Source organism: Oxalobacteraceae bacterium OTU3CINTB1, assembly GCA_024123955.1.
Lineage (GTDB): Bacteria > Pseudomonadota > Gammaproteobacteria > Burkholderiales > Burkholderiaceae_D > Rugamonas.
On sequence record CP099652.1, the window covers coordinates 865073 to 980415 of the forward strand.

Consider the following 115343-nt stretch of genomic DNA (forward strand, 5'->3'; position numbering starts at 1 on the left):
GAATGTCAATTTCTTGGTATATTCAGGATTCACACTATTGCCAATAGGCAATGGTAATTCGTTGAATGCGGGGAAATGATGAACAATGTGACTGTGCGGGCGAGTTTGATGGGTGTGCTGCTGCTGTTTGCGGGCATGCTGGTGGTCGGGGCGGGGCTGGGGATCTATGCGTTGAAGCAGTCCAACGCGGCGATCGCGACGGTCCACCAGATCGGCTCGCAAGTCATCGTCATCAACGACGCCTACAAGGATACGACGCGCACCCGCTCGGCCCTGACGCGCGGCTACACCACCGTCAAGCAGGGCGGCAGCAAGGAAGACCGCGACTCCGCGCTGGCCAGCGCTCAAAAGTCCTACCAGCGCACCTTGGACTTCATCGACAAATATGAAAAAGCGCCCGCCTACCCTGGCCAGGACGCGCAGTTGAAAGCCGGCCTGATCGAGGCAGGCCGCGCCCAGTCCCGCGTGCTCGAGCGCGCCGCCGCCGCGCTGGCCAAGGACGACACCGACGCTTATACCACCATCAACACCAAGGAGCTGACGCCGACCGGCGCTGCCTTCTCGGCCCAGCTGGAGAAGTACCAAAAGCTCAGCGACGAGCAAATCAACGAGCTGATGGACGCCGGCGCGCACGAATACAAATTGGTCATGTGGCTGGTCGCGCTCGGCCTGGCTGCCGCGCTGGCGCTGGTGGTCGGCGTGCACCTGCTGCTCAAATCCATCGTGCTGCGGCCGCTCGAGCGCGCCGTGGCGCTGCTCGACCAGGTCGCGCACGGCGATCTGACCGCCCACATCAACGAATCCGGCGACAACGAGATCCAGCGCCTGCTGGCGGCGATCCGCCGCATGCAGCAGGATCTGCTGTCGACCGTGTCGCGGGTGCGGCGCGGCGCCGAGCTGATCGACACCGGCTCGCAGGAGCTGGCCGCCGGCAATATGGAATTGTCGTCGCGCACCGAGACCCAGGCCAGCTCGCTGGAGGAGACCGCCGCGTCGATCGAGGAACTGACCAGCACCGTCAAGCAGAACTCGGAAAACGCCCAGCACGCGCGCGCCCTGGTGGAGGACGCCTCCAGCACGGCCGCGCAGGGCGGCGAGGTGATGCACCAGGTGGTGACGACCATGAACGACATCAACGAATCGTCGCGCAAGATCGTCGATATCACCGGCGTGATCGACGGCATCGCCTTCCAGACCAACATCCTGGCGCTTAACGCGGCCGTCGAGGCGGCCCGCGCGGGCGAACAGGGACGCGGCTTCGCCGTGGTGGCCAGTGAGGTGCGCAACCTGGCGCAGCGTTCGGCCGCCGCCGCCAAGGAAATCAAGCTGCTGATCGACAAGTCGGTGTCGAACATCGAGCTGGGCACCGAGCTGGTCGAGCGCGCCGGCACGACGATGAACACCTTGGTCGGCAACGTCCACCAGGTGACGCAGATCGTCGGCGAGATCGCCATCGCCAGCCGCGAGCAGAGCGAAGGCATCGACCAGGTCAACCAGGCGATCGCGCAGATGGACCAGGTCACGCAGCAAAACGCCGCGCTGGTGGAGGAGGCGGCGGCGGCCACGCAGTCGCTGCAGGACCAGGCCGGCGAGCTGGCGCGGACGGTCAGCATCTTCAAGATCGACGCCGGTGGCGCATCGCATGGCGCCGTGGGCGCGGCCGGGCGGCGGCTGGCGCTGGCCTGACCCGGGTTTGTCGCGGCATCTGCCGATATCACCTTGACATCGGGCGCGGGGAATTCTATTATTTCTGTAACGACAGAAATGAAGGAATTTCCATGATCCTCGCGCCGACCATCCAGAAATACGTCCTGCACTGGGGCGAGATGGGCACGCGCTGGGGCGTCAACCGCACGGTGGCGCAAATCCACGCGCTGCTGTTCCTGTCCAACCAGCCGCTGCCGGCCGAGGAGATCGCCGAGACGCTGACCGTGGCGCGCTCGAACGTCAGCAACAGCCTTAAAGAGCTGCAAAGCTGGGGGCTGGTGCGCATCACCCACATCGCCGGCGACCGGCGCGACCACTTCGTCGCGCTGCAAGACGTGTGGGAAATTTTCCGCGTCATCGTCGAAGAGCGTAAAAAGCGCGAGATCGATCCGACCCTGACGGTGCTGCGCGAATGCGCGCTCGAGGCCGAGCACGACCCGGCGCTGGAACCGGCCACCAAGGTCAAGATGGATCAGGTGCTGGAGTTCCTCGAAATGCTCACCGCCAGCTACGGCGACTACAAACACCTGCCACCGGCCACCATGCAGCGCTTCCTGAAGATGGGCGGCAAGGTCGCGCGCCTGTTGGGCGGCGACGAGCGCTGACACTCCCACCACCAGCCACAAGGCCATCCCATGACCACCCGCTCCACAGAAGACAGCGTCGACCGGGCCGCGCGCTTCGGCGACGTTCCGCGCAATTTCCTGGTGACCGGCGCGACCGGCTTCATCGGGCAACGGCTGGTGAAGGCATTGCTGGCCGACGGCCACCGCGTCACCGTCCTCAGCCGCGACCCCCGGCGCGCCGCCGCGCTGTTCGACGGACGCGTGGACAGCGTCGCAGCCATGGACGAGCTGCCGCCGTCGCGCGTGGTTGACGTGGTCATCAACCTGGCCGGGGCGCGCATCCTCGGCTGGCGCTGGACGGCGGCGCGGCGGGCGGCCTTGCGCGCCAGCCGCGTCGGCCTCACGCGCAAACTGGTCGACTGGATCGCCGCCGCCGGGCACAAGCCGGCCATGTTGTTGTCGGCGTCGGCGATCGGTTACTACGGCATCCAGAAGCGCGGCGACGACACGGTGCTGACCGAAAAGGATGGTCCGCAGCCGATGTTCATGTCCGATCTGTGCCGCGAGTGGGAGCAGGCCGCGCAGGGAGCGGAGGCGCACGGCGTGCGCGTGGCCCGCATGCGTTTCGGGCTGGTGCTGGGGACGCAGGGCGCGCTGCCGATGATGCTGCTGCCGATCAAGCTGGGGCTGGGTGGTCCGCTGGGCGGCGGCACGCAGTGGCTATCCTGGATCCACGTCGACGACCTGATCGGCGGCATCGCCCACCTGTGCCGTCGCGGCGAAGGCGGCGCCTACAACTTCACCGCGCCGGAAGTGGTGAGCCAGGCGCAATTCAGCCGCACGGCGGCGTCCGTGCTGAAGCGTCCGTACGGAGTGCCGACGCCGGGCTGGCCGATGCGGCTGGCGCTGGGCGAGCAGGCCGACCTGCTGCTCGAAGGCCAGCGCGTCTTCCCCGAGCGGCTGACGGAAGAGGGCTTCGTGTTCCGCCACCCAAGCCTGGACGGCGCGCTGCGTAGCCTCAACTAACGTCGGGGTCAAGTCTGTCATTCAGACACGGGCTTGACCGTATCGACGATAAAGGCTGACCTCGTGTCCGAATGTCAGACTTGACCCCGATCGACTTTCTCATTTTTCCTGCTTGAGCGGCTTGCCCTTGTCCATCACTTCGCGGCAGTCGCCTTTGAAGGTGGCGTGGTCGTAGTCGCTCCAGCCATAGCTGTCGACGTAGCGTTTGTGTGGCTTGAAGCGCTTGTTGATGAAGCTCCATTCCAGCCGCTCGTCGTCGTATTGAATGTCGCCCAGGTCGAGCAGTGTGTGGAAGATGTTTTCCGTCGCCAGCCTGGCCTTGCGGTGGCGTAGCAGTTGCCTGACCTTGTCGGGATAGCGTTCCCTGTATTCATCCGAATACCATATCAGCGCCGGGACGTGGAATTCGTGCTGCGTGTTGTGGCCGTGGAAGGCGAGGTTGCAGCTGCCGTCATATAAAGTCTGGCCGTGGTCGGCGACGTACATCATCGACGTCAGCTGCGCCGTGTCCTTGAGCTGGCCGATCACTTGCGCCAGGAACCAGTCCGTGTACAGGATCGAGTTGTCGTAGCTGTTGTTCATCTCCGGCTTGATCTTGATGTCGGTGTGCACCGGCTTGTCGACGCCGTACAGCGACGGCTGCCATTTGTCGAAATCCTTGGGGTAGCGCTGGCTGTAGTTCCAGTGGCTGCCCAGGGTGTGCAGCACGATCAGCTTTTTCGGCGCCGGGTCGGCGATCGCGTGCCGCAGCGGTTCGAGCAGGATCTGGTCGAGGTTGGACCGGCTTTTGTAGCCGCCCAGGTTCATGAACTGGATCACGTCCGCTTCCTTGGCGAACACCGATACCGGCGTGTCGAACTCGCCGAACGAGATCTGGTTCGACAGCCACCAGGTCTTGAAGCCGGCTTCCTTGTAGGCGGTCAGGAAGGATTTCTCCGAGAAGCCTTCCTTGAGGCTTTGCATGGCGGGCTTGCGCGAGATGATGACCGGGATCGATAGCCGCGTCGCCGACACCGCCGTGATGACGTCGCTCAGCGCCACCAAATTCGGTTCCTGGCGCAGCAGCGGCGTGGTGTCGCGCGCGTAGCCGTTGACGCCCCAGCGGTCGTAGCGCGACGATTCGCCCAGCACCATGATGACGATTTCCGGCCGCTCGTTGGCCTGCGGCTGGTGCGCCTGGAAGCGGAAGGCGCTGCTGCGCTCGCCAAGACGCGCCAGGTAGAGTCGCTCCTTATAAAAGTCCAGCCCGCGCGCCGGCAGCCCCAGCGGCCACGACGAGGCGAAGTCGTTCAAGCTCAGCGGCGAGCGTCCGTTGGCCGCCAGCCCGCCCAGCACCACTAATATAAAGAGCGCGATCCAGCGGCTGCGGCCGCGCCAGGCCAGCGCCGGACTGCGGCCGGCGGCCAGCAGGATCGCCAGCCACCAGCCCAGCACGCCGAGCAGGACCAGCCCCATCAGCCAGATCTTGTTGCCGAGGAATTCCATCGCTTCCTTGGGACTGCTCTCGGCGATGATGCCCAGGTGATGGGTGGAGATGCCCTGGCCGTAGTACATGAACAGATACATTTCCGTCGGCAGCGCCAGCAGCGCCGGCAGCAGCAGCCAGTGGAACCAGGCGGGACGCTGGAACACGGCCCACACCGCCACCCAGGCCAGCAGTTCGGCGGCAAGGATGCAGCCGAGGTCCGGCACTTGTCGGCCCAGCAACAGCGGTACGCACGGCACCAGCGACAACAACAGGTAGCTGGCGAGCACGAACAGCGGAGCGGGGCGAAGCAGCTGGGTCGGGGACGGTACGGTGAAGAGGCGGCGCATTCCAGGGGCAAGATGTGTTAATGTTTGCCATTATCAGCCGTTTTCTTGCTTCCAGGCCAGTTTTTAGGGGCCTGTCATGTCGCATGTTGCCGCGAAAAAGTTTGACTGGTCATCCGATCACGTCTATACTCGCGAGTTCTCTATTTAGTCTGCGCATCGTATACGCTGTTTCAGGCCGCTCCCCGCGAGTGGCTATTCGCGCCTCCGCTGCACATTAGATCGGGACTAGGTTTTAGTCCCCGGACATGTTGTCCGGGTGTTCAACGTTGTTATTTAGTTGGGTTTAGAACGATGCCAACCATCAATCAACTGATTCGCAATCCACGTGTCGCTCTGACCGTGAAAAGCAAATCGCCGGCGCTGGAAAACAGCCCGCAAAAGCGTGGTGTTTGCACCCGTGTGTACACCACCACTCCTAAGAAGCCTAACTCGGCTTTGCGTAAAGTCGCCAAAGTGCGTCTGACCAACGGTTTCGAAGTCATTTCGTACATCGGCGGTGAAGGCCACAACTTGCAAGAGCACAGCGTTGTCCTGCTGCGCGGCGGCCGCGTAAAAGATTTGCCGGGTGTGCGTTACCACATGGTTCGCGGTGCACTGGATACCCAGGGCGTCAAAGACCGTAAGCAAGCCCGCTCGAAATACGGTACCAAGCGCGCTAAGGCTGGTAAGAAGTAATCTGCATTAAAAATACAAAAGTTTTCGCTCGGTGGCAGCTAGCTTAGTGAATGTAATCGACCGCAACTGGTCGAGTAAGTGGATGGCTATGATGGCCCTCCGCGAGAGTGCGAATCCCATATCTGCGCACCTCAACTGAAGATTGAAAGGAATTGATATGCCACGTCGTCGTGAAGTACCCAAGCGCGAAATTCTGCCGGATCCAAAATTCGGCAACACGGATGTCGCCAAATTCGTGAACGTTCTGATGCTGTCCGGTAAAAAATCGGTCGCAGAAAACATCATCTACGGTGCCTTCGAGCACATCGCTTCGAAATCCGGCAAAGATCCGCTGGAAGTGTTCGCTACCGCGATCAACAACGCCAAGCCACTGGTTGAAGTCAAATCCCGTCGCGTCGGTGGTGCAAACTACCAGGTGCCGGTCGAAGTACGCCCAGTGCGCCGTATGGCCCTGTCGATGCGTTGGTTGCGCGAAGCCGCGAACAAGCGCAGCGAAAAATCCATGCCACAACGCCTCGGCGGTGAGCTGATGGAAGCGGCCGAAGGCCGTGGCGGTGCGATGAAGCGTCGCGATGAAGTGCACCGCATGGCTGAAGCGAACAAGGCGTTCTCGCACTTCCGCTTCTAATAAAATCGGCCAGATTTTTCTGGCTGTTATCTGTTGTTCGAGGCCGGGCTCATTTTTTATCCAAAAAATGGTGCTCGGTTTTGTCCATTCAAAGATTTAGGAATAACTATGGCCCGCAAGACCCCCATCGAGCGCTACCGCAATATCGGTATCTCCGCTCACATCGATGCAGGTAAGACCACCACCACCGAACGCGTCCTGTTCTACACGGGCGTGAACCACAAGATCGGTGAAGTTCACGATGGCGCCGCCACCATGGACTGGATGGAGCAGGAACAAGAGCGCGGCATCACCATTACGTCCGCTGCGACCACCTGCTTCTGGAAAGGGATGGCTAACAACTTCCCTGAGCACCACATCAACATCATCGACACGCCGGGCCACGTCGACTTCACCATTGAAGTCGAACGCTCGATGCGCGTGCTCGACGGCGCTTGCATGGTTTACTGCGCAGTGGGCGGTGTTCAGCCACAGTCGGAAACCGTATGGCGTCAGGCTAACAAGTACAAAGTGCCACGTCTGGCCTTCGTCAACAAGATGGACCGTACCGGCGCCAACTTCTTCAAGGTCTACGAGCAGATGCGCGCTCGCCTGAAGGCGAACCCGGTCCTGATCCAGATCCCGATCGGCGCCGAAGAAAACTTCAAAGGCGTTATCGATCTGGTCAAGATGAAAGCCATCCTGTGGGACGAAGCGTCCCAGGGCATGAAGTTCGACTACGTCGAGATCCCGGAAGAGCTGGCAGCATCGGCCGCCGAGTGGCGCGAGAAGATGGTTGAAGTCGCCGCCGAAGCGACCGAAGAACTGATGAACAAGTACCTGGAAGAGGGCGACCTGTCCGAAGCCGAGATCAAGAAAGCGCTGCGCGATCGCACCATCGCTTCGGAAATCGTGCCGATGATGTGCGGTACCGCTTTCAAGAACAAGGGCGTGCAAGCCATGCTGGACGCGGTCATCGAGTACCTGCCGTCGCCACTGGACATCGAAGACGTCGGCGGTACCGACGAGGACGAACAGCCGACCACCCGCAAGCCGTCCGACGAAGAGAAGTTCTCGGCGCTGGCGTTCAAGATCATGACCGACCCGTTCGTCGGCCAGCTGGCCTTCTTCCGCGTGTACTCGGGCGCCGTCAATTCGGGCGACACCGTTTACAACTCGGTCAAGGGTCGTAAAGAGCGTCTGGGTCGTATTCTGCAGATGCACGCGAACCAGCGCGAAGAGATCAAAGAAGTGCGCGCCGGCGACATCGCCGCCGCCGTTGGCCTGAAAGACGTGACCACGGGCGAAACCCTGTGCGATCCGACCTCGATCATCGTGCTGGAGCGCATGGTCTTCCCTGAGCCGGTGATTCAGCAGGCCGTGGAACCAAAGACCAAGGCCGACCAGGAAAAAATGGGTCTGGCACTGAACCGCCTGGCACAGGAAGATCCGTCGTTCCGCGTCAAGACCGACGAAGAGTCGGGCCAGACCATCATCGGTGGTATGGGCGAGCTGCACCTGGAAATTATCGTCGACCGCATGAAGCGCGAATTCGGCGTGGAAGCGACCGTCGGCAAGCCACAGGTTGCGTACCGCGAAACGATCCGCAAGACCTGCGAAGAATCCGAAGGCAAGTTCGTCAAGCAGTCGGGTGGTCGTGGTCAATACGGTCACGTGGTTCTGAAGATCGAACCGCAAGAACCAGGTAAGGGTTTCGAATTCGTTGACGCCATCAAAGGCGGCACGGTTCCACGCGAATACATCCCAGCAGTTGAAAAGGGTGTGCGCGGTACCCTGAACACCGGTGTTCTGGCCGGCTACCCAGTGGTCGACGTCAAGGTCACGCTGTTCTTCGGTTCGTACCACGATGTGGACTCGAACGAAAACGCGTTCCAGATGGCCGCTTCGATGGCGTTCAAGGAAGGCTGCCGCAAGGCGTCGCCGGTTATTCTGGAGCCGATGATGGCTGTGGAAGTGGAAACGCCGGAAGACTACGCCGGTACCGTGATGGGCGACCTGTCGTCCCGCCGCGGTATGGTGCAGGGCATGGACGAGATCCCAGGCGGCGGTGGCAAGATCATCAAAGCTGAAGTGCCGCTGTCCGAAATGTTCGGTTACTCGACCACGCTGCGTTCCGCAACGCAAGGTCGTGCTACCTACACGATGGAATTCAAGCACTACTCGGAAGCGCCTAAGCACGTTATCGACGCGATCGTCACTGCTAAAGCTAAGTAATTTTCGTATTTTTGCGCCTCGGGGAGATCCTCCGGGGCGCATATTTAAAACATTGTTCTAAGGAAGAATAAAATGGCAAAAGGTAAATTCGAACGGACCAAGCCGCACGTCAACGTCGGCACCATCGGCCACGTCGACCACGGCAAGACCACCCTGACCGCTGCGATCGCAACCGTTCTGTCGAAGAAATTCGGCGGCGAAGCTAAAGCATACGACCAGATCGATGCGGCTCCGGAAGAAAAAGCACGCGGCATCACCATCAACACCGCGCACGTCGAGTACGAAACCGCTGCCCGTCACTACGCGCACGTTGACTGCCCAGGCCACGCCGACTACATCAAAAACATGATCACCGGCGCGGCACAGATGGACGGCGCGATCCTGGTGTGCTCCGCAGCTGACGGCCCAATGCCACAGACCCGCGAGCACATCCTGCTGGCCCGCCAGGTTGGCGTTCCATACATCATCGTGTTCCTGAACAAGTGCGACCTGGTCGACGACGCGGAACTGCTGGAACTGGTCGAAATGGAAGTTCGCGAGTTGTTGTCGAAGTACGAATTCCCAGGCGACGACGTACCGATCATCAAAGGTTCGGCCCGTATGGCGCTGGAAGGCAAAGAAGGCGAAATGGGCGTTGACGCGATCATGCGTCTGGCCGACGCACTGGACAGCTACATCCCTACGCCAGAGCGCGCAGTCGATGGCGCCTTCCTGATGCCAGTGGAAGACGTGTTCTCGATCTCGGGTCGCGGTACCGTTGTGACCGGTCGTATCGAGCGCGGCATCATCAAAGTCGGCGAAGAGATCGAAATCGTTGGTATCACCGACACCGTCAAGACCACTTGCACCGGCGTGGAAATGTTCCGCAAGCTGCTGGACCAGGGTCAAGCCGGCGACAACGTCGGTCTGCTGCTGCGCGGCACCAAGCGTGAAGACGTACAGCGTGGTCAGGTTCTGGCCAAGCCGGGTTCGATCAAGCCGCACAACCACTTCACCGGCGAGATCTATGTCCTGTCGAAAGATGAAGGCGGCCGTCACACCCCGTTCTTCAACAACTATCGTCCACAGTTCTACTTCCGTACGACTGACGTGACCGGTTCGATCGAACTGCCAGCGGACAAAGAAATGGTTATGCCAGGCGACAACGTGTCGATCACCGTCAAGCTGATCAACCCGATCGCGATGGAAGAAGGCCTGCGTTTCGCAATCCGTGAAGGCGGTCGTACCGTCGGCGCCGGTGTTGTTGCTAAAATCATCGCCTAATTAATTTTGCGTGATTGAAACAGGGTCGGCATGGTGTGATACCATGTCGACCCTTACGCGTTACAACTCGTTCTTTTAAATATTGCTGGCGCTACATAGTTGCCAGTTCGCTCTTTTCAAGGAAAAATCATGTCCGCACCAAACCAGAAAATCCGTATCCGCCTGAAGGCTTTCGACTACAAGCTGATCGACCAGTCCGCACTGGAAATCGTTGACACCGCCAAGCGCACCGGCGCCGTGGTCAAGGGCCCAGTCCCACTGCCAACCCGCATCCAGCGTTTCGACGTTCTGCGTTCGCCACACGTCAACAAGACCTCGCGCGACCAGTTCGAAATCCGCACCCACCAGCGCCTGATGGACATCGTCGACCCAACCGACAAGACCGTGGACGCGCTGATGAAGCTGGACCTGCCAGCTGGCGTCGATGTCGAAATCAAACTGCAATAATCATTGCTGAGCCGGTGGGCGGGGTCGTTCCCGTCCACGGTTTTTAAGAGCCGGGCCTGTTCGCCAACGCGAGCACGCCCGGTTTTTTCGTTGGCGCACGGCTTGTCAACCCGCACGGCCGACCGGGGTCGTACCCCGTACGGGGTACGACCCCAAGTGGTGCGGCACGCGTATCGCTAAAGTCTGGCGGGGTTGGCGTGCATGACGCCGGCGCCCTGGCCGCCGAACGGGCGCATCAAGTGGTGCCGCGCCATGGCCGCGCCGCCGATGGCGATGGCGTTGGCGCCGAAGTGGGGCGTGCGGATGGTCGGCGCCGGCAGCTGGGTGGCCTCGGCGTAGTCGCGCAGCACGTCGCGCCCCGGCGCCAGGAAGCGCTCGCCCAGGCGCAGCGCGGCGCCGCCGACGACGATGCACATCGGGTCGAACGCCACCCACAGGTTGTTGAGCAGTACGCCCAGGTGGCGCCCGGCCGCCTCGACCGCCTGGCACGCGGCCGGCTCGCCGGCGCCGGCCTGCGCGAACAGGCGCTCGAGCCGCTCTGGCCCGGACGCCCCGCCCGTGCCGGCCTCGCCGGCGTTGCCGGTTTCTCCGGCCGCGCCGGGCGCGCCGTCGACCTGGTCCATCAGCGCGCGCATGCCGATCAGGGCGTCGGCGCAGCCGCGCCGCCCGCACGAGCAGCGCGGGCCGCCCTGCTGCAGGATGGTGTGGCCGACCTCGCCCGCGAAACCGTACAGGCCCGTCAGCAGGCGGCCGTTGACGACGATGCCGGCGCCGACGCCGTAGCCTATGCTCAGGTAGATCAGCGGATCGGCGCCGACCTGGCCGGCAAATTCGAGCTCGGCCAGCGCGGCAACGTTGGCCTCGTTCTGGATGAACAGCGGCAGCCCGGCCAGCGCGCCGGCGGCCACGCGTGCGCGCAGTCCCCCGAGCACGTCGACGTCGCGCCAGCCCAGGTGGGGCGCGTAGCGCAAGACCCCGGTGGCGTCGTCGACCACGCCGGGCACGCCGATGCCCAGGCCGAGCGGGGCCCGTCCGCCGAGGGCGCCGCCGGGCGCCGTCATCGCCACCAGCGCGTCGGCGATCAGGCCGACGCAGGCGGAAGGGTCGGCGGGGTCGGGGTAGGGCAGGGCGCGCTCGGCCAGCACCGTGCCGAGCAGGTCGGTGGCGACCACGCGGGCGCCGCCGATGCCCAGGTCCACGCCCAGCAGCGCCAGGCGGCCGGTGTCGAGCCGCAGCGGCGTGGCGCGCCGGCCCAGCGCGCCGGTGGCGACCAGCGCGCTTTCGCTGAGCCAGCCCTCGTCAAGCAACTCGCGCACCAGCAGGCTGACGGTGGACTTGGTCAGGCCGACCGCCTCGGCCAGCGCGGCGCGCGACAGGCCGGGCGCGCCGCACAGGCGGCGCACCAGGGCCATGCGGTTGATTTGTTTGAGCAACTGCTGGTCGCCGGCGACGATCATGGGCACGTTTCAAAGTGGGGGCTGCGGGGGATCATACGCCGGCCGGCGGGGGCGTGCGCGGCTTTCGCCCCGTTTTGGGGAGGAAACAAGCGCCGGGTTGGGGCTTCTTTACAACACTGCACGAATTTGGCGCGGTAATTCGTTCGATCAATTGACTAATGGTTTTTTTGCACTTATTCTGGCAAGGCCTTATTGATTTGTTATTCGACTGAAAGCAGATCGACAGTAATTGCGGTTGTTTGTAGTGTTGCCACTTCCGACGTTGCCTCGACCCTGCTCGATACGTCGGAGCGATAAATATAATTAAGGAGATGTAAGTGCATAAAAATTTGAAAACGTTTTCAGAGTCGCCGCTGAGCCAGCGCCGGTTGATCTGCCTGGCAGTGGCCGGCGCGTGCGCCACGTTCGTGCCCGCGTTCGCCCAGACCGCCGGCGTGCCGGGCGACGGCGCCGACGGCCCGAAAGTGGTCGTCACCGGCATTCGCGCCAGCATGCAGTCGACCATGAACATGAAGCGCAACGCCGACGGCATCGTCGACGGCATCGTCGCCGACGACATCGGTAAATTCCCCGACACCAACCTGGCCGAATCGCTGCAGCGCATCTCCGGCGTGTCGATCGACCGCAGCAACGGCGAGGGCCAGAAGGTCACCGTGCGCGGCCTCGGTCCCGACTTCAACCTGGTGCTGCTCAACGGCCGCCAGATGCCGACCACCGACCTGAGCGACCTGTCGGGCCGTTCGTTCGACTTCTCCAACCTGGCCTCGGAAGCGATCTCGCAGCTGCAGGTGTATAAAACCGGCCGCGCCGACAGCCCGTCCGGCGGCATCGGCGCCACCATCAACGTGATGACCGCGCGTCCGCTGGACAATCCCGGCATGCGTGCCAGCATCGGCGCCAAGGCCGTCAAGGACGACTCCAATAAAGAACTGCCCGGCATGCTCAAGGGCGACAGCGTCACGCCCGAAGTGTCTGGCATCTACAGCAACACCAGCGAAGACGGCCGTTTCGGCATCGCCGTGAGCGCCAGCCACCAGCGCCGCGACTCCGGCTACAACCGCGCGGGCCTGGCCAATGGCTACCAAGGTCCGTACCTCGGTTCGGCCACCCTGCCGGAAGGCGCAACCCTGCCGCAGCCGGGCCAGCCCGGCTCGGAAAAGATCACCAACCGTCCCGGCCAGAACGATTTGTATCTGATCCCGCAGAACTTCGGCTACGGCGTCAACGCCATCTCGCGTCAGCGCACCAACGGCCAGCTGGTGCTGCAATTCCGTCCGGTCAAGGAATTGACCACGACCCTGGACCTGACGTATTCGGAACAGAAGATCCAGACCAAGCGCAACGAGCTGAGCGTGTGGTTCGGCCAGACGCCGACCTCGACCAGCACCTGGCCGGGCGGCAAGGTGCAGACCCCGCTGACCTATATGGAAACGTATAAGACGCCGCAGGACATCTCGGTGGTGGGCGGCGACTACGCGACCAAGACCAAGAACAAGTCGATCGGCTTCAACACCGTATGGAAGGCCACCAACGACCTGCGCCTGGAGTTCGACGTCCACCATTCGAACGCCGAATCCGGCGCCGACAGCCCATGGGGCAGCGAGAACAACCTGTCGAACGCCAGCTACAGCCGCGGCAATACGATGGTCGACTTCACCAAGGAGTTGCCGGTGGTGAGCATGCCGGCGGCCAACCTGGCCGCCGCGCCGATCCAGGCCACCGGTTCGTGGTTCCACAACAGCTGGCAGAAGGCCACCATCAACCAGGCCCAGACCAAGGGTAACCTGAAGCTGTTCGAAGCGTCCGAGCTGAACTTCGGCGTCGGCTACACCGACTCGACCAACCGGTCGACCTATTCGAACGTGCAGAACAACAGCTGGGGCGGCGCCTCCAAGGCGTCCGATTATCCGGGCAGCCTGTTCCAGGCCAATTCGCTCGGCTCGTTCTTCAAGGAATTCGGCGGCCACAACGCGCCAGAGCTGTTCGGTTCGCTCTACACCTTCGACTTCGGCAAGGTGCGCGCCGCCACGGCCGCGGCCACGGGCCTGTCGACCTACCTGCCGAATTTCGACAGCGCCGACACCGACCGCAAGCTGACGGAAAAAACCACCTCCGGTTATGTATCGTTCGGCACGGACTGGGAGGCCGCCATCCCGTTCCATACGTCGGTCGGCGTACGCATGGAGCGCACCAAGGTCACCTCCGTGGCGCAAGTACTGGTGGGCACCGGCGTGGTGTGGGAATCGCAGAATGAATTGCCGCTCAAGTTCGCCGGCGCGTCGTACAGCACCCAGGACGCCAGCTACAACAACGTGTTGCCGGCCCTGAACTTCGACGCCGATCTGCGTCCCGACATGAAACTGCGCGCCAGCGTCGGCACCACCATCGGCCGGCCGCGCTACGACCAGATGCAGGGCGGCTTGACGCTCGGCACCATCGGCAACGTGTTTACCGGCGGCACCGCCTCGGTCGGCAACCCGGCCCTCAAACCGGTCAAGTCGAAGAACCTGGACTTGTCGTGGGAATGGTATTACGACCAGCAGAGCGTGCTGTCGGTCGCCGGCTTCCACAAGAAGATGGACAACTACGCCGGCCAGACGGCAACCTCGACGCCGCTCTACAACCTGCACACGCCGGTCGGCGGCGCGTATTACACCGCGGCGCGCAACTCCGGTTGCTCGGCGGCCGACACCAACTGCCTGCGCAACTACATCCTGACCAACTTCCGCGGCCAACCTGGCGTGGAATACCTCGGCGTCAAGTCGGACGGCAACCTCGACGGCAAGATCACCGGCCAGCCGGGCGATCCGCTGATGCCTTTCCTGCTGACTTCGTATGCGAACCAGAAGTCGGCCACCGTCAAGGGCGCCGAGATCAACGTGCAGCACATGTTCGGCCGCACCGGCTTCGGCGTCCAGGCCAACTACACGTACGTGACGTCGCCGACCAAGTACGACGACGCCAATGTCCAGGATCAGTTCGCGATCCTGGGGCTGAGCAACTCGGCCAATCTGGTGGGTATCTATGAAGACCAGAAATGGTCGGTGCGCGTGGCCTACAACTGGCGCGACAGCTTCCTGGCCGCGACCGTCGATGCGGGCGGCGGCCGCCCGGCGCCGGTCTATACCGACAAGTACGGTCAGACCGACATCAGTGTTGGGTACAATGTCACCGACAAGCTGAGCCTGCAGGCCGAGGTCATCAACCTGACCAACGCCACCCAGCGCCAGTACGGCCGCACCGAGCGTTCGACCCTGAACGTGACGCAAGCCGGTCCGCGTTACATGCTGGGCGCGCGCTACAAGTTCTGATCTTGAACGGTAGCGTGTAGCCGGGCCACGGGCCGTCGCGATGCGACGGCCTTTTTCATTGGGGAAGTCGATGCAACAGATAGTGGAAGTGGAGGGCGGCGCGCCGCTGTCCGACGAAGTATTGACCTCGCCGGTGCCGTTGGTGCTGCGCGGGCTGGTCGCCGACTGGCCGCTGGTGCGCGCCGCGCGCGCCGGGGCGGGGCAGGCCGACGCCTACCTGCGCCGCTTTTACCGCGACGCCACCGTGCTGGCCAGCCACAGCCCGCCGGGCACGGGTGGCCGCATCTTCTATAACGACGACCTGAGCGGCTTTAATTTCACGTCGCAGATGGTGCGCTTCGACCAGGTGCTCGACGCGCTCATCGCGCACCTGGACGCGGCCGATCCGCCGACCTTGTACGTCGGCTCGACCACGGTCGACACCTGCCTGCCGGGCCTGCGTGCCGAAAACGATGTCGACCTGGGCGCGCGCGATCCGCTGGCCAGCCTCTGGATCGGCAACCGCACGCGCATTCCGGCGCATTACGACGTGCCGGACAACCTGGCCTGCGTGGCCGCCGGACGCCGCCGCTTCACCTTGTTCCCGCCCGAGCAGCTGAAGAACCTGTACGTCGGGCCGCTCGACTTCACGCCGGCCGGGCAATCGGTCAGCCTGGTTGATTTCGCGCGGCCGGACTTCGACCGCTTTCCGCTGTTCGCCGAGGCGCTGCGGCACGCGCAATCGGCCGAACTGGAGGCGGGCGACGCGCTGTTCATCCCCAGCATGTGGTGGCACCACGTCGAGGGGCTCGAATCGTTCAACATCCTGATCAACTACTGGTGGCGCCAGTCGCCGGACTGGATGGACACGCCGGCCAGCACCTTGTCGCTGGCCTTGATGACCTTGCGCGACCTGCCGCCGGCCCAGCGCGCGGCGTGGAAGGAGATCTTCCGCCATTACGTGTTCGACAGCGACGGCGGCGAGGCGGCGCACATCCCGCCGGCCGCGCGCCACTCGCTGGCGCCGCTCGACGACGCCGCCGCGCGCATGCTGCGGGCGCAGATCCTCAGGCGCTTGAACCGCTAGCCGCTGCGCCATCGCCGCCGCGCCGGCATCGCGGCTCTTCTTTTAGATAAAGGGAGTCGCCGTCGGCGCAAGCCCCATGAATACGACTGGAATAGTGGGCCCAGCCACGGGTCCGTCCATCCACGTATCGATCTCAGTGCCGTTATTGGTGCCGACCTCGTGGAACCGGCCGCCAACCGAGCCGGTAAATACGACGTCGTATCCGGAATTGCCCGAACCTGTGTGGTGGGACGTGATGTGGACGTACATGTCCCCGTTTTCGGAGGTGGTGCAGTCGAAAGTATCTTGTCCCCTTTCGTCGTACCAAATTTGATGGGCGTTGTAAATTCCGCCGATATAAGAATTGATTGCAATGTTGCCGTTAGGGGCGTAATAGTCGTTTATGGTGAAATCCCCCTTTGCCGGATCGGCCCACTCATGACTATAGCTGCCGTCGCCTCGTAATACGTCTGTCTTGACGGTGCCATCAGTGCGTTGAATGTTTGTGCTTTGATAACCGGTGAGGTCCGATTCGATGTCGATCAAAGTACCGTCCAAATCGACCTCGTGACTTGTGTATTTGCCGTCGACCGTGGTGGAAAAGTTGATCACGGAGCCATCGTTGTCATCGACGACCGTGCCGCTGTCGCTGCCGTCCAAAGCCGTCCAAATGGTTGTCGTCACCTTATTGGCGACGTCAAAATGATACCTTCCTGTTTTCGGATCAAAATTGTCGACCAGCGTGCTATCTCCCGCAGGATCGATGTGAGCTGCGTGGGTCGTGCCGTCCGCAAAAGTCTCTTCCTTATCTTGAGAGCCATCTTCGTAGACAAGGTCGCTTTTAAAATGGCCCGCTCCGTCGTCGACGTTCTTCGTCACGGTGCCACTCGAGTCTTTAGAGAGTAAATAACTGGAACCGTCCGCCCGATGATCATACTGATCAAAAGTTCCATCGGCCAAGGTATCGGCGTACCCATAACTGCCGTCCGCGTTTTCATAAGAACGATGATTGGCGCCATCACTATCGTTCTCTACAATCGATTTGTCACCCGCGGACGAGATGGACTTGTAATAATTACTTCCATCCGCATGATTTACGCTGTTGACATAGTAACCATCGGGACGTGAATTGGTGTAGGCAGTGGAGCCATCGGCATAGCGATGGGATTCGTTGCGCGACCCATCAGAAGTTTCCGAGATGAATGATTCTGACCCATCGGCGTAGACGTATGATTCTGTATATGAACCGTCGGATCGATGTGAATAGTCATGTGAGGAACCATTCGCGTAGTATTGATTGTCCCCATAAGATCCATCGGCATATTTGTAACTGGAATCCCGTTCGCCAGTGACGAGGTTATTACTGTTGACGGTAAAAGTTCCGTCGGGATTATGCGACTCGCTGTGATCGCCATTCGCTCCCCTGTAACCACTGCCGTAGGCACCGTCCGCACGTTTGAAGCTCCAGGAGGATGTGCCAGCGGCATCGGCAGAAAACTCGCTGTAATTTCCCTCCGCATCCGTGACATCGCCTCCGTGCGAGCCGTCGGCTTTCTGCCAACTGTGGCTAACGCTGTCGAGTGAGTCGGCTTCGTCATATTCGCGGGTTTCCGTTGCCTCGCCCTCGGCGAACACGATAGGATGGCTTTCGGTCAGGGTGGTCCCGCTTTCAGTCCCCGACAACACATATTCATAATGGGCGACAGGATCGTAGAATTTGTAACTTTGATCTGCTGTGAGCTGAAGCAGGTTGGCGGCTTTGATCTTCAACCCATCTACCCGCAGGGCTTGCATATCTATCTGGACCGTGTCGGTCGGGGCTACCTGTAGGATGTACTTCAGATTGTTTAGGATATACCAGGTGGGATAGGATATTTTCTGTGGGCCGAGCTGGGTTTTGCTGTTGTAGAAATATTCGTTTGCTTCGGCTGTGATGCTCGCCTCGGTCGAGGAAATGGAATAATCAGCGTTGAAGGCGAGTTCACTATTAACCGAAGCGCCACCCGCGGTAACAAAGTAATCGGCGTATCCTCCAGCCGCAGCTCGATAGTCGACGGTCGAAGGCTGGGATACGTTGCTGTTGACTTGGCTCACAATGGAATTCCATCCGGCGATGTTGGCCATCGCTTCATCCTGGGCGTAGCGTGTCTGCAAAGTCAGCAGAATCGCGGTGTAGTCATGCGTGCCAGCGACTGCCGCCAGATTGGTCGCCGCACGTACGAAGTTATCCAACGCGTCCTGCGACGTCTTGGCGGCCAAAGCGTGCCGGTCCTCGTGTCCCAGCACGAAGACCAGATTGTCCGCATGGCGCAACGCGCCCGTCGCGGCATCAATAGGCATCTCTATATAACCACTTCTGTATTGGCCACCGACGCCCGCGTCGGAAATCGGTTTGAATCCTCTTAAAACGCCCAACTGTAGATCTTGTTCGATGTTGAATGCCAGCTCAGGGGAGCTCGCGATGGCGTTGTACATGGACTGGTATGCCGCGCTACCCGTTCCGCTCGATAAATAATTCGAAAAATCCGACAGGGCCGCCTGAGTGTTCGAACCGATGACATTTGGCATGTTTAACCTTTATTATGGATAGTTATTTACTTCCGAACGCCGTCATCGATATCAAACACTGATCGATGTCGCCGTAGACGATTTGTATTTTTTGATTTTTCTTCTCGTAGAGAAGCGTATGCGAGCCCGGGCCGTGCGCATCTTGGGATATAAGCCATCCCATCTTGACTAGTGCCGGAGAGATTTTGAGGTGGGATAAACAAAATCCGTAGGAAGATGCGACCAGTGATTTTGGTGAAGTATCTGGCGGAGCCCCCCATCCCATGGTGATTCCATATCTTTCCGTGCTGATGTCCCAGTAATACACATCAAAATACCAGTCGACATGTGCACGAACGCCATATACCGCGCCGGGTTCCTTCTTGTTGATTAATGTGCGTTTGTCCACTTCTTTAAGCGTGAGCTGAAAGGCTGACTCCACATCGCTTTTGTGGATATACCCTGCATTTTTGGAGAAGAGACGCAAAAACCTGGACGTTAATTCCTCATTATCGAATGGCGCGGGGCCATCGGGTGTGGAGGGCGAAGCTTTTTGCTCGGCGGCCGAGGGTTGGCGATTACTTTGATTCGGCGTGGAGTCGGTAATTGTTGGTGTGGCCGATGCATTGGCGACCGTATAGAAGGTCAACAGAGGGAACACGAGGCAACGCAGTAAGCTGCGCGGATGCTCGGCAGGTTTGAGTATAAACTGGTGTCGCATAGAAATATTTCCTTTTGAAAACATTTGAGTCGAGTCTATCGCAAGTGTGCTTCGATGAACCGTCATTACTAAAATTATTTGGAAAAAGCACATCGGGTCAACGCACGATGGATACGAAAAAGACGAGATGCGTGAATGAACCCAGGCGTATTGGGCGCTATAAGCTTTCCTAACGTATAGGAAAGGTTAGTACCCGCTAACTGTTGTAAAAAGTGCGATCTGGCGCGAGTCAATCATGCCGTTGCCGCTCCGCCAACTCTGGACAGAATCTTCCGACGCCGGTAGGCTGTTGTCATTTGCCCAACCGGATATATCATGCTCGCCGCGCTTGACCTGCACTTGCTCGATAATTCGACCCGCCAAGGACTGCGCGGCGCTCAGCGCTTGGCGGTCGAGTTCTTGTATTTTGGCGTCAAAGAGGCGAGGGCGTGCCTGTTTGTCGCGTTGTTCTTCGCGGCCGTGTTCCTGGTACCGCGTGCGGGCGTCCTCGGACTGCCGCGCTACGACGTGCTGCTGGTTGCCGCACTGGCGATCCAGGTGTGGATGGTGTGGGCCGGGCTCGAAACCTGGGATGAGCTCAAGGCGGTCTGCCTGTTCCATTTGGTCGGCTTCGCGCTGGAGGTGTTCAAGGTGTCTGGCGGCATCCAGTCGTGGAGCTATCCGGACTTCGCCTACACCAAGGTGTTCGGCGTTCCGCTGTTCTCCGGTTTCATGTACGCCGCCGTCGGCAGCTACATCATCCAGGCGTGGCGCTTGTTCGACTTGCGGATTCGTCATCACCCGCCGTACTGGATGGCGGTGTTTGTCGCGCTACTTATATATGTCAACTTCTTCACCCACCACTACATCGGCGACTACCGCTGGTATTTGGCCGCGTGCGCGCTGGGTCTGTATGCGCGCACCACGGTGGTGTTCCGCCCGCTCGACCGCGATCGCCAGATGCCTTTGTTGCTGAGTTTTGTGCTGATCGGCTTTTTCATCTGGCTGGCCGAGAACATCAGCACCTTCTGGGGCGTGTGGCGCTATCCCAACCAGTTGGGCGCGTGGTCGGCGGTCCATGTCAGCAAGTGGAGCTCGTGGTCGCTGTTGGTGGTGATGACCTTCACCATCGTCGCCCACCTAAAACATATCAAGGCCCGCATCCATGTCGCCCGGGCCTAGAATCCAGGGTTAGGATGTGCGGCCCGCACGCCGGGCGGCTCTTCCCGTCAGCAGCAAGCCGGCCAGCAGCATGGCGTAGGTGGTCGGCTCCGGCACCACGGCAGCCGTCACCGTGATGTCCGTGTAGGCGAGGAAGTTGACGCTCACTGCCATGGCGGTGGCGCCCGGGTTGGCGAAGGCCAGGGTGAAGAATTCGCTGCTGCTGGCGGCGCCGGTGTCCTCGCCCCGGATCAGCGCGCTCTCGCGCGACAGATAGCTGAAGGTGTGCATCTCGCTGTCGGTGATGTCGATCGATGCCCAACTGAAGACGCCATACCCCTCGCCGGCGTCCAGCGAGCGGGTGGCATCGGTGAGCACGTTGCCCGACACGGTCAGCAATGTATGCGGGGCCAGGGTCAGCCATATCCACTGCTGGCTGTCGGCGCTGACCATGTTGTCCAGCCCGAGGGCGGGGCCGGTGGTGACTTGCGCGGCGACATCGCCCACGATGCCGGTGGTGGTGGCGCCTGCCGTGGCCGAGCTGTGCGCCATCTGCGCGTTGCCGGCGGTGTAAGGCGGCGGAGTCACGGTGGTTGGATAGAAGCCGCCGCCGGTATTGCTGGTGTCGGTGTAGACCATGAGCCGGGTGTCGAAGGAATCGATGATATAGCCGGCGTTGGCGGCGTCCTGCGGCGTGAGGTCGATGACGCCGAGCGTGACGTTGCCGATGCTGGTGGTACCGCTCGCGCTGGCCAGCGCGGGGCCGGCGGCCAGGCTGGCACAGGCGGCCAGCACGGGCAATATCGTGCGCAACAGTTTGTTCATGACGTCTCCTTGGTGCCGTCGGGCGCTTTTTTATCGATTGGAAAGAGTGGGGCGGGAGCCAGCGATGGCTGGTGGGAGTTCATGCTACCGACGCCTGAAGCGAGTCGATTGATCCCGCTCAGCATTCGGTCGGACTCCAATGGCGGCAGCGTCTCCGTACCGCCTTTGCCGGGTTGCTTGTCACATGGAGAGACCGAGGCAGAAGCGATCGCAAACATTAAGACTGCGATCGGAGAATACTCATCCGTTTGGGAAGAGCAGTTCGATGACGCCGATGTGCAAGAAGTCATAGTCACGGCGTAAACGCCAGATATAACATCCTTTATGGTGACCCGGTGACCCATATATTTAGCCGCCGTCTGGCGCTGATCTTCGGCATTCTTCTGCCGCTGGCGGAAACGGTGCGCCGCTGGCACCAGATCAGCGCCGGCACCCACTTCATTTTCTGGCTTGACGATGTGCTGCTTGGCGCCATGCTGTTATATGCGGTCTGGCGTACCCGCGTCGACTTCAACGATGGCCAGCGGTTTCTGGCCGCCGCTTGGGGATGCTCGCTGGGCATGGGGTACTTCAGCTTCTTCGGCATGCTGGCCGACCCTTCCAGGGTTGAATCCGGGCCCTTGCCTGCAGAATGGGTGCAAGTCATCGTGGGCGCGGGCCTGTTGTTGTCGGTGCTTGCGCTGATCGGCAGCCTGCGGCCTGCGGTTGCGCGATAGCGTGGAGGGCGTTAGGGTCCCGGACGGAGCGTGGCGGATTACGCTTCGCTAATCCGCCCTACGAAATGCGGCAGACGAGAGCGCTGCCGGCCGGAATACGCGAGGCCTGTTAGAAGAGGCTGCACATAAACCGCATATCGCCAAGCGCAAATGACCCAGCCCACACAGCGATTCCAAGCAAAAAATAGAAAACGCTCATTACGAATTGCGTGATTGGTCCACGTTTCTTGGATACAAAGAAGGGACATACGAGCAGGACCAGTAGACCCGCCACCCCTAGCAACGCGTAAAATCCGAGACCGCCGCTGCACGAGTGGTTGTTGCCAATGGCCAGGGCGGCGACCAAAAATGCCAGATAGACAAAAAACGGCGGGGCGAATTCCGGGATGGACTCTTTCACGTGCGGGACGGGTTCGTTCATTCTCAGCTCCTGTGATGTGGGTTCGTGGAAACTGGAAGCGTGACGCCGCGCCGCCATCGGCGCCTTGAGTTTTGGCAATCAGGAATGTTTTTCGCCGCTACCGTATCCCGGCCGCAACCCGCATCCCGCCTCGCTTTCCCCCGTCCCGCCACACCGGCCCGATAATTCCGCGTAAACCCGACATACCCTGTACTTAGTTGTTGCGTCAAGCCCCTTTTCACGCTACACTAGCCGGCTTCGGTATGGATTCGACCTTTTATTGGTCCGTACTAATTTTGTAGTTCAACATATCCCCGCCCAATCGTAGGTGGGAATTGGAGAAAAAATGAGCCTTGGCCTCCTCGGTCGCAAGGTTGGTATGATGCGCATCTTCACGGATGAAGGGGATTCGATCCCTGTCACCGTGCTGGACGTATCGAACAACCGTGTTGCGCAAATCAAAACTCCTGAAACTGATGGTTACTCCGCAGTTCAGGTCGCATTCGGTCAACGTCGCGCTTCCCGCGTAACGAAGGCTGTTGCTGGTCACCACGCTAAAGCTGGTGTTGAAGCCGGTACTCTGTTGAAAGAGTTCCGCGTCGACGCCACCAAGGCAGCAGAATTGAAAGCCGGCGATGTCGTTGCCGCTTCGCTGTTCGAAGTCGGTCAAAAGATCGACGTTCAAGGTGTCACGATCGGTAAAGGCTATGCCGGTACCATCAAGCGTCACCACTTTGCTTCGGGCCGTGCTACCCACGGTAACTCGCGTTCGCACAACGTTCCAGGCTCCATCGGTATGGCGCAGGATCCAGGCCGCGTGTTCCCAGGTAAGCGCATGACCGGTCACCTCGGTGACGTCACCCGCACCGTGCAGAACCTCGAAATCGCCCGTATCGACGCCGACCGTCAGCTGCTGCTGGTCAAAGGCGCGATTCCTGGCGCGAAAAATGGCCAGGTCGTCGTATCGCCTGCTGTCAAAGTTAAAGCAAAGAAGGGAGCTTAAACGATGGAACTCAAGCTCTTGAACGCTCAAGGTCAAGCCGCCTCTAACGTAGCTGCCGCCGACACCATTTTCGGCCGCGACTACAACGAAGCCCTGATCCACCAGATCGTCGTTGCTTACCAAGCCAATGCGCGCAGCGGCAACCGTAAACAAAAAGACCGTGAAGAAGTCCACCACACGACCAAGAAGCCATGGCGCCAAAAAGGCACCGGCCGCGCTCGTGCTGGTATGTCGTCGTCGCCACTGTGGCGCGGCGGTGGTCGCATCTTCCCGAACTCGCCCGACGAGAACTTCACCCACAAAGTGAACAAGAAGATGTACCGCGCAGGTATCTGCTCGATTCTGTCCCAGCTGGCCCGCGAAGAGCGCCTGGTTGTGGTCGAAGATTTCGCGATCGAAGCGCCAAAAACCAAGCTGCTGTCGCAAAAGCTGACCGGCATGGGCTTTGACTCGGTACTGATCATCACCGACGTCGCCAACGAAAACCTGGAACTGGCTTCGCGCAATCTGCCGAACGTTCTGGTTGTCGAGCCACGTCACGCAGATCCAATGTCGCTGGTGTTCTACAAGAAGATTGTAGTGACCAAGGCCGCATTGGCCAAGATTGAGGAGATGCTGGCATGAGCGCATTGAAATTTAGCGAAGAGCGCCTGATGAAGGTGCTGGTAGCTCCGGTCATTTCCGAGAAGGCCACCATGGTCGCGGAAAAGAACGAGCAGATCGTTTTCCGTGTTACCACCGACGCGACCAAGCCAGAAATCAAGGCCGCCGTTGAACTGCTGTTCAAAGTCGAAGTGGAATCGGTGCAGACCGTCAACCGCGAAGGTAAGCAGAAGCGTTCCGGCGCCCACACCGGCCGCCGCAACCATACCAAGCGTGCTTTCGTGTGCCTGAAGCCTGGCCAGGAAATCAATTTCTCCGAGGAGGCTAAATAATGGCACTCGTTAAGATGAAGCCAACCTCGCCAGGCCGTCGCGGCATGGTGAAGGTTGTGAACCCGGACCTGTACAAAGGTCGTCCGTTCGCAGCCCTGGTTGAGAAAAAATCGAAGACCGCCGGCCGTAACAACAACGGCCACATCACCACCCGTCACATCGGTGGTGGTCACAAGCAACACTATCGCCTGATCGACTTCAAGCGTCAGAAGGATGGCATTCCTGCGAAAGTGGAACGTATCGAATACGATCCAAACCGCACCGCGAATATCGCCCTGCTGTGCTACGCCGACGGCGAGCGTCACTACATCATCGCCACCAAGGGCATGAGCGTGGGCGACACCGTCATGAACGGCTCGGAAGCGCCGATCAAGTCGGGCAACTGCCTGCCGATCCGCAACATCCCGGTCGGTACCGTCATGCACTGCGTCGAAATGCTGCCAGGTAAGGGTGCCCAGATGGCCCGTACCGCCGGCGCCGGCGTCGTTCTGATGGCCCGCGAAGGCACCTACGCCCAGGTCCGCCTGCGCTCGGGTGAAGTTCGTCGCGTGCACATCGAGTGCCGTGCCACCGTGGGTGAAGTCGGCAACGCCGAACACAGCCTGCGTAAAATCGGTAAAGCCGGTGCGATGCGCTGGCGCGGTGTTCGTCCTACCGTTCGCGGTGTGGTCATGAACCCGGTCGATCACCCGCACGGTGGTGGTGAAGGTAAAACCGCAGCTGGTCGTCATCCAGTGTCGCCTTGGGGCCAACAGACGAAGGGTAAGAAGACCCGCAGCAACAAGCGCACTTCTTCCATGATCGTCTCGCGCCGCGGCAAGAAATAAGGGGTAGCACATGACTCGTTCATTGAAAAAAGGGCCGTTCTGTGACGCCCACCTGGTGAAAAAAGTCGAAGCGGCGCAAGCGGCCAAAGACAAAAAGCCAATCAAAACCTGGTCCCGTCGTTCGACCATCATGCCTGACTTCATCGGCCTGACGATCGCCGTCCACAATGGCAAGCTGCACGTGCCGGTGTACGTCTCCGAGAACATGGTTGGTCACAAGCTCGGTGAATTCGCGCTGACCCGCACGTTCAAGGGCCATGCCGCTGACAAGAAGGCGAAGAAATAATGGAAACCAAAGCAATCCTCAAGGGTGTGCGCTTGTCGGATCAGAAAGGTCGCCTCGTGGCCGACCAGATCCGCGGCAAGAAAGTTGACGCAGCACTCAACATTCTGCAATTCAGCCCGAAAAAGGGCGCGACCATCATCAAGAAAGTGCTCGAGTCGGCCATCGCCAACGCCGAGCACAACGATGGCGCCGACATCGACGAGCTGTTCGTCAAAGTCATCTACGTTGAAAAGGGTCCGATCCTCAAGCGCTTCACCGCACGCGCTAAGGGCCGGGGTGATCGCATCTCGAAGCAATCGTGTCACATTTACGTGACCGTCGGCAACTAAGGAGCTATAGCATGGGTCAAAAAATCCACCCAACCGGCTTCCGCCTGTCGGTTACCCGTAACTGGGCCTCGCGTTGGTATGCTGGCAACAGCAACTTCGCTTCGATGCTGAACGAAGACTTGAAGGCGCGCGCCTACCTGAAGACCAAGCTGAAGAACGCTTCGGTCGGCCGCATCGTCATCGAGCGTCCAGCCAAGAACGCGCGCTTCACGATCTACAGCTCGCGTCCGGGCGTGGTCATTGGTAAAAAAGGCGAAGACATCGAAGTACTGAAGTCGGCGCTGACCAAGATCATGGGCGTACCTGTCCACGTGAACATCGAAGAAATCCGCAAGCCGGAAATCGACTCGCAGCTGATCGCCGATTCGATCGCCCAGCAGCTGGAAAAGCGCATCATGTTCCGCCGCGCGATGAAGCGCGCCATGCAAAACGCCATGCGTCTGGGTGCCCTGGGCATCAAGATCATGTCGTCGGGTCGTCTGAACGGTATCGAAATCGCTCGTAAAGAGTGGTACCGCGAAGGTCGTGTGCCACTGCACACCCTGCGCGCCGACATCGACTACGGCACCAGCGAAGCTTCGACCACCTACGGCATCATCGGTGTCAAGGTCTGGGTATACAAGGGTGACCGCGCGCCGAACGGCGACGCACCAGTCATCGATACCCCGCCGGACGAGAAGAAGCCACGTGGCCCACGTCGTGACGACGGCAAACCAGCTGGCCGTCCGCGCCCAGCCGGCGCCGGCGCCGGTGCTAAACCAGCCGCTCCAGGCGCAGCACGCGTTCGTAGCGCCGCTGCCGCCAAGCCGGCCGAGAAAGCAGGAGAATAATCATGCTGCAACCAGCACGCAGGAAGTATCGTAAAGAGCAGAAAGGCCGTAACACCGGCATTTCGCATGGCACCGGCACTTCGGTGTCGTTCGGTGAATTCGGTCTGAAAGCCGTTGCCCGTGGTCGTATCACGGCACGCCAGATCGAAGCCGCTCGTCGCGCCATGACCCGTCACATCAAACGTGGCGGCCGTATCTGGATCCGCATCTTCCCGGACAAACCGATCTCGAACAAGCCAGCCGAAGTTCGTATGGGTAACGGTAAGGGTAATCCAGAGTACTACGTCGCTGAAATCCGTCCGGGCAAAGTCCTGTACGAAATGGACGGCGTCGACGAAACCTTGGCGCGCGAAGCATTCCGCCTGGCCGCTGCCAAACTGCCACTGGCGACGACCTTCGTGGTCCGCCAAGTCGGCCAATAACAGGAGTGAAATATGAAAGCATCTGAACTCCGCGGCAAAGACCAGGTAGCTCTGCAAAAAGAGCTGACTGACCTGTTGAAGGCCCAGTTCGGCCTGCGCATGCAAATCGCGACGCAGCAGCTGAGCAATACTTCGCAGCTCAAGAAGGTACGTCGCGACATCGCACGTGTAAAAACGGTAATGAACACCAAGGAAGCCAAATGACCGAAACAGTGAACAAGCCGCTCAAGCGCACGCTGGTCGGTAAAGTGGTGTCCGACAAAATGGACAAAACCGTTACCGTTCTGATCGAACGTCACGTCAAGCATCCTTTGTACGGCAAGATCATCATGCGCTCGAACAAGTATCACGCGCATGACGAGACCAACCAGGTGAAAACCGGTGACACGGTGGAAATCGTGGAAGGTCGTCCGATCTCCAAAACGAAGGCATGGACCGTGACGCGCGTGGTGCAAGCCGCGCAAATCGTTTAATTAAGTGCGCCCCGCTTTGCCGGCAACGGCGGTCGGGGTGTTTTTAATTAGTTCTTGCAAGCCCGCGAGTTGTGTTATATACTTGCGGGCTTCGTTCATGTAACGCCGCAAAGTGTCTGGCCACAGACGCAGAACCGTGCGGTCGGTCGCAGTACGAAGGTCAAGCACCCAAACATCACGCCCTGCATGGGCGCGCTGGCGGGACCAAGACTGACCGCAGGTCCGCATTGTGTGGATTCTTCGGCTTAAGTTGGGAAAGAGAATACTATGATTCAAACTGAAAGCCGGCTCGAAGTGGCCGACAATACCGGTGCAAAAGAAGTTATGTGCATCAAGGTATTGGGCGGTTCCAAGCGCCGTTATGCTGGCATTGGCGATGTGATCAAAGTGACTGTCAAAGTCGCCGCGCCACGTGGCCGTGTCAAAAAAGGTGAAATTTATAACGCCGTGGTTGTGCGCACCGCTAAAGGTGTTCGCCGCCAAGACGGTTCCCTGGTGAAGTTCGACGGCAATGCCGCCGTTCTGTTGAACGCCAAGCTGGAACCGATCGGTACCCGTATTTTTGGACCAGTGACGCGCGAGCTGCGCACTGAAAAGTTCATGAAGATCGTGTCCCTGGCACCGGAAGTCCTGTAAGGAGTCGTAATGGATAAGATTCGTAAAAACGACGAAGTCATCGTTCTGACCGGGAAAGACAAGGGCAAACGTGGCGTCGTTTCGCGTCGTGTAGATGCGGAGCATGTCGTGGTTGAAGGCGTCAACGTCGCTAAAAAAGCGACCAAGCCTAACCCAATGACTGGCGTACAAGGTGGTATCGTCGACAAGACTATGCCGATTCACGTGTCCAATGTCGCGTTGTTCAACGCGGCTAGTGGCAAGGCAGACCGTGTCGGTTTCAAAGAAGTGGATGGCAAAAAAGTCCGCATCTTCAAATCGTCCGGCGAAGTAGTGAAGGCTTAAGAAATCATGGCACGTCTCCAAGAATTCTACAAAGATAAAGTCGTCGCCGACCTGACCGCGAAATTCGGTTACAAGTCGGTGATGGAAGTTCCACGCCTGACCAAGATCACCCTGAACATGGGTGTTGGTGAGGCAATCGCGGACAAGAAAGTCCTCGAACACGCCGTCGGCGACCTGACCAAGATCGCTGGCCAAAAGCCAGTGACGACCAAGTCGCGCAAGGCTATCGCGGGTTTCAAAATCCGTGAAGGCTACCCGATCGGTACCATGGTCACCCTGCGTGGCGCTCGCATGTACGAGTTCCTCGATCGCTTCATTACCGTGGCCCTGCCGCGCGTGCGCGATTTCCGTGGTGTCAATGGTCGTTCGTTCGATGGCCGCGGCAACTATAACATCGGTGTCAAAGAGCAGATCATCTTCCCTGAGATCGAGTACGACAAGATCGATGCGCTGCGTGGTATGAACATTTCGATTACCACCACCGCCAAGACCGACGACGAAGCCAAAGCTTTGCTCGCCGCCTTTAAATTCCCGTTCAGGAACTAAGAAGATCATGGCAAAACTCGCACTGATTAACCGTGAGCAAAAGCGTGTGGACCTGGCGAACAAATTCGCCGCCAAGCGCGCTTCGCTGAAGGCCATCATTGATGACCAGTCGAAGTCGGAAGAAGAACGTTACGAAGCGCGCCTGAAACTGCAAGCGCTGCCACGTAACTCGGCTCCGACCCGCCAGCGTAACCGCTGCGCCGTCACCGGTCGTCCTCGCGGCACTTTCCGTAAATTCGGTCTGGGCCGTATCAAGCTCCGTGAATTCGCCATGCGTGGTGAGATTCCGGGTATGACTAAAGCAAGCTGGTAATAGGAGAATATGCAATGAGTATGAGCGATCCTATCGCCGATATGCTGACCCGCATTCGTAACGCCCAGGGCGTGCAAAAAACGACCGTGGCCATGCCATCGTCGAAAGTCAAAATTGCGATTGCCAACGTCCTCAAGGACGAGGGTTACATTGAAGATTTCGCCGTAGCCGAAGCTGGTGGCAAAGCGGAACTGAAAATCGGTTTGAAGTATTATGTTGGCCGTCCCGTCATCGAGCGCCTTGAGCGCGTGTCCCGTCCGGGCCTGCGCGTCTACAAGGGCAAGGACGAGATCCCTACTGTGATGAATGGCTTGGGTGTGGCGATCGTGTCGACTCCGCAAGGCGTCATGACGGACCGCAAAGCACGCGCTACCGGTGTCGGCGGCGAAGTTATTTGCTACGTCGCATAAGGAGTTAGACATGTCTCGTGTAGCTAAAATGCCAATCGCTGTGCCAGCTGGCGCTGATGTCGCCATCTCCGCACAGGCGATCACTGTCAAGGGCCCGCTGGGCGTCTTGACCCAGGTCCTCAACGGCCAGGTCAAAGTGGAAAACAAAGAAGGAACCCTCAATTTCGTCCCGGCCGATGACAGCCGCGAAGCCAATGCCATGTCCGGCACGCTGCGCGCACTGGTCAACAACATGGTCACCGGCGTCACCAAGGGTTTCGAGAAAAAGCTGAACCTGGTCGGTGTGGGTTACAAGGCGCAAGCGCAGGGCGACAAGCTGAATCTGTCGCTGGGCTTCTCGCACCCTGTCGTGCACTCGATGCCAGCCGGCGTCACCTGCGCTACCGCAACGCCAACGGAGATCGTCATCAAAGGCATCGACCGTCAGCAAGTGGGCCAAGTGGCTGCTGAAGTTCGCGCTTACCGCTCCCCAGAGCCTTATAAAGGCAAGGGTGTTCGCTATGCGGACGAAGTGGTTAAGATCAAAGAAACCAAGAAGAAGTAACTAGGGGCTGACGATGGACAAGAAAGAATCACGTCTGCGCCGCGGACGCCAAACCCGGATCAAGATCGCGCAACAGAAAGTGAACCGCCTGTCGGTACACCGCACTAACCTGCATATCTACGCGAACCTGATCTCGCCGGATGCCAAAGTACTGGTATCGGCCTCCACGGCAGAAGTCGAAGTGCGCAACGAACTGGCTGGCAAATCGGGCAAGGGCGGCAACGCTGCCGCTGCCGCGATCGTCGGCAAGCGCGTCGCAGAAAAAGCACTGAAAGCAGGGATTACCGAAGTCGCGTTCGACCGCTCCGGTTTCCGTTACCACGGCCGTGTGAAGGCGCTGGCAGAAGCCGCGCGCGAAGCCGGTCTGAAGTTCTAAGGAACGATCATGGCAAAAATGCAAGCAAAAATGGCAAGCGACAAGCCGGATGACGGCATGCGCGAAAAAATGATCGCGATCAACCGCGTGACCAAAGTGGTCAAGGGTGGTCGTATCATGGGTTTCGCCGCGCTGACCGTGGTTGGTGACGGCGATGGCCGCATCGGCATGGGCAAGGGCAAGTCGAAAGAGGTACCGGTCGGTGTGCAGAAGGCAATGGAAGAAGCCCGTCGCAACCTGATCAAGGTCAACCTGAAAAACGGCACCCTGCAGCACACCGTTACCGGCCGTCACGGCGCATCGAAAGTGATGATGTCGCCTGCGAAACCAGGTACCGGCGTCATCGCTGGCGGCGCAATGCGCGCGATCTTCGAAGTAATGGGCGTGACCGACGTCGTGGCGAAATCCACCGGCTCGAGCAACCCTTACAACCTGGTCCGTGCAACGCTGGATGGTCTGGCAAAAATGAGTACTCCTGCTGAAATTGCTGCGAAACGCGGCAAGTCGGTAGAAGAAATCCTGGGCTAAGGTGAACGTTATGACAACCAAAACCGTCAAAGTACAATTGGTCAAGGGCTTGATCGGCACGCGTGAAGACCACCGTGCCACCGTCCGCGGTCTGGGCCTGCGTCGTGTCAACTCGGTCTCCGAGCTGCAAGACACCCCATCCGTGCGCGGCATGATCAACAAAGTATCGTACCTCGTTAAAGTAGTTGCGTAAGCCCCCGGGCTTACACACGGAGAAATCATGGAACTGAATACCATTCAACCAGCCGATGGCGCCAAGCACTACAAGCGTCGCGTCGGCCGCGGTATCGGCTCCGGTCTGGGTAAAACCTCGGGCCGTGGTCACAAGGGTCAAAAATCGCGTTCGGGCGGCTTCCACAAAGTCGGTTTCGAAGGCGGTCAGATGCCTCTGCAACGCCGTCTGCCTAAGCGCGGTTTCAAGTCGCTCAACGCCACCTTCAAAGCTGAAGTGCGCCTGTCCGACCTGAACAACCTGCCGGTCGGCGACGTCGACATCCTGGTGCTCAAGCAAGCCGGCGTGCTGGCTGTGCTGGCCCGCGACGTGCGCGTCATTCTGTCCGGCGAGATCACCAAAGCGGTGAACCTCAAAGGCCTGAAAGTGACCGCTGGCGCGAAAGCGGCCATCGAAGCAGCCGGCGGCTCGGTAGCCTGAGTTGACCGCTAACAGCTTGATCGGAGCGAAAATTGGCGACTAATCCACAATTGGCTAAAAGTGCTGCTGCCGGGTTCCCTTGGAACCGGCTCTGGTTCTTGCTTGGTGCATTGGTGGTTTATCGTATCGGCGCTCACATCCCGGTTCCCGGGATCGATCCGGTACAATTGGCCGCGCTGTTCAAGTCGCAAGAGGGCGGCATCCTGGGCATGTTGAACATGTTCAGCGGTGGCGCTCTGGCGCGCTTCACAGTCTTTGCGCTGGGTATCACGCCTTACATTTCGGCCTCGATCATCATGCAACTGGTGTCGATCGTGTCGCCGCAGATGGAAGCGCTGAAGAAGGAAGGCGAATCGGGCCGTCGCAAGATCACCCAGTACACCCGGTATTTCACGGTCGTGCTGGCGCTGTTCCAGGCGTTGTCGATCGCCGTGGCGCTGGAGTCGCAGCCAGGTCTGGTGCTCGATCCCGGCTACGCGTTCCGCTTCGTGACCGTGGTCACCCTGCTGACCGGCACCATGTTCGTCATGTGGCTCGGCGAGCAGATCACCGAACGCGGTCTGGGCAACGGCATCTCGATCATCATCTTCGCGGGTATCGCGGCAGGTCTGCCGAGCGCGCTGGGCGGTTTGGGTGCCTCGGTGAGCAACGGTTCGATCGGCGCGTTCTCGGCGATCATCATCATGATCCTGGTGGTGGCGGTGACGTTCTTCGTGGTGTTTGTCGAACGTGGCCAGCGCAAGATTCTGGTGAACTACGCCAAACGCCAGGTGGGTAACAAGATTTACGGTGGACAAACGTCGCACCTGCCATTGAAGTTGAACATGGCCGGCGTGATCCCACCGATTTTCGCTTCGTCGATTATCTTGTTCCCGGCAACGATCGTGGGCTGGTTCACGCAGGGCGCCGATACGGCCAACCCTGTCGTCCGGTTCCTGAAAGATTTGGCAGCATCGATGGGGCCAGGCGAGCCCATCCACGCACTGTTGTATGCCATTGCGATCGTGTTTTTCTGTTTCTTCTATACGGCGCTGGTCTTCAACAGCAAGGAAACAGCGGATAACTTGAAGAAGAGCGGGGCCTTTGTGCCAGGGATTCGTCCCGGTGAGCAGACTGCCCGTTACATCGACAAGATCCTGACACGTTTGACACTGGCTGGCGCCATCTACATCACTCTGGTGTGTTTGTTGCCGGAATTCATGCAAGCCGAGTGGAAGGTACCGTTCTATTTTGGTGGTACTTCTCTGTTGATTATTGTGGTTGTGACCATGGATTTCATGGCCCAGGTACAAAACTACGTGATGTCGCAGCAATATGAATCGCTGCTGCGCAAAGCAAATTTCAAAGGCGGAATTCCGACGCGATAAGCGCGGTAAACATACCGAATGGCAAAAGACGACGTCATACAGATGCAGGGCGAGATTCTTGAGAATCTCCCCAATGCAACATTTCGAGTAAAGCTGGAAAACGGACACGTGGTGCTCGGGCATATTTCGGGTAAAATGCGGATGAACTATATCCGCATTCTTCCTGGCGACAAGGTGACGGTCGAACTGACACCTTACGATCTGAGCCGAGCACGCATTGTGTTCCGGACCAAGTAACTAACCAAAGAGAGAGCAAAATGAAAGTTAACGCCTCAGTCAAGCGGATCTGCCGCAACTGCAAGATCATCAAGCGCAAGGGCGTCGTTCGCGTAATCTGCGTCGAACCGCGTCACAAGCAGCGTCAAGGTTAATAACCGTTATTTATCGAGGAATAACGAATGGCACGTATTGCAGGGGTTAATATCCCAAATCATCAGCACACCGTTATCGGCCTGACGGCCATCTATGGTGTAGGCCGCCCACGCGCAAAGTTCATCTGCGCCGCGACGGGTATTGCGACCGATAAAAAGGTCAAGGATCTGGACGACAGCGAGCTGGAAAAGCTGCGCGATGAAGTAGCTAAATTCATCGTCGAAGGCGACCTGCGCCGCGAACTGTCCATGAACATCAAGCGTTTGATGGATCTGGGTTGCTACCGCGGCATGCGTCACCGTAAGGGCCTGCCGGTCCGCGGTCAGCGCACCCGCACCAATGCACGTACCCGCAAGGGCCCGCGCAAAGCCGCTCAATCGCTCAAGAAATAATCTAGGGAAATCACATGGCTAAGCAACAAAGCAGCGCAGCAGCAGCGCGCGTACGCAAGAAGGTCAAGAAGAACGTCGCCGAAGGTATCGCGCACGTTCACGCTTCCTTCAACAACACCATCATCACCATCACCGACCGTCAGGGCAATGCTCTGTCGTGGGCGACCTCCGGTGGTGCTGGCTTCAAGGGTTCGCGTAAATCGACCCCGTTCGCAGCGCAGGTTGCGGCTGAAGCGGCTGGTAAAGTCGCTGTTGAATGCGGCGTGAAGAACCTGGAAGTGCGTATCAAGGGCCCAGGTCCTGGTCGCGAATCCGCAGTGCGCGCACTGAACAACCTGGGCATCAAGATCACCGAGATCCAGGACGTTACCCCAGTGCCACACAACGGCTGCCGTCCTCCAAAACGTCGTCGTATCTAATCGCGCGGTCGGCGGCGAAGTTCGCTTCGCCTCCTTCCGGCTATTAGAAATCGCTGGAGCAGAAAGCCGGAAACGGTTATACTGCCCGGCTGTTGTCGCCTGTCGAACGCATTCGGCGGGTTATTCGTATTTAAGCCACCGTCTGGCCCACCCTGAGGATCAGACTAGCGCCTAACCGCAATCCGGGAATTCCCGTCTGTGGCTGGGGCGTTATTATTTATAAAAAGGAAGCATCGTGGCACGTTATATCGGACCTAAAGCAAAACTCTCCCGCCGTGAAGGTACTGACCTGTTCCTGAAGAGCGCACGTCGCTCGCTCGACAGCAAGTGCAAACTGGACGTCAAACCAGGCCAGCACGGCGTCAAGTCGGGTGCCCGCACCTCGGACTACGGCAACCAACTGCGCGAAAAGCAAAAAGTCAAGCGTATGTACGGCGTTCTGGAACGTCAGTTCCGTCGCTACTTCGCCGAAGCGGACCGTCGCAAGGGTAACACCGGCGAAACCCTGCTGAAGCTGCTGGAAACCCGCCTGGACAACGTTGCATACCGCATGGGCTTCGGCTCGACCCGCGCTGAAGCGCGTCAGCTGGTATCGCACAAAGCGTTCACCGTGAACGGCCAAGTGGTCAACATCGCTTCGTACTCGGTCAAGATCGGCGACGTCGTTGCCGTGCGCGAAAAGTCGAAGAAGCAAGTGCGTATCGTTGAAGCGCTGTCGCTGGCTGAACAAGTCGGCATGCCAAGCTGGGTGTCGGTCGATGCCAAGAAAATGGAAGGCACCTTCAAGTCCCTGCCAGAGCGTAACGAGATCGCCAACGACGTCAACGAATCGCTGATCGTCGAACTGTACTCGCGTTAATCTGTAGTCTAGCTGTAAAAAACCCGCCCGCTGTGATCAGCGGGCGTTTTCACTAATGCCATCAGCCTTATCGGCCTAACGCGCCGAGGGTATTGAAAAGGACATTTCATGCAAAACAGTTTGTTGAAGCCACGTATTATCGATGTAGAGGCGCTGGGCGCCGGCCACGCTAAAGTAGTGATGGAGCCGTTCGAACGCGGCTATGGCCATACATTGGGTAATGCGCTGCGTCGCGTACTGCTGTCGTCGATGGTCGGCTACGCGCCAACCGAAGTGACGATCGCCGGCGTCGTGCACGAATACTCGTCGCTCGACGGCGTGCAGGAAGACGTCGTCGACCTGCTGCTGAACCTCAAGGGCGTGGTCTTCAAAGTCCACAACCGTGACTCCGTCACCCTGACCCTGAAAAAGGAAGGCGAAGGCGCCATCCTGGCCTCGGACATCGATCTGCCACACGACGTGGAACTGATCAATCCGGACCACGTGATCGCCCACCTGACCGCCGGCGGCAAACTGGACATGCAGATCAAAGTCGAAAAAGGCCGTGGCTATGTGCCGGGCAACGTTCGCCGCCTGTCCGAAGACACCAACAAAACCATCGGCCGCATCATTCTGGATGCGTCGTTCTCGCCAGTGCGCCGCGTTTCCTACTTCGTCGAGTCCGCTCGCGTGGAACAGCGTACCGACCTGGACAAGCTGATCATCAACATCGAAACCAACGGCGTCATCTCGCCGGAAGAAGCGATCCGTCAGTCGGCGCGCGTCCTGGTTGACCAGTTGAACGTGTTCGCCGCCCTGGAAGGCACCGAAGCCGCCGCCGAAGCGCCATCGCGCGCGCCGCTGGTCGATCCGATCCTGCTGCGTCCAGTGGACGACCTGGAACTGACCGTGCGTTCGGCCAACTGCCTGAAAGCGGAAAACATCTACTACATCGGCGACCTGATCCAGCGTTCGGAAAACGAACTGCTCAAGACGCCAAACCTGGGCCGCAAGTCCCTGAACGAAATCAAGGAAGTTCTGGCTTCCCGTGGCCTGACCCTGGGCATGAAGCTGGAAAACTGGCCGCCTGCCGGGCTGGAAAAATAACAAGGTAACAAATTGGTGACAGTGCTGGACATCGCTCAGCGATGTTCTGCCCTGTCACCAACTGATTAGCAGTTGTAGCACCCGCCCGGCACATGTTGTGCCGGGCGTTATCCCTAGAACCGGTCCGCGCCCACCGTCACACGTGAGCGATCGAAGAACTCGGATTTAAACACCTGAAAGGAAGTACCATGCGTCACCGTCACGGCCTCCGTAAACTGAATCGTACCTCGTCCCACCGTCTGGCAATGCTGCGCAACATGACCGTTTCCCTGCTGCGTCATGAAGCCATCAAAACCACGCTGCCAAAAGCGAAAGAACTGCGTCGCGTGATCGAGCCGATCCTGACCCTGGGCAAGACCGACACCCTGGCAAACAAGCGTCTGGCATTCTCCCGTCTGCGCGATCGTGAAATGGTTCTGAAGCTGTTCGCAGAACTGGGCCCACGCTACGCAAACCGCAACGGCGGCTACCTGCGCATCCTGAAAATGGGTTTCCGTGTTGGCGACAACGCTCCAATGGCTTACGTTGAGCTGATGGACCGTCCAGAAGTCACCGACATCGACGCCGCTCCAACCGCTGAAGAGTAATCTTCGCTGTTGTGGTAGTTGTCTAGAAAAAGCCAGGCTCAGCCTGGCTTTTTTGTTGGCCGCTGCGTCACGCGCTTACTTCAACCGCTTGTCGCCCGCCGACTTGAACTCCGACCCCGCGTTCCACGTCGGCGTCATGCCCTGTGCGATATCCAGGCCCACCTGGAACAGCAGCTGGATGTCCTGCACGCCGCCGCTGAAATCCCAATCGCCGCGCACATCGTCGGTCACCTGGTGGTAATCCTTGGTGAAGTAGTAATCGACCTTCTCGCGCGCATAGTTCTCCGGCTTGTCCAGATAGCGGCTGCGAGCCTTGGTGTACAGCACCGGCACGCCGGCGCGGGCGAACTCCAGCTGGTCGGCCCGGTAGAAACTGCCCAGCTCCGGACGCGAATCGCCGTCCATCACCCGGCCCTGCGTCATGGCGTATCTGGCCAGCAAGCCGTCGATGCTCGAATGCCCGGACGTCACGTTCTCGATCTGTGCCGTCTTGCCCCAGGCGTTGATGCCGTCAATGTTGATGTTGGCGACCGTTTTTTTCAGCGGATACAGCGGATGGGCCGCGTAGTATTTCGCGCCCAGCAGGCCGCGCTCCTCGGCGGTGGTCGCCAGGAACAGGATCGAGCGCTTCGGCGCCTGCGCCGGTGGCAGCGCCTTATAGGCCTTGGCGATCTCCATCAGCGCGGCCACGCCGGAGGCGTTGTCGAGCGCGCCGTGGTAGATCTGTTTGGTGCGCTCGCCCGGCAGGCGCTCGTCGATGCCCAGATGGTCCCAGTGGGCGCTGTAGATGACGAATTCATCCTTCAGCTTGGGGTCGCTGCCCGGGATCATCGCCACCACGTTGTTCGAGTTGACGGTGCGCGCCGTGTTGTCGATCTTGAAGCTGGCCGTTCCTTTCAGGCTGACGGGACGGAAGTCCTTGGTCAGCGCCTGCTGTTTCAGCTTGTCGAAATCGTAGCCGGCGGCCGCCATCATCGCCTTGGCCTTGTCCAGCTGGATCCAGCCCGGCACCGCCGGCGCGTCCGGATCGGGGCCGTCGCGCAGCAGGCTGAAGTTCTCGCTGTTGCCGCCGCTGCGCACCACGTCCCACGGGTACGCCGCCGGCTTGGTCTCGTGGATGATGATCGCCGCCGCCGCGCCCAGTTTGGCGGCGATCTCGTACTTGTAGGTCCAGCGGCCGTAATAGGTCATCGCCTTGCCCTTGAACATGGCCGGGTCGAGCTCGGCCGGATTCTTCGGATCGGGCACGGCCGGATCGTTGATCAGCATCAGGATGGTCTTGCCGCGCACGTCGACACCCTTGTAATCATCCCAGCCGTACTCGGGCGCCTGCACACCGTAGCCGACGAACACGATCTCGGACTTGTCGACGGCCACCTTGGCCGGCTGGCTGGTCGAGTGCGCGACATAGTCTTCCGGGAAATTGAGCGCCACGGTCTTGCCGCCGATCGTGTAGGTGAACGACGGCGCCGGCGTCATGCCGCGCATCGGCACCGGCTGCACCCAGCTGCCGTTCGGATTGCCCGGTTTCAGGCCCAGCTTTTTGAATTCCTGCTCCAGATACGCCACCGTCTTCGCTTCGCCGGCCGAGCCCGGGGCGCGGCCCTCGAATTCGTCGGAAGCCAAAGTCTTGATATGGGTCAGCAAATCGTCGGCGGACACGGCGGCCAGCGCCTCGGCCGGCGCTTGCGCCAGGGTCGGGACGGCGGCCAGCGCCAAAGCGGAAAACAGCAACGGGCGTAACGTAGACATCGGAGTCGGCTCCAGGTGGGCAAAAATTAAGTTTCGCACAAAACGGCGACGCCGGTAAATTCGCCGCGATAACCGCTGGTCACCGTGCCCGGGCGCGGGCGGGAAACCACGGCTCGGTGTACTATCGCACTTGCTCCAACGACCATCCCCGCTGATAGAAGGTTTTCATGTCCCGTTTCGCCCGTCTTTTTGCCACGCTGTTGTCCCTGATCGCCGTGCTGTTGACCGGTCCCGCCCGCGCCCAGGACTTCCTCGATCCCGCGCTGGCGTTCAAGTTCTCCGCGCGCATGGTCGACGGCCACACGATCGCGGTCAACTTCCAGATCGCCGACGGCTACTACATGTACCGCGAACCGTTCAAGTTCAGCGCCGTCGGCGCCAAGCTCGGCACGCCTTTGATCCCGGCCGGCAAAGTCCACTACGACGCCACGTTTGAAAAGGACGTCGAAACCTACCGCCAGAACGTCACCATCACGATACCGGTCGACGTCGACGGCCCGTTCACCTTGCTGGTCAGCGGGCAGGGTTGCTCGGAAAAAGGCCTGTGCTACTCGCCGCAAGACTACAAGGCGCAGCTGACCGGCAGCGGCTCGGTGCCGCTGCCGGCCGCGCCCGGCGCGAAGGGCGCGGCCACGGCCGCCGCCGCGAAGCCGGTCGCCGCAGCGGCAGCAACGACAACGGCCGCCACTTCGGCCCCGGCCATCGGCGAAGGCAAACCGGCCGCCGTCAGCCCCGGCGTCAATATCTACACCATCCCCAAGCCGACCGCCGAGGACATCGTGCCACCTGCGCCGCCACCTGCCGCCGTGGCGGCTGCACCGGTCGGTGAATCGGGCCGGCTGGAAGCCGCGCTCAAGACCGGCAGCCTGCTGGTGATCCTGCCGCTGTTCGCCTTGCTCGGCCTGGGCCTGTCGTTCACGCCGTGCGTGCTGCCGATGGTGCCCATTTTGTCGTCGATCATCGTCGGCGAGGGCGACCGCAGTAACCGCAGCCGCGGTCTGCTGCTGTCGGTCACCTACGCGCTGGGCATGGCCATTGTCTACACCGCGCTTGGCGTGGCAGCCGGCCTGGCGGGCGAGGGCTTGTCCGCCGCGCTGCAAAATCCGTGGGTGCTGGGCACCTTCGCCGTGCTGATGGCGATCCTGTCGCTGTCGATGTTCGGCTACTACGACCTGCAAGTGCCTGCCGCGCTGCAGTCCAAATTGAGCGGCGTCTCCAACCGCCAATCCTCCGGCAAGCTGGCCGGCGTGTTCGTCATGGGCGCGATCTCGGCGCTTATCGTTGGCCCGTGCGTGGCCGCTCCGCTGGCCGCCGCGCTGGTCTACATCAGCCAGACGCGCGACATCGTCATCGGCGGCAGCGCGCTGTTCGCGATGGCGGTCGGCATGAGCGTGCCGCTGATCCTGGTCGGCGTCTCCGCCGGCGCCTTGCTGCCCAAGGCCGGCAAGTGGATGGATTCGGTCAAGCGCTTCTTTGGCGTGCTGATGCTGGCGATGGCATGGTGGCTGGTGTCGCCGGTGCTGCCGGCGGCCGTGCAGATGATGGGCTGGGCCGCGCTGCTGGTCGGCTACGGCATGTACTTGCTGCTCAATTCCGGCGCCTGGGTCGGCAAGACGGTGGGCGTGGCGGTCGCCGTGCTGGGGCTGACGCAACTGGTTGGCGTGGTCAGCGGCGGACGCGATCCGCTGGCGCCGCTGGCGCACTTGACCGGCAACCAGCACACGCCGCTGGTGTTCCAGCGCATCAAGACCGTGGCGCAGCTCGATGCGGTGCTGGCGCAGACTGGCGGCAAGACCGCCATGCTCGATTTCTATGCGGATTGGTGCGTGTCGTGCAAGGAGATGGAGAAGCTGACCTTCGTCGACGCCAAGGTGCGCGACAAGCTGGCCAACACGGTGCTGCTGCAGGTGGACGTAACGGCCAACGACGCCGACGACAAGGCCATGCTGAAGCGGTTCGGCTTATTCGGACCGCCGGGGATCATCTTATTTGACGGCAAAGGGCAGGAGATACCTGGCGCGCGCGTGATCGGCTATCAGAACGCCGGTCAGTTCCACAATTCCTTGTCGCGCGCGTTCCCCTAAACCCGGGGTCAAGTCTGTCATTCGGACACGGCCTGAACACTACACGGCCTTTACGGCTGAGATTGTGTCCGAATGTCAGACTTGACCCCCGCAGGTTTTTACATCAGCCGTGATGACGCCAGCCGCCGCGCTGGCCGTGGCCGCCGTACTTGCCGCCCATGGCGCGCTCGTCGAACATCTTCTTCTGCTCCGGCGTCAGCTGGCCGTAGAACGAAGTCAGCGCCGTCAGGTGCGTTTCCATCTTTGCCTCGCGCTGCTTGGTCATCTCGATCATCTTGCTCAAACGTTCAGGCGCCGTCAGCTTGGCGAACTCGCCTCGCTGCGGACGCGCGCCGTCCGGCATCGATGGCTTGATCGCCGCCTGGTAGCTGGTCCAGGCCGATTCCTGCTGCGCCGTCAGCTTCAGCTGGTCATGCAGCCTGGCCTGGCGCTTGGCGTACATCTCCGACATCTTGGCGCGGCGCTGCTCCATGTTGGCGGTCTGGTCCCGGCCGGCGGCCGGCGCTGCGTCCTGCGCGTGCGCGGCGGCCATGCCCAGCACCGTAAAACCGATCAGTATGCTTTTGCGAAGTACGTTCATGGTCATTTCCTTTATCGATGAGTAGTTCAGTGATTCACGGTATCGCGGTAGTTTGTTGCCGCGCTTGAACCCATCTTCGCAGCCGAAGATTGCCATGACGTTTCCCGTGTCATAGTGTTTGTATCCAGATGTTTCGCGTTGTCACCGCGTTGTCACAACCTTGCGGTCATATACAAGACGATACAATTGGTGATTGGTCAGGCGCGTCCGAACTAAGGATAATTAAGGCATGGAACCCACATCTACTATTCTGATCGTCGACGACGACCGCGACATCCGTACCCTGCTGGCCGACTACCTGGAATCGAACAGCTACCGGGCGCTGTGCGCCGCCGACGGCGTGGCCATGTGGAAGATGCTCGACGAAGCCAAACCCGACCTGGTCGTGCTCGACCTCAACCTGCCCGGCGATGATGGCCTGACCCTGTGCCGCAAGCTGCGCGCGCAGTCGACCCTGCCGGTGATCATGCTGACCGCGCGCGGCGAGCCGCTCGACCGCATCCTCGGCCTCGAAATGGGCGCCGACGACTACCTGCCCAAACCGTTCGAGCCGCGCGAGCTGCTGGCCCGCATCCGCAGCGTCCTGCGCCGCAGTAACGCCATGCCCAGCGGCAGCGGCACCGACAAGGCGCAGCAGATGCGCTTTTCCAACTGGACCCTCGACCTGACGGCGCGCCACCTGCTCAACCCGGACGGCATCGTCATCATGCTGTCGGGCGCCGAGTTCCGCCTGCTCAAAGTATTCCTCGAACATCCAAACCGCGTGCTCAACCGCGACCAGCTGTTGAACCTGACGCAAGGCCGCGACGCCGATCCGTTCGACCGCTCGATCGACATCCAGATCAGCCGCCTGCGGCAAAAGCTGGGCGAGGACGCGCGCGTGCCGCAGATTATCAAGACCGTGCGCAACGGCGGCTACGTGCTGGCCGGCCAGGTCACCGTGGAGCCGCACCCTTGAAAGCGTTCTTCGGCTCGATGACCGGCCGGGTCTTTACCGTCCTGCTGCTCGGCATCATCGCCTCGGCGGCGCTGACCCAGTGGCTGGCCGTCGGCGAGCGCACCCGCGCGTTCGAACGCTACCGCGACTTCCATGCGATGGAGCGCGCCGAACAGCTGATCTCGACCGCCGAGGCGCTCACCGAACCGTCGCGCGCGACCTATCTGCGCATGGCCACGCGCGGCACCATCCTGCTGCAGCGCCCCGACCAACCGCTGGCCGACACCACCGGCCCGACCGAATTTTCCACCCGCTTGCAGCAGCGCCTCGGCCAGGGCATCCAGCTGATGCCGCTGCGCGAGCGCCCGGCCGCCTGCTACCAGCCGCGCCAGAGCTACATCTTCGCGCCGTCGCAATGGGGCGGTGCTTGCGAGGCCATGCGCGTGCGCCTGCGCGACGGCGAACTGCTCAAGCTGTCGATCCTGCCGCCGCCCGAGAAGCCGGCCACCGAGTACAGCGAGATGCTGGCGCTGCTGCCGTTCCTGTTCAGCGTCGCGGTGCTGGCCTACCTGGTCACGCGCATGACGATGCGTCCGCTCAAGCTGCTGGCGCAGGCGGCCAAGGACCTGGGCAACGACATCAACCATCCGCCCGTCGTGCTCAGCGGCGCGGCCGAGATCCGCCAGGCCAGCGCCGCCTTCAACGCCATGCAGGCGCGCATCCGCCAGCACATCATGCAGCGCACGCAGATGCTGGCGGCCATCACACACGACCTGCAAACCCCGCTCACGCGCCTGCGCCTGCGGCTGGAAAAGGTCGACAACGCCGACCTGCAGCAGCGCCTGATCGACGACCTGTCGGCGATGCAGCAGATGGTCAAGGAAGGCCTGGACCTGGCGCGCAGCATGGACACCACGGAAACCATGCAGGCGCTCGACCTCGACTCGCTGCTCGACAGCGTCTGCAGCGACGCCACCGACAGCGGCCAGCCGGTCGAGCTGAACGGCAAGGCCGGCATGGCGCTGATGGGCCGGCCGCTGGCGATCCGCCGCTGCCTGGTCAATTTGATCGACAACGCCGTCAAGTACGGCCACCACGCCAACGTCACCGTCGAGCGCCTGGCGGGCGCGGCGCGCATCCGCATCCGCGACGGCGGCCCCGGCATTCCGGACGACCAGATGGCGCGCGTGTTCGAGCCGTTCTACCGCATCGAGACGTCGCGCTCGCGCGAGTCCGGCGGCACCGGCCTGGGCCTGACGATCGCCCGCAACATCGCCGAGCAGCACGGCGCCAACGTGGTGCTGGCCAACCATGCGGACGGCGGGCTCGAGGTCACCCTGGTCGTGCCCGAGTTCTACGCCGTGCGCTGATCGGCGCGGCGCGCTCACCCGGCTTCGTGCGTTGCGCAAAACCGTCACGCAAAAACGCCACAGCGCGCCACAAAGTAGCGACGAAGCGCGAGTTTTGGTCAAAAATCATGCGACAATGCCTCCCCCTGATGCACGGCGGCAATAATCCTGGCACTACATTCATCGGTAAAACCCTGGCTTAAAAAATGAAAAAATCTTCGTTAGCATATGTGGTGGGCGCCATCGCGATCCTTGGCGGCGGCGTCTGGTACGCGACGCACGGCGGCGCCGGCCCGGCCCAGGCCGGTGCCCAGTCGAAGAACGGCAACGCCCCGCAGGGGCCGACCACGGTCAGCGTCGTCGCGCCGGCGCGCCAGGACGTCGCCGTCGTGCTGCAAGCGAACGGCACGGTGACGCCGGTCAGCACCGTCGACCTGCATCCGCAAACGACCAGCACCATCTCCAAGGTGCATATCAAGGAAGGGCAGTTCGTCACCTCCGGCGAGCTGATGTTCTCGCTCGACGACCGCAGCCAGCGCGCCAATGTGCAAAAGGCGCAAGCCCAGGTCGCGCGCGACCGCGCCACCCTGGCCGACGCCGAGCGCCAGTACCAGCGCGCGATGGATCTGCTGGAGCAGAAATTCGTCGCCCAAGGCGCCGTCGACACGCTCAAGAGCCAGGTCGAATCGGCCCGCGCGCTGCTCGAGGCCGACATCGCCGCCGCCCGCGCGGTCGGCGTCGACGCCAGCTACACCTCGATCCGCGCGCCGATGACGGGCCGGGTCGGCGCCATCAACGTCTATCCGGGCAGCCTGGTGCAGCTTGAGACGTCGCTCACCACCGTCACCCAGCTCGATCCGATCAACGTCGCCTTCACCCTGCCGGAGTCGGCGCTCGGTGCGCTGCTGGAGGCCAAGCAGCGCGGCACGGTGCCGGTCAAGGTTACCCTGGGCGGCTCGGACAAGGCAATCAACGGCGCCCTGAGCTTCATCGACAACACCGTCGATCCGGTCGCCGGCGTCATTCGCGTCAAGGCGCAGTTCGACAACAAGGGCAGCAGCCTGTGGCCGGGCCAGTACGTCAACGCCCAGCTGGTCTCCCATGTGATAAAAGACGCGACGGTGATCCCGCAAAACGCTATCATCAGCAATACCCGCGGCACTTTCGTCTACGCGGTCGATAGCGACCAATCGGCCAAGGTGGTCAACATCAAGCGGCTGCACTCCTTTGGCGACCAGGCCGCCGTGTCCGGATTGAGCGGCACCGAGAAAATCATCGTCGACGGCAAGCAAAACCTGCGGCCGGGCGGCAAGGTGCGGATCGCCGGCGCCGACAAGCCGGCCGAGCCGGGGACCGACAACGCGAAACAGAAGGGCTAGGCGATGAACCTTTCCGAGTTATGCATCCGGCGCCCCGTGATGGTGGTGCTACTGTCGCTGACCTTGGTGCTGGCGGGCGTGCTGTCGTACTTCTACATTCCGGTCGCCGCGCTGCCCAGCTATAACACGCCGGTCATCAACGTCTCGGCCGACCTGCCGGGCGCCTCGCCCGACACCATGGCCTCGTCGGTCGCGCTGCCGCTGGAAAAGCAGTTCTCGACCATCGCCGGCCTGTCGCTGATCACCTCCACCAACATCCTGGGCAATTCCTCGCTGACCCTGGAGTTCGATCCGAGCGTCAACGTCAACGAGGCGGCGGTCGATGTCCAGGCCGCGCTGTTGCGCGCCCAGCGCCAGTTGCCGGTCGAGATGACCGACCTGCCGTCCTACCGCAAGGTCAACCCGGCCGACGCGCCGGTGCTGTTCATGACGATGACGTCGCCGTCGATGACCCTGGCCGAGCTGAACGACTACGCCGAGAACCTGATCGCGCCGAGCCTGTCGACCCTGCCGGGCGTGGCGCAAGTCACCGTCAACGGCCAGAAGCGCTTCGCGGTGCGGGTGCGCGCCAAGTCGGACCTGATGAACGCGCGCGACCTCACCCTGGATGAGTTGCAGCAGGCGATCCGCTCGGCCAACGCCAACACGCCGCTGGGCATCCTGGACGGCCCCAGCCAGACGCTGACCATCCAGGGGAACGCCCAGCTGATGAAGGCGGCCGAATTCGCCGAGCTGATCGTCGCCACCCGCAACGGCGAGCCGGTGCGCCTGAAGGACGTCGCCACCGTCGAGGACAGCTTCCAGTCGGTCAAGACCGCCGGCAGCTACAACGGCGAGCGCTCGATCGTGCTGCTGGTGCAGCGCCAGCCCGACGCCAACACCGTGCAGGTGGTCGACGGCGTGCGCGCGCTGCTGCCGCGCTTCAAGAACCAGGTGCCGGAGTCGATCAGCATCAACCTCGTCAACGATCGTTCGGTGTCGATCCGCGAGGCCATCCACGACGTCAACCTGACCCTGCTGCTGACCATCTTCCTGGTGGTGATGGTGATCTTCCTGTTCCTGCGCCGCGCCGCCGCGACGTTTATTCCAGCGATCACGATGCCGATTTCGCTGCTGGGCGCGCTGGCCTTGTTGTACGCCTTCGGTTATAGCCTCGACAACGTTTCACTATTGGGCATCACCCTGGCCGTCGGCCTGGTGGTCGACGACGCCATCGTGGTGCTGGAAAACATCGTGCGCCACATCGAGATGGGCAAGAAACCGTTGCAGGCGTCGCTGATCGGCGCCAAGGAGATGGGCTTCACCATCATCTCGATCTCGGTCTCGCTGGTGGCCGTGTTCATCCCGATCTTCTTCATGCCGGGTGTGATCGGCTTGATGTTCCACGAATTCGCCGTCGTCGTCGCGCTGTCGGTGCTGGTGTCGGCGGCGGTGTCGCTGATGCTGGTGCCGATGCTGGCCAGCCGCCTGCTGCCGGCCGACACCATCGATCCGGAGCACGACAAGGGCAACTTCCTGGGCCGCTGGTTCGAGGCCGGTTTCACCAAACTGCGCAACGGCTACGCCAGCACCCTGGACGTGGCGCTGCGCCACCGGCCGGTCGTGCTGCTGGCCGCGCTGGGCACCTTCGTGCTGACGGCGGTGCTGTACATGACGATACCCAAGGGCTTCTTCCCCGAGGAGGACCTGGGCCAGATCCGCGTCAACACCGAGGCTTCCGAGGACATCTCGTCGGCCGCGCTGATGGCCTTGCAGGACCGCGTGGTGGCGGTGATCCGCGCCGACCCCAACGTGCAGGACGTGGTCTCGTTTGTCAGCGGCGGCAACAGCGGGCGCATGTTCCTGGTGCTCAAGCCGCGCGGCGAACGGCAGAAGATGCCGCAGGTGCTGGACAGCCTGCGCAAGGCCACCAAGGCCGTGCCCGGCATCGCCGTGTATCTGAGCCCGGTGCAGAACCTGCAGCTGGGCGGACGCCCGTCCAAGAGCCGCTACCAGTACACCCTGCAATCGGTCAGCCCCGGCGCGCTCAACGACTGGGCGCAGAAATACCTGGACCAGATGCGCAACGATCCCGACTTCCGCGACGTCACCAGCGATTCGCAGAACAAGGGCTTGCAGGCCTCGCTCAAGATCGACCGCGACAAGGCCAACAACCTCGGCGTGGCCATCGGCGACATCCGCACCGCGCTGTATCTGGCCTTCGGCGAGCGGCAGGTGTCGACCATCTATTCGCCGGCCGCCAGCTACTACGTGATCCTGGAGGCGGCCGACGCCGACCGCCAGTTCGACAGCGCGCTGACCCGGATCTCGGTGCGCAACAAGACCGGCCAGCTGGTCAAGCTGTCGAGCATCGCCAGCGTCGAGCGCACCATCGGCCCGACCGCCGTCAACCACCAGGGCCAGCTGCAGGCGATCACGATTTCGTTCAACCTGGCGCCGGATGTGCCGCTGGGCACGGCCACCGCCAAGATCGACCGCATGGGCGTGGACATGAACCTGCCGCCGTCGATCATCACCAACTATGGCGGCGACGCGGCGGTGTTCCAGAGCTCGCAGGGCAGCCAGCTGATCCTGATCCTGGCTGCCGTGGGCGTGATTTACGTGCTGCTGGGCGTGCTGTATGAAAGTTATATCCACCCGCTGACCATCCTGGCCGGCCTGCCGTCGGCGGCCGTGGGCGCCTTGCTGACTTTGCGCCTGTTCAACCTCGATCTGACGATGATTGCCATCATCGGTATTCTGATGCTGATCGGTATCGTCAAGAAGAACGCCATCATGATGATCGACTTCGCGCTGCACGTGCAGCGCAACGAGGGCCGCACGCCGGCCGAGGCGATCCGCGAGGCCTGCATCCTGCGCTTCCGGCCGATCATGATGACCACCCTGGCGGCGCTGATGGGCGCGCTGCCGATCGCGCTGGGCCTTGGCGCCGGCGCCGAACTGCGCCAGCCGCTGGGCTTGGCGGTGGTGGGCGGCTTGATCTTCTCGCAAGTGATCACCCTGTACATCACGCCCGTCATTTATCTGTTCCTCGATAAATACAGCGGCACCGGCCCGATGAGCGACGCCGAGCTGGCGGGGGACGTGGTTGATTACACTCCGGAAAGTGTGCACGCCGTACCACTGAAGGCCGTGAACATAGTCAAGCATTGACGGGTGACAAGTTAATTTAAGGGTCGCTTATTTATCATAGGCAAGTTGGCTATGACAAAAAGAGGCGACCGGAATGAAACGCTACAGTGTCACGATAGTAGGAATGGGTCCTCGCGGGCTCAGCGTACTTGAACGCATCGCGGCGATCGCCGGCAGCCGCCAGCTGCTGCTCGACATCATTTTGATCGAGCCCGGCGAATGCGGCCCCGGCGTGCACACCACGCGCCAGCCGCAGCATCTGTTGATCAACACGGTGGCCAGCCAGGTCACCATGTTCCCGGCGCTGGGCGCGGTGCATCACGCGCCGCTGTGCGCCACGCCGACGCTGACGGCGTGGGCGCGCCAGAGCGGTTACCGCCGCTTCGGCGACAGCTATCACAGGATCGCCGGCGCCGGCGCCGACATCACCGAGTCCGACTACCTGCCGCGCAGCATGCTGGGCGAATACCTGGCCTGGACCTACCAGCAGATCGCGGCCGCCTTGCCGGCCTGCCTCACGCTCACCCACCACCGCCTGCGCGCCAACGACCTGTGGCAGCAGCAGGACGGGCGCACCGCCATCGAGCTGGAAAGCGGTTTCATCGTCCACAGCGATTTCGTCTTCCTTACCACCGGCCACGGCCGCAATCGGCCCAGCGATCTGGATGCCGCGCTGGCCAAGTTCGCGCAGGACCACGCGCGCTACAACAGCCGCTTGTCGTTCGTGCGCCACATCTATCCGCTCGACAAGCTCGATCGCCTCGGCCCCGAGGCGCGCGTGGCGATCCAGGGGCTGGGCCTGAGCGCGCACGATGTGATCGCCGAGCTCACGGTGGGGCGCGGCGGCGCCTTCGTACGACAGCCGAACGGCGAGCCGAACGGCCAGGGGCGGCCGGGTTTGCTGCGTTATCAGCGCTCCGGGCGCGAGCCGAAACTGACCTTGTGCTCGCGCAACTGCCTGCCCTACGCCGCGCGCGGCATCAACCAGAAGGGGCTCGACGGCCGCCACCACCCGCATTACTTCACACCGGACGCGGTCGAGGCGCTGCGGCGCATGGCGCTGGCCACGCGCGGCAGCCGCCAGCTCGATTTCGACCGGGAACTGCTGCCGCTGCTCAAGCGCGAAATGGCCTGGGTCTACCGTAACACCCTGGCGCGCACTGCCGCGCTGCCGGCCAACAACGCCCGCGGCGGCGCGTGCGGGCACGCGGCCCCACAGCCTGCCTTGCCCGCCTCGCCAACGGCCGCCCTGGTGCCGGACCCGCTCACCTTCGTGCCGGACGCCGACGACGAGGCGATGATCGATGCGCTGCTGTTTCCGCTGCGCGAGCGCCAGTTCGCCAACCTCGACGAGTTCCGCGGCTTTTTCACCGACTGGCTGCAAACCGATCTGCGCGAGGCGCGGCTGGGCAATATCGACAGTCCGACCAAGGCCGCCACCGACGTGTTGCGCGATGTCCGCGCCACCTTGCAGGCCGCCATCGAGCACGGCGGGCTGACGCCGGCCTCGCACCGCAAGTTCCTCAACGTCTACAACCCGGCCATCAACCGCGCCGCCTTCGGCCCGCCGCTGCGCCGCAACGAGGAGCTGCTGGCGCTGCTCGACGCCGGCGTCATCGACATCGTCTCCGGCCCCAACAGCGTGGTCGAGACCGACGAGGACGATTCCACCTACGTGCTGAGCACCAAGTTCGCCGAGGGCACCGAGCGGCGGCCGGTCGATGTGCTGGTCGTGGCCCGGCTGGACGCCTTTTTTCCCGAGACGGACGAGTCATTACTGATCCGTAATGTGTTAAAACGCGGCTTGGTGCGGCCGTACTACAACGGCGTGTTCCACCCGGGCGGTATCGAAATCGACGAGGCGAGCCAGCCGCTCAACCTCCAGGGCGAACCGGCGCGCAATATCTGGGTGCTCGGCTATCCGGTCGAGGGTTGTCATTACTACACGCACGCCTTGCCGCGCCCGATGCTGCGCTCGCGCCAGGTGCTGGACGCCGACCGTTGCGCGACAGCCATGTTCGCGCAGATGGCCGATTATCCCCGCCGCCAGCCCGCGCGCCGCCCTCTGGCGGCCGTGTCCGCTACGGTGAACGACGGCACGCATGTCATTTTATAAAGGCCTGGATACATACGGTAACACCCGTCAAGACGTGAAAATTGTAAAGTGGAACCTTGGGATACGCGCACCGATTTGCACGGCGCGGTATGATGGTCCTGAACAGATGTTTCCAAACCATCGGGACTCTGGCACTATGGCCGCATTTTCACGCACAAGGTTTGGTATCTTGCACCACGACTCCCATATACTTTCCGCAACCGGATATTGCGAAACCTGCGGGCAACCCCTGCCGCAGGCCGGGGAGCCGCTCGCCACATGGGACCGCAAGCCCAAGACCAACCGCATCGGTATCGGTATCTCGATCGCCTTGCACTTGCTGGCCGTGTTGTATTACTTCATCGCGCCGGCGCCGGAAAAGACCAAGACCTCGGCGCCGCCCAAGGGGGGCCAGATGGTCTATATCCAGCCGCTGCCGATCACGCCGACCAAGCCGACGCCCAAACCGACGCCCAAGCCCACGCCTGAAGTGGCCAAGGCCAGCAAACCGCCGCCGCCGCGCAAGCAGACTGTTACCCGCGAGACGCCGGCCGCCGTCAAGCCCAAGCTGGAAACCTATGTGCCGCCGGTGCAGGCGACGATGACGCCGCCGCCCGAGGCGGACATGTCGGAAATGATCGCCAAGCGCCGCGCCGCGCGCGAAGCCAACAATCCGCAGCCGGCGCCGCCGGCGCCGGAGGAGAGCGCCAACGACCGCGCGCTGCGCATCGCCAAGGCCAATATCGCCGGCGCCCAGGGCCGCTCCAGCGGCGTGGACAAGGACGACACGGGCGGCGTGTTCTCGGTCGACAAGCGCTCTAACAGCGCCGACGTGAAGTTCCGTGGCTGGAACACCAACTTCAAGCGCAACTGGCTGCAGCAGATCCACGTCGAGCAGGGTGGCGAGCGCGACATCGAAACGGCCGTGGTCAAGGAAATGATCAAGATCATCCGCAAGGAAAAGCCGGGCGATTTCGAATGGGAATCGCGCCGCCTGGGCAAAACCGTCCACATGAGCGCGCGCAAGGAAGACGAGAAGGAATTGACCGCGTTCCTGCTGAAAGAGATGTTCCCCGAATACCGGCCGTAGGGTGGGGGCGGAAACCACCGTCCATCCCCCGAAACCCGCAGTCTATCGCAAAATCCTGCTAAGTATGCAACTTTACCTTATAGTAAGGTTGCCACGGACCCCGTCCGTCCCTTATCCGGAGAATGCGTTCCATGCTATCGATCAAACAGCTGAGCAAGACCTACGCCAACGGCGTCAAAGCGATCAACAACGTCAGCCTCGACATCCCCAACGGCATGTTCGGCCTGCTCGGCCCCAACGGCGCCGGCAAGTCCTCGCTGATGCGCACCATCGCCACCTTGCAAGATCCCGATAGCGGCAGCATCGATTTCAACGGCCTCGACGTGCTGGCCCAGCCCGAGGCGCTGCGCCGCCAGCTCGGCTACCTGCCGCAGGACTTCGGCGTCTACCCCAAGGTCAGCGCCGAAACCCTGCTCAACCACTTCGCCGTCCTCAAGGGGCTGACCGCGCGCGGCGAGCGCAAGGAGGCGGTCGAAGCGCTGCTGCAGCAAACCAACCTGTGGGAAGCGCGCAAGCGCAACCTCGGCACCTACTCGGGCGGCATGCGGCAGCGCTTCGGCATCGCCCAGGCGCTGCTCGGCTCGCCCCGTCTGGTGATCGTCGACGAGCCGACCGCCGGCCTCGACCCGGACGAGCGCAACCGCTTCCTCAACCTGCTGGCCAAGATCGGCGAGCAGGTGGTGGTGATCCTGTCGACCCACATCGTTGCCGACGTCACCGACCTGTGCCCGCGCATGGCCATCATCGTCAAGGGCGAGGTCCTCAGCCAGGGCGAGCCACTGGCCGCCATCGACACCATCAAGAGCAAGGTCTGGCGCCGCAGCGTCAGCGCCGAGGCGCTGCCGGAATACCAGCAGCGCTTCAACGTGCTGCACACGCGCCTGGTCGGCGGCAAGCCGCAGATCAACGTCTACGCCGACAGCCAGCCGGACGACGGCTTCATCGCCGTCGAGCCGGACCTGGAGGACGTCTACTTCCTGCACGTGCGCAACGCCGCGCGCGCCGCCGCGCCGGCCGCCGCCGTCGCCGCCCCTGCGGCCGCAGCGTAAGGAGCCGCCATGTTGCTTGAATTCTTCAAATTCGACCTGCGCTACCAGCTGCGCCAGCCGCTGCTGTGGGTCAGCGGCCTGATTCTCGCCCTGATGGCGTTCGGCGCCACCACCAGCGACGCCATCCAGGTCGGCGGCGCCATCGGCAACGTCCACCGCAACGCGCCGACGGTCGTGGCGCAGATCATGGGCACGTTCACGGTGATCTCGATGTTCATCGTGACGATTTTCATCGCCGGCACCGTGCTGCGCGACAGCGAGGTCGGCATTTCCGACATGCTGTTCGCCACGCCGATGCGCAAGTACCAGTACCTGCTCGGCCGCTTCAGCGCCGGCCTGGTGGCCTGCCTGGCGATCTTCGTGCTGATCGCCATCGGCATGCTGCTCGGCCCGTTGATGCCGTGGGTGGACGAGGCCCGCGTCGGCCCGCTGCCGGGCGCGGCCTACCTGTGGAGCTTCGCCTTCTTCGTCATTCCCAACCTGCTGTTCGTCGGCGCGCTGCTGATGCTGCTGGCGGCCACCACCCGCTCGATGATGCTGGTCTACGTCGGCGTGCTGGGCTTCTTCGTGCTGTGGGCCGTCGCCGGCGCCTTTACGCGCGACATCAACAACGAATGGATCGCCGTGCTGGTCGACCCGTTCGGCGTGCGCGCCTTCGGCCGCGCCACCCGTTATTTCTCGGCGGCCGAGGCCAATGCCGGCCTGCCACCGTTCACCGGCTACCTGCTGGCCAACCGCCTGCTGTGGCTGGGCGTCGCGGTGGTCTTCTTTGTCGCTACCTTGATCCTGTTCAAGCCGCAACGGGTCGGCACCGGGCGCCGCCTGTTCGGCAAGGCCAAGCCGGCCGCCCTGGCCCGGCCGGCGCCGTCGGCGGTGGCGTTGCCGCGCATTGCGCCGCGCTTCCGCGCCTCCACCGGCTGGATCCAGTGCTGGCACATCCTCGCCTTCGACGCGAAAGCGGTGTTCAAGAGCGTGCCCTTCCTGGTGATGCTGCTGTTCGGCGTGCTTAACTTCATCGGCGCCGCCACGCAGGCCGACAGCATGTTGGGCACGAACGTCTACCCGGTCACGCACCTGATGTTGCAGACCCTGAGCGGCACCTTCAACTTCATGCTGATCATCGTGCTGACCTTCTACGCCGGCGAACTGATCTTCAAGGAACGCCAGGCCAGGATCGCCGACGTCGGCGACGCCATGCCGGTGCCGGACTGGGCGCCGCTGCTGGCCAAATGCGTCGCGCTGGTCGGCGTCATCTTCGGTTTCCTGCTCACCGGCGCGGTGGCGGCGGCCGGCTTCCAGCTGTTCAAGGGCGGCGCGCCGATCGAGGCCGGCCTGTACGTCAAGGGCATTCTGCTGGAATCGGCCTTCTTCGTGCTGATGGGGCTGTTCGCGCTGGCGCTGCAAGTGCTCACCAATAACAAGTTCATCGGCTACCTGCTGGTGATCCTGCTGATGGTGTCGCAGATCGTGCTGGGCGTGATGCACTTCGACCACAACCTGTACAACTTCGCCTCGCTGCCGGGCTTGCGCTATTCGGACATGAACGGCTACGGCCACTTCCTCAAAGGCTGGGCCTGGTACGCCTTGTACTGGAGCCTGTTCACGGTGTCGGCGCTGATCCTGGCGCAGGCGTTCTGGGTGCGCGGCCTGGCGCGGCCGTGGCGCGCCCGCGCGCGCCTGGCCGGCGCGCGGTTGAAGGGCGGCGCCGGCCTGGCGCTGGCGCTCGGCGTGGCCGGCTTCATCGGCACCGGCGCCTGGATCTTCTATAACACGAATGTGCTCAACAAGTACGTGCCGTCGGACCTCGCCATGGACCGCCAGGCGGATTACGAGAAGAACTACCGCAAATACAAGGACTTGCCGCAGCTGCGCATCACCGACGTGCGCGCCGATGTCGACATCTATCCGGCCGAGCGCCGGGTGGCGATCCGTGGCCGCTATCTGCTGGAAAACAAAACCGGCCTGCCGCTGACGGAGCTGCGCTTGCAGGTCAATCCGGATGTCGAGACCCGCTACGCCAACCTGCCGCCGCACCAGGTGGTGCTGGACGACAAGATCGCCGGCTTCAAGGTCATCACGCTGGCGCAGCCGATCGCACCGGGCGCGCGCCTCGACCTCGGCTTCACGGTCGACGTGCGCCACCAGGGCTTCACCAACCGCGGCGCGGCCGACAGCGTCAACCTGAACGGCACCTTCTTCAACAACTCCGAGTACTTCCCGCACTTCGGCTACCGCGACGACGTCGAACTGAAGGACCGCAACGAGCGCCGCAAGCGCGGCCTGGGCGAACCGCAGCGCATGGCCAAGCTGGAGGACGAAAAGGCGCGCGCCAACACAGCGTTCGGCGGCGAGGCCGACTGGATCAATTTCGAGACCACGGTCTCGACCAGCGGCGACCAGATCGCCATCGCGCCGGGCTATTTGCAAAAGACCTGGGAGCAGGGTGGACGGCGCTACTTCCACTACAAGATGGACCGGCCGATGGCCAACTTCTTCGCCTACCTGTCGGCGCGCTGGAGCGTCAAGAAGGGAGAGTGGCGCGGTCTGCCGATCGAGGTCTACTACGACAGCAAGCACGCCTACAACGTCGACCGCATGATCACGTCGACGCAGAAGTCGCTCGACTATTTCGACGCCAACTTCACGCCGTACCAGCACAAGCAGGTGCGCATCCTGGAGTTCCCGAACTACCAAGGTTTCGCGCAATCGTTCGCCAACACGATCCCGTATTCGGAAGCGCTCGGTTTCATCGCCGACCTGCGCGACAAGGACGACATCGACTACGTCTACTACGTCACCGCGCACGAGGTGGCGCACCAGTGGTGGGGGCACCAGGTGATCGGCGCCAACGTCCAGGGTTCGACCATGCTGATCGAATCGCTGGCGCAATATTCGGCGCTGATGGTAATGGAAAAGGAATACGGCCGCGACAAGCTGCGCCGTTTCCTGCGCTTCGAGCTCGACAGCTACCTGCGCGACCGTGGGGGCGAGCTGATCGAAGAGCAGCCCTTGTTCCGCGTCGAGAACCAGCAATACATCCACTACCGCAAGGGCAGCCTGGTGTTCTACCGCCTGCGCGACGAGATCGGCGAGGCGGCGCTCAACCGCGCGCTCAAGCGCTTCCTGCAGGACAAGGGATACCAGCAGGCGCCGTACACCACCAGCCGCGAGTTGCTGGCCTACATACGCGCCGAAGCGCCGCAGGACAAGCAGGCGCTGATCACCGACCTGTTCGAGAAGATCGTCTTCTACGACAACCGCGTGACGGACGCCAAGGCCAGGAAGCGCGCCGACGGCAAGTGGGACGTGACGATGACGCTGCACCTGGCCAAGATGGAAGCGGACGGCAAAGGCAAGGAAACGCCGCGCGCCTACGACGAGCCGGTCGAGATTGCCGTGTTCGCGCGCGCGCCCGGCGCCAAGGAAAGCGAGGAACGCGTATTGTTCACTGACAAGCGCCTATTGGTCGGCAGCGAGCCGGTGGTCACGGTCACGGTCAAGGAGCAACCGTTCGACGTCGGCGTCGACCCGTACAACAAGATGATCGACCGCGTCTCGCGCGACAACCGCAAAGAGGTTGTTATTGAGTAACTCCGGGGTCAGGTCCACCATTTCTACACGTGCTCATGCATCAATGGCGGACCTGACCCCGGATTGCCGGCTTTAAGCGGCCAGGGCGGGGCGGCACGGGTGGCAGGGGTGGTAGACGGCGTCGTTGGCGCTGGCGCCGGCGCGCAGCCGCGGCAATGGCGAGGCGATCACCGACACCGGCTGCTCGTCACCGAGCAGTGTCACCATCGCCGGCACGTCGCGGCCGTTGATCGCTGCCTGGAAGCGGCGTATCAACTCGCGGCACAGCTTGTCGCTGGCGGGCGCTTCCGCGCGCTCCTCCCGTAAGCGCCGCCTTGCGCGCGCCAGGTATTGGCGCGCGTTCACCGTCGTCGTGCCGAGTGCCGCCGCGATGTCCGCGTGTTCGCATTCCAATACTTCATGCAGCACCAGCGCCAGGCGTTCGGATGGCGCCAGGCGCGACAGCATCCGGGCCAGCGCCTCGCCCAGCTCGGCGCGCCGCAGCAAGCCATCCTCAGGCGTCGCGGACGGCACCCCGGGCGCCAGCTCCATCGCGTGGCGCGCCGCCGCCATGTCCCGCGCGCGTTTGCGCAGGCGGTCGATCGACTGATGTCGCACGACGGTGGTCAGCCATGCGGCCGGCGTCGCCAGCGCCGCCTGTTCGACGCTTTGCCACTTGAGAAAACAATCCTGCACGACGTCCTCGGCTTCCGCTTCGCTACCGACGATGCGGCGGCTGATCGCTTGCAGGCGCGGGCGCAGCGTTTCGAATATCGCGCCGTCGGTATCGGTGGTCGGTGGCATGGGAAATCTCCTGTGATGGGGCCGGTGCCACATGACGTCCGGCGCGCTTCGGATGTGACACGCCAACTATATATTTTTTTGCCGTCACACGGCGCGGGGGCGCGGGCGTCAAGCGGGCAGTAATCAACCTGGTGATTACTTCAAACGCGAAAGGACGATCATGACTGCGAATTTCCCCCTTGGACTGGGCTTGGTGCCCACCGTCGTCGAACAAACGGGACGCGGCGAGCGCGCCTTCGACATCTACTCGCGCCTGCTAAAGGAGCGCGTGATCTTCCTGGTCGGCGAGGTGACCGAGCAATCGGCCAACCTGATCGTTGCGCAGTTGCTGTTCCTGGAGTCGGAGGATCCCAACAAGGATATTTCACTGTACATCAATTCGCCCGGCGGCTCGGTGTACGCCGGCCTGGCCGTCTACGACACCATGCAGTTCATCAAGCCGGACGTGTCCACCTTGTGCACCGGCTTTGCCGCCAGCATGGGCTCCTTCCTGCTGGCGGCGGGCGCGCCCGGCAAGCGCTACGCATTGCCCAACGCCCGCATCATGATCCACCAGCCGCATGGCGGATCGCAGGGCGTGGCATCCGACATCGAGATCCAGGCGCGCGAGGTGCTGTACCTGCGCCACCGCCTCAACACCATCTATGCCGAACGCACCGGACAGACGCTGGAGCGGATCGAGAAGGATTCGGACCGCGACCACTTCATGTCAGCCGCGCAGGGTGCGGAATACGGCCTGATCGACAAGGTGCTGGCGACGCGCGACGCCGATTGAACCGGTGGTGCAGGGCAAATTTCCGGCTAGACGGCCGGGCCCGTGTAGAAATGGTGGACCTGACCCCGGAGCTTACAAAATATGACAAGTTAAGGAATTGACAAAAGATCGCGGCGCCGGGATACTTCCCCGCATGATCGAGCTTAGCAATATTCGCAAGACCTACCGCCAGGGCGGTAACGAGATCCACGCGCTGGATGGCATCGACTTGCGGGTGGCGCCCGGCGAGTTCGTCGCCATCATGGGGCCGTCCGGTTCCGGCAAGTCGACCTTGCTCAACGTGCTCGGCGCGCTCGACCGCCCGGACGCCGGCCGCTATCGCCTGGCGCAGGACGAGATCAGCGCCCTCGACGACGACGCCGCCTCCGATGTGCGCAACCGCCGCATCGGCTTCGTGTTCCAGTCCTTCCATTTGCTGCCGCGCTTGACCGTGCTGGAGAACGTGCTGCTGCCGCAGCGCTATGCCCGCCACGCCGACACCGGCGCCGCCGAGCGCGCCGTGGCGCTGCTCGAACGCATCGGCCTGGGCCAGCGCATCGGCCACTTGCCCGGCCAGCTGTCCGGCGGCCAGTTGCAGCGCGCCGCCATCGCCCGCGCCCTGTTGAATCAGCCGGCCCTGCTGCTGGCCGACGAGCCGACCGGCAACCTCGATTCGCGCAGCGCGGCCGACGTGCTCGAGCTGCTGCGCGAATTGCACGCCGGCGGCCAGACGCTGGTGCTGGTCACCCACGATCCGGCCATCGCCGCGGGCGCGCAGCGCACCATCCATTTGCGCGACGGCCGCATCGCCGAAGGCGGGGCGTGAGGCGCGCCACCCTGGCGCTGTCGGCCGTCGCGTTGCTGGCGCTGGCCGCCGCCGCCGCGCTCGGTCTCGATGCCGGCCCGGCCGGGGCCGGGCCTGCGCTCGCTTCAGCGCCCGCCACGGGCAAGGCCGACACCGTCATCAAGGCCGACGCCGCCGCCACCAACGCTCTGCGGCGCCGCCCCGTTCTGCTCACCGGTGAAGTGGAGGCGCTGGATTCGCAAACCATTACCGTGCCGCCGTCGCACTCGGCGCCACTGACCCTGCGCAATTTCGTTGCCGAGGGCACCCACGTCAAAGCCGGCGACGTGGTGCTGCGCATCGAGACCGGCGGCGCCGCCAACATCGACCGGCTCGAAACCGAGCTGGAGCAGGCACGCGCGCGCGCCGAAAAGGAAACCGCCACCCTGGAAGTGGCCGCCGTCGAGGCCGAGAAGGCGCTGGTGACCGCGCAGGCCGCGCTGGCCAAGGCCAAGGTCGAGGCGGCGCTGCCGAAGACGCAGATTTCGGTGCTGGACTACGACCGCCACCAGGCCGCGTTCGGAAACGCCACACGCGACCTGGCGATCAAGCGCGACGCCGACGCCAGCGCGCGCGAGGCGGTCGGCCGGCGCCGCGAAGACGGCCAGCTGGAAGTCAAGAAGCTGCAAATCAACCTGGCGTTCCAGATCGCCCAGCTGGCGCAATCGGAAGTGCGCGCCGCGCGCGACGGCGTGGTCGTGCACGGCTATAGCCCGTGGATGGGCCAGCGCTTCGAAGAAGGGTCGTCGGCCTGGCCGGGCAACGCCGCCGGCGTGGTGCTGGGCAACGGCGAGATGGCCGTCACCGCCTGGGCGCTGGAGGCCGACCGGCCCTACCTGTCCGAGGGACAATCGGTGAGCCTGCGCTTCGATGCCTTGCCGGCCACTGCGACCGCCGCCGTCACCGGCAAGATCAAGTCCATCACCAGCGCGCCGGAAGCGCGCGCGAGCTGGGGCCTGGGGCGCTACTTCCGCATCAAGATCGCGCTGCCGGCCGGACACGGGCTGCCACTGGTGGCGGGCATGAGCGCCTTGATCGAACCGCTCGCGGCCAAAGCGCCACCGCCGGCGCCGGCGCCGGGGGACGAGGCGCTCACGGTCGAGGGCGAAATCGCCTCGCGTGGCGCGCTGCCGGTAACGCCGCCGAACATTCCCAACGTGTGGGAGTATAAGCTGGCGCAGATCGCGCCCGAAGGTTCCATGGTCGAGGCCGGGCAGCAGATCGCGCAGTTCGAATCGAACGACGTCACCACCCGGCTGAGCACGCAACAGGGCGCGCTCAATGAAAAGCTGCGCGCGCTCGATAAGCTCAAGCTCGACCAGACCGAGGCCGACCGCGCGGGCGAACTGGCCGTGGCGGAGGCCCAAAGCAATGCCGACAAGGCCGACCGCAAGGCCACCATGCCGAAGGAACTAATACGGCGCGTCGACTACGACAAGCTGGTGATCGAGCGCGTCGAGAAAAACCAGCTGGCCAAGCTGGCGCTGGTCCAGCATCAGGCGCAAATGCGCGCCCGCCACGCCGAGCGCGCCGGCCTGCAGGCCGAGATCGCGCAGCAGCAGACCCAGATCGCAGCGATGGTCAAAGGCCAGGCGGGCCTGAAGGTGGTGGCGCCGCGCAGGGGGCTGGTGGTCTATCGTGTCGGCTTCGACGGCCAGAAATTCAGCGCCGGCAGCCAGGTGTGGGTGGGGCTGACGGTGGCCACGCTGGCCGACCCCGAACAGTTGTACATCGCCGCCAACGTGCCCGAGGCGCTGTCGTCGCGGGTCCGCGTGGGACAGGCGGCGCGCGTGACGGTACCGGGCAGCAACCAGACCTTGAACGCGCACGTGGTCGGGCTGGGCCGCGCCTTCCACGGCAAATCGACCGCCCAGCCGAGCATCGTGCGCGATGTCGAGTTGCAGTTCGACGGCGGCACCAGCGGACTTAAACCGGGCGCGGCGGTGCAGGCGGTGCTGGTCGCCGACGCCGCCCGTCCAGCGGAGAACAAACGATGAGGCGCGACGCACGCAGGCCGCAGGCAATCACCCTGGCGGTGGCCTTCTCGATGAGCGTCTTCCTGGCCGCCTGCGGTGGCGACACGACGTCATCCGGCGCCGCCGCCGAGACGCTGGCACCACGTCCATGGCTGGAGACATTGGCCGTCGATGGCGAGATCAAGGCCGCCGCCAGCACGCCGCTCAACGTACCCGGCAACAACTGGAGCCGGCGCGTGCTCATCGATATGGTGGCCGACGGCAGCAGCGTGGAAAAAGGCCAGGTCGTGGCGCGCTTCGACTCGCCGCAATCGCGCATGGAATTGTCGCAGGCCGAGCTGGAACTGCTGCGCAAGACCCTGGCCGAGCAGACCAGCGCGAGCGCCGCCAGCGTCGAGCGCGACAAGCTGGCCGGCGACCGCGCCAAGGTCGAGGACGATCTGGGCCTGAGCCGGCGCTACGCCAGTGTCGACCTGAGCATCTTCCCCCGCAACGACATTCTGGACGCGCTGGCCGACGTCGGCTTCCTGACCACCAAGCGCACCTACCTGGCGTGGAAGGGCGGGCAGGCGCAGGCGCGCACGGCCGCGCAGGACGCGGTGCTGCACTCGCAGCGCGACAGCGTGGTGCGGACCGCCGCGCAACAGCGCGACAGCCTGGCCGCGCTGGAACTGGTGGCGCCGCACGACGGCGTGTTCCTGCTGACGGCCAAGTGGGACGGCACGAAGGCGGAGATCGGCTCGACCCAGGTGGCGAACCAGGAGTTCGGCTCGCTGCCCGACCTGAACCAGCTGGTGGCCCATTTCAGCGTGGCCGAGGGGCAGGTCTTCGGCCTGAAGACCGGGCTGCCGGTGCGGGTGCGCCTGGCCGGCACCGGCACCGAGCTCACGCTCAAGGTGACGCGCGTCGGCAGCAACGCCAGCACCACCTCGCAGGAGTCGCCGGTCAAGTACAGCGACTTCGACGCGGCGATCGACACCGCCACCGCGCGCAAGCTCGGCCTCAAGCCGGGCCAGGCCTTGCGCGGCACGGTGGAATTGGTCGCGCAGCCGGCGGCGCTGACGGTGCCCAACATCGCGCTGGTGCAGGACGGCGCCGGCTACGTCGTCTACACCGAAGAGGACGGCAAGCAGGTCCGGCGCAAGGTCGAACTGGGACAACGCGGCCCGGTGCGCAGCGAACTGAAAAGCGGTGTCGCGGCTGGCGCGCGCATCGTGCTGCTGCCGCCGGCAGCGACGGAGAAATCATGAACCTGGCATTGATACGTGAAGCGGTTACCGAGCTGCAGCGCCGCAAGCTGCGCACCGGACTGACCTTGCTGGGCATGGTGTTCGGCGTGGCGGCCATCGTCGCCATGCTGGCCGTGGGCGAGGGCAGCAAGCGCGAGGCGCTGCGCCTGGTGGCCGAGCTGGGACTGGACAACGTGCTCATCGAAAGCAAAGCCATCGATCCCGAGCAGCTCAAGGATATCCGCGCCCGCTCGCTGGGACTGTCGGCCGCCGACGGCGCGGCGGCCTTGTCGGTCGTGCCCGGTGCGGTGTCGGTGTCGATGAAAAAGGAAATCAAGGTCGACCAGCTGGTGCTGGGCCAGCGCGTGGTGCCGGCGCGCGCCTACGCCGTCTCGCCGGCCTACGCCGAGCATGGCGGCCTGCGCCTGGCCACCGGCCGCTGGCTGACGCCGGCCGACGGCGCCACCTTGGCGCCGGTGTGCGTGCTCGGCGCCCGTCTGGCGCGCACCTTGTTCGGCAATGAATCGGCGCTGGGCCGCCACCTCAAGCTCAACCACGTGTGGCTGGAGGTGGTGGGCGTGCTGGGGGACCGCGCGCAAAGCAAGTCCGACTTCGAAGGCGTCAAGCTGGGGCTCGACGACGAGCGCCTGTTCGTGGCCTGGGAGACGGGCAGGGCGCGCTTCAACTTCAAGCGCATCGAGGACGAGGTCGACGGCATCAGCGTGCGGCTCGACGGCAAGGTCGCGCCGGACCAGGCCGCGCGCGTGTTGCAGGCGCTGATCGTTCGCCGACACGGCGGCGCCGACGACACCAACCTGATCGTGCCGATGGGGCTGTATCGCCAGAATCAGCAAACGCAGCGGATCTTCGCCATCGTCATGAGTTCGATCGCGGCGGTATCGTTGCTGGTCGGCGGCATCGGCATCATGAACATCATGCTGGCCAACGTGCTGGAGCGCCGCCGCGAGGTGGGCCTGAAGCGGGCGCTGGGTGCGCGCCGGCGCGACGTGGTCGAGCAGTTCCTGGCCGAGGCGCTGGTGATCGCCGTCAGCGGCGCATTGCTGGGCGTGGTGCTGGGCGCGGTGGCGGCCTACAGCATCGCCGCCCTGGCTGGCTGGTCGGTGGCATGGTCGCCGTTCAGCCTCATCGCGGCGGTGCTGCTGTGCGTGGCGGTGGGGCTAGCCTTCGGCGTGTTCCCCGCGCGCCAGGCGGCAGCGCTGGACCCGATCGCCGCGCTGCGCAGCGATGGATAAAGCACCGGGGTCAAGATAAAGCACCGGGGTCAGGTCCGACATTCAGACATTTTGGAACTTTACTTCCGTCCGAAAGTTCCAAATTTTCGTCTTTTGTCCGAATGTCGGACCTGACCCCCGGCTGTTATGACCCCCGGCTGTTGCGCAGCCTGCGTGTTACAACGTCATCCGCGCTGGCGGCGCCGCGCGGCAACGCTGAGCGACAGCGCCGAGACCAGGAAATAGAACGCGCCGAAACCCGCGTAGCCGGCGACGGTGGCGATCGATGGCTCCGCCGGCAGTTGCGCCTGCGAGATAAAGAACGCGCCGGCAAGCGCCGATTGCGCGCCGCTCAGTATCATCGCCCATTGCGCGCCGTGGGTTTTCCAACGCCGCAGCGCGGTGCCGAGCTGGAGCAATCCTGACCCGATGGCCCAAGCGCCGAACACAACCAATACCCGGTGCATGTCGGGCAGGCTGACCGCGATCGCCAACGCGACGGCAAGGCTGACGAGGACGTTGATCATCTGGGTGCGGTTGCGTGCCAGCCCGCCGCTGCGCTTGCTGTCGATGAAGTTGGCCAAGGCGTCCCAGGCCGGGTAGCCGATCAGCAGCAGCGCGCTGGCGGCGGCCGAATTTTTGCCGATCGTTATCGCCGCGATCAGCCATAGCGCCGAAAAAACCGCGCGGACATAGTAATAGCGTTGAAGCCAGTTTTCCTGCTCGACTGCGGTGGTGATTTGTTGGGACATATATTTTCCAATTAAATGCTACCTACTAGTTGGTAGGTTTTGCGGTTAAAAAAACCGATCCCGAAGCGCGAGCCGGCTGCGGGATCGAATGGCGCTACGGTCGTGATAAATACCTGTCCAACTGGGCGCTGGCGATGGTGCCGAACATCACGCCGTTGCCATACGCGCGCGCCGACAGCATTGCGCCGTGCACCGTGGCCATGAAGATCTCCGCCTCGACCTGCGGTGTGTAGGCCGAGTGAAGCGTCCCTTGCCGCATTCCCCGGTCGAGCACCGAGGCCAGCCAATCCGACAGGAACCGGAAGTAGGCACGCACTTCGATCGCCACCTCTTCCGGCAAGATTGGCAACTCCCCGGCCAGCAGGGCGCAGACGCAAAACGGTGCGCTCAGATCCTCGATGCATTTCGCCCAGTGCAGGATGTACGCGCGCAACTGCTCCACCGGATCGGCAATGGCTTGCTGCAAATGGCCCAATCCTTCCTCGGTGGCGCTGCGGTGTTGCACCACCAGCGCCTTGACCAGATCCACTTTGTTGGGAAAATGATGGTGGATGCTGGCCTTGCGGATACCGACCACTTCGGCGATATCGGCGTAGCTGAAGCCGTTATAGCCGCCAGCGACGATCAAGCCCCGTGCGCAGGCGACGATCTGTTCAGCCGTGTTGGATAATTTACTCATGTGACGGATACTACCTTCCAGTAGGTAGGCAAGTCAAGAAAAAAGCGAGTTATAGCATTCGCTGCCAGATGCGATAGACCTCATCGTCATTGCGCTTGCCGATGACCTGAATGCTCACCTCAGTCTCGGACGCTATATAAATAATGCGGTATTCGCCAATATCGACCCTTCTTTCCCCGTTATTCGCACCGGTCATGCCCGCACTATCCTGAGGCATCGAATCGTGCATCAATGAGAATATCTTTTGGCCCACTTGGCGGTACTGCTTTGCATCAAGGCTGCCCAAGAATTTGGTTGCCTGATTTGTCATTTTCAGACTTTTCATTATTAGTGTTTCCTTCTGAAAAATCACTCAGGAATGCACTAACACGCTCATTACTCGCGTAACCCTCTCGGCGAGCGGCTTCAGCTTTGGCAAGCCACAGCTGATCCTCAAGATATTGAATGTGCGCCACCATCTTCTCGAACTCCTTTCGAGAAACGATGTAGGCCGTGAGCCGGTCGTGCCGGGTGATTCCGACCGGGTGGCCGAGCGCCTCATCAAGTACTTGGCCGAAACGTGCCTTTGCATCCTTCGCACTAAATGTGGTCAGGGTGGGGGCGGTTGTCATGTCATTACTCCTGTCAATTTCCTGCACTTACTCAACGCAGCCACGGACTGGCGAACGCATACAGCCTACTATGCCGAAAATGGTCATGGTAGTCAATATGGCCTAAAATGACTATTTCGTTGTAATTCTATAATTTTTCATTCCGCAGCGGTGGTTACTTGCGGGCGCCCCAACCATTGTCTGTGTCACCGTTTTGTGCGTACGGCATTCGCAACGGCGGTCTGCTGGTAGCCGTCCGTCAGCGTGTTGAGAAAAGCCACCAGGTCGGCGATGTCGCGCTCGCTCAGCGCCGATGGGCCGCCGGGGCGTCCCCCAAACGGCGCATCCATGTTGACGTTGGCTTCTAGCCCGGCCGGCTGGTCGTCGAACTTGCGGTCCCGGTACCACTTCATCGGTGTCGTGTCGCGCGTGGCGTAGAAGCGCACCACGTCCTCCAGCCGGCTGAAGCTGCCGTTGTGGAAGTAGGCCTTGCGCAGGGCGACGTTGCGCAGCGACGGCGTCTTGAAGCGTCCACAATATTCCTTGTGGTCCTTGAGATCGGTGCGGTCCGGGCCGCACAGGCCGAGGTCATAGTAGCGCGGATCGGCGTTGACCAGCAGCTTGCGGTTGCGCGGCACGCCGATGTTGATCAGGCCGTAGTCGGTGAACTGCGGGAACACGCCGCCCGGCGAGATGCGGCTGATGTGGCAGGACGCGCAGTTGCCCTTCGTTTCATCGTTGAACACTTGTAGCCCGCGCCGCTCCGGCGCCGACAGCGTGGCTTGCTTGCGCAGGAACGCGTCGTACTTGCTGGTGTAGGGGTAGAAGTCGGCCGGGCTTTCCTGGAACACTTCCAGCGCCATCAGCGCGCCCTGCAAGGCGGCATTGGGACGCGTGAAGATGTCGGCGCCGTACACCGCCTTGAACTTCGCCGCCAGCGGACTAGCCTGCAAGCGCGCCAGCACGGCCGCCTCGTCCTTGTTGCCCATCTCGCGCGCCGACAGCAGCGGCCCCAGCGCCTGCTCGTGCGCCGACCGCGCGCGGCCGTCCCAGTCGTGGCCGCCGGTGGGGCCGGCGTCGGTGCTGTCGTCGCCGTCGTCGTCGTGGTAATGCTCGGTGAAGGCGGGCGCGTTCTGGATATAACGCAGCGAAGGCGTCGCGCGCGCACCCTCGGTCTTGCCGTCGGCGCCGCCCAGCTGCGCCGCCAGTGTGTTGTTGGGGCTGTAGGCGTTGTCGGGACTGTGGCAGCTGGCGCAGGCCAGCTTGCCCGACGCCGACAGGCTGGTGTCGTTGAACATGGCGCGTCCGAGTTCGGTCAACTCCGGCACCGTCGGCCGCCTTCCGGCCGGCGGCGCATAGGCGGCGCGCGCGGTATCGGCGGCTGCCACGGCAGCCATGGCAGGAGCGGCGGCGGGAGTGGCGGGTGCGGTTGGTGTCCCGCGTTGGCAGGCGCCCAGCAGCGCGGCCAGCAAAATTGCATAAATAATTTTCATGCGCACAGCCTACCAATATGACATGACGACTACATGACTGTTAGAAAACGATACAAAACGATACGTTTCCGGCCCTTCCATTTCATCGTCCTGACATATTCGCCGCCTAGCATGAGCCGCTTTCATCCCACCCTCAAGGCAAGAACATGACATCCAAACTGAAAACCGCCCTGCGGCCGCTGCCGCTGCTGCTGTTGGCGGCCGGCACCGGCGCCGGCCTGATCGCCTGCGGCAGTTCCTCCGGCGGCGACGTGCCGACCCTGTCCGGCCAGGTGGTTGGCAGCTATTACGAAAACGCCTCGGTCTGCCTTGAAAGCACCAGCGCCAAACTGACCTGCGACAGCAATTCCGGCAGCGTGCGCACCGGCGCCGACGGCGGCTTCAAGGTGACCGGCACCGGCAGCGGCCCGTTGCTGGTCACCGTCGGCACCGACGCCATCCGCCACGACGCGCTGGGCGACGCCGGCACCAAGGTCACGCAGAAGCTGGTGTTCCGCGCGCCGAACGGTCACACGGGCATCATCGACGCCATCAGCACCGAGCTGAGCGCGATCATGGACGCCAATGGCGGCGACTTCGCCAAGGCCAGCGCGCAGCTGGCCGCGCGCATCGGCGTTGCCGAAAGCAATCTGCTGGTCGACGTCAACAAGGTTTCCGGCGACGACCAGGCGAAATTGAAAGCCGAGAACGACAACTTCACCGCCGTCATCGCCGCCGCCGGCACGCAGAGCGCCAACGCCGACGTGGCCAGCGCCATCAGCGCCGGCGCCGCGCTGGGCAACATCAAGAACATCGTCGTCATCTACGCGGAAAACCGCGGCTTCGACAACTTGTACGGCCTGTTCCCGGGCGCGAATGGCGTGCCCGGCGTGAACCCGACTTCGACCGGCGGCTACGTGGCGCAGAAGGATGCCGACAACAGCACCTTGCCGGTGCTGCCGCCGACCTGGGGCGGCATGACCGCCGCCGGCCAGAGCCTGGTGATCACACAGGCGCAGTCGGCCAACCTGCCGAACAAGCCGTTCCAGATCGATGACGTCAACAGCCCGATCGCGCTACCGCAGTCGGTCATCACGCGCGACCTGGTGCACCGCTTCTACAACAACCAGATGCAGATCAACGGCGGCGCCAACGACAAGTTCGCCCTGTACTCGGACGCCGGCGGGCTGACCATGGGCTACTACGACGGCAGCAAGATGAAGATGTGGGACATCGCCAAGCAGTACGCGCTGGCCGACAACCTGTTCATTGGCGCCTTCGGCGGCTCGTTCCTGACGCACCAGTACCTGATCTGCGCTTGCGCGCCGCAATACCCGAACGCCGACAAGTCGGTGGCGGCCGCGTCGATCTCGAAGATCGATGTCGATGCCAAGGGCAACTTCGTGCGCCTGACGCCGTCGGCCACGTCGCCCAGCAGCGTGCTGAACGGCGCGCAGACCTACGCCAACGACAGCACCTTGACCCCGGCCGACGCCAGCGGCATGTTCTACGCGGTCAACACCATGCAGCCGCCGTTCCAGCCGAGCAGCAACGCCCCGGCCGGCGGCGACGGCAGCCACCTGTACGCCGATCCGGCCAAGGCCAACACCTTGCCGCCGCAGACGCAGAAGAACATCGGCGACATGCTGACCAGTAAAAACATCGACTGGGCCTGGTACGCCGGCGCCTGGAACAGCACCACCGCCAACGCCACCTCGGCCACGCGCGGCTCGTTTGCCAATCCGCCCAACTTCCAGTTCCACCACCAGCCGTTCAACTACTACGCCGAGATGGACCCGGTGACCAACCCGGCCTACCGCGCGGCGCACCTGAAGGATTACGATACCCAGTTCGTGGCCGACGTCGCCGCCGGCACCTTGCCGCCGGTGGCCTTCTACAAGCCGCAGGGCAACCTGAATCAGCACGCCGGCTACGCGTCGGTGGCGGACGGCGACGCCCACATCGCCGATGTCATTGCCAAGCTCAAGCAAAGTCCGCAGTGGAAGAACATGCTGGTCATCGTCACCTACGACGAGAACGGCGGCTTCTACGACCACGCCGCGCCGCCGAAGGGCGACCGCTGGGGTCCGGGCACGCGCGTGCCGGCGATCATCGTGTCGCCGTTCGTGAAGAAGGGGTCGGTCGACCATACGCAGTACGACTCGGCGTCGATCCTGCGCGCCATCACCCACCGCTTCAACCTGCCGGTGCTCGATGGCTTGACGGTGCGCGACAAGGCGCTGGCCGACAACGGCGCCAAGCCGATGGGCGACTTCAGCGCGGCGCTGGCCTTGACGCCGCAGGAGTAAGCGGCGGGGAAATCTGCGCGTGAAAACAAAAATGGCCGGGTTCGCACCCGGCCATTTTTTTCGCCAACGTAGATCAGTTTACTTGCCTGCCTTGAGCAGGCGCGCCACGTCCAGGGCGAAATAGGTCAGCACGGCGTCGGCGCCGGCGCGCTTGAACGCCAGCATCGATTCCATCATCACCTTGTCGTGGTCGAGCCAGCCGTTTTGCGCGGCCGCCTTGATCATCGCGTATTCGCCGCTGACCTGATAGGCGAAGGTCGGCACCTTGAATTCATCTTTCACGCGGCGCACGATGTCCAGGTACGGCATGCCCGGCTTGACCATCACCATGTCGGCGCCCTCGGCCAGGTCCAGTCCCACTTCGCGCAGGGCCTCGTCGGAATTGGCCGGGTCCATCTGATAGGTGTTCTTGTCGCCCTTGCCCAGATTGGCGGCCGAGCCGACCGCGTCGCGGAACGGGCCGTAGAAGGCCGACGCGTACTTGGCCGAGTACGCCATGATGCGCGTGTGGATGTGGCCCTTTTCCTCCAGCGCGGCACGGATCGCGCCGATGCGCCCGTCCATCATGTCCGACGGCGCCACCACGTCGACGCCGGCGTCCGCGTGGCACAGCGCCTGGCGGATCAGCATGTCGGTGGTGATGTCGTTGATGACGTAGCCGTTGTCGTCGATCAGGCCGTCCTGGCCGTGGCTGGTGTACGGGTCGAGCGCGATGTCGGTCAGGATGCCCAGGTCCGGGAACGCCTGCTTGAGGGCCCGCACGGCGCGCGGCACCAGGCCTTCCGGATTGGCCGCTTCGACACCGTCCGGCGTCTTTTTCGAGACGTCGATCACCGGGAACAACGCCATCACCGGCACGCCCAGGCTCACGCATTCCTCGGCCACCTTCAGCAGCAGGTCGACCGAGACCCGCTCCACGCCCGGCATCGACAGCACCGGCTCGCGCTGGTGCGTGCCTTCGAGGATGAACACCGGATAGATCAGGTCCGACGCCGTGACCGCGTTCTCGCGCATCAGTGCGCGGGAGAACGGGTCGCGGCGCATGCGGCGCATGCGGATGCCGGGGAATTGGGCGGGGGCGTGGGGCGTGTGCATCGTGAAAACTTTCTAAAGCAGGATTATTTTTTGTCGTCCGGTTCGACGTCGTCTTCCATCTCGATCAGCTCGACCTGGGCCGCCGCTTCCTCGTCGGTGACGCCGGCCAGTTCCAGGATCTTGTCGTTGGCTTCGTCGATGCCGATACGCTTGAGCGCGGAGAACAGTTGCACCGTGAAAGGGAAGCCTTCGCCGTCCTCGTCGACATAGCTGTCGAGCTTGGCTTTGGCCTGGCGCAGCACGTTGACCGATTCGTTGCGGTTCAACTTGTCAACCTTGGTCAGAATGCAATGGATCGGCTTGCCGGTCGGGGCAAACCATTCGAGCATCTGGATGTCCAGGTCGGTGAACGGGCGGCGCGAGTCCATGATCAGGATCAGCGCGGCCAGCTGCTCGCGGCGCTGCACGTAGTCGCCCAGCAGGCGCTGCCAGTGCAGCTTGGCCGAGCCGGACACTTCCGCGTAGCCGTAGCCGGGCAAGTCGACCAGCAGGCATTCGATCTCCTCGACGATGGTCGGGTCCTTGCGGTGCTGCGCGACGTGCGCGCCGCCGATCGAAAAGTAGTTAATGTGCTGGGTGCGGCCAGGGGTCTTGGAGGCGAACGCGAGACCTTTCTGGTTGCACAGGATGTTGATGGCGGTCGATTTGCCGGCGTTGGAGCGACCTGCAAAGGCGATCTCAGGCACCGTGGTATCGGGCAGATCACGCAATTGGTTGACGGTCGTAAAGAAGCGGGCTTGCCAGAGTTTGGACATGGGATGGGGAAAAATGCAACAAAAGGGAGCAAATATGCTGGAAAGCTATTGTACAATGAGTGGTTACGAAGTGTTGCCATGCATATTTCGTGCTAGCGTGGGCGACAGTTTCAAAAAAATCTTTTTAGACTCGTCTCAGGGTGCTTGAATGAATCGTGTGTTTTCACCATTTGTAAAATCCTTGCTCATCGCTCTGCTGGCAGTCTCTGCCTCCGCCTCCGCCGAAGAGAAAAAGCCCGCGCCCGCCGCCCCCGTACCGAAAGTCGACGCGGCCAAAGGCGGCGCCCTGTACACCGACGGCGACAACGCGCGCGGCCTGCCGGCATGCGTTTCCTGCCACGGCGCCAACGGCAACTCGACCATCGCCATCAATCCGAAACTGTCGGCCCAGCACGAGGGCTATATTTATAAGCAGCTGGTGAACTTTACGACGCCGGAGCGGAATCAACCGGTGATGACGACCTACGCCAAGATGCTGACGGACGAGGAAAAGCACAATGTTGCGGCCTGGCTGAGCACCCAGGCCGCCAAGCCGGGTGCGGCCAAGAACAAGGACACGATCGAACTGGGCAAGAAGATCTACCGTGGCGGCATCGCCGACAAGAACGTGCCGGCCTGTGCCAGCTGTCACGGCGCCAGCGGCGGCGGCATCCCGGTGCAATATCCGCGCATCGCTGGCCAGCACCAGGATTACACCGTCGCCCAGCTTGGCTTGTTCAAGACCGGCGGCCGCAAGAACAGCGCGCAGATGAGCACGATCGCGCAGCGCATGTCCGACGAGGAAATGAAAGCCGTCGCCGATTACGTCGCCGGCTTGAAGTAAGCGCGTGACCGCCGGCCCCGCGAGGGGAAGGCGCCGCGAACAGACCAGGGGCAGCAGCGCAAGCGGGCTGCCTTTTTTGTTGGTATCGGGTGATACACTTGTTAGCTGCATCTTTTATTGAAACGTCCCACGCATGAGTAGCCCCAGCACCACCGGTATCGAACTGAAGACACGCCGTCCCATCGTCGGCGAGATTGTTGAATTGATTTCCTCGATGCGCTTCGCCATCGCGCTGCTGGCGATGATCGCCATCGCCGCCGTCATCGGCACCGTGATGAAGCAGAACGAGGCGACCTCGAACTACATCAACCAGTTCGGACAGTTCTGGTATGAGGTGTTCGACAAGGCCGGCCTGTATTCCGTGTACTCGGCGTGGTGGTTCCTGCTGCTGATGGGGATGCTGGTGACGTCGACCTCGCTGTGCATCGCGCGCAATTCGCCGAAGATGATCAAGGACATGCGCAGCTGGCGCGAGAACGTGCGCGAGCAGTCGCTGCTGAACTTTCACCACAAGATGCAGTGGCGCGCGGCGCTGGCCCGCGCGGCGCTGGCGCAGCAGACCGCCGCCCGCCTGGCCGACGCCGGCTACAAGGTCAAGCTGGTCGAGAAGGACAACGGCACCTTGCTGGCGGCCAAGCAGGGCGCGGCCAACAAGTTCGGCTACATCTTCGCGCACTCGGCCATCGTCATCATCTGCGTCGGCGCGCTGTTCGATTCGGACATGCCGATCCGCTTCCAGGAATGGTTCCTCGGCAAGACGCCGTTCGCCGGCAGCGGTTTGATCTCGGCGGTGCCCCAGCAGCACCGTTTGAGCACGGCCAATCCCACCTTCCGCGGCAACACCCTGATCCCCGAGGGCGCCTCCAGCGACAGCGCGCTGCTGCAGCGCGCCGACGGCGTGCTGATCCAGGAACTGCCGGTGACGATCAAGCTGAAAAAATTCACCATCGATTTCTACAGCACCGGCATGCCCAAGCTGTTCGCCAGCGAGGTCGAGGTCAAGGACCATGCCAGCGGCGAGGTGGTCAAGGCCGTCATCGAAGTCAACAAGCCCTTGCTGTACAAGGGCCTGGCGATCTACCAGTCCAGTTTTGAGGATGGCGGCAGCAAGCTCAAACTGACGGGCTTCCCGATGACGGGCGGCGACACCACGCCGTTCGCCATCGCCGGCGAGGTCGGCGGCAACACGCCGCTGGGCAAGGAGTACACGGTCGAGTGGTCGGGCTTCCGTCCATTCAACGTTGAGAACCTGGCCAGCCAGGACGCGCGCGCCGTCAAGCAGGGCAAGAGCCTGCAGGAGCAGTTCGCGCAGGGCCTCGACAAGCACACCGGCTCGGCCGGGCGCAACGCCAACAACAAGGATTTGAAGAACGTCGGCCCGAGCGTGCAATACAAGCTGCGCGACAAGACCGGCCAGGCGCGCGAATTCCAGAACTACATGCAGCCGGTCACGGTCGACGGCGCCACGGTGTTCCTGGCCGGCGTGCGCTCGAATCCGTCGGACCCGTTCAGCTTCCTGCGCATCCCGTCGGACGACGCCCATACCGTCAACGAGTGGATGCGCCTGCGCGCCGCGCTGACCGATCCGGCACTGCGCGACGCCGCCGCCAAACGCTACGCCGAGCGCGCCGCGCCGAAGGGGCCGAACGCGGAAACGCTGCGCGAGCAGATCGAGGCGTCGGCACAGAAGAGCCTGGCCTTGTTCGCCGGCGACAGCAAGGCCGCCGGTTTCCTGTCCATTTCGCAGTTCCTGGAAAAGGTGCCGGAAGCGGGCCGCGAGAAGACCGCCGAGGTGTTCATGAAGATCCTCAACGGCAGCCTGTGGGAGTTGTGGCAGGCCGCGCGCGCCAAGTCCGGCCTGCCGGAGGTGAGCGCCGACGAGAACCACGGCCGCTGGTTGCTGCTGGCGACCAATGCGCTGTCGGACGCCTTCTTCTACGGCGCGCCGGTGTATTTGCAGCTCGACGAGTTCGTCGAGGTCAAGGCGTCGGTGTTCCAGGTGACGCGCTCGCCGGGCAAGAACGTGGTCTACCTCGGCTGCGCGCTGCTGGTGCTGGGCGTGTTTTCGATGTTCTACATCCGCGAGCGCCGGCTGTGGGTGTGGATCAAGGACGGGGAAGACGGCGCGGAGGCCCTGATGGCCATGAGCACGCAGCGCAAGACGCTCGATTTCGAACGCGAATATGAAACTTTGAAAGAAAAGCTGCCACAATCGGCGTAGTGGCAAAATTGCGGCACAGGAGAACACGATGGAACTTACCAAAACTCAGCAAACCTATATTCAGGCGCCAGGCTATTTCAAGCGATTGACGACCATCGACTGGATTTTCGCGGCGGCGCTGCTGGCCGGCTCGCTGTTCGGGCTGAACCGCTACGGCCACTTCATGGACATCTACGAGAAGGCGATCCTGCTGCTGGCCGCGCCCACTTTCGCCGCGCTCGGCTGGCACTGGAAGCCGGTGCGCTGGCTGATGCCGCTGGTGGCGCTGCTGTCGCTGTGGGCGATCTCGATGTACGGCGGCCAGCTCGACATGGGCAGCACCAAGTTCTGGCTGCGCTACATGCTGTCGAGCCAGTCGGCGATCCTGTGGATGAGCGTGATGTTCTGCCTGTCCACCTTGTTCTACTGGATCGGCTTTGCCGGCCGCTCCGATTCCATCTCCAGCCTGGGCTCGAAGCTGAGCTGGGCCGCCGTCGTGCTCGGCTGGACCGGCATGATGGTGCGCTGGTACGAGTCCTACCTGATCGGCGCCGACGTCGGCCACATCCCGGTGTCGAACCTGTATGAAGTGTTCATCCTGTTCTCGCTGATCACGGCGATGTTCTACCTGTATTTCGAGCAGCGCTACGCCACCCGCCAGATGGGCCCGTTCGTGCTGCTGATCATCAGCGCCGCCATCGGCTTCCTGTTCTGGTACACGACCTCGCGCGACGCCGCCGAGATCCAGCCGCTGCTGCCGGCGCTGCAAAGCTGGTGGATGAAAATCCACGTCCCGGCCAACTTCATCGGCTACGGCAATTTCGCGCTGGCGGCGATGGTCGCGTCGGCATACCTGCTGAAGACCTCCGGCTACCTGAAGGACCGCCTGCCGTCGGAGGAGGTGCTCGACGACGTCATGTACAAGGCCATCTCGGCCGGCTTTGCCTTCTTCACGATCGCCACCATCCTCGGCGCGCTGTGGGCGGCCGAGGCGTGGGGCGGCTACTGGTCGTGGGATCCGAAGGAGACCTGGGCCCTGATCGTCTGGCTCAACTACGCGGCCTGGCTGCACATGCGCCTGATGACGGGCCTGCGCGGCCGGCCGGCGGCGTGGTGGGCGCTGGTGGGCCTGCTGGTGACCACGTTCGCCTTTCTGGGCGTCAACATGTTCCTGTCCGGGCTGCACTCGTACGGAAAGCTGTAGCATTCGGTCAGGGTTGTATGCCTGACAATAAAATGTAATCGCAATGTAATCAGCATGTTGCTTCGATTGGTGTAATGTTCAGGTTATTGGTAACCCATTGCACCTTTCTGGAGTCAACATGCTGATCAAGCGTAGCCCCAACGGCATCGACCTGCCGTTTTCGTCGGAAATCACGCCGCGCGAACTGTACGAGTCGCGCCGCAGCTTCATGAAGCAGATCGCCCTCGGCGCTGTCGGCAGCGCCGCGCTGCTGGAAATGGCCAACCGGGAAGCGTTCGCGCAGGGCGCCAATCCCAAGCTGGCCGCCAAGCTCAATCCGGCCTACTCGGCGCTCGACAAGCAGACGCCGTACAAGGATGCCACCACCTACAACAACTTCTACGAGTTCGGCACCGACAAGAGCGACCCGGCGCAAAACGCCGGCACCTTGAAGACCCGCCCGTGGACCGTCACCATCGAAGGCGAAGTCAAGAAGCCGATGACGCTCGATATCGATGCGCTGATGAAGCTGGCGCCTTTGGAAGAGCGCGTGTACCGCCTGCGCTGCGTGGAAGGCTGGTCGATGGTGATCCCTTGGATCGGCTACTCGTTTTCCGAAATCATCAAAAAGGTCGAGCCGACCGGCAACGCCAAGTACGTCGAATTCATCACCCTGGCCGACAAAAAGCAGATGCCCGGCGTCGGTAGCCGCGTGCTCGACTGGCCGTACACGGAGGGCCTGCGCATCGACGAGGCCAACCACCCGCTGGCGCTGCTGACCCTGGGCATGTACGGCGAGAACCTGACCAACCAGAACGGCGCGCCGGTGCGCATGGTGCTGCCGTGGAAGTATGGCTTCAAATCCGGCAAGTCGATCGTCAAGATCCGCTTCGTCAAGGACCAGCCGCGCACGTCGTGGAACATTTCGGCGCCGCGCGAATATGGCTTCTACTCCAACGTCAATCCGGAAGTCGACCACCCACGCTGGTCGCAGGCGTCCGAGCGCCGCATCGGCGAGGACGGCTTCCTGGCCCGCAAGCGCAAGACCTTGATGTTCAACGGCTATAACGATGTCGCGCCACTGTATGCCGGCATGGACCTGAAGAAGTTTTTCTAAACATGGCTTTTAATCCTACCGCGCGGCAGGCAAGCCTGATCAAGGCCGCCGTCTTCGTGCTGGCGCTGGTGCCTTTGTTGCGCATGGTGTACCTGACGGTGACCGGGCAGCTGGTCGAGCCGCTCGAGTTCATCACGCGCGGCACCGGCGACTGGACCTTGTACTTCCTGTGCTTCACCCTGGCGGTGACGCCGCTGCGCCGGCTGACCAAGTGGAACTGGCTGATCAAGCTGCGGCGCATGCTGGGGCTGTACATGTTCTTCTATGGCTTGTTGCACTTCATGACCTTCCTGTGGTTCGATCACTTCTTCGACTTCGCGGAAATGTGGAAGGACGTGCTCAAGCGGCCATTCATCACGGTCGGCTTCATCGCCTTCGTGTTGCTGATCCCGTTGGCGGTGACCAGCACCAACGCCATGGTCAAGCGGCTGGGCGGCAAGCGCTGGCAATGGCTGCACCGGTTGATCTACGTGATCGCGCCGCTGGCGATCCTGCACTTCTGGTGGATGAAGGCGGGCAAGCACAACTTCACCGAGCCGATTATCTACGGCACGATCCTCGGCGTGCTGCTGTTGATGCGCGTGTACTGGGCGCGGACCAAGGCCAAGGCGGCGTAAGCGGGTGTCGGGCGCTTGCGCGCGCCCAAAGGCGGCGCCTTCGGACATCGCTACAATCGTCCGATGGCGAGCGAAGACGACACCGCGTACAAACAACTGTTCGCGCATCCGGAAATGGTGCGCGATTTATTGCTCGGTTTCGTTCCTGGCACATGGGTGCGGCAGCTGGACCTGGGGAGCTTCGAGCGCGTCAGCGGCAGCTATGTCGGTGACGGCGGCCAGCAGCGCCACAGCGACATGGTGTCGAAGGTGCGCCTGTCCGGCGAGTGGATCTACGTTTATTTACTACTCGAATTCCAATCGCGTTCAGACCCCTGGATGGCGCTTCGCATGCAGGTCTATGTTGGCCTTCTGTATCAGGATCTGGTCAAACGCCACGAGCTGCCAAAGCCCTATCAACTACCTCCTGTGTTTCCTGTTGTACTGTATAACGGCAAGCGGCCGTGGGCGGCAAGCACCAGCCTGGCGGATATGGTTGCGCCGCTGCCGATGGACCTGCAACCGCTGCAAGCGGCACAGCGGTATGTTCTAGTCGATCAACGTAGATTGAGTAGCGAGGCGCTTTCTAGTCTCGGCAATTGGGCCGCCACGGCCTTCCGTTTGGACAGGCTGCGGAGCGAGCAGGAAGTCTCAGATGAGCTCAAAAAATGGCAGAGCACGCAGCCTTTAACGCCGGATCTAACCTTGGAAATGGGGCTCGTGCGTTGGGCGGCAAATCGTTTGCGCGGCACGCGGCTGCGGCGTATGATTAATCGAAGCGACGTCAGTACGGAGGACAAAGTGATGGACTTTACTCTTTTTGATTTGCTAAAGGACGCGTTACGGCACGAAGCGATTCTTGACGTCCACCGAGATCGGTTGCGACAAATGCTTATCAAGCGATTTGGACCATTGTCATCGCGTCTGGATAGGCGTATCGAATACGCGAAGATGGAGGATCTTGACCTCTGGTTTGATCGCTTGTTGGAGGCCCAAACGGTACGGGAAATCTTTGCCGACAAGCAGTCGGCTTGACCTCATTGGCACTACGGCCGCCCCCCCCCCGGAAAATCAGGCAAGCGGCCACCCGCATCAAGCCCCCGCCCGATACTTGAAATCACGCAGCAGCACACTGCCGCTGCCCGCGCTGTATATCCCCACCTTCAAGCTCAGGAATCCGCCGAACACATTGTGGTGGATGCCGGACACTTCCATGCGCATCCCGTGCAGCACCCACGTCTTGCCGTTGTCGTGCGAGTAGCGGAACGTGACGACATGATCGTCGTTGGTCATGCGTACCCGCACTGACGATGTCGCTCGGTTGGCGCGCATCCACGATTGCTCTTCCGCATGCTGGAACGTCTTGATCAGCTCCGGCGTGAAGCCCAGCCCGACGAACGCCTTGTGGTTGTAGAACAGCAGCAGGCCGCCCTCGGCCTGGCCATTGAGCTCCAGGGTCAGCTCCACCTCGTAGCTGCGGTCGCCAACGCCGCAGGTGAGCGGCCGGCTGTCCACCGGCGACGCGCCACGGCCGGCGATCCGCAATCCCTGCGCCGTGTACGTCGCCCGCTGCGCCTCGTCCGGCGCCGGATCGTGGAAGGTCCACTGCACGCCGAAGCGGTTGCGTTTGAAATCGTCGGACAAGGCCTGGCCCGCCGGTCCCGCCTTGCCGCCCTTCGGTTTGGCCAGCGGCTTGGACAGGTCGCCGCCCAGCGCGCGGAACCAGCCGTCGTCGGTCCACTCCATCGGCTCGAGCAGGGTCTGGCGGCCCAAGGTGCGGTAGCCGTTTTCGTAGCCGTGGTACACCATCCACCAGTCGCCGGCCGGGCCCTCGACCAGGGTCGCGTGGCCGCGCGACCACCATGGCTCGGCCGTGCTGAGGCTGCGCACCAGCGGGTTGTGCGGGCAATGCTCCCATGGCCCGTGGATCGAGGTCGAGCGCGCGGCGATGACCATGTGGCCGGTCACCGGCCCGGACGTGCCGCCGACGGCGGTCACCAGGTAGAACCACTTGCCGCGTTTAAGCAGCTTGGGGCCTTCCGGCGCAAAATTCTCCACCACCCAATCGTCCGGGTAACGCCACGGCTGGTACGCCTGTTCCAGCTTGCCGTCGGTCGCCAGGCCGTCGTCGGTCAGGCGGATTTTGCGGATGCCGTTGACGAACAGGTAGCGCTTGCCGTCCTCGCCGACGATGTGGCCGGGGTCGATGCAACCGCTGATCTTGAGATCGACCGGCTCGCTCCACGGACCTTCGATGCGGTCGGCCCAGATGGCATAGATCGACCAGGCGCTGCCATCGGGCGCGGCCGGGATGTAGATGAAATATTTGCCGTTGTGCTTGCACAGGTCGACAGCCCAGATCGTCCCCAGCGGTTTCGACAGCGAGGGGCCGACCGGCCGCCAGTTCACCAGGTCGGTCGAATGCCAGATCACCAGTCCCGGATACGAATAGAACGACGAGTAGGTGAGATAGTAATCCTTGCCGTCCTTGAGGATGGTCGGGTCGGGATGGTCGCCCGAGATGATCGGATTGAGATAAGTACCATCACCCTGGTCGGCCTGGCGTTGGCCTTCGATGCCCCGGCGCCACCGGTGGGGCGGGGCGTTGGCGGGGCCGGCGGCGCACTCGGCCGCCGGCGCGATACCCGGCGCGATGCCGAGGCCGGCGCCGGCCAACAAGGTTTTGAACGCGTCTCTGCGCGATTGATTGGTCACGTGGCGTCTCCAGTGAAAATAAACAGGCGGGCGAGGGCCTTACGGCCGCGCCCGTGTAGAAAAAGTGGACCTGACCCCGGAGTTGGGGTTATTTGCCGGCGGTCAGCTTGAGCAGGTAGACGTCGTTTTCGCGCAGCGGCAGCGAGAGGCTGGCGCGGCCGTCGGCGCCCACCCGCACCGTGCGGCGCTCGGATGGCTTGCCGGTCGCCTGCGACTTCAGTGTGTCGACTTGCGGCCGGGTCAGCTGCTTCGGCGAACCCATGCCGATGAAGGCGGTATAGGCGTCGTTGTGCTTATAGCCGACCTGGGCGATGCTGACGTTGTAGACGCCTTGCTTCAAGCCTTGCAGTTTGACGTCGACCTTGCCCTTGGCTTTAGGCGGCAGGTCCTTGACGAAGTATTGTTGGTTGTTGGTGCCTTCCGGCAGCGTGTGCGTGTAGTCCCACAGCAGCACCTGCACCTCGCCCTTGGCGTTGACCGTCGCCAGCGAGTGGGCGTCGTTGTTCTTCAGCTCGGTGTCGGACAGTTGGTTGAGGAACTGGTAGGCGAAGTAGGCCGGCTTTTTGATGCCCTGCGTGTTCATCAGGCCGAAACCGCCGTGGAAGGCTTCGAAGCGCGGACCCGGTTCTTCGAAGATGTCGGTGAAGACCCAGTACGACATCGATTGCGCGGCGTTGCCGACCTGCTTGAGCTTTTGCAGGATGTAGGCAGCCTGGTGGTAGCTGTCGTGCGTGGGGTCGGCCGGCGTGTACGACGAGCTCCATTCGGTGTAGTGCAGTTCCAGCTTCGGCATCGCGGAGGCGCCGATTTCCTTGCGGTTGCGCAGCACGTCGCCGCTGATTGCCGCTTCGTCCTTGATCAGCACGGTGCCCTTGGTGCCGTATTCGTCCAGGAAGCCTTCGCCGACGCCGTAGGTGTGCGTGCTGACGAAGTCCAGCGGAACGTTGTTTTCCTTGCAGTAGGCGATCATTTCCGGTATCCAGGCCGCGCCGGCCGTGGCTGGACCGCCGACCTTGTAGCTTGGATCGACGCTCTTGACGCCGCGCGCGGCGTGCGCGTACAGCTTGAAATACTCGGCTTGCGTGCCGGCCCAGAAGCCGTCGAGGTTGGGCTCGTTCCAGACTTCGAAGTACCAGCTTGCCACCTCGGCGCGGCCGTAGCGCTCGGTCCAGTGTCTGGTCAGCGCTTGTATCAGTTTTTCCCAGCGCTCGTAGCTGCGCGGCGGGGTGACGTTGCCCTTCCACCAGAAGATGGTTTTGTCGCCGCTGGCCATGGGCGACGGCATGAAGCCGAGCTCGACGAACGGTTTGACATCGATGCTGATCAGATAATCGAACAGCGCGTCGATATATTGGAAGTTATATTCGTCGTTGCCCTTGGCGTCGGTTTTATAGACCCCCATGTCGTCGCTCAGCAAACCATGCATGCGGATATATTTAAAGCCGGCGTCGCGTTTTATTTCGGCCAGTTGTTGCTGCCAGTCCGCCCGCAGCCCTTCGTTGGCGCGGCCGGCGCCGATCGCGAAATTAAATGTCTTATTTAGTTTTCCCTGAACCTGGGTGACATTCAGATCGACGACGCGATCTTGGGCGTTTCCATGGATTGGCAATACCAGGGCTGCGCTGAGCAGCATCGCTGCGAGTGGATTCATTCGTTTCGGCTTTCGAAAGGTGGACGAATGCCGCGCAGTCGGCAACGCGGCAGGACCACCGAGCGTAGCGCCGGTGCGCGCGTAGCGCTAGCGCTGTTAGGGGGATTTGCTATGACAATGCAGATTTTGCTACGAATTTCAGAGTTGGTGTTAGCGCTATCCGCGCCAGCTGGCTAGCTCCCGGGCGGGCGCTCGCACACCGTGCGGAAGGCCTTCGGCGTGCAGCCGTATTCCTCTTTGAACAGCTTGTTGAAATACGAGACGTTGCTATACCCGACCGAATAGGCGATTTCGGCCACTGTCGCCGTTTCTTTTTCCGCCAGCAGGCGGGCCGCTTCGGTAAGCCGCAGTTTATTTAAATAGCCGCTGAAGGTGTGGCCGAATTCGGATTTTAAAATGTCGTTGATTTTATTGCGGTTGACACCGGTCTCGGTGACGATCTTTTCCAGATCGAGGTCGGCATTCGCATAGCCGTTGGCGATAAACCGCAATATCGTCGCCTTTTCCTTATCCCGGTGCGGTTCGATCGATAGCTGCTGATACGCCACCAACGGCAAATCCTTGCGCAGCTTTTCCTTGACGTCGGCGATCAGCGCGCGGGTGTGCCGGCGGAACGTCCACAGGCCGAAGCCCACCCACGAGACGCCCAGCAGGACCGCCAGCGCCGCCAGGTAGCGGTAGTCGCGGCCGGTGAGCACCAGGCTGTCGATCTCGACCCGGGACTCGATATTTTTCGGGCTTTGGAAAGTGCTGCCGATGGAGATCTTCGGCACCTGGTCGAGCTTGTAGGCCTGATGCGACAGGTCCAGCTTGAACATGTCGAACCACCATTGCGGTGTTTCAAGGCGCGTCAGGTCCAGCTCGACCGAGGAGCCGGTTTGGCCGCAGGAGAAAAACGCCGACGGCGCCCGGTAGGTCAGCCAGTCGCCGCGCCGGGAGACTTTTTTCTCCAGCGTGGAGGCGGTGAGGCTTAAAGTATTTGCCGGCGTACACTTCGCCACCAGGGTCACCGACGTGTAGCGCGACAAATCCACATGGGCCGGCGTGCCGTCGCGGTCGGTGAAGAACAGGCCGACGGCGGCGAAGGGATAGGGGCTGGCCGGCGAGAGCTTGAAGTTGAAACCCAAGCGCCGGCTGTCGCCGTCGATACGGGCCAGCGTTTGCGGCAGGTCGGAGTCGGGCTTGACGCGCCAGGGCAGGGCACTGTCGCGCAACGGCAGCAGCGGGGCGCTCAGATAGCTCAGGCTGATGCAGACGTAGCCGGCCAGCGCGCTCGCCGCCAGCAGCGCAAGGAAACCGTACAGCGTCTTTTTATAGAATTCCTGCATCGATGGCCGGGCGCGGATTAATCAGCGGATTGAGAGATCAGGAAGCCGCCGGCCTCGCGGCGGGCGGCTTCCGTTGGAGCACTCGGCTTACTTGATCAGCGACTCGAGCGCGAACAGGTCGGCCGCCTGTTCGCGCCGGCGCACCTCGTGGCAGACGGTGCCGTCGACGATGATCTCGGCGGCGCGGCCGCGGGTGTTGTAGTTCGACGCCATCGTCATGCCGTAGGCGCCGGCCGTGTGCATCACCAGCAGGTCGCCGGCGGCCACCGCCAGTTGGCGGTCGCGCGCCAGCCAGTCGCCGGACTCGCAGATCGGGCCGACCACGTCGTACGTCAGCGCCTCGGCGTTGCCGATCGCCACCGGCTGCATGTCCATCCAGGCCTGGTACAGCGCCGGACGGGCCATGTCGTTCATGGCCGCGTCGACCACGCAGAAGTTCTTCTCTTCGCCGTGCTTGAGGAATTCCACGCGGGTCAGCAGCACGCCGGTGTCGCCGACGATGGAGCGGCCCGGCTCGAAGATCACCTTGATGGCCTGGCCGTCGTGGCGCGCGGCGCGCCAGGCGTCGATCTTGGCGAACAGGCGGCCCAGGTAGTCGCCCACCGGCACCGGCGCGGCCTCGCCCGCTTCGCGGTAGTCGATGCCGATGCCGCCGCCGATGTCGACGTGGTGCAGCACGATGCCCTCGTCGCCCAGTTGATCGATCAGCTCGATCAAGCGGTCGAGCGCCTCCAGCAGCGGCGCGTCGTCCAGCAGCTGCGAGCCGATGTGGCAGTCGATGCCGGCCACTTCCAGGTGCGGCAAGGTGGCGGCGGTGCGGTAGGTGGCCAGCGCGTCGTCGAAGGCGACGCCGAACTTGCTCGCCTTCAGGCCGGTGGCGATGTACGGGTGGGTCTTGGCGTCGACGTTGGGGTTCACGCGCAGCGAGATGCGCGCGGTCTTGCCCATGGCGCCGGCCACTTCGTTGAGGCGGTGCAGCTCGGGGATCGATTCGACGTTGAAGCACAGGATGTCGTGCGACAGCGCCAGGCGCATCTCGTCGGCGCTCTTGCCCACGCCGGAGAAGATCACCTTGCGCGGGTCGCCGCCGGCGGCCAGCACGCGCAGCAGTTCGCCGCCGGAGACGATGTCGAAGCCGGCGCCCTGGCGCGCCAGCAAGTCCAGGATGGCCAGGTTGGAATTGGCCTTCATGGCGTAGCAGACCAGCGCGTCGCGCCCGGCGCAGGCGTCGGCATACGAGGCGAAGTTGGCCAGCAGCGCCGCCTTCGAGTACACATAGGTCGGCGTGCCGAATTGTTTGGCGATGGCGCTCAGCGCCACGCCTTCGGCGTGCAGCACGCCGTCTTGATACGTAAATTGCGACATAGTAATTATTGTTGGGGTACTGGGAGAGTGGACGGAACCGGCGACGGCGTCACGGGAACCGGCGTGGCCGGCGCGCCCGGCACAGTGTCGGTGGGCGCGGTGGCCGGGGTGCCGGCGGGCGTTACTTTGGCTTCGCCGCTCTTGGCGGGCTTGGCGGTCGGTTTGGGCAGGTACAGCGGGCCGGTTTGGCCGCAGCCGCCCAATAATACGGTCAGACCCAGGGTGGTGGCGCCGATAAACAAACGGAAAGTGGACTTCACGATAAAATCATGGATTGACTATAGATATTGGAGTGTAGCATGGGCGAATCGGAATTCCTGGCGCAGGCCGAAGCCACCCTCGACGCGATCGAGGCGGCCTTGGACCAATTGAACGACGACGACATGGTCGACGTCGAATGCAGCCGTAGTGGCAATGTGCTGGAAATCGAGTTCATCGACAACGGTTCCAAGGTCATCGTCAACAGCCAGGCGGCGATGCAGGAATTGTGGGTGGCGGCCCGCTCGGGCGGCTTCCACTACCGCCAGAAGGACGGCCTGTGGCTCAACACCCGCGACGGCTCGGAGCTGTTCGCGGCGCTGTCGGAGATCGTCAGCGCCCAGGGCGGCGCCCCGGTGGTGGTGGCGCCAAAAGCCTGACAGCCAGGAACCCGTAGGGCGGATTAGGCGGAACGCCGTAATCCGCCATGAGCCGCCAGCGACGCATGCATGTTTAGAACAACTCGTTCTTGACGGCGTCCTTGGCTTTCTCTTCCGCCGGCGTGCCCTGGGCGGCGCCGTCGATGTTGTGCACGCCGGTCCCCGGCGGATTCTCCGCGTAGTAGTACTCGTCGCCCACCAGCATCACCCCTTCAGGCACGGCCCGTTCCTCGATCGGGATGTTCTTCAACGCCTTTTGCATGAAATTGATCCAGATCGGCAGCGCCAGGCCGCCGCCGGTCTCGCGGTTGCCCAGGTTCTTCGGCTGGTCGTAGCCGATCCAGGCGATGCCCACCAGCTTGGGCTGGTAGCCGGCGAACCAGGCGTCGATCGAATCGTTGGTGGTGCCGGTCTTGCCGGAGATGTCGGGCCGCTTGAGCGAGAGCGCCTTGGTTGCCGTGCCGAAGCGCACCACGTCCTTGAGCATGCTGTCCATCAGGAAGGCGTTGCGCTCGTCGATGACGCGGTTCTTCTCGTCGCCGGCCTTGTCCGGATTGGCCTGCGACAGGATCTTGCCGTCGGCGTCGGTCACCTTGGAGATCAGGTAGGGGCTGACCTTGTAGCCGCCGTTGGCGAACACCGAGTAGGCGCCGGCCATCTGCAGCGGCGTGACGTTGCCCGCGCCCAGCGCCAGGGTCAGGTACGGCGGGTTCTTGTCGGCGTCGAAGCCGAAGCGGGTGGTGTATTCCTGGCCATACTTGGCGCCGATCTTGTGCAGGATGCGGATCGAGATCATGTTCTTGGACTTGGTCAGGCCGCGCCGCATCGTCATCGGGCCCTCGTACTTGCCGTCGTAGTTCTTCGGCTCCCACGCCTGGCCGCCGGTCTGGCCGGCGTCGAACGAGATCGGCGCGTCGTTGATGATGGTCGACGGCGACAGGCCGCGCTCGAGCGAGGCCGAATAGATGAACGGCTTGAAGGACGAGCCCGGCTGGCGCCAGGCCTGGGTGACGTGGTTGAACTTGTTGCGGTTGTAGTCGAAGCCGCCCACCATGGCCTTGATGGCGCCATCCTCGGTGCTGGCCGCAACAAAGGCCGACTCGATCTGCGGCATCTGCGTCACTTCCCAATCCTTACCCTCCTGCATGACGCGGATCACCGCGCCCCGGCGGATGCGCTTGTTCGGCGGCGCTTTTTCGGACAGCCACGAGCGGCCCATCTCCAGGCCGGCGCCGGCGATCTTGATCTCCTCGCCCGAGGCGGTGACGGCGACGATCTGCTGCGGCGTTGCCTTGAGCACCATGGCGGCGACGATGTCGTCGCTGTCCGGGTGGTCGGCCAGCTCGGTCTCGATGACGTCGTCGGCCTCTTCCTTGCTGGCCGGGATGTCGACGTAGGCCTCCGGGCCGCGGTAGGCGTGGCGGCGCTCGTAGTCCATGACGCCCTTGCGCAGCGCCAGGTAGGCGGCGTCCTGGTCGGCCTTGGTGATGGTGGTGAACACGTTCAGGCCGCGTGTGTAGGTGTCTTCCTTGAACTGTTCATAGACCAGCTGGCGTGCCATTTCGGCAACGTACTCCGCGTGCACGCCGAACTCGCTGCTGTCGGTCTTGACCTTCAGCGGCTCGGCCTTGGCGGTCTCGAACTGCGTATCCGTGATATAGCCCAACACGTGCATGCGCTGCAGGATGTACTGTTGGCGGGTTTTTGCGCGCTTGGGGTTGACCACCGGGTTGTAGGCGGACGGCGCCTTCGGCAGGCCGGCCAGCATGGCGGCCTCGGCAACGGTGATGTCGCGCAGGTTCTTGCCGAAGTAGATTTGCGCGGCCGACGAGAAGCCGTAGGCGCGCTGGCCCAGGTAGATCTGGTTCATGTAGACCTCGAGGATCTGGTCCTTGGTGAGGTTCTTTTCGATCTTCCACGCCAGCAGCACCTCGTAGGCCTTGCGCTTGAGCGTTTGCTCGCTCGACAGGAAGAAGTTGCGGGCCACCTGCTGGGTGATGGTCGAGGCGCCCTGTTTGGCGCCGCCGGTGGCGTTGTGCACGGCCGCGCGCAGGATGCCGGTGTAGTCGATGCCGCCGTGCTGGTAGAAGCGGTCGTCCTCGATCGCCAGCACGGCCTTTTTCATCACGTCCGGGATGTCCTTGATGCGCACCAGGTTGCGGCGCTCCTCGCCGAACTCGCCGATCAGCACGTTGTCGGCCGAGAAGATGCGCAGCGGCATTTTGGGGCGGTAGTCGGTCAGCGTGTCCAGTTCCGGCAGGTTGGGGTAGGCCATCGCCAGGCCGAACACGACCAGCAGCACGGCGCCCACGCCCAGGCCGAGCACCGACAGGCCGGCCATCAACAGCCAGCGCGACGGCGATTTGCCCGGTTTTTTGCCCGTGTTTTTACCCGCGCCCTTCGCGGACTTGTCGGAGGAGGGGGGCGGTGCCGAATTGGAGGAAGCCATGCAGTGCGTTCTTTCTGTGTTGAGTGCGAAGCATTATAAGCGAGCGCCAACCCCTGCGGCGCGCTGTGCTGTTGTGCCTCGAATCAGAAATACTTTCCAGTAACCAACAAAACAACGGAGTTGTTTTTGCTGCCACGGGGTCAAGAATAAGTGTGGCGAAACGCTCACACTGTCACAATCGTGCACAGCAGAAATATCTTTACACTTATATAGGCTCGATTTAATGTGGGGGCAGGCCTGAGCTGGACTTGGGCGGATTCCGCCTCGGCAGGGGCTTTTTAGCACCGCCTCCCATCCAGGCGCCGGAGACACTCGCATGATCGATTTCAAGATGCTGTTCGGGCAGGGCAGTCCGCCGCTGATGGGCCTGGACATCAGCACCTCGAGCGTGCGCGTGGTGGAGCTGGCCCAGGGCGCCAAGGGCGAGGTCCGGCTCGAACGCTACGCCGCCGAGCCGCTGCCGCGCGGCGCCGTCGTCGACGGCAACATCGAGAACATGGACCAGGTGGTCGAGGTGGTGCGGCGCGTCTGGAAGAAAAGCGGCAGCCGCGCCAAGCTGGCCGCGCTGGGCATGCCGCCGGCGTCGGTCATCACCAAGAAAATCATCCTGCCGGCCGGCCTGTCGGAGGACCAGCTCGAGGTGCAGGTCGAATCCGAGGCCAGCCAGTACATCCCGTTCGCGCTCGACGAGGTCAGCCTCGATTTCGACGTCATCGGCGCGGCCGCCAACTCGCCCGAGGACATCGAGGTCATGCTGGCCGCCTCGCGCCGCGAAAAGGTCGAGGACCGGGTCGCCATCGCCGAGGCTTCCGGCCTGAAGGCGACCGTGATGGACATCGAATCGTACGCCGCCCGCGCCGCGCTCGACCGCATCACCGCGCAGCTGCCCGAGGCCGGCGCCGGCCAGGTGGTGGCGCTGTTCCAGATCGGCGCCCAGGTCACCCATATCTCCGTCATGCTCGACGGCGCCACCGTCTACGAGCGCGAGCAGCCCTTCGGCGGCAATTCGCTGACCCAGGACATCGTGCGCGCCTACGGCATGGCCTTCGACGAGGCCGAAGCGCGCAAGAAAAGCGGCGACCTGCCCGACAACTACGTGCCCGAGCTGCTCACGCCCTTCCTCGAGAGCGCGGCGATGGAAGTCACGCGGGCGATCCAGTTCTTCTACACGTCCACCCCCTACACCCGGGTCGACCAGCTGTTCCTGGCCGGCGGCTGCGCCGTCATCCCGGGCCTGCTCGAGCTGGTCGCCGGCCGCACCCGGATCGCCAGCGCGGTGATCTCGCCGTTCAAGGGCATGCAGCTGGGGGCGTCGGTGCGCGAGGCGCAGCTGCGCGCCGACGCCCCGGCCTACCTGGTCGCCTGCGGCCTGGCGCTGCGGAGGTTCGGCTGATGATACGCATCAACCTGCTGCCCCACCGCGAGGAAAAGCGCAAGCAGAAGAAGTCCGCCTTCTTCGCGCTGCTGGCGCTGGGCGGCGTCATCGGCGTTGGCGTGGTGCTGCTGGTGGGCGCCTACAACGCCCGCGCGCTGTCGATCCAGGGCGAGCGCAACCAGGTGCTGAAGACCGCCATTAGCGGACTCGACAAGAAGATCGCCGAGATCGCCACGCTGAAGCAGGAGATCGAGGCGCTCAAGGCGCGCCAGCAGGCGGTCGAGGATTTGCAGGGCGACCGCAACCAGCCGGTCTACCTGCTCGACGAGCTGGTCAGGCAGACCCCGGCCGGCGTCTATCTGAAGAGTTTCAAGCAGGAGGGGCAGAAGGTGTCGGTGCTCGGCTACGCGCAGTCGCAGGAGCGCGTGTCCGAACTGCTGCGCAACCTGGCCGGGGTGTCGCCGTGGCTGGAGCGTCCCGATTTGATCGAAGTCAAGTCAACCGCCCTCGGCCAGGGCAAGACCAGCAAAAAAGTGGTGGAATTCAACCTGATGGTTCATATCAAGCGGCCGCGCGACAAGGACGGCGCTGCCGCCCGTACGGCCGCCCTGTCCGCGTCCAGTCCACCGCCCGGCTTGCCGCCGGCCCAGCCCTGAGGAGCGATGGCGATGGCGACAGCGAACCTCGACCTGAACCGGCTGGGCGTCCGCCTGGCCGGCCAGTTCCGCAACCTCAACGACCGTCATCCGGGCCAGTGGCCGCTGGCGCCGCGCCTGCTGTGCGCGGTTGGCGTGGCGGCGGCGGTGATGGTGGCCGGCTACTTCGGTTACTGGAGTTCGCAGTTCGACGAGCAGGAGGCGGGCGCCCAAACCGAGCTCAAGTTGCGCGACGAATACCGCCTCAAGACCGGCCTGGCGATCAACCTCGAGGCGCTGCGGGCGCAAAAGGTGCAGGTCGACCAGTATGTCGAGCGGCTGCAAAAGCAGCTGCCCAGCAAGGCCGAGATGGCCGCCTTGCTGACCGACATCAACCAGGCCGGCGCCGGACGCGGCCTGCAGTTCGAGCTGTTCAAGCCGGCCCAGGTGGTGGTCAAGGATTACTACGCGGAGTTGCCGATCGATATCAAGGTCACCGGCAGCTACCATGACATCGGCGCCTTCGCCGGCGACATGGCCAACCTGTCGCGCATCGTCACGCTCAACAACATGGCGCTGGGCACGGGCAAGGACGGCGTGCTGACCCTGGAGGCGGTGGCCAAGACCTTCCGCTACCTCGATCCGGAAGAGGTGCAGGCGCAGCGCAAGGCGGCGGCCGACAAGAAGAAGGCGGCGAAAAAGTCATGAGTCCACTGAAATCGCTCCCGTTGTGGCTGTTGGCGGCGGCGCTGCCGCTGTTATCGGCCTGCGGCGACGACGACGCCCAGCAGGTGCGCGACTGGATGCGCGAAGTCGACGCCCAGGCCAAGGTGAAAGTGCCGCCGCTGGTCGAGCCGAAGACCTTCATCCCGTTCGCCTACGTCCAGAAGGACGCGGTCGATCCGTTCAATCCGAACAAGCTGCTGGCCGAGCTGGCCAAGCTGGACGCGCGCGCCGGCGGCGGCGGCCTGCGCCCGGACGTCGAGCGGCGCAAGGAGTTGTTGGAGAGCTATCCGCTCGACACCGTCAAGATGGTCGGCACCATCGAGAAGGGCGGCGTGATCCATGCCGTGCTGCAGATCGACCGTTCGGTGCACCAGGTCGTCAAGGGCCAGCATATCGGACAGAACTACGGCCGGATCACCGGCATCACCGAGGACGCGGTCAGCATCAGGGAAATCGTCCAGGATGCGACCGGCGATTGGGTCGAACGCATGTCGAAGCTGGAACTGCAGGAAAGCAAGGAGAATATCAAATGACCGCTCGAACCACGGCCCGCCACGCGCCGGCCGCCTGCCGGGCACCGCTATGGGCCCTGCTGCTCACCCTGGCCATGGCGCCGCAGCCGCAAGGCGCCGCCGCCCAGCCCGCAACCCCCGCAACCACCGCCAGCGCCTCCGCATCCGCCAACGCCATCGAGTCGATCAGCGCCAACCAGCAGGGCGCCAATGTGATTGTCAAGATCACGCTCAAAACCCCTCCCGACAAACTCCCCATCGGCTTCGCCATCACCAATCCCCCCCGCCTCGCGCTCGATCTGGGCGCCACCGTCAACGACACCGGCAAGACCACGCAGGAATTCAACGTGGGCGACCTGCGCAGCGTCAACGTGGTGCAGGCGGGCGGGCGCTCGCGCCTGGTGTTCAACCTCAAACGCAGCCTGAACTACGCCACCGCGATCGACGGCAAGGCCATCATCCTGACCATCGACGGTTCCGGCGGCGTGGCCACGGCGGTCGACGCGCGCGGCCTGCCGGTCGCGGCGGCCGTCCCCGCCGGCCCGGCGGCGCCACCGGCCCGCCAGATGCTGCGCGACCTCGATTTCCGCCGCGGCGCCAACGGCGAGGGCCGCGTGGTGGTCGACCTGCCCAACAACCAGGTGGCGGTCGATGTGCGCCAGACGCCGACCGGCTTGGTGGTGGACTTCCTCAAGACGGGGCTGCCGGAGACCTTGCGCCGCCGGCTCGACGTCGGCGACTTCGGCACGCCGGTGTCGCTGGTCACCAGCGTGCCGCAAGGCGACAACACGCGCCTGACGGTCGAGGCGCGCGGGCTGTGGGAGCAGACCGTTTACCAGAGCGACACCCAGCTGGTGATCGACATCAAGCCGATCAAGGAAGATCCGAACAAGCTGACCCAGGGCTCGCAGGGTTATCGCGGTGAGAAGCTCTCGTTCAACTTCCAGAACGTCGAGGTGCGCGCCGCGCTGCAGGCGATCGCCGACATCTCCGGCCTGAACATCATCACCAGCGACAGCGTCAGCGGCAACCTGACGTTGCGCCTGAAGGAGGTGCCGTGGGACCAGGCGCTTGACGTGGTGCTGCAGGCCAAGGGCCTCGACATGCGCAAGAACGGCAACGTGCTGTGGATCGCGCCCAAGGAGGAGTTGCTGACCAAGGAAAAGCTGGAGCTGGAGCAGCGCGCCCAGATCGCCGACCTTGAGCCGCTCAAGTCGGAGATCTTCCAGCTCAACTACCAGAAGGCCGAGGCCTTCAAGACCGTCTTCGGGCTCGAAGGCGGCGACGCCAAGAACCGCATCCTGTCCAAGCGCGGCAGCGCCATCATCGAGCCGCGCACCAACCAGCTGTTCGTCACCGACATCACCGCCAAGCTCGAGGACGTGCGCCGGCTCATCGCCAAGACCGACATCGCCACCAAGCAGGTGCTGATCGAGGCGCGCATCGTCGAGGCCAGCGACACCTTCACGCGCAACCTGGGCGCCAAGCTCGGCTTCGCCGACCTGCGCACCATCCGCGGCGGCGACGCCGGCTACCAGATCGGCAACGGCAACACCCGCATCGGCATCGGCGGCAACCTGACCGGCGTGGGCGAAACCACCGGCCAGGTCCGGCTCACCGACAGCACCTACAACAACACCCAGTTCGTCAACCTGCCGGCGGCCAACATCAACGGCGTCCCGGCCGGCAGCCTGGCGGTCAGCCTGTTCTCGTCGGCGGCCAACCGCTTCCTCAACCTGGAACTGTCGGCGCTGGAGGCCGACGGCACCGGCAAGATCATCTCCAGCCCGCGCGTGATCACCGCCGACAAGGCCATCGCGCTGATCGAGCAGGGCATCGAGCTGCCGTACCAGGTCGCCACCAGCAGCGGCGCGACGTCGATCCAGTTCCGCAAGGCCAACCTGCGGCTGGAGGTGACGCCGCAGATCACGCCGGACGGCAACGTCGTCATCGACGTCGACGTCAACAAGGACAGCGTGGGCCAGGAGACGCGCGCCGGCTTCGCCATCGACACCAAGCACGTCAAGACGCAGGTGATGGTCGAGAACGGCGGTACGGTGGTGCTGGGCGGCATCTACCAGCAAACCGAGCGCAACACCACCAGCAAGGTGCCGCTGCTGGGCGACGTGCCGGTGCTCGGCTATTTGTTCCGCACCAACTCGCGCACCAACGACAAGACGGAGTTGCTGGTGTTTATCACGCCGAAGATCGTCGCAGAGCGCCTGTCGACGCGCTGACGGCGCGTTTGGGTTACGTAGTTACCGATCCACTTTATTTCAGGTAAATGATAGGAAACACGGTCATGAAAAAATTCACGGAATGGCTGGCGATGGTGGTGTGTGCGGGATTGCTGTCGGCCTGCGGCGGCGGCGGCGGTTCGCCGGGGACCAACAGCAACGGCGTGGCGCCGTCGAAGGCGGCCAGCGTGGTGCTGACGGCCAGCGCGGCGACCATCGCCTCGTCCGGCCTGGACGGCACCGAGGTGACGTTGACGGCCATCGTCAAGGACGGCGGCGGCAACGCGCTGGCCGGCGAAACGGTCAGTTTTTCCACCAGCTCGGGCACCGTCACCAGCACCAACCGGATCACCAACGCCGCCGGCGAGGTGGTTGAAAAGCTCAGCGTCAAGGGCGACGCCTCGCTGCGCAAGATCACCGTGACGGCCAGCGCCGGCGGCAGAACCTCCAGTCCGGTCACGATCGATGTCGTCAACGCCGTGCCGACCTTGTCGCTGACCACCGACGCCGCCACCCTGGCCTCGGTTGGCACCGCCGGCAACGAGGTGACGGTGGTGGCGCTGGTGCGCGATTCCAACAACACCGTCATGCCGGGCGTGGCGGTCGACCTGCGCGCCGATTCGGGCAGCCTGACCCGCACCACCCGCACCACCAACGCCCAGGGCATCGTCACCGAGAAGCTCGGCACCGGCGGCGACGCCACCTCGCGCGCGATCAAGGTCACCGCCTCGGTGGCCGGCGCCGTGCCGGTCACCACCATCGTCAACGTGGCCGGCAACGGCTTGACCATCAACGCCGCGCGCACCATCAACGTCGGCGCCAGCGCCGACATCACCGTCAAACTGGTCGATTCGGCCGGCAACGCGCTGGTCGGCAAGCCGGTGCTGTTCGGCTCGAACGCCAACACCCTGGTGGTCAAGGGCGGCGGCGCGGCCGTCACCAACGCCGCCGGCCAGCTCATCCTCAGCTACACGGCCAGCGGCGGCAGCGCCGACGTGGTCACCGTGCGGGCAATGGGGGAGGCGGCCTCGGCCGGCATCACCATCAACTCGTCGGCGTTCGCTATCCGCTCGCTCAACGCCGGCGGCGCCGTCCAGGCCAGCGCCGCCATTGGCGGCTGCCAGCTGGTCTCCGTCACCGGCGGGCCGAGCGGCGAGGTCACCATCAGCAGCTCGCGCGGCACGGTCTACCGCGACGCCGCGTGCGCCGCGCCGCTGGCCGGCACCTTGCCGTTGAGCGGCGGCGCGGCGGTCGCCTACCTCAACGCCACCGGCCCCGGGGTCGCCACGTTGACGGCCAGCGCGGCCGGCCTGACCACCCAGACCGAACTGGAATTCGTCGCGCCGCTGACCGGGGCGGCCACCATCTCGCTGCAGGCCGACCCGGCCGTAATCGGCGCCAACACGGCCGGCAGCACCACCCAGCAGGCCACCTTGCGCGCCGTGGTGCGCGACGGTCCGGCGCAAAACAACCCGGTCAAGAACGCCACGGTGGCGTTCTCCATCCTCACCGATCCGAGCGGCGGCACCCTGACCCAGCCGTCGGAAGTGCTCACCGCCGCCGACGGTTCGGCCACCGTCAGCTATGTGGCCGGCACCACCGCCACCGCCACCAACGGCGTGCGCATCCAGGCCAGGGTGATCGGCGGCTCCGGCGCCACGGCGGCGGTCAACCTGACCGTGGCGCAAAAATCGCTGTTCATCAGCGCCGGCACCGGCAACACCATCGGCATACCCAACAGCGCCACCTACCAGGCCGACTACGCCGTCATCGTCACCGACGCGGCCGGCAACGCCGTGCCGGGCGTCAAGCTGACCGCCTCGGTGCTGCCGTTGCGGTACTACAAGGGCGTGCTGACCTTCAAGGCGCCCCAGGGGCCGTGGGAACGGGTGCAGACCGCCGTCTGCGCCAACGAGGACGTCAACGCCAACGGCATCCTCGACCCGGGCGAAGACTTGAACGGCAACGGCACCCTGCAGCCGGGCATCCCGGTGACAGTCACCACCAACGTCGTCACCGACGCCAGCGGCCGCGCCATCGTATCGCTGGTCTACCCGCGCAACTTCGTCCAGTGGCTTGACGTCAACCTGACGATTCGCGGCGCGGCTTCATCCGGCAGCGAGTCCTCGTACACCTCTCTGGTACACTTGATGGGCTTGAGCTCTGATTACAGTGATCAAACCATCACGCCACCAGGCGTGGTCAGCCCTTACGGGGTGGCGACATCGTGCAGCAACCCGCAGTGATCGGCCGTCATCGGCTGCGATCCGCCGGCGGGGCCGCTGGTGCCGCCGCCCGCATTTAGTTGGATCGTGCATGCAAAATGTGTTTTTAGTCGGCTTGATGGGGGCGGGAAAGACCACCATCGGCCGCATTTTGGCCCGCAAACTGGGCCTGCGGTTCATGGATTCGGACCACGAGATCGAGGCGCGCACCGGCGCCTCCATCCCGTGGATCTTCGAAATCGAAGGTGAACCGAGCTTTCGCCGGCGCGAGGCGGACGTCATCCGCGAGTTGACCGGCCAACAGGACCTGGTGCTGGCCACCGGCGGCGGCGCCGTGCTCGATCCGGACAGCCGCGCCCACCTCAAGGCGCGCGGCACCGTCATCTACCTGCGCACGACCGTGCACAGCATCCTGCAGCGCACCGCCCACGACAAGAACCGGCCGCTGCTGCAGACGGCCGACCCGCGCAAAAAGCTCGAGGAATTGATGGCCGTGCGCGATCCGCTGTACATGGAGATCGCCGACGTGGTCATCGATACCGGCCGACCTAACGTACAATCGATGGTCCAATCCATTTTGACCCAGCTCGAGAGGCTGGCCTGCGAGGCCGCCCCCAACTGCGTCACCCAAGCGGAACCATCGATGAACGAAGAATCCACCATCCTGTTGAATGTCGATCTGGGCGAGCGCAGCTACCCGATCTCGATCGGCCCGGCGCTGCTGGCCGACGGCGCGCTGCTGGCGCGCCATGTCCACGGCGGCAAGGTCGCCATCGTCACCAACACCACCGTCGCGCCGCTGTACCTGGAGCGCGTCGAGGCCGGCCTGCGTAGTGCCGGCAAGCAAGTCATGACCGTCGTGCTGCCGGACGGTGAAGAATACAAGACCTGGGCCAGCCTGATGCAGATCTTCGACGCGCTGCTGGCCAACAAGGCCGACCGCAAGACGACCTTGATCGCCCTCGGCGGCGGCGTCATCGGCGACCTGACCGGCTATGCGGCGGCCAGCTACATGCGCGGGATCGACTTCATCCAGGTGCCGACCACCTTGCTGTCGCAGGTCGATTCGTCGGTGGGCGGCAAGACCGGCATCAACCACCCGCTGGGCAAGAACATGATCGGCGCGTTCTACCAGCCGCGCGCGGTGATCGCCGACACTTCGACCCTCGAAACCCTGCCTGCGCGCGAGCTGTCGGCCGGCCTGGCCGAGGTGATCAAGCACGGCGCCATCATCGACGCCGCCTTCTTCGACTGGATCGAGGCCAACATCGGCAAGCTGATGGCGCGCGACAAGGGCGCGCTGGCGTATGCCATCGCCCGCTCGTGCGAGATCAAGGCCGACGTCGTGCGCCAGGACGAGCGCGAGGGCGGCCTGCGCGCCATCCTCAATTTCGGCCACACCTTCGGCCACGCGATCGAGAACGGCCTGGGCTACGGCCAATGGCTGCATGGTGAAGCGGTCGGCTGCGGCATGGTGATGGCGGCCGATCTGTCGCAGCGCATGGGGCTGGTCGACGAGGCCACCGTGGCGCGCGTGCGCGCGCTGGTGGTGGCGGCCGGCCTGCCGGTCAAGGCGCCGGACCTGGGCGCCGAGCGCTGGCTGGAGTTGATGGAAGTCGACAAGAAGAACGAAGGCGGCGCCATCAAGTTCATCCTGCTCAAGCCGCTGGGCGCGCCAAGCATCACCAATGCGCCGCGCGAGCTGCTGATGGCCACCCTGGCCGCCAGCATCTAAGCGGGGGCGACGATGCTGCCCGAAGAGTACCTGGCACCCTACGCCGCCCATTCGGCCGGCGGCGCCGGTCGCCGCCATCCGGAGACGGCGCATTCGTCGCGCAGCCAGTTCCAGCGCGACCGCGACCGCATCATCCATTCGTCGGCGTTCCGCCGGCTCGAATACAAAACCCAGGTGTTCCTCAACCACGAGGGCGACCTGTTCCGCACCCGGCTGACGCACAGCCTGGAGGTGGCGCAGGTGGGCCGCTCGCTGGCGCGCAACCTGCGACTGAACGAGGATCTGGTGGAGGCGATCTCGCTGGCGCACGACCTCGGCCACACGCCGTTCGGCCACGTCGGCCAGGACGTGCTCAACGAATGCATGAAGGAACACGGCGGCTTCGAGCACAACCTGCAAAGCCTGCGCGTTGTCGACGAGCTCGAGGAGCACTACGGCGCCTACGACGGCTTGAACCTGATGTTCGAGACGCGCGAGGGCATCCTCAAGCACTGCTCGCTGACCAACGCCCGCCTGCTGGGGCCGGTGGCGGTGCGCTTCATCGACCGCACGCAGCCCTCGCTGGAGGCGCAGCTGACCAATCTGGCCGACGAGATCGCCTACAACAGCCACGATATCGACGACGGCCTGCGCTCCGGCCTGATCACCATCGAGCAGCTGGAGCAGGTCGATTTCTTCGCGCGCCTGTGGCGCGACGTGCAGCAGACCTTCCCGGGGCTGTCGGGGCGGCGCGCGATCTATGAAACCTTGCGGCGCCTGATCACGGCGCTGGCCGACGACCTGATCGTCACCTCCGGCGCCTTGCTGGCCGACGCCGCGCCGAAGAGCATCGACGACGTGCGCGCGGCGCCGCCGCTGATCCGCTTCTCCGATCCGATGCGCAAGGACGCGACCGAGCTCAAGCGTTTCCTGCGCGAGAACCTTTACCGCCACTATAAGGTCAACCGCATGCGCGTGAAGGCCAGCCGCATCGTGCGCGAACTGTACGAATCGTTCATGGCCGAGCCGGTTTTGCTGCCGCCGGATTACCAGGACAAATCGGGCGACGTCGACAAGCAGGCGCGCAAGATCGCCGACTACATCGCCGGCATGACCGACCGCTACGCCATCCGCGAACACCGCCGTTTGTTCTCGCTCGACGAGCTTTGAGTCCAATCAATCGAACACTCTTGATCATCAACGTAGTTAGGACGATCATGGGTGATGGACGAGCAAATCACACAGTTCGATAGGCGCCTGACGGCGGTTGAGAAGGACGCAGCCATGTTGATGGCGGAGGCGAAGCATGCACAACAGCGCCATGCAACCAAAGAGGACGCGGCGGAGCTGCGCGAAGAAATTGTTGCGTCCGAGCTAAGGCTGACCACGCAAATTGCTGCTACGGACAGCAAGTTGAGCGCGCAGATCGCCACTTTGGATAGCAAGTTAAGCGCGCAAATTGCGGCTTTGGAATGCAAGATTCTTAGTATGGAGAGCCGCTATCTGCGCTGGACCATCGGGACTGTCATTGCTGTCGCCGGCGTCGTGCTAGCCATGGTTCGAACATTCCCGTGAGGTGGCTATGGATGAGCAAATTGTTGAGCTCGATAAGCGGCTGGTTTCGGCGGAAAAAGACATTGCCACGTTGAAGGCCGAGACGTCACTTGCACGCGAGCACTATGCCACCAAGGAGGACTTTGCCAGATTCGAGGGGCGGGTCGCTGTGATCCAGTCCAACTATGCGACAAAAGAAGACATCGCGAATTTGTGTACCAAGATGACTGTGTTGGAGTCAAAATTTTCGCAAAGCGAAACGCGCATGGTGCGCTGGTGCGTCGGCACCATGATCACGCTGACCGGCGTGTTCATGGCCTTCGTCAGATTCGTCCTCTAAAACGCCATCCGCGCTTGCGCATCGCGCGCATCGCCCATCAACTCCAGCAGCAGCTTCTTGATCGGCGCCGGCAGCGCCGCGTCGGCCAATCTGGCGGCGTCGTACCAGACGTGGCCGGCCTCGGCCGCCATCGGCACGCGCCGCGCCAACGTCACGCGGTACGGCGCGATGTGCAGCTTGTAGTGCGTGAACACATGTGTGACCGTCGACAGCCGCTCGTGCGACTCCATCTCGCCGAACTTGCCGACCGCCAGTATCAGCGCGTCGTCGTCGGCCGCCGGGATGTCGTCGTCCTCGGCCAGCACATGGCCGTCCAGCTCCGGCAGCGACAGCAACCCGCCCCAGATGCCGGTCGGCGGCCGCTGCTCCAGCAGCACCTGGCCGTTGTCGATAATCGCCAGCATCACCGAGTGCTTCTCGGGCGAGGTTTTCTTCGGCTTGCGCACCGGCAGGTCCCTGGTGCGGTTGGTGGCGAAGGCAACGCAGCGCGGCTGCATCGGACAGCGTTCGCACGACGGGCTGCTGCGCGTGCACAGGGTCGCGCCCATGTCCATCAAGCCCTGCGTGTACGACTCGATGCCTTGCTCCGGCAACAGCGCCTCGGCGCGGCGCCACATCATCTCCTCGGTGCGGCGCTCGCCCGGATAGGCGTCGATGCCGAACACGCGCGCGAACACCCGCTTGACGTTGCCGTCCATGATGGCCGCGCGCGTGCCGCTCGAAAACGCCGAGATCGCCGCCGCCGTCGAGCGGCCGATGCCCGGCAGCTCGGCCAGCAGCGCCGGATCGGACGGGAAGATGCCGTCGTACTCGGCCACCACGCGCTGCGCGCACTTGTGCAGGTTGCGCGCGCGGGTGTAGTAGCCCAAGCCGCTCCACTGCGCCATGACATCCTCGACCGGCGCCGCCGCCAGGTCGCGCAAGGTTGGAAAACGCTCCAGGAAGCGCGCGTAGTAACCCAGCACCGCCGACACCTGCGTCTGCTGCAGCATGATTTCGGACAGCCAGATCAGATACGCGTCGGTGGTGTTTTGCCACGGCAGCGCGTGGCGCCCGTGCTGTTTCTGCCAGCCGATCAGGTCCGAGGAAAAACTCGGATCGGCGAAATTCTCAACAACTTCAACCTTCATTTGATTCCTAGATTAATTCTTGAATAATCACGCGGCGGCGTCGAGCGCCTCGAATTCCGCGTTGATGGCGGTGCCGATGGCGGCCGCCAGTTCCGTCAGCCGCAGCTTTTGCGCCTCCAGCTGCTGCTGGCTGCTTTCGAACGCTTCGATCTTTTGCTCCAGGCTGTCGGTGGCGTCGTGGATGCGCTGGATCGACGCCAACCGGTGCTTGAGCTGGTCCTTGTGCTGGCGGATCTGCGCCTCGAGCGGCGCCATGATCACCTTCAGCCACGCCTCGGCGTCGTTGTTGGCCGACTTGAAGCAGCCGCGCACGCGCGAGGCGATGGTGTCGAAAAACTTCTCCATCAGCACCACGCGGCTGGTCGTGATCAAGGTCGCGGTGCCGAACTGCTTGTAGTAGATCGCCTCGATCGACGCGATCTCGTCGCGGTACGCTTGCAGCGAAAACGGCATCGGCAGCGCCAGCGTCAAGCCGTGCTCGCTGGCGAAGCGGCGGTACATCACGCCCATCATCTCGCTGATCTCGACGGTCTTGCGCTCTGACGCGTCGAGGTTCGCTCGGATGCGCTCGAAGTAGTTGCGCACCGCCTCGCGCACGCCGGTGAAGAAGCGGCTGCGCTGCATCTGCTCGCGCACCAGGTCGATATCGTCGCGGACGATGTCCATGCCGATGCTGGTGTAGAGCTCGGTCGACAGCCGCGTGAACACGGCGCGCGTGGCCTGCAGCTTGAACAGGCTGGTGTCGAATTCCTTTTTCTCGACGTCGATGCGGCGCATCATGTGCGCGATCACCGTCTGGTTCTTGCCGCGCAAGCTCTTCAGTTCGTGCAATTGCTCGACGATGCCGCGCGAGCGGGCGTTGACCAGGGCCATCTGCGCCACGCTCAGCGCCTGCAATTCCTCGCGCAGTTGCTTGCGCACGATGTCCTTCTTGGCCGGGATCAGCTCGTCGAACAGCGCCGCCTCGAGCGCCTGCAGGCGGCTGCGGGCGAGCAGGGACTTGTCCTGCGTGATCTTGCCCACCAATGCCTTTTGCGCCGACACCGGGAACACCTGGCGCGGTTCGAGCGCCAGAACGTGCGCCACGTTGGCTTGCTGGCGTTCGATCTCGACGTCTACCTCGGCCTGGCTGCGCAGCTCGTCCCACATGCTATCGATCTTGTTGAGGACGACGAGGCGGCCGGCGCCGGCGCCGATGTGGTTGCGCCAGACCTCGATGTCGCTCTTGGTCACGCCGGTGTCGGCCGCCAGGATGAACAGCACCGCGTGCGCGTTCGGAATCAGGTTCAAGGTCAGTTCCGGCTCGGTGCCGATGGCGTTCAGCCCGGGCGTATCGAGGATCACCAGCCCCTGCTTGAGCAGCGGGTGCGGAAAGTTGATGATGGCGTGGCGCCACAGCGAGATCTCGACCTTGCCATCCTCGCTCAGGGTGACCTGCATGTCGGGATCGTCCTCGTCGTACAGGCCGTAGCGCTTGGCTTCCTCGACCGGGACATAACGGGTCATGCTGACCTGCTTGAAGACTTCGTGCATATCGGCGCCGACCTCCAGGTTCAGCGGCAGCACGGTCCAGGCCGATGGTTGATCGCGGTAATCGCCGGTCGACAGGTTGTCGGCCCGCGTCTCGATCGGCAGCAGGCGGATCGACGGCGCGAAGCTGGGGTCGTACATCAACTCGGTCGGGCACATGGTGGTGCGGCCGGCGGCCGACGGCAGGATGCGCTGGCCGTAGTCGGCGAAGAAGATGGCGTTGATCAGCTCGGACTTGCCGCGCGAGAATTCGGCAACGAAGGCCACCGACAATTTATCGTCGGCCAGCCGCGCCAGGGTGCGGGCGATGCGCTGGTCGGTGGCGGCGTCGGTCAGCGACGCGGCCGCCACCCAGGACTGGTAGTTTTTCAGCGCCGTCACCACGCCTTGCCGCCAGGCGCTGTACTGCTCGAAATCCCTGGCCATCATGCTTTCCGCCCTTGTTTTATAGTTCACTTCTGGCAATTGACACAGTAAAAAGTGGAGCGCTGCCCTTGCTTGATCTGCCGCACCGGCGCCGCGCAGACCTTGCAAGGCACGCCAGCACGATCATAGACGAAATACGTCTGCTGGAAATAACCGGACTGGCCGTTGACGCTAATAAAATCGCGTAAGGTGCTGCCGCCCTGGATGATGGCTTCGGCCAGGATCTCGCGGATCGCCTGCGCCAGTTTCTCGTAGCGCGCCAGGCTGATGCGCTTGGCCGGCGTCTTGGGATTAATGCCCGCGCGGAATAAACTTTCCGAGGCGTAAATATTGCCGACGCCGACGACGATATCGCCGGCCAGCAGCACCTGCTTGACGGGCGCGCTGCGCTGGCGGGTCTGATCGTACAACAATTTGCCGGTGAAGCCGGTTTCCAGCGGCTCCACGCCCAGTGCGCGCAGCAGCACGTGGTGTTCCAGCAGGCCGTCGGCGTCGTCGTGCCACAGCACGGCGCCGAAGCGGCGCGGGTCCTTCATGCGCAGCACCTGTTTGCCTTGCGGCCCCTCGACCACCAGATCGAAATGGTCGTGCTTTTCCGGCTCGATGCCCGTGTCCATCACGCGCAGGTGGCCCGACATGCCGAGGTGGATGATCAGGGTGCCGTGCTCGAAGTGGACCAGCAGGTATTTTCCGCGCCGCCCGGTGCGCACCACCAGCCGCCCGGCCAGCAACTGCTGCAGCTGGGCGGGAAACGGCCAGCGCAGGCCCTCGCGGCGCAGCACCACGTCGTGCACGGTGCGGCCTTCGATATGGGGCGCGACGCCGCGCCGGGTCACTTCAACTTCTGGTAATTCTGGCATGTGGATGGCAAAAGAGTGGAAACAGGGGCAAGCGTCAATCTAAAACAGGTAGGGCGGATTAGCGTAGCGTAATCCGCCATGCTCCGTCGGCGGCTCATGCATGGCGGATTACGGCGTGCCGCCTAATCCGCCCTACGTGGTTCAGATGGGCGCGGCATTCCGGGTCGATCACCGTATATCTAGGCAATAAACGCGGCCGCAACCTGGCCGGGGCAAAATATTTGGTTACACTAGTCAAAACACGCAAGCCATGCGTTGCGCGTAAAATCAGCTGACCATTGCCGACCAGGATCTTCCCTTGAAAAACGCTTTCGCCATTGTAACCCTCTCTGCCTTGCTGTCGGCGTGCGCCATGGCGCCGCAAAAACAGGCCGAGTCCACCGCCGCACCGGAGCCTGCCGCCCCCGACAGCGTCGCTGCCGCGGTGGAGGCGCCAGCGCCCGTGCCGGAAGTGCTGCCCAATAATGCCCTGACCGGCGACATGCTGTTCCGCATCACCAAGGCCGAGCTCGAATTCAAGCAGGGACAATGGCAGGGCGCGTACATCACGATGCTGTCGCTGGCCCAGCAAACCCGCGATCCGCGCCTGGCCCGCCGCGCCGCCGAGATGGCGCTGGCCGCCAAGCAAGGCCAGGAGGCGCTCGCGGCGATCCGCCTGTGGCGCGAACTGGCGCCCGAGTCGGACGAGGCGACCCAGTATTTCCTCGGTTTTGCCGTCGTCAACGACGATCTGAGCGAGGCGGAGGCCATTTTCGCCCAGCGCCTGAAGGCGGCCCCGGCGGCCCAGCGCGGCATGGCGATGTTGCAAATGCAGCAATTCATGCTGCGCGCCAAGGACAAGGCCGCAGCGTTCGCGCTGCAAGAGCGCGTGCTGGCGCCCTACGGCGACATGCTCGAAAGCCACCTGATCCTGGCGCAGGGCGCGTTTGCCGTCAACGACACCGAGCGCGCCCGCGCCGAAGCGCAAAAAGCCCAGGCCATTAAGCCCGACTCCGAGCTGGCGGTGCTGACAATGGCGCAAGTCTCCGGCGACATCGACGCCGCCGGCAAGGTGCTCACCGATTTCCTGGAGAAATATCCGAAGGCGCGCGAGGTGCGTGCCGCCTACGCCCGCATCCTGGTCGACGCTAAGCAACTCGAGCCGGCCCGCCAGCAATTCCTGGCCTTGCTGAAGGACCAGCCCGACAATATCGCCACCTTGTACGCGCTGGGCGTGATGGCGATGCAGACCAACGATTTGCCCGAAGCGGAGAAGTATTTCACGCGGTTCATCACCGTCCTGGACGACCATCCGGACGACGAGCGCGACCCGGGCAAGGTGCTGATGATCCTGTCGCAGATCGCCGAACAGCGCGGCGACGTTGACGGCGCCATCAAATGGCTGGAGAAAATCGAAGGCGACGATCCCAAGCTGTACCTGGCCGCGCGCATGAAAATGGCGACCCTGACGGCGCGCAAGGGCGATGTCGATGGCGCGCGCAAGCAGTTGACCACCCTGACGGCAGCCGACCCCGCCGACCAGGCGCAGATTTTCCAGACCGACGCCCAGTTGCTGCGCGACGCCGGCGATACCCGCGCCGCCTACACGGTGCTGGAGAACGCCATCAAACGCTATCCGGACAATCCGGACCTGCTATACGACTTCGCGCTGGTGGCCGAAAAACTGGGCAACGTGGAGCTGATGGAAAAAGCGCTGCGGCAGGTGATGATCGCCGCGCCCGACAACCAGCACGCCTACAACGCGCTGGGCTACTCGCTGGCCGAGCGCAACGAGCGTCTGCCGGAAGCCTACGCGCTGGTCGACCAGGCGATGAAGATGGCGCCGGGCGATCCGTTCATCATGGACAGCATGGGTTGGGTACAATTCCGCATGGGTAACCTTGACGAGGCGGAATCGCTGCTGCGCCGCGCCTACGCGCTGCGCGCCGATCCGGAAATCGCCGTGCATCTGGGCGAGGTGCTGTTTGTCAAAGGCGACGTCACCGGCGCCCAAAAGCTGTGGCAGGAAGCCAAGAGCAAAGACCCCAAGAACGACGCGCTCAAGAACACGCTGGCGCGCCTGAATCAAAACCTGTAACCACCTGAATAATCACCACCGATGACGATTTCCATTTACCGCCGCGCGGCAGGCAAGCTGGCATTGGCCGGCGCGCTAGGCGTGCTAAGTGTGCTGGCCGGCTGCGCCACCACCTCCGCGCCACGCTCGACCACCGCCGTCGCGCCGTACCGCGACACCCTCGACCTGGCCGGACGCATCGCCATCAATTACAGCAGGGACGGCAAGCAGGAGTCGCTGAGCGGCAAATTCACGTGGCGGCAGACGGCGGCCAACACCGACGTCAACTTGATCTCGCCAACCGGGCAGACGGTCGCCGTCATCAACGTCACGCCGACCTCGGCCACGTTGAAACGCAGCGGCGAGCCGACCCGCACCGCCTCCGACCTCGACAGCCTGACCCGCCAGACGCTGGGCTGGACCTTGCCGGTCTCCGGCCTGCGCGACTGGCTGCAGGGCTATGCGGTCGCCGCCGACGGCAGCCGCTTCAGCGCCTCGCCGGCCAGCGACACCGTGGTTACCCGCGACGGCTGGAAGCTCGACTACGTGTCGTGGCAGGATGAGTCGGCGACGGTGCCGCAACCGAAACGCATCGACGTCACGCGCATCGCGCTGGGCCAGCAAGTCGACGACATGTCGATCCGCATCGTCATCGATCCTGCCGCACAATAATTGATACTCCGATGACCAGTCTGAAGAATTGCCCGGCTCCGGCCAAACTGAACCTTTTCCTGCACGTCAACGGCCGCCGCGCCGACGGCTATCACCTGCTGCAAACCGTGTTCCAGCTGGTCGACCACGGCGATACCTTGCATTTCACCCTGCGTGACGACGACGCGCTGCGCCGCGTGACGCCGATCGAAGGCGTGCCGGAGGAGGGCGATCTGATCATCCGCGCCGCCAGGCTGCTGCAGGCCGAAGTGCTGCGCCGTACCGGCGCTCTGCCGCGCGGCGCCGATATCGCCATCGACAAGATCCTGCCCATGGGCGGCGGCCTGGGCGGCGGCTCGTCGGACGCGGCCACCACCTTGATGGTATTGAACCATTTGTGGCAGGCCGGTCTAAGCAAGGAGGAGTTGATGGCGCTGGGCCTGCCGCTGGGTGCGGACATCCCGTTCTTTATCTTTGGCGAAACCGCGTTCGCCGAAGGCGTGGGCGAGGCGCTGCAGCCGGTGAAAGCGCCCGATTGTTGGTATGTCGTCATCGAACCAGGCGTCGCGGTGCCGACCGCAGCAATTTTTTGCTCGGAACATTTGACAAGGAACACACCGCCCGTCATAATAACGGACTTTTCCAGCTACCACGAAAATCAAACTGATTTGAAGGGGTACGGAAAGAACGATTTACAGCAAGTGGCAACGAGTTTGTTCCCGCCGGTAGCAGAGGCGATAGAATGGCTCAGCGCTCACGGTGATGCCAGGATGACTGGTTCCGGTGCTTGTGTATTTTGTGCAGTGGCAACCCAGGCAGAAGCCGACGCGGTACTTCAACAAGTGCCCGCCAAGTGGAAAGCATGGAAAGCCCATGCGCTCACACAGCATCCACTAACTAAAATGTTGTAGACGGGTAAAAAAAGATTTGGCTTAGCGTGAAATTGGCGATAAAATACTCGCCGTTGTAGCGACAAGCAGTCAGTTGCGTAGGGGAATCGCCAAGCTGGTTAAGGCACTGGATTTTGATTCCAGCATACCAAGGTTCGAATCCTTGTTCCCCTGCCATTCGTTTTCCTTGCGACACCGTCGAGGCACTAGTCTCCGGCCAAGGCAAGCATCAATGTCCGCGCCCGGCGCGGATCATTCTGAGTACAGCGCCACGCGGCTTCCGCTGGCGACATCAAAATTTCATCGACTATCTCTGGGACTCCCATGGCTTACGAAAACCTGATGGTTTTTACCGGCAACGCTAATCCTGCGTTGGCAGAAGGAGTCGCAAAAAATCTCGGCATTCCACTCGGCAAGGCAAACGTTTCGAAATTCTCGGACGGCGAAGTGATGGTCGAGATTAACGAGAACGTTCGCGGTAAAGACGTTTTCGTCCTGCAATCGACTTGCGCACCAACCAACGACAGCCTGATGGAGTTGATCCTGATGGTCGACGCGTTGAAACGCGCTTCGGCAGGCCGCATCACCGCCGCCATCCCTTACTTCGGTTACGCCCGTCAAGACCGCCGCCCGCGTTCGGCGCGCGTCGCGATCTCGGCCAAAGTCGTGGCCAACATGCTGGAAAGCGCCGGCGTCGAGCGCGTCCTGATCATGGACCTGCACGCGGACCAGATCCAGGGCTTCTTCGATATCCCGGTCGACAATATTTATGCTTCGCCAATCCTGCTGAGCGATCTGCAGAAAAAGAACTACCAGGACCTGCTGGTGGTGTCGCCGGACGTCGGCGGTGTGGTGCGTGCGCGCGCCCTGGCAAAACGCCTGGGCTGCGACCTGGCCATCATCGACAAGCGCCGTCCGAAAGCCAACGTTTCCGAAGTGATGAACATCATCGGTGAAGTCGAAGGCCGTAACTGCGTCATCATGGATGACATGGTCGATACCGCCGGTACGCTGGTCAAGGCGGCCGAAGTGCTGAAAGAGCGCGGCGCCACCAAAGTCGTCGCGTATTGCACCCACGCGGTTTTGTCGGGCCCTGCGATCGAGCGCATCGCCAATTCGTCGCTGGACGAGCTGGTCGTGACCGACACGATTCCGCTGTCCGACGCGGCCCGTGCCTGCGGCAAGATCCGTCAGCTGACCTGCGCACCGTTGCTGGCCGAGACGTTCAAACGCATCATCAAGGGCGATTCCGTGATCTCCCTGTTTATCGATTAATTAGATAAACAAAATAGTCAGATTTTCCGGCGGCGCGCCTGGTTTTCAGCCAGGTGCGCCGTTGTACTTCCCGGTTTCATGAGCGCAGTCAGCTCATTTTCGAAGCACCCTGGTCGCGGGGGCTTCATAACACGAGGCGCGAGCCTTGTTATTTTTGGAGTTACACATGAAAGTTGTTGCATTCAAACGCGAATTGCAAGGTTCCGGAGCGAGCCGCCGCCTGCGCAATTCGGGCCAAACCCCAGGCATCATCTACGGCGGTACCGAAGCGCCAGTGACCATCTCGCTGGATCACAACGCGCTGTACCACGCGCTGAAAAAAGAAGCCTTCCACTCGTCGATCCTGGATCTGGAAATCGACGGCAAGACCCAGCAAGTGCTGCTGCGCGACTTCCAAGTCCACGCGTTCAAGCAACTGGTTCTGCACGCTGACTTCCAGCGCGTCGACGCAGGCAAGAAAGTGCACATGAAAGTCGCGCTGCACTTCGCCAACGCCGAAATCTCGCCAGCGGTCAAGCTGCACGGCGCGACCATCAGCCACGTCGCCAACGAAATCGAAGTATCGTGCCTGCCAAAAGACCTGCCAGAGTTCATCACCGTCGACCTGACCAACATCGACGTCGGCACCTCGCTGCACATCGACGAACTGACCCTGCCAGCAGGTGTTACCGCTGTTGCCGCCGGCACCAACCTGACCATCGCCACCGCTTCGGTGCCGCCAGGTCACGTGTCGGCCGAAGCTGATGCCGCTGAAGCCGCTCCAGCAGCCGATGCCAAGCCAGCCGCTAAAGCCAAGAAGTAATATTGAACGCCGCAGCGATGCGGCGGCAATGAAGGACCCCCGCTAGCCCAAGGCCGTCGGGGGTTTTTTTTCGTTTGACCGATAATATCGTTTATTTAATTGAGCATCCCATGCCCATACGTCTCATCGTCGGCCTCGGCAACCCCGGCGCCGAATACGAACAAACCCGCCACAACGCCGGCTTCTGGCTGGTCGACAACCTCGCCAACGATGTCGGCGCGCGCCTGCAGCGCGAGACCAAGTACAACGCGCTGATGGCCAAGGCCTCGATCGCCGGCCATGAGGTGTATCTGCTGGAACCGCAGACGTATATGAACCGCTCCGGGCAATCGGTTGGCGGCCTGTGCCGCTTCTTCAAGATCAATCCGGACGAAGTGCTGGTGGTGCACGACGAGCTCGACCTGATGCCCGGCATCGCGCGCCTGAAGAAGGGCGGTTCGTCGGGCGGCCACAACGGCCTCAAGGACATCACCGCCGCGCTCGGCACACAGGATTACTGGCGGCTGCGCCTGGGCATCGGCCATCCGCGCACGCTCAGCCTGCAGCAGCAGGTGGCCGACTTCGTGCTGCACCGGCCGCGCCGTGAAGACCAGGACCTGATCGAGCGGGCAATCGAAAAATCGCTGCAGGTCATGCCGTCCATCGTCGAGGGCAAGTTCGAGGCCGCGACGATGAAACTGCATACCGTCTAAAGCGGGCGCGTCGATGGTATGCTGAGGGAACTATTTCCCTCAGCCCTCAAGATCAAGGACACCATCAATGAAGCGCCTGCCGATCGCCGCACTCGTAACATCTTTATTGTTGGCCGCTGCTCAAACGCAGGCGCAAGCCCAGGACACCGGCGCCGTCGCCAAACAGATCGACGGCATGTACCCCAAGCTGGACGTCATCTACAAGGATTTGCACGCGCATCCCGAAGTCGCTTTCCAGGAAGTGCGCACGGCCGCCAAGCTGGCCGCCGAGATGCGCGCCATCGGTTTCGACGTCACCGAAAAAGTCGGCAAGACCGGCATCGTCGCGATCTATAAAAATGGCGCCGGCCCGACGGTGCTGGTGCGCACCGAGATGGACGGCTTGCCGATGGAGGAAAAGTCCGGCTTCCCTTATTCCAGCAAGGCCCACGCCACGCTCGACGGCAAGGATACGATGGTGGCCCACAGCTGCGGCCACGACGTCCACATGACGGCCTGGCTGGGCGCCGCGCGCACGCTGGTGGCGATGAAGTCGCAGTGGAAGGGCACGTTGATGTTCATCGGCCAGCCGGCCGAGGAAATCGTCGCCGGCGCCAAGGCCATGCTCGACGACGGCCTGTTCAAGCGCTTCCCGAAACCGGACTACGCCTTCGCGTTGCACTCGTGGCCGCTGGCCTATGGCACCATCGGCTACAACAGCGGACCGGTGTCGTCGAACTCGGACGCGATCGAGATCACCTTCAAGGGACGCGGCGGCCACGGCTCGGCGCCGGACAAGGCGCTCGACCCGATCACCATCGCCGCCCGCTTCGTGGTCGACGTGCAAACGGTCATCAGCCGCGAAAAAGATCCGAAGGAATTCGGCGTGGTGACGATCGGCGCCATCAACGGCGGCAGCGTCGGCAATATTATTCCGGACTCGGTCAAGGTGCGCGGCACCATCCGCACGTATAACCCGGCCGTGCGCGCCAAGATCCTGGCCGGCGTGCGCCGCGTCGCCAACGCCTCGGCGGCGATGGCGGACGCCCCGGCGCCCGACGTGGAGCTGATCACCGGCGGCGCGGCCATCGTCAACAACGACGCGCTGGTCACGCGCACCGAGGGCGTGCTCAAGCAGGCCTTCGGCGACGCCAATGTTGCGCGCATGCCGGCCATGACGGCCAGCGAGGACTTCTCGGTCTACGCCAACGAAGGCATCCCGTCGATGTTCTTCTTCACCGGCGTCTACGATCCGAAGGCGGTGGCCGAGGCCGACAAGCCGGGCGGCAAGCCGATCGCCTTCAACCACTCGCCGTACTACGCGCCGGTGCCGGAGCCGTCGATCAAGACGGCGGCGCAGGCGATGACGCTGGCGGTGCTGAACGTGATGTCCAAATAAACCAGGGGCCGCCTGTTTATTTGCTGGCGGCGATCCATTTGTCGACACGCGCTTCCAGGATCGGCAACGGCAAGGTGCCGTCGCCGATCACCACCTGGTGGAATTTCTGGTAGCTGAACTTGTCGCCCAGCGCCGCCTGCGCCCGCGCGCGCAGTTCCAGGATTTTCAGCGAGCCGATCTTGTAGCTCAGCGCCTGCGCCGGCCACACCATGTAGCGCTCGATCTGGTTCTTGGCGCGCGCCTCGCTCCAGCCCAGCGTCTCGGCCAGATAGGCGATCGCCTGTTCGCGGGTCCAGCCCTTGGCGTGCATGCCGGTGTCGACCACCAGGCGCGCGGCGCGCAGCATCTCGGCGTTCAAGTGGCCGTAGTAGGCGACCGGATCGTCGTACAGGCCCAGCTCGCGGCCCAGGGTCTCCGAATACAAGGCCCAGCCTTCGGTGTAGGCCGCGCTGTTGGGGTTTTCGGTGCTGAACTTGCGGAAGTCCGGCAGGTCCAACTCTTTCAACAGCGCGCCGTGCAGGTGGTGGCCCGGCACGCCCTCGTGCAGGAACAGGCTGACCATGTCGACCCGGCTGTACTGCTTCGGATCGTTGACCACCGGCCAGAACACGCCCGGATGCGAGCCGTCCGCCGCTGGCGGCGTGTAGTGGTCGGATGCGGTCGCGCGCGTCAACTCCGGTTCCAGATGCAATTCCATCTTCCCTTTCGGGATCAGGCTGAAGTAGGTCGGCAGCTTGGCCTGCACCGTCGCGTAGAGCGTGCGGTAGGCGTCCAGCACCTGCTCGTCGGTGGTGAATATCTTGAACTTCTGTTGCGCCGCCATCCATTGTGGCAGTTGCTTTTCGGGGCCGTCGTAGCCCAGTTTGGGGCCCAGCGCCGTCAACTGCTGCTGGATGCGCGCCACTTCCTTCAGTCCCAGCGCGTGCACCGCGTCCGGCGTCAGGGGCAGGTTGGTGCTGTCCTTGATGCGGGCGGCGTACCACGCGGCGCCGTTCGGCAGGGCGTTCCAGCCGGTGCTGGCGCGGCTGGCCGGCAGGTATTCATTCTGCAGGAAATCCACCAGGCGGGTCAGCGCCGGGGCGATCCTGGTATCGACCGTGTTCAGGTAGGCCGCCGTCAGCCTTTGCTTGTCGGCGGCCGAGAACTGCGCCGGCATGCGCGTGATGGGCGAATAGTAGACGCTGGTCTCCGGCGTGGCCGCGCGCAGGTTCTGGAACTGCGGCAGCATCGCCACCGTGATCGCCTTCGGCTGCACGACGCCGGCGCGGATGCCTTGCTTCATGTTGGCGATGGCCTGGTCTATCCAGGCCGGCAACTGCTTCAGGCGGCTCAGGTAGGCCTGATACTGCGCGACCGTGCCTAGCGGCTGCGAGCCGGTGCCGTCGGCGTAATTGGCCAGGGTGCTGGGGACGTTGTCGAACTGGTTGAGCGGCAGCAGATGTTCCGGGAAGGACTCCAGCTGCATCGCGTTATTGAGTTCGTAGGACAGCAGGTCGTAGGTCAGCTGGTCCGGCTCGCCGAGTTGGTCGCGCCGCACGGCCATCAACTGCTTTTGCATCTGGCGGTACTGCGTGAACTGGGCTGCGCGCACGGCGGGAGAAATGGCCAGGCCGATTTGATCGTTGTAGCGGCTGTCGCCGTTGGCGGTGGCAAACAGCAGCGGATCGAATTTGCAGCGCGCGGTGTGGAACGCCGCCGCCAGCTTGGTCAGCTGTTTCTGCGCCTGGCTGGCTTGCGCGGTGGATGTTTGCGCGGCTTGGGCCGGCAACATGCCGACGCCGGCGCAAAGGAGGGTGGCGATCAGCGCGGAAGTCCGCAGCGAGGCGCGGCAACGGGTGTGGGGCATGGACATTTCCTGGTAAGCAGATAAGCCGCCATCGGGCGGCTTATCTTGACGTGGACAATCGTTCGCCAGGAAGTCTAGCACTAAACAATTCGCCGGGACATCGCCCGCATGCCCGGACGTTTAGTTTGCGCGCAGGCCGCCGTCGACCACGCGCACGTCGTCGCCTTGGTGCCACGATGGTTGCTCAGTCTGGTGGAACTTGCGTACCGAACCGTCGTTCATGCGCACCACGATGTCGTAGCTCTTGTTGGCTTTGACGCGGCCTTCAATCTGGTTGCCGGCGACCGCGCCGCCGATGGCGCCGGCCACGGTGGCCAGTTTGCGGCCGTTGCCGCCGCCAACCTGGTTGCCCAGCAGGCCGCCGACCAGCGCGCCGCCCACCGCGCCCACGCCGCTGCCTTCGGCACGGGTTTCGATTTCGTTGACGGCTTCGATCACGCCGCAGTTGTTGCAGACGGCCGGCGCGCTCTTGACCGGAGTGTGTTTGACGACCGGCTTGTCGCGCACGACTTCGCGGACCGGCTCACGTTCCCGGACCGGCTCGCGGACTTGTTCACGGACCGGCTCGCGCACCTGGTCGCGGCCTGACGCGGCCGGCGCGGTTTGTGTCACCAGCGGCTGGCCGTTGGGCGCCAGCGACGGATCCTGGTTCTGGGAGTTCGAGGAAGGCAGCCAGCCCATGATGGCGGCGACGCCGACGCCACTCACCAGCACAACGGCGGCCGCGGCGGCCATGATCATCGGGTGCAGCTTGGAATTGGATGTGTTATTCATTTTTCTACCTTTTATGTGTTGAGTGGCTTGTTTGACTACAAGCAACTAACGCGCTGGCCCCGAATCCGACTGACACAGATTTCGTATCAAATGTAAGCAATTGTTCCTGAATGCATGAAGCGGCCGGGCGATCCGCCCGGTTTTTTTGAAGACTGGAGGCGGGGGAGGTACAATTGATCCTTGAACGCTTTAAATAGCAGGAATATTCAGAAAACGCCCGCGTCGGCCGTTTTTCACCAGCCGCTCGCCGGCAACATTTGATTATTAAAGGTTTTCCATGAGTCTCCAATGCGGCATCGTCGGCCTGCCCAACGTCGGCAAGTCCACCCTCTTCAACGCCCTGACCAAGGCCGGCATCCCGGCTGAGAACTATCCGTTCTGCACCATCGAGCCGAACGTCGGCGTGGTCGAAGTGCCGGATCCGCGCATGGCCGCGCTGGCCGAAATCGTCAAACCGGAACGCATGGTCAACGCCATCGTCGAATTCGTCGACATCGCCGGCCTGGTGGCCGGCGCGTCGCAGGGCGAAGGCCTGGGCAACCAGTTCCTGTCGCACATCCGCGAGACCGACGCCATCGTCAACGTCGTGCGCTGCTTCGAGGACGACAACGTGATCCACGTGTCGGGCAAGGTCAGCCCGCTCGACGACATCGAAGTCATCCAGACCGAGCTGGCGCTGGCCGACCTGGGCACCGTGGAAAAAGCCATCCACCGCGAAAACAAGAAAGCCCGCTCCGGCGACAAGGACGCGGCCAAGCTGCTGGCCATCATGGAGCGCATCGTGCCGCACCTGAACGAAGCCAAGCCGGTGCGCGCCATGGGCCTGGACGCCGACGAGATGGCCCTGATCAAGCCGCTGTGCCTGATCACCGCCAAGCCGGCCATGTACGTCGCCAACGTCTCCGACACCGGCTTCACCAACAACCCGCTGCTCGACCAGCTGACCGCCTACGCCGCCACCCAGAACGCGCCGATCGTCGCCATCTGCGCCTCGATCGAAGCCGAGATCGCCGACCTGGACGATGCCGACAAGACCGAATTCCTGAACGACATGGGCATGGAAGAGCCGGGCCTTGACCGCCTGATCCGCGCCGCCTACAACCTGCTGGGCCTGCAGACCTACTTCACGGCCGGCGTTAAGGAAGTGCGCGCCTGGACCATCCACATCGGCGACACCGCGCCGCAGGCTGCCGGCGTCATCCACACCGACTTCGAACGCGGCTTCATCCGCGCGCAAACCATCGCCTACGACGACTACATCCAGTACAAGGGCGAGGGCGGCGCCAAGGAGGCGGGCAAGATGCGCGCCGAGGGCAAGGAATACGTGGTCAAGGATGGCGACGTGCTGAACTTCCTGTTCAACGTTTAAACGGCAGCGATGCCCTCCGAAAACCGCGAAATTCGCGGTTTTTTTTCGAGTGCGCTTGCTGCTGACCTGATTCTCCTGAAACAGCTTGCGGGACGATGGGAAGCCCGCCAGAATGATGTGGACTCAATCAGGAGATACACATGAAAACGGCCACTTTTGCATCGTTGCGCTTGGATGCTGAATTGCGGCAAGCCGCAGAAGAAAGCTTGGAAAAAGGAGAAACGCTATCGAGTTTTGTCGAGCAGTCGGTACGAGACAGCGTTAGCCGACGTCAGCGGCAGAAAGAGTTTCTCGCGCGCGGGCTGGCGTCTCGCGATGAGTCGTCCCTGACTGGCGTATATATTGATTCGAATGCGGTCCTTGACCGGTTAGAATCGATGCTTGACAAAGCAAAGGCTGGGAAGTGACTTTCACAGTTCGCTTTACGCCGCAGGCGGAGAGCGATTTGGTTCGCTTGTATGAGTATATTCTCGAGCGTGATCAGACCGACTGGTCACTGGGTGAGCGGGCCTTGCAAGCTATTAGAAATGCCATTCAAAGCCTTGAGCGTTCGCCTTTTAGTTACCGCAAAGCCACGGTTGATAACCCCTTCCTGCGCGAGCTTGTCATCCCATTCGGCTCCGCCGGATACGTCGCATTGTTCGAAATAGACAACGCGCAGACGGTCACAGTGCTCGCGGTGCGGCACCAGCGCGAAGACGACTTCTTTTGACCGCCACTGCGGCCCACACGGCCATTCGCCGTGCGCAAGCAGTTGTTGGGTATAATCGTCGGATTGCCTGCGTCCGCTTTTCACGCCCGCCTCATTCCTTCACTAGAAAAAAATTACTCTTCATGGCTTCTTCCAACGATAACGTCAGCATGGCGCTGTTCTGCGATTTTGAAAACGTGGCGCTCGGTGTGCGCGACGCCAATTACGACAAGTTCGACATCAAGCCGGTGCTGGAGCGTTTGCTGCTCAAGGGCAGCATCGTGGTCAAGAAGGCGTATTGCGACTGGGACCGCTACAAGGCGTTCAAGGCGCCGATGCACGAGGCCAACTTCGAGCTGATCGAGATCCCGCACGTGCGCCAGTCCGGCAAGAACTCGGCCGACATCCGCATGGTCGTCGACGCGCTCGACTTGTGCTACACCAAGTCGCATGTCGACACTTTTGTCATCATCTCGGGCGATTCCGATTTTTCGCCGCTGGTGTCGAAGCTGCGCGAGAACGCCAAGAAGGTGATCGGCGTCGGCGTCAAGCAGTCGACCTCGGACCTGCTGGTGGCCAACTGCGACGAATTCATTTTCTACGACGACCTGGTGCGCGAGAGCCGCCGCGCCAAGCGCGACGCCGGCGAGGCCAGCAAGCCGGCCGTCAAGCGCTCGCCGGAAGAGGAGCGCGGCCGACGCGAAGAGATGGACAAGCGCCGCAACCAGGCCGTGGAAATCGCCGTCAACACCTTCGAGGCGCTGGTGCTCGAACGCGGCGACAGCGGCAAGATCTGGGCCTCCGTGCTGAAGGAGGCGATCAAGCGCCGCAAGCCGGACTTCAGCGAATCCTATTATGGTTTCCGCACCTTCGGCAACCTGATCGAGGAATGCAAGGCGCGCGGCCTGCTCGAATTCGGCCGCGATGAAAAATCCGGCGCCTATGTGTACCGCAGCAGCGGCTCGTCCAACGGCGCGCTGCAGGGCGCCGGCGAGACGCAGGCGTCCGACAATGTCGGCGCCGAGGCGCAGGAAGGCGGCAAGCAGGAGTCGCGCCGCAGCCG

Annotated in this window: 109 protein-coding genes and 1 tRNA gene (1 of these 110 cut by a window edge); 84 read left to right on the forward strand and 26 right to left on the reverse strand. The window is 62.9% G+C overall.

The features are described 5' to 3' along the window. Positions 1-78 precede the first annotated feature (78 nt). From NHH73_03705 to NHH73_03715, 3 genes are all read left to right on the forward strand, one after another. Positions 79-1686: a methyl-accepting chemotaxis protein gene (locus NHH73_03705; protein USX27416.1), complete on the forward strand. Its 1608-nt coding sequence runs from the start codon at positions 79-81 to the stop codon at positions 1684-1686. Positions 1687-1778: 92 nt separating this feature from the next. After that, complete coding sequence (locus NHH73_03710) at positions 1779-2312, forward strand: GbsR/MarR family transcriptional regulator (GenBank protein ID USX27417.1); 534 nt, start codon at positions 1779-1781, stop codon at positions 2310-2312. Between the two features lie 30 nt (positions 2313-2342). After that, positions 2343-3299, forward strand: coding sequence for a TIGR01777 family oxidoreductase (locus NHH73_03715; protein USX27418.1), 957 nt, complete (start codon positions 2343-2345; stop codon positions 3297-3299). Between the two features lie 99 nt (positions 3300-3398). Here the strand turns inward: NHH73_03715 and NHH73_03720 are convergent, their stop codons facing one another. Further along, a complete protein-coding gene (locus NHH73_03720) occupies positions 3399-5114 on the reverse strand; it encodes a phosphoethanolamine transferase (GenBank protein USX27419.1) in 1716 nt (571 codons plus the stop codon). A 291-nt stretch (positions 5115-5405) separates the two neighbouring features. Here NHH73_03720 and rpsL point away from each other — a divergent pair, with 291 nt between their 5' ends. From rpsL to rpsJ, 5 genes are all read left to right on the forward strand, one after another. Then, positions 5406-5789 carry a 30S ribosomal protein S12 gene (gene rpsL, locus NHH73_03725; GenBank protein USX27420.1) on the forward strand — a complete coding sequence of 128 codons (384 nt, stop codon included), beginning with the start codon at positions 5406-5408 and terminating at the stop codon, positions 5787-5789. Positions 5790-5946: 157 nt separating this feature from the next. Beyond that, positions 5947-6417 carry a 30S ribosomal protein S7 gene (rpsG, locus tag NHH73_03730; GenBank protein USX27421.1) on the forward strand — a complete coding sequence of 157 codons (471 nt, stop codon included), beginning with the start codon at positions 5947-5949 and terminating at the stop codon, positions 6415-6417. Positions 6418-6525: 108 nt separating this feature from the next. Continuing rightward, positions 6526-8631, forward strand: coding sequence for an elongation factor G (gene fusA, locus NHH73_03735; GenBank protein ID USX27422.1), 2106 nt, complete (start codon positions 6526-6528; stop codon positions 8629-8631). Between the two features lie 72 nt (positions 8632-8703). After that, positions 8704-9894, forward strand: coding sequence for an elongation factor Tu (gene tuf / locus NHH73_03740; protein ID USX27423.1), 1191 nt, complete (start codon positions 8704-8706; stop codon positions 9892-9894). Between the two features lie 129 nt (positions 9895-10023). After that, the gene (rpsJ, locus tag NHH73_03745) at positions 10024-10341 is read left to right on the forward strand and encodes a 30S ribosomal protein S10 (GenBank protein USX27424.1); all 318 of its coding nucleotides are present in this window, start codon (positions 10024-10026) and stop codon (positions 10339-10341) included. Between the two features lie 176 nt (positions 10342-10517). On the opposite strand, the gene NHH73_03750 is transcribed toward rpsJ, so the two are convergent. Further along, the gene (locus NHH73_03750) at positions 10518-11798 is read right to left on the reverse strand and encodes an ROK family transcriptional regulator (GenBank protein USX27425.1); all 1281 of its coding nucleotides are present in this window, start codon (positions 11796-11798) and stop codon (positions 10518-10520) included. 317 nt (positions 11799-12115) lie between these two features. Here NHH73_03750 and NHH73_03755 point away from each other — a divergent pair, with 317 nt between their 5' ends. Next, the gene (locus NHH73_03755; protein USX27426.1) at positions 12116-15109 is read left to right on the forward strand and encodes a TonB-dependent receptor; all 2994 of its coding nucleotides are present in this window, start codon (positions 12116-12118) and stop codon (positions 15107-15109) included. A 70-nt stretch (positions 15110-15179) separates the two neighbouring features. Next, positions 15180-16175 (forward strand): cupin-like domain-containing protein, encoded by a 996-nt coding sequence (locus tag NHH73_03760; protein ID USX27427.1) that lies wholly within the window; start codon positions 15180-15182, stop codon positions 16173-16175. Positions 16176-16217: 42 nt separating this feature from the next. Here NHH73_03760 and NHH73_03765 read toward each other — a convergent pair whose 3' ends face one another. Both NHH73_03765 and NHH73_03770 read right to left on the reverse strand, forming a co-directional pair. Then, on the reverse strand, positions 16218-18722 hold the full coding sequence (locus NHH73_03765) for a hypothetical protein (GenBank protein USX27428.1): 2505 nt from the start codon (positions 18720-18722) through the stop codon (positions 16218-16220). A gap of 22 nt (positions 18723-18744) precedes the next feature. Then, positions 18745-19422, reverse strand: a complete 678-nt coding sequence (locus NHH73_03770) for a hypothetical protein (GenBank protein USX27429.1) — start codon at positions 19420-19422, stop codon at positions 18745-18747. Positions 19423-19737: 315 nt separating this feature from the next. On the opposite strand from NHH73_03770, the gene NHH73_03775 reads away from it, so the two are divergent. Next, positions 19738-20583 (forward strand): DUF817 domain-containing protein, encoded by an 846-nt coding sequence (locus tag NHH73_03775; GenBank protein USX27430.1) that lies wholly within the window; start codon positions 19738-19740, stop codon positions 20581-20583. Positions 20584-20592: 9 nt separating this feature from the next. On the opposite strand, the gene NHH73_03780 is transcribed toward NHH73_03775, so the two are convergent. Next, on the reverse strand, positions 20593-21387 hold the full coding sequence (locus NHH73_03780; protein USX27431.1) for a PEP-CTERM sorting domain-containing protein: 795 nt from the start codon (positions 21385-21387) through the stop codon (positions 20593-20595). 335 nt (positions 21388-21722) lie between these two features. Here NHH73_03780 and NHH73_03785 point away from each other — a divergent pair, with 335 nt between their 5' ends. Next, complete coding sequence (locus NHH73_03785; protein USX27432.1) at positions 21723-22103, forward strand: hypothetical protein; 381 nt, start codon at positions 21723-21725, stop codon at positions 22101-22103. A gap of 109 nt (positions 22104-22212) precedes the next feature. On the opposite strand, the gene NHH73_03790 is transcribed toward NHH73_03785, so the two are convergent. Then, on the reverse strand, positions 22213-22524 hold the full coding sequence (locus tag NHH73_03790; GenBank protein ID USX27433.1) for a hypothetical protein: 312 nt from the start codon (positions 22522-22524) through the stop codon (positions 22213-22215). Between the two features lie 325 nt (positions 22525-22849). Here NHH73_03790 and rplC point away from each other — a divergent pair, with 325 nt between their 5' ends. The 28 genes from rplC to rplQ all read left to right on the forward strand — a co-directional run bounded on the left by rplC (position 22850) and on the right by rplQ (position 37019). Continuing rightward, positions 22850-23506, forward strand: coding sequence for a 50S ribosomal protein L3 (gene rplC / locus NHH73_03795; GenBank protein USX27434.1), 657 nt, complete (start codon positions 22850-22852; stop codon positions 23504-23506). A gap of 3 nt (positions 23507-23509) precedes the next feature. Further along, positions 23510-24130, forward strand: a complete 621-nt coding sequence (rplD, locus tag NHH73_03800) for a 50S ribosomal protein L4 (protein ID USX27435.1) — start codon at positions 23510-23512, stop codon at positions 24128-24130. Next, positions 24127-24441 (forward strand): 50S ribosomal protein L23, encoded by a 315-nt coding sequence (gene rplW / locus NHH73_03805; protein ID USX27436.1) that lies wholly within the window; start codon positions 24127-24129, stop codon positions 24439-24441. Before rplD ends, rplW begins: the two co-directional genes overlap by 4 nt. After that, positions 24441-25268, forward strand: a complete 828-nt coding sequence (rplB, locus tag NHH73_03810; GenBank protein USX27437.1) for a 50S ribosomal protein L2 — start codon at positions 24441-24443, stop codon at positions 25266-25268. The genes rplW and rplB overlap by 1 nt, the downstream gene beginning before the upstream one ends. A 10-nt stretch (positions 25269-25278) precedes the next feature. Then, positions 25279-25554, forward strand: coding sequence for a 30S ribosomal protein S19 (rpsS, locus tag NHH73_03815; GenBank protein USX27438.1), 276 nt, complete (start codon positions 25279-25281; stop codon positions 25552-25554). Beyond that, positions 25551-25883, forward strand: a complete 333-nt coding sequence (gene rplV / locus NHH73_03820) for a 50S ribosomal protein L22 (protein USX29551.1) — start codon at positions 25551-25553, stop codon at positions 25881-25883. Before rpsS ends, rplV begins: the two co-directional genes overlap by 4 nt. An 11-nt stretch (positions 25884-25894) precedes the next feature. After that, positions 25895-26713 (forward strand): 30S ribosomal protein S3, encoded by an 819-nt coding sequence (gene rpsC, locus NHH73_03825; protein ID USX27439.1) that lies wholly within the window; start codon positions 25895-25897, stop codon positions 26711-26713. A 2-nt stretch (positions 26714-26715) separates the two neighbouring features. Next, the gene (gene rplP / locus NHH73_03830) at positions 26716-27135 is read left to right on the forward strand and encodes a 50S ribosomal protein L16 (GenBank protein USX27440.1); all 420 of its coding nucleotides are present in this window, start codon (positions 26716-26718) and stop codon (positions 27133-27135) included. Between the two features lie 12 nt (positions 27136-27147). Next, on the forward strand, positions 27148-27339 hold the full coding sequence (rpmC, locus tag NHH73_03835; GenBank protein ID USX27441.1) for a 50S ribosomal protein L29: 192 nt from the start codon (positions 27148-27150) through the stop codon (positions 27337-27339). Beyond that, complete coding sequence (gene rpsQ / locus NHH73_03840) at positions 27336-27608, forward strand: 30S ribosomal protein S17 (GenBank protein ID USX27442.1); 273 nt, start codon at positions 27336-27338, stop codon at positions 27606-27608. Before rpmC ends, rpsQ begins: the two co-directional genes overlap by 4 nt. Before the next feature lie 267 nt (positions 27609-27875). Then, positions 27876-28244, forward strand: coding sequence for a 50S ribosomal protein L14 (gene rplN, locus NHH73_03845; protein USX27443.1), 369 nt, complete (start codon positions 27876-27878; stop codon positions 28242-28244). Between the two features lie 9 nt (positions 28245-28253). After that, positions 28254-28568 (forward strand): 50S ribosomal protein L24, encoded by a 315-nt coding sequence (gene rplX, locus NHH73_03850; protein ID USX27444.1) that lies wholly within the window; start codon positions 28254-28256, stop codon positions 28566-28568. A 6-nt stretch (positions 28569-28574) separates the two neighbouring features. Continuing rightward, complete coding sequence (rplE, locus tag NHH73_03855) at positions 28575-29114, forward strand: 50S ribosomal protein L5 (GenBank protein USX27445.1); 540 nt, start codon at positions 28575-28577, stop codon at positions 29112-29114. A gap of 7 nt (positions 29115-29121) precedes the next feature. Continuing rightward, on the forward strand, positions 29122-29427 hold the full coding sequence (gene rpsN / locus NHH73_03860; protein ID USX27446.1) for a 30S ribosomal protein S14: 306 nt from the start codon (positions 29122-29124) through the stop codon (positions 29425-29427). A 14-nt stretch (positions 29428-29441) separates the two neighbouring features. Further along, complete coding sequence (gene rpsH / locus NHH73_03865) at positions 29442-29837, forward strand: 30S ribosomal protein S8 (GenBank protein ID USX27447.1); 396 nt, start codon at positions 29442-29444, stop codon at positions 29835-29837. A 10-nt stretch (positions 29838-29847) separates the two neighbouring features. Beyond that, on the forward strand, positions 29848-30381 hold the full coding sequence (gene rplF, locus NHH73_03870) for a 50S ribosomal protein L6 (GenBank protein ID USX27448.1): 534 nt from the start codon (positions 29848-29850) through the stop codon (positions 30379-30381). A 13-nt stretch (positions 30382-30394) separates the two neighbouring features. Beyond that, a complete protein-coding gene (gene rplR, locus NHH73_03875; protein USX27449.1) occupies positions 30395-30757 on the forward strand; it encodes a 50S ribosomal protein L18 in 363 nt (120 codons plus the stop codon). Positions 30758-30766: 9 nt separating this feature from the next. Then, on the forward strand, positions 30767-31285 hold the full coding sequence (gene rpsE, locus NHH73_03880; GenBank protein USX27450.1) for a 30S ribosomal protein S5: 519 nt from the start codon (positions 30767-30769) through the stop codon (positions 31283-31285). 10 nt (positions 31286-31295) lie between these two features. Further along, entirely contained in the window at positions 31296-31478 is a 183-nt protein-coding gene (rpmD, locus tag NHH73_03885; protein USX27451.1) for a 50S ribosomal protein L30, read from the forward strand. Positions 31479-31505: 27 nt separating this feature from the next. Next, positions 31506-31937, forward strand: coding sequence for a 50S ribosomal protein L15 (gene rplO / locus NHH73_03890; protein ID USX27452.1), 432 nt, complete (start codon positions 31506-31508; stop codon positions 31935-31937). A gap of 32 nt (positions 31938-31969) precedes the next feature. Next, complete coding sequence (gene secY / locus NHH73_03895; protein ID USX27453.1) at positions 31970-33304, forward strand: preprotein translocase subunit SecY; 1335 nt, start codon at positions 31970-31972, stop codon at positions 33302-33304. Between the two features lie 18 nt (positions 33305-33322). Continuing rightward, positions 33323-33541, forward strand: coding sequence for a translation initiation factor IF-1 (gene infA / locus NHH73_03900; GenBank protein ID USX27454.1), 219 nt, complete (start codon positions 33323-33325; stop codon positions 33539-33541). Between the two features lie 20 nt (positions 33542-33561). Next, entirely contained in the window at positions 33562-33675 is a 114-nt protein-coding gene (gene rpmJ, locus NHH73_03905) for a 50S ribosomal protein L36 (GenBank protein USX27455.1), read from the forward strand. Positions 33676-33702: 27 nt separating this feature from the next. Then, a complete protein-coding gene (gene rpsM / locus NHH73_03910; GenBank protein ID USX27456.1) occupies positions 33703-34068 on the forward strand; it encodes a 30S ribosomal protein S13 in 366 nt (121 codons plus the stop codon). Positions 34069-34082: 14 nt separating this feature from the next. Then, positions 34083-34487: a 30S ribosomal protein S11 gene (rpsK, locus tag NHH73_03915; protein ID USX27457.1), complete on the forward strand. Its 405-nt coding sequence runs from the start codon at positions 34083-34085 to the stop codon at positions 34485-34487. Positions 34488-34722: 235 nt separating this feature from the next. After that, on the forward strand, positions 34723-35346 hold the full coding sequence (gene rpsD / locus NHH73_03920) for a 30S ribosomal protein S4 (protein USX27458.1): 624 nt from the start codon (positions 34723-34725) through the stop codon (positions 35344-35346). Positions 35347-35454: 108 nt separating this feature from the next. Beyond that, positions 35455-36432, forward strand: coding sequence for a DNA-directed RNA polymerase subunit alpha (gene rpoA, locus NHH73_03925; protein ID USX27459.1), 978 nt, complete (start codon positions 35455-35457; stop codon positions 36430-36432). Between the two features lie 188 nt (positions 36433-36620). Then, on the forward strand, positions 36621-37019 hold the full coding sequence (gene rplQ, locus NHH73_03930; GenBank protein ID USX27460.1) for a 50S ribosomal protein L17: 399 nt from the start codon (positions 36621-36623) through the stop codon (positions 37017-37019). Between the two features lie 75 nt (positions 37020-37094). On the opposite strand, the gene NHH73_03935 is transcribed toward rplQ, so the two are convergent. Next, positions 37095-38771, reverse strand: a complete 1677-nt coding sequence (locus NHH73_03935) for a M28 family peptidase (GenBank protein ID USX27461.1) — start codon at positions 38769-38771, stop codon at positions 37095-37097. Positions 38772-38938: 167 nt separating this feature from the next. On the opposite strand from NHH73_03935, the gene dsbD reads away from it, so the two are divergent. Then, on the forward strand, positions 38939-40855 hold the full coding sequence (gene dsbD / locus NHH73_03940) for a protein-disulfide reductase DsbD (GenBank protein USX27462.1): 1917 nt from the start codon (positions 38939-38941) through the stop codon (positions 40853-40855). 103 nt (positions 40856-40958) lie between these two features. On the opposite strand, the gene NHH73_03945 is transcribed toward dsbD, so the two are convergent. After that, positions 40959-41435 (reverse strand): Spy/CpxP family protein refolding chaperone, encoded by a 477-nt coding sequence (locus tag NHH73_03945; GenBank protein USX27463.1) that lies wholly within the window; start codon positions 41433-41435, stop codon positions 40959-40961. 229 nt (positions 41436-41664) lie between these two features. Here NHH73_03945 and NHH73_03950 point away from each other — a divergent pair, with 229 nt between their 5' ends. The 8 genes from NHH73_03950 (at position 41665) to NHH73_03985 (ending at position 56057) form a co-directional block, all read left to right on the forward strand. Then, positions 41665-42393, forward strand: coding sequence for a response regulator (locus NHH73_03950; protein USX27464.1), 729 nt, complete (start codon positions 41665-41667; stop codon positions 42391-42393). Further along, positions 42390-43742 carry an ATP-binding protein gene (locus NHH73_03955; protein ID USX27465.1) on the forward strand — a complete coding sequence of 451 codons (1353 nt, stop codon included), beginning with the start codon at positions 42390-42392 and terminating at the stop codon, positions 43740-43742. The genes NHH73_03950 and NHH73_03955 overlap by 4 nt, the downstream gene beginning before the upstream one ends. Positions 43743-43927: 185 nt before the next feature. Then, a complete protein-coding gene (locus tag NHH73_03960) occupies positions 43928-45100 on the forward strand; it encodes an efflux RND transporter periplasmic adaptor subunit (GenBank protein ID USX27466.1) in 1173 nt (390 codons plus the stop codon). A 3-nt stretch (positions 45101-45103) separates the two neighbouring features. Then, the gene (locus NHH73_03965; GenBank protein USX27467.1) at positions 45104-48253 is read left to right on the forward strand and encodes an efflux RND transporter permease subunit; all 3150 of its coding nucleotides are present in this window, start codon (positions 45104-45106) and stop codon (positions 48251-48253) included. Positions 48254-48326: 73 nt separating this feature from the next. After that, positions 48327-50348: an FAD/NAD(P)-binding protein gene (locus tag NHH73_03970; protein USX27468.1), complete on the forward strand. Its 2022-nt coding sequence runs from the start codon at positions 48327-48329 to the stop codon at positions 50346-50348. A gap of 169 nt (positions 50349-50517) precedes the next feature. Continuing rightward, positions 50518-51417: a hypothetical protein gene (locus NHH73_03975; GenBank protein USX27469.1), complete on the forward strand. Its 900-nt coding sequence runs from the start codon at positions 50518-50520 to the stop codon at positions 51415-51417. 131 nt (positions 51418-51548) lie between these two features. After that, entirely contained in the window at positions 51549-52466 is a 918-nt protein-coding gene (locus tag NHH73_03980; protein ID USX27470.1) for an ABC transporter ATP-binding protein, read from the forward strand. Between the two features lie 9 nt (positions 52467-52475). After that, positions 52476-56057 (forward strand): ABC transporter permease subunit, encoded by a 3582-nt coding sequence (locus NHH73_03985; GenBank protein USX27471.1) that lies wholly within the window; start codon positions 52476-52478, stop codon positions 56055-56057. 72 nt (positions 56058-56129) lie between these two features. Here NHH73_03985 and NHH73_03990 read toward each other — a convergent pair whose 3' ends face one another. Beyond that, on the reverse strand, positions 56130-56840 hold the full coding sequence (locus NHH73_03990; protein USX27472.1) for a sigma-70 family RNA polymerase sigma factor: 711 nt from the start codon (positions 56838-56840) through the stop codon (positions 56130-56132). A gap of 160 nt (positions 56841-57000) precedes the next feature. Between NHH73_03990 and clpP the strand changes: the two genes are divergently transcribed. From clpP to NHH73_04015, 5 genes are all read left to right on the forward strand, one after another. Then, a complete protein-coding gene (clpP, locus tag NHH73_03995; GenBank protein ID USX27473.1) occupies positions 57001-57615 on the forward strand; it encodes an ATP-dependent Clp endopeptidase proteolytic subunit ClpP in 615 nt (204 codons plus the stop codon). A 133-nt stretch (positions 57616-57748) separates the two neighbouring features. Continuing rightward, on the forward strand, positions 57749-58420 hold the full coding sequence (locus NHH73_04000; protein ID USX27474.1) for an ABC transporter ATP-binding protein: 672 nt from the start codon (positions 57749-57751) through the stop codon (positions 58418-58420). Then, positions 58417-60435: an HlyD family efflux transporter periplasmic adaptor subunit gene (locus NHH73_04005; GenBank protein USX27475.1), complete on the forward strand. Its 2019-nt coding sequence runs from the start codon at positions 58417-58419 to the stop codon at positions 60433-60435. Before NHH73_04000 ends, NHH73_04005 begins: the two co-directional genes overlap by 4 nt. Further along, the gene (locus tag NHH73_04010; GenBank protein USX27476.1) at positions 60432-61664 is read left to right on the forward strand and encodes a secretion protein HlyD; all 1233 of its coding nucleotides are present in this window, start codon (positions 60432-60434) and stop codon (positions 61662-61664) included. The genes NHH73_04005 and NHH73_04010 overlap by 4 nt, the downstream gene beginning before the upstream one ends. After that, entirely contained in the window at positions 61661-62896 is a 1236-nt protein-coding gene (locus NHH73_04015; GenBank protein ID USX27477.1) for an ABC transporter permease, read from the forward strand. The genes NHH73_04010 and NHH73_04015 overlap by 4 nt, the downstream gene beginning before the upstream one ends. Positions 62897-63060: 164 nt before the next feature. Here NHH73_04015 and NHH73_04020 read toward each other — a convergent pair whose 3' ends face one another. The 5 genes from NHH73_04020 to NHH73_04040 all read right to left on the reverse strand — a co-directional run bounded on the left by NHH73_04020 (position 63061) and on the right by NHH73_04040 (position 66389). After that, complete coding sequence (locus NHH73_04020) at positions 63061-63627, reverse strand: DUF308 domain-containing protein (protein ID USX27478.1); 567 nt, start codon at positions 63625-63627, stop codon at positions 63061-63063. Positions 63628-63721: 94 nt separating this feature from the next. After that, entirely contained in the window at positions 63722-64306 is a 585-nt protein-coding gene (locus NHH73_04025; GenBank protein ID USX27479.1) for a TetR/AcrR family transcriptional regulator, read from the reverse strand. Between the two features lie 49 nt (positions 64307-64355). Next, a complete protein-coding gene (locus tag NHH73_04030; protein ID USX27480.1) occupies positions 64356-64631 on the reverse strand; it encodes a hypothetical protein in 276 nt (91 codons plus the stop codon). Next, positions 64579-64917, reverse strand: a complete 339-nt coding sequence (locus NHH73_04035) for a type II toxin-antitoxin system Phd/YefM family antitoxin (GenBank protein USX27481.1) — start codon at positions 64915-64917, stop codon at positions 64579-64581. The genes NHH73_04030 and NHH73_04035 overlap by 53 nt, the downstream gene beginning before the upstream one ends. A gap of 185 nt (positions 64918-65102) precedes the next feature. After that, positions 65103-66389: a c-type cytochrome gene (locus tag NHH73_04040; GenBank protein ID USX27482.1), complete on the reverse strand. Its 1287-nt coding sequence runs from the start codon at positions 66387-66389 to the stop codon at positions 65103-65105. A 146-nt stretch (positions 66390-66535) separates the two neighbouring features. Between NHH73_04040 and acpA the strand changes: the two genes are divergently transcribed. Next, on the forward strand, positions 66536-68677 hold the full coding sequence (gene acpA / locus NHH73_04045; protein USX27483.1) for an acid phosphatase: 2142 nt from the start codon (positions 66536-66538) through the stop codon (positions 68675-68677). A 78-nt stretch (positions 68678-68755) separates the two neighbouring features. Here acpA and hemB read toward each other — a convergent pair whose 3' ends face one another. Beyond that, positions 68756-69772, reverse strand: coding sequence for a porphobilinogen synthase (gene hemB / locus NHH73_04050; GenBank protein USX27484.1), 1017 nt, complete (start codon positions 69770-69772; stop codon positions 68756-68758). 23 nt (positions 69773-69795) lie between these two features. Continuing rightward, the gene (yihA, locus tag NHH73_04055; protein USX27485.1) at positions 69796-70527 is read right to left on the reverse strand and encodes a ribosome biogenesis GTP-binding protein YihA/YsxC; all 732 of its coding nucleotides are present in this window, start codon (positions 70525-70527) and stop codon (positions 69796-69798) included. A 148-nt stretch (positions 70528-70675) separates the two neighbouring features. Between yihA and NHH73_04060 the strand changes: the two genes are divergently transcribed. The 6 genes from NHH73_04060 to NHH73_04085 all read left to right on the forward strand — a co-directional run bounded on the left by NHH73_04060 (position 70676) and on the right by NHH73_04085 (position 77481). Then, positions 70676-71350: a cytochrome c4 gene (locus tag NHH73_04060; protein USX27486.1), complete on the forward strand. Its 675-nt coding sequence runs from the start codon at positions 70676-70678 to the stop codon at positions 71348-71350. A gap of 133 nt (positions 71351-71483) precedes the next feature. After that, a complete protein-coding gene (locus tag NHH73_04065; protein ID USX27487.1) occupies positions 71484-73571 on the forward strand; it encodes a cytochrome c biogenesis protein ResB in 2088 nt (695 codons plus the stop codon). Positions 73572-73599: 28 nt separating this feature from the next. Then, positions 73600-74754, forward strand: coding sequence for a c-type cytochrome biogenesis protein CcsB (gene ccsB, locus NHH73_04070; protein USX27488.1), 1155 nt, complete (start codon positions 73600-73602; stop codon positions 74752-74754). 118 nt (positions 74755-74872) lie between these two features. Further along, positions 74873-75850: a protein-methionine-sulfoxide reductase catalytic subunit MsrP gene (gene msrP, locus NHH73_04075; protein ID USX27489.1), complete on the forward strand. Its 978-nt coding sequence runs from the start codon at positions 74873-74875 to the stop codon at positions 75848-75850. Between the two features lie 2 nt (positions 75851-75852). Further along, positions 75853-76467, forward strand: a complete 615-nt coding sequence (locus NHH73_04080; protein USX27490.1) for a sulfoxide reductase heme-binding subunit YedZ — start codon at positions 75853-75855, stop codon at positions 76465-76467. A gap of 63 nt (positions 76468-76530) precedes the next feature. Further along, positions 76531-77481: an Rpn family recombination-promoting nuclease/putative transposase gene (locus NHH73_04085; GenBank protein USX27491.1), complete on the forward strand. Its 951-nt coding sequence runs from the start codon at positions 76531-76533 to the stop codon at positions 77479-77481. A 57-nt stretch (positions 77482-77538) separates the two neighbouring features. Here the strand turns inward: NHH73_04085 and NHH73_04090 are convergent, their stop codons facing one another. The 4 genes from NHH73_04090 to lysA all read right to left on the reverse strand — a co-directional run bounded on the left by NHH73_04090 (position 77539) and on the right by lysA (position 83505). After that, positions 77539-79161, reverse strand: a complete 1623-nt coding sequence (locus NHH73_04090; protein ID USX27492.1) for a family 43 glycosylhydrolase — start codon at positions 79159-79161, stop codon at positions 77539-77541. A gap of 88 nt (positions 79162-79249) precedes the next feature. Beyond that, the gene (locus NHH73_04095; protein ID USX27493.1) at positions 79250-80812 is read right to left on the reverse strand and encodes a glycoside hydrolase; all 1563 of its coding nucleotides are present in this window, start codon (positions 80810-80812) and stop codon (positions 79250-79252) included. A gap of 173 nt (positions 80813-80985) precedes the next feature. Further along, positions 80986-82140 carry an AraC family transcriptional regulator gene (locus NHH73_04100; GenBank protein ID USX27494.1) on the reverse strand — a complete coding sequence of 385 codons (1155 nt, stop codon included), beginning with the start codon at positions 82138-82140 and terminating at the stop codon, positions 80986-80988. 87 nt (positions 82141-82227) lie between these two features. Next, positions 82228-83505 carry a diaminopimelate decarboxylase gene (gene lysA / locus NHH73_04105; protein ID USX27495.1) on the reverse strand — a complete coding sequence of 426 codons (1278 nt, stop codon included), beginning with the start codon at positions 83503-83505 and terminating at the stop codon, positions 82228-82230. A 299-nt stretch (positions 83506-83804) separates the two neighbouring features. Here lysA and cyaY point away from each other — a divergent pair, with 299 nt between their 5' ends. Beyond that, positions 83805-84143: an iron donor protein CyaY gene (cyaY, locus tag NHH73_04110; protein ID USX27496.1), complete on the forward strand. Its 339-nt coding sequence runs from the start codon at positions 83805-83807 to the stop codon at positions 84141-84143. 73 nt (positions 84144-84216) lie between these two features. Here the strand turns inward: cyaY and NHH73_04115 are convergent, their stop codons facing one another. Then, positions 84217-86484, reverse strand: a complete 2268-nt coding sequence (locus NHH73_04115; protein ID USX29552.1) for a penicillin-binding protein 1A — start codon at positions 86482-86484, stop codon at positions 84217-84219. Between the two features lie 424 nt (positions 86485-86908). On the opposite strand from NHH73_04115, the gene NHH73_04120 reads away from it, so the two are divergent. The 10 genes from NHH73_04120 (at position 86909) to NHH73_04165 (ending at position 97910) form a co-directional block, all read left to right on the forward strand. Further along, positions 86909-87985, forward strand: a complete 1077-nt coding sequence (locus NHH73_04120; GenBank protein USX27497.1) for a pilus assembly protein PilM — start codon at positions 86909-86911, stop codon at positions 87983-87985. Further along, positions 87985-88623, forward strand: a complete 639-nt coding sequence (locus NHH73_04125; GenBank protein USX27498.1) for a PilN domain-containing protein — start codon at positions 87985-87987, stop codon at positions 88621-88623. The genes NHH73_04120 and NHH73_04125 overlap by 1 nt, the downstream gene beginning before the upstream one ends. 12 nt (positions 88624-88635) lie before the next feature. Continuing rightward, the gene (locus NHH73_04130) at positions 88636-89310 is read left to right on the forward strand and encodes a type 4a pilus biogenesis protein PilO (GenBank protein ID USX27499.1); all 675 of its coding nucleotides are present in this window, start codon (positions 88636-88638) and stop codon (positions 89308-89310) included. Continuing rightward, on the forward strand, positions 89307-89861 hold the full coding sequence (locus NHH73_04135; GenBank protein ID USX27500.1) for a pilus assembly protein PilP: 555 nt from the start codon (positions 89307-89309) through the stop codon (positions 89859-89861). Before NHH73_04130 ends, NHH73_04135 begins: the two co-directional genes overlap by 4 nt. Positions 89862-89935: 74 nt before the next feature. Beyond that, positions 89936-92077: a type IV pilus secretin PilQ gene (locus NHH73_04140; protein USX29553.1), complete on the forward strand. Its 2142-nt coding sequence runs from the start codon at positions 89936-89938 to the stop codon at positions 92075-92077. A gap of 65 nt (positions 92078-92142) precedes the next feature. Beyond that, positions 92143-94323: an Ig-like domain-containing protein gene (locus tag NHH73_04145; GenBank protein USX27501.1), complete on the forward strand. Its 2181-nt coding sequence runs from the start codon at positions 92143-92145 to the stop codon at positions 94321-94323. A gap of 70 nt (positions 94324-94393) precedes the next feature. Continuing rightward, positions 94394-96037: a bifunctional shikimate kinase/3-dehydroquinate synthase AroKB gene (gene aroKB / locus NHH73_04150; GenBank protein USX27502.1), complete on the forward strand. Its 1644-nt coding sequence runs from the start codon at positions 94394-94396 to the stop codon at positions 96035-96037. Positions 96038-96049: 12 nt separating this feature from the next. Next, positions 96050-97186, forward strand: a complete 1137-nt coding sequence (locus tag NHH73_04155) for a deoxyguanosinetriphosphate triphosphohydrolase (protein USX27503.1) — start codon at positions 96050-96052, stop codon at positions 97184-97186. A gap of 54 nt (positions 97187-97240) precedes the next feature. Continuing rightward, on the forward strand, positions 97241-97591 hold the full coding sequence (locus NHH73_04160) for a hypothetical protein (GenBank protein USX27504.1): 351 nt from the start codon (positions 97241-97243) through the stop codon (positions 97589-97591). 7 nt (positions 97592-97598) lie between these two features. Then, positions 97599-97910: a hypothetical protein gene (locus NHH73_04165; GenBank protein USX27505.1), complete on the forward strand. Its 312-nt coding sequence runs from the start codon at positions 97599-97601 to the stop codon at positions 97908-97910. On the opposite strand, the gene mutY is transcribed toward NHH73_04165, so the two are convergent. The 3 genes from mutY to mutM are packed head-to-tail and all read right to left on the reverse strand — an operon-like array spanning position 97907 to position 101856. Then, positions 97907-99040, reverse strand: coding sequence for an A/G-specific adenine glycosylase (gene mutY, locus NHH73_04170; GenBank protein USX27506.1), 1134 nt, complete (start codon positions 99038-99040; stop codon positions 97907-97909). The two genes, NHH73_04165 and mutY, sit on opposite strands and share 4 nt — an antisense overlap. A 27-nt stretch (positions 99041-99067) precedes the next feature. Then, complete coding sequence (locus NHH73_04175) at positions 99068-100996, reverse strand: dynamin family protein (GenBank protein USX29554.1); 1929 nt, start codon at positions 100994-100996, stop codon at positions 99068-99070. A gap of 26 nt (positions 100997-101022) precedes the next feature. Continuing rightward, positions 101023-101856, reverse strand: a complete 834-nt coding sequence (gene mutM / locus NHH73_04180; GenBank protein USX27507.1) for a bifunctional DNA-formamidopyrimidine glycosylase/DNA-(apurinic or apyrimidinic site) lyase — start codon at positions 101854-101856, stop codon at positions 101023-101025. 298 nt (positions 101857-102154) lie between these two features. Between mutM and NHH73_04185 the strand changes: the two genes are divergently transcribed. The 8 genes from NHH73_04185 (at position 102155) to NHH73_04220 (ending at position 109600) form a co-directional block, all read left to right on the forward strand. Then, positions 102155-103933, forward strand: coding sequence for a tetratricopeptide repeat protein (locus NHH73_04185; GenBank protein USX27508.1), 1779 nt, complete (start codon positions 102155-102157; stop codon positions 103931-103933). Positions 103934-103954: 21 nt separating this feature from the next. After that, positions 103955-104584 (forward strand): outer membrane lipoprotein LolB, encoded by a 630-nt coding sequence (locus tag NHH73_04190; protein ID USX27509.1) that lies wholly within the window; start codon positions 103955-103957, stop codon positions 104582-104584. Positions 104585-104595: 11 nt separating this feature from the next. After that, complete coding sequence (gene ispE / locus NHH73_04195; protein USX27510.1) at positions 104596-105474, forward strand: 4-(cytidine 5'-diphospho)-2-C-methyl-D-erythritol kinase; 879 nt, start codon at positions 104596-104598, stop codon at positions 105472-105474. 79 nt (positions 105475-105553) lie between these two features. After that, positions 105554-105630, forward strand: a tRNA-Gln gene (locus NHH73_04200). 147 nt (positions 105631-105777) lie between these two features. Further along, complete coding sequence (locus NHH73_04205) at positions 105778-106728, forward strand: ribose-phosphate pyrophosphokinase (protein ID USX27511.1); 951 nt, start codon at positions 105778-105780, stop codon at positions 106726-106728. Positions 106729-106894: 166 nt separating this feature from the next. Then, positions 106895-107530, forward strand: a complete 636-nt coding sequence (locus tag NHH73_04210; protein USX27512.1) for a 50S ribosomal protein L25/general stress protein Ctc — start codon at positions 106895-106897, stop codon at positions 107528-107530. Positions 107531-107640: 110 nt separating this feature from the next. Then, positions 107641-108222, forward strand: coding sequence for an aminoacyl-tRNA hydrolase (pth, locus tag NHH73_04215; protein ID USX27513.1), 582 nt, complete (start codon positions 107641-107643; stop codon positions 108220-108222). A 67-nt stretch (positions 108223-108289) separates the two neighbouring features. Beyond that, positions 108290-109600 (forward strand): amidohydrolase, encoded by a 1311-nt coding sequence (locus tag NHH73_04220; GenBank protein ID USX27514.1) that lies wholly within the window; start codon positions 108290-108292, stop codon positions 109598-109600. 16 nt (positions 109601-109616) lie between these two features. Here NHH73_04220 and NHH73_04225 read toward each other — a convergent pair whose 3' ends face one another. Beyond that, positions 109617-111446 (reverse strand): DUF885 domain-containing protein, encoded by a 1830-nt coding sequence (locus NHH73_04225; protein ID USX27515.1) that lies wholly within the window; start codon positions 111444-111446, stop codon positions 109617-109619. Between the two features lie 120 nt (positions 111447-111566). After that, complete coding sequence (locus NHH73_04230; GenBank protein ID USX27516.1) at positions 111567-112220, reverse strand: glycine zipper 2TM domain-containing protein; 654 nt, start codon at positions 112218-112220, stop codon at positions 111567-111569. A 277-nt stretch (positions 112221-112497) separates the two neighbouring features. On the opposite strand from NHH73_04230, the gene ychF reads away from it, so the two are divergent. From ychF to NHH73_04250, 4 genes are all read left to right on the forward strand, one after another. Next, positions 112498-113589 (forward strand): redox-regulated ATPase YchF, encoded by a 1092-nt coding sequence (gene ychF, locus NHH73_04235; protein ID USX27517.1) that lies wholly within the window; start codon positions 112498-112500, stop codon positions 113587-113589. A 140-nt stretch (positions 113590-113729) separates the two neighbouring features. Next, positions 113730-113996, forward strand: a complete 267-nt coding sequence (locus NHH73_04240; GenBank protein USX27518.1) for a prevent-host-death protein — start codon at positions 113730-113732, stop codon at positions 113994-113996. Further along, positions 113993-114301 carry a type II toxin-antitoxin system RelE/ParE family toxin gene (locus tag NHH73_04245; protein ID USX27519.1) on the forward strand — a complete coding sequence of 103 codons (309 nt, stop codon included), beginning with the start codon at positions 113993-113995 and terminating at the stop codon, positions 114299-114301. The genes NHH73_04240 and NHH73_04245 overlap by 4 nt, the downstream gene beginning before the upstream one ends. A 122-nt stretch (positions 114302-114423) precedes the next feature. After that, positions 114424-115343, forward strand: partial view of an NYN domain-containing protein gene (locus NHH73_04250; GenBank protein USX27520.1) — the 5' portion only. 721 nt of this gene lie beyond the right edge of the window; the window shows 920 of its 1641 coding nt (coding positions 1-920); the start codon lies at positions 114424-114426; its stop codon lies beyond the right edge, outside the window.

What these genes read in the sequence shown, in the direction of transcription:
- NHH73_03705 (USX27416.1), top strand. Translation starts at nt 79, where the DNA reads ATGAACAATGTGACTGTGCGGGCGAGTTTGATGGGTGTGCTGCTGCTG.
- NHH73_03710 (USX27417.1), top strand. Translation starts at nt 1,779, where the DNA reads ATGATCCTCGCGCCGACCATCCAGAAATACGTCCTGCACTGGGGCGAG.
- NHH73_03715 (USX27418.1), top strand. Translation starts at nt 2,343, where the DNA reads ATGACCACCCGCTCCACAGAAGACAGCGTCGACCGGGCCGCGCGCTTC.
- NHH73_03720 (USX27419.1), bottom strand. Translation starts at nt 5,114, where the DNA reads ATGCGCCGCCTCTTCACCGTACCGTCCCCGACCCAGCTGCTTCGCCCC.
- rpsL (USX27420.1), top strand. Translation starts at nt 5,406, where the DNA reads ATGCCAACCATCAATCAACTGATTCGCAATCCACGTGTCGCTCTGACC.
- rpsG (USX27421.1), top strand. Translation starts at nt 5,947, where the DNA reads ATGCCACGTCGTCGTGAAGTACCCAAGCGCGAAATTCTGCCGGATCCA.
- fusA (USX27422.1), top strand. Translation starts at nt 6,526, where the DNA reads ATGGCCCGCAAGACCCCCATCGAGCGCTACCGCAATATCGGTATCTCC.
- tuf (USX27423.1), top strand. Translation starts at nt 8,704, where the DNA reads ATGGCAAAAGGTAAATTCGAACGGACCAAGCCGCACGTCAACGTCGGC.
- rpsJ (USX27424.1), top strand. Translation starts at nt 10,024, where the DNA reads ATGTCCGCACCAAACCAGAAAATCCGTATCCGCCTGAAGGCTTTCGAC.
- NHH73_03750 (USX27425.1), bottom strand. Translation starts at nt 11,798, where the DNA reads ATGATCGTCGCCGGCGACCAGCAGTTGCTCAAACAAATCAACCGCATG.
- NHH73_03760 (USX27427.1), top strand. Translation starts at nt 15,180, where the DNA reads ATGCAACAGATAGTGGAAGTGGAGGGCGGCGCGCCGCTGTCCGACGAA.
- NHH73_03765 (USX27428.1), bottom strand. Translation starts at nt 18,722, where the DNA reads ATGCCAAATGTCATCGGTTCGAACACTCAGGCGGCCCTGTCGGATTTT.
- NHH73_03770 (USX27429.1), bottom strand. Translation starts at nt 19,422, where the DNA reads ATGCGACACCAGTTTATACTCAAACCTGCCGAGCATCCGCGCAGCTTA.
- NHH73_03775 (USX27430.1), top strand. Translation starts at nt 19,738, where the DNA reads ATGCTCGCCGCGCTTGACCTGCACTTGCTCGATAATTCGACCCGCCAA.
- NHH73_03780 (USX27431.1), bottom strand. Translation starts at nt 21,387, where the DNA reads ATGAACAAACTGTTGCGCACGATATTGCCCGTGCTGGCCGCCTGTGCC.
- NHH73_03790 (USX27433.1), bottom strand. Translation starts at nt 22,524, where the DNA reads ATGAACGAACCCGTCCCGCACGTGAAAGAGTCCATCCCGGAATTCGCC.
- rplC (USX27434.1), top strand. Translation starts at nt 22,850, where the DNA reads ATGAGCCTTGGCCTCCTCGGTCGCAAGGTTGGTATGATGCGCATCTTC.
- rplD (USX27435.1), top strand. Translation starts at nt 23,510, where the DNA reads ATGGAACTCAAGCTCTTGAACGCTCAAGGTCAAGCCGCCTCTAACGTA.
- rplW (USX27436.1), top strand. Translation starts at nt 24,127, where the DNA reads ATGAGCGCATTGAAATTTAGCGAAGAGCGCCTGATGAAGGTGCTGGTA.
- rplB (USX27437.1), top strand. Translation starts at nt 24,441, where the DNA reads ATGGCACTCGTTAAGATGAAGCCAACCTCGCCAGGCCGTCGCGGCATG.
- rpsS (USX27438.1), top strand. Translation starts at nt 25,279, where the DNA reads ATGACTCGTTCATTGAAAAAAGGGCCGTTCTGTGACGCCCACCTGGTG.
- rpsC (USX27439.1), top strand. Translation starts at nt 25,895, where the DNA reads ATGGGTCAAAAAATCCACCCAACCGGCTTCCGCCTGTCGGTTACCCGT.
- rplP (USX27440.1), top strand. Translation starts at nt 26,716, where the DNA reads ATGCTGCAACCAGCACGCAGGAAGTATCGTAAAGAGCAGAAAGGCCGT.
- rpmC (USX27441.1), top strand. Translation starts at nt 27,148, where the DNA reads ATGAAAGCATCTGAACTCCGCGGCAAAGACCAGGTAGCTCTGCAAAAA.
- rpsQ (USX27442.1), top strand. Translation starts at nt 27,336, where the DNA reads ATGACCGAAACAGTGAACAAGCCGCTCAAGCGCACGCTGGTCGGTAAA.
- rplN (USX27443.1), top strand. Translation starts at nt 27,876, where the DNA reads ATGATTCAAACTGAAAGCCGGCTCGAAGTGGCCGACAATACCGGTGCA.
- rplX (USX27444.1), top strand. Translation starts at nt 28,254, where the DNA reads ATGGATAAGATTCGTAAAAACGACGAAGTCATCGTTCTGACCGGGAAA.
- rplE (USX27445.1), top strand. Translation starts at nt 28,575, where the DNA reads ATGGCACGTCTCCAAGAATTCTACAAAGATAAAGTCGTCGCCGACCTG.
- rpsN (USX27446.1), top strand. Translation starts at nt 29,122, where the DNA reads ATGGCAAAACTCGCACTGATTAACCGTGAGCAAAAGCGTGTGGACCTG.
- rpsH (USX27447.1), top strand. Translation starts at nt 29,442, where the DNA reads ATGAGTATGAGCGATCCTATCGCCGATATGCTGACCCGCATTCGTAAC.
- rplF (USX27448.1), top strand. Translation starts at nt 29,848, where the DNA reads ATGTCTCGTGTAGCTAAAATGCCAATCGCTGTGCCAGCTGGCGCTGAT.
- rplR (USX27449.1), top strand. Translation starts at nt 30,395, where the DNA reads ATGGACAAGAAAGAATCACGTCTGCGCCGCGGACGCCAAACCCGGATC.
- rpsE (USX27450.1), top strand. Translation starts at nt 30,767, where the DNA reads ATGGCAAAAATGCAAGCAAAAATGGCAAGCGACAAGCCGGATGACGGC.
- rpmD (USX27451.1), top strand. Translation starts at nt 31,296, where the DNA reads ATGACAACCAAAACCGTCAAAGTACAATTGGTCAAGGGCTTGATCGGC.
- rplO (USX27452.1), top strand. Translation starts at nt 31,506, where the DNA reads ATGGAACTGAATACCATTCAACCAGCCGATGGCGCCAAGCACTACAAG.
- infA (USX27454.1), top strand. Translation starts at nt 33,323, where the DNA reads ATGGCAAAAGACGACGTCATACAGATGCAGGGCGAGATTCTTGAGAAT.
- rpmJ (USX27455.1), top strand. Translation starts at nt 33,562, where the DNA reads ATGAAAGTTAACGCCTCAGTCAAGCGGATCTGCCGCAACTGCAAGATC.
- rpsM (USX27456.1), top strand. Translation starts at nt 33,703, where the DNA reads ATGGCACGTATTGCAGGGGTTAATATCCCAAATCATCAGCACACCGTT.
- rpsK (USX27457.1), top strand. Translation starts at nt 34,083, where the DNA reads ATGGCTAAGCAACAAAGCAGCGCAGCAGCAGCGCGCGTACGCAAGAAG.
- rpoA (USX27459.1), top strand. Translation starts at nt 35,455, where the DNA reads ATGCAAAACAGTTTGTTGAAGCCACGTATTATCGATGTAGAGGCGCTG.
- rplQ (USX27460.1), top strand. Translation starts at nt 36,621, where the DNA reads ATGCGTCACCGTCACGGCCTCCGTAAACTGAATCGTACCTCGTCCCAC.
- NHH73_03935 (USX27461.1), bottom strand. Translation starts at nt 38,771, where the DNA reads ATGTCTACGTTACGCCCGTTGCTGTTTTCCGCTTTGGCGCTGGCCGCC.
- dsbD (USX27462.1), top strand. Translation starts at nt 38,939, where the DNA reads ATGTCCCGTTTCGCCCGTCTTTTTGCCACGCTGTTGTCCCTGATCGCC.
- NHH73_03945 (USX27463.1), bottom strand. Translation starts at nt 41,435, where the DNA reads ATGAACGTACTTCGCAAAAGCATACTGATCGGTTTTACGGTGCTGGGC.
- NHH73_03950 (USX27464.1), top strand. Translation starts at nt 41,665, where the DNA reads ATGGAACCCACATCTACTATTCTGATCGTCGACGACGACCGCGACATC.
- NHH73_03960 (USX27466.1), top strand. Translation starts at nt 43,928, where the DNA reads ATGAAAAAATCTTCGTTAGCATATGTGGTGGGCGCCATCGCGATCCTT.
- NHH73_03965 (USX27467.1), top strand. Translation starts at nt 45,104, where the DNA reads ATGAACCTTTCCGAGTTATGCATCCGGCGCCCCGTGATGGTGGTGCTA.
- NHH73_03970 (USX27468.1), top strand. Translation starts at nt 48,327, where the DNA reads ATGAAACGCTACAGTGTCACGATAGTAGGAATGGGTCCTCGCGGGCTC.
- NHH73_03980 (USX27470.1), top strand. Translation starts at nt 51,549, where the DNA reads ATGCTATCGATCAAACAGCTGAGCAAGACCTACGCCAACGGCGTCAAA.
- NHH73_03985 (USX27471.1), top strand. Translation starts at nt 52,476, where the DNA reads ATGTTGCTTGAATTCTTCAAATTCGACCTGCGCTACCAGCTGCGCCAG.
- NHH73_03990 (USX27472.1), bottom strand. Translation starts at nt 56,840, where the DNA reads ATGCCACCGACCACCGATACCGACGGCGCGATATTCGAAACGCTGCGC.
- clpP (USX27473.1), top strand. Translation starts at nt 57,001, where the DNA reads ATGACTGCGAATTTCCCCCTTGGACTGGGCTTGGTGCCCACCGTCGTC.
- NHH73_04000 (USX27474.1), top strand. Translation starts at nt 57,749, where the DNA reads ATGATCGAGCTTAGCAATATTCGCAAGACCTACCGCCAGGGCGGTAAC.
- NHH73_04010 (USX27476.1), top strand. Translation starts at nt 60,432, where the DNA reads ATGAGGCGCGACGCACGCAGGCCGCAGGCAATCACCCTGGCGGTGGCC.
- NHH73_04015 (USX27477.1), top strand. Translation starts at nt 61,661, where the DNA reads ATGAACCTGGCATTGATACGTGAAGCGGTTACCGAGCTGCAGCGCCGC.
- NHH73_04020 (USX27478.1), bottom strand. Translation starts at nt 63,627, where the DNA reads ATGTCCCAACAAATCACCACCGCAGTCGAGCAGGAAAACTGGCTTCAA.
- NHH73_04025 (USX27479.1), bottom strand. Translation starts at nt 64,306, where the DNA reads ATGAGTAAATTATCCAACACGGCTGAACAGATCGTCGCCTGCGCACGG.
- NHH73_04030 (USX27480.1), bottom strand. Translation starts at nt 64,631, where the DNA reads ATGAAAAGTCTGAAAATGACAAATCAGGCAACCAAATTCTTGGGCAGC.
- NHH73_04035 (USX27481.1), bottom strand. Translation starts at nt 64,917, where the DNA reads ATGACAACCGCCCCCACCCTGACCACATTTAGTGCGAAGGATGCAAAG.
- NHH73_04040 (USX27482.1), bottom strand. Translation starts at nt 66,389, where the DNA reads ATGAAAATTATTTATGCAATTTTGCTGGCCGCGCTGCTGGGCGCCTGC.
- acpA (USX27483.1), top strand. Translation starts at nt 66,536, where the DNA reads ATGACATCCAAACTGAAAACCGCCCTGCGGCCGCTGCCGCTGCTGCTG.
- hemB (USX27484.1), bottom strand. Translation starts at nt 69,772, where the DNA reads ATGCACACGCCCCACGCCCCCGCCCAATTCCCCGGCATCCGCATGCGC.
- yihA (USX27485.1), bottom strand. Translation starts at nt 70,527, where the DNA reads ATGTCCAAACTCTGGCAAGCCCGCTTCTTTACGACCGTCAACCAATTG.
- NHH73_04060 (USX27486.1), top strand. Translation starts at nt 70,676, where the DNA reads ATGAATCGTGTGTTTTCACCATTTGTAAAATCCTTGCTCATCGCTCTG.
- NHH73_04065 (USX27487.1), top strand. Translation starts at nt 71,484, where the DNA reads ATGAGTAGCCCCAGCACCACCGGTATCGAACTGAAGACACGCCGTCCC.
- ccsB (USX27488.1), top strand. Translation starts at nt 73,600, where the DNA reads ATGGAACTTACCAAAACTCAGCAAACCTATATTCAGGCGCCAGGCTAT.
- msrP (USX27489.1), top strand. Translation starts at nt 74,873, where the DNA reads ATGCTGATCAAGCGTAGCCCCAACGGCATCGACCTGCCGTTTTCGTCG.
- NHH73_04080 (USX27490.1), top strand. Translation starts at nt 75,853, where the DNA reads ATGGCTTTTAATCCTACCGCGCGGCAGGCAAGCCTGATCAAGGCCGCC.
- NHH73_04085 (USX27491.1), top strand. Translation starts at nt 76,531, where the DNA reads ATGGCGAGCGAAGACGACACCGCGTACAAACAACTGTTCGCGCATCCG.
- NHH73_04095 (USX27493.1), bottom strand. Translation starts at nt 80,812, where the DNA reads ATGAATCCACTCGCAGCGATGCTGCTCAGCGCAGCCCTGGTATTGCCA.
- NHH73_04100 (USX27494.1), bottom strand. Translation starts at nt 82,140, where the DNA reads ATGCAGGAATTCTATAAAAAGACGCTGTACGGTTTCCTTGCGCTGCTG.
- lysA (USX27495.1), bottom strand. Translation starts at nt 83,505, where the DNA reads ATGTCGCAATTTACGTATCAAGACGGCGTGCTGCACGCCGAAGGCGTG.
- cyaY (USX27496.1), top strand. Translation starts at nt 83,805, where the DNA reads ATGGGCGAATCGGAATTCCTGGCGCAGGCCGAAGCCACCCTCGACGCG.
- NHH73_04115 (USX29552.1), bottom strand. Translation starts at nt 86,484, where the DNA reads ATGGCCGGCCTGTCGGTGCTCGGCCTGGGCGTGGGCGCCGTGCTGCTG.
- NHH73_04120 (USX27497.1), top strand. Translation starts at nt 86,909, where the DNA reads ATGATCGATTTCAAGATGCTGTTCGGGCAGGGCAGTCCGCCGCTGATG.
- NHH73_04125 (USX27498.1), top strand. Translation starts at nt 87,985, where the DNA reads ATGATACGCATCAACCTGCTGCCCCACCGCGAGGAAAAGCGCAAGCAG.
- NHH73_04130 (USX27499.1), top strand. Translation starts at nt 88,636, where the DNA reads ATGGCGACAGCGAACCTCGACCTGAACCGGCTGGGCGTCCGCCTGGCC.
- NHH73_04135 (USX27500.1), top strand. Translation starts at nt 89,307, where the DNA reads ATGAGTCCACTGAAATCGCTCCCGTTGTGGCTGTTGGCGGCGGCGCTG.
- NHH73_04140 (USX29553.1), top strand. Translation starts at nt 89,936, where the DNA reads ATGGCGCCGCAGCCGCAAGGCGCCGCCGCCCAGCCCGCAACCCCCGCA.
- NHH73_04145 (USX27501.1), top strand. Translation starts at nt 92,143, where the DNA reads ATGAAAAAATTCACGGAATGGCTGGCGATGGTGGTGTGTGCGGGATTG.
- aroKB (USX27502.1), top strand. Translation starts at nt 94,394, where the DNA reads ATGCAAAATGTGTTTTTAGTCGGCTTGATGGGGGCGGGAAAGACCACC.
- NHH73_04155 (USX27503.1), top strand. Translation starts at nt 96,050, where the DNA reads ATGCTGCCCGAAGAGTACCTGGCACCCTACGCCGCCCATTCGGCCGGC.
- NHH73_04160 (USX27504.1), top strand. Translation starts at nt 97,241, where the DNA reads ATGGACGAGCAAATCACACAGTTCGATAGGCGCCTGACGGCGGTTGAG.
- NHH73_04165 (USX27505.1), top strand. Translation starts at nt 97,599, where the DNA reads ATGGATGAGCAAATTGTTGAGCTCGATAAGCGGCTGGTTTCGGCGGAA.
- mutY (USX27506.1), bottom strand. Translation starts at nt 99,040, where the DNA reads ATGAAGGTTGAAGTTGTTGAGAATTTCGCCGATCCGAGTTTTTCCTCG.
- NHH73_04175 (USX29554.1), bottom strand. Translation starts at nt 100,996, where the DNA reads ATGGCCAGGGATTTCGAGCAGTACAGCGCCTGGCGGCAAGGCGTGGTG.
- mutM (USX27507.1), bottom strand. Translation starts at nt 101,856, where the DNA reads ATGCCAGAATTACCAGAAGTTGAAGTGACCCGGCGCGGCGTCGCGCCC.
- NHH73_04190 (USX27509.1), top strand. Translation starts at nt 103,955, where the DNA reads ATGACGATTTCCATTTACCGCCGCGCGGCAGGCAAGCTGGCATTGGCC.
- ispE (USX27510.1), top strand. Translation starts at nt 104,596, where the DNA reads ATGACCAGTCTGAAGAATTGCCCGGCTCCGGCCAAACTGAACCTTTTC.
- NHH73_04205 (USX27511.1), top strand. Translation starts at nt 105,778, where the DNA reads ATGGCTTACGAAAACCTGATGGTTTTTACCGGCAACGCTAATCCTGCG.
- NHH73_04210 (USX27512.1), top strand. Translation starts at nt 106,895, where the DNA reads ATGAAAGTTGTTGCATTCAAACGCGAATTGCAAGGTTCCGGAGCGAGC.
- pth (USX27513.1), top strand. Translation starts at nt 107,641, where the DNA reads ATGCCCATACGTCTCATCGTCGGCCTCGGCAACCCCGGCGCCGAATAC.
- NHH73_04220 (USX27514.1), top strand. Translation starts at nt 108,290, where the DNA reads ATGAAGCGCCTGCCGATCGCCGCACTCGTAACATCTTTATTGTTGGCC.
- NHH73_04225 (USX27515.1), bottom strand. Translation starts at nt 111,446, where the DNA reads ATGCCCCACACCCGTTGCCGCGCCTCGCTGCGGACTTCCGCGCTGATC.
- NHH73_04230 (USX27516.1), bottom strand. Translation starts at nt 112,220, where the DNA reads ATGAATAACACATCCAATTCCAAGCTGCACCCGATGATCATGGCCGCC.
- ychF (USX27517.1), top strand. Translation starts at nt 112,498, where the DNA reads ATGAGTCTCCAATGCGGCATCGTCGGCCTGCCCAACGTCGGCAAGTCC.
- NHH73_04240 (USX27518.1), top strand. Translation starts at nt 113,730, where the DNA reads ATGAAAACGGCCACTTTTGCATCGTTGCGCTTGGATGCTGAATTGCGG.